Here is a 115,343-nt window from a genome sequence, read left to right as displayed (position 1 = left end):
TGCAAAACAACATCAACTTTCACAGTATTTCTTGAAAATGGATATAAAGGATTTTTATCCGAGTACTGGTAAAGACAAAGTTTTTCTATTTTTTTATGAATATTTAAAATGTAGTCCAGATGTCGCTAATATGTTGGCTTTATTATTGACTAATGGACGACATTTAGTCCAAGGTAGTTGTGTTAGCCAGATATTGTCATTTTACTGTAATAAAAAAATGTTTGATGAAATCTATAAATATTCAAAAGAAAGGAATATAACTTTTACTTTATATGTTGATGATCTATCTTTTTCTAGTTCACAAAATTTTGATGCTAAAGAAATAATAAAAGAGGTAAGTAAAATACTTCATAGGAATGGGTATAAAGTTAAGAGTAGTAAAACGAAATACTCAAAGATAGGTAATATTACGGGAGTAATTGTAAAAAATACTAGACTTTTAGTCAGAAATAGAACTCATGAAAAAATTCATAGACTACAAAATAAAGATAGTAAAAAAGCTAAGCAAATAATAGGTCAAGCTAGATATATAGAGCCTACTTTTTATACAAAAAAATAATTTTTTATTTTTTATGTAAGAATTGTTATACCATCCACCCCTAGCTAAAATAGCAGGGTGTTAAAGCAAGCTGGTATATTTTATTTCTTTTAGATAGCTCTCAAAATCTGAACTAAAACATCACGACAAAAATAATATTTTTGATTGAGTTTTAAGCTTATTTATTACTTTTGCTAAAGTAAGTAAATAATCAAGTAGATTTATCAAGCTACCAAATAAACCCCATAGGCTAGAGTTTCTCAATATCGTCCACCCTTAGCTGTAAGCAGGGCGTTAGACAGAGCCGATATTTGATTAACTCTTCGCCGCTTCCCCAAGAATTTGGGGAGTGCTCAGCCCACCGTCTGCGCTACGCTTGACCAACGAGTTTCACACGATGGACTAAAGCCGAGCAAAGCACCCTGTCGCAAGCTAAGGGCACAGTAACAAGTTTGCTAGTCTAAGTCCCTCCCGTTTCACTGGTAAAACCCGTTGGTCAACCTTATCAGGCCGACGGCGGGCAATGCGTAATGCTTCGCATGATTAATACTTAGAAACGCTATTGTAAAAGATTTATATAGCCTCAGGGCTATCTAAATCAACTAGCGTTTCAGAAATTTTAAAAACTTACTTGTATGAAAAAAATAAACAAATTGTTACCTATTTGTTACCTAGAAGATTTTTCGAGGTTTTGCTTATGTGGTTTGTTGGTGTTCTGAAAGTATTGAAAATAAAGAGAAAAACTTGTGGTAGCTATGAGTGGACTTGAACCACCGACCCCAGCATTATGAATGCTGTGCTCTAACCAACTGAGCTACATAGCCACAAAAGATGATTGATATTATATGTAATTTAGTTAAATTGTCAATATTAATTCATATCGATGTTAAAAAAAATATTACTGATGTTTTATTACTTGCTAAATATATTAGTTTTGTAGTACGATATAAACCAAGTATACACAGGGTTTACCCTATATAACTATTAATAAAATAAGAAATGTCTGAAGGTAGAAACAAATTAAACGATTTTTCATTGTTACAATCATTGTTGGGTGGGTCATCTAAGATAGAAGAGAAGACTTCTAGAATGAAGCAAGCTAGAGATAAGAATATCTCTAAGAGTAAAAATACTCCTAAAACTCCTGCTAAGAAAGTAGAAGATAGAGATACCTCTTTTATACGTATTCCACAATATGGTCATAGGATAAACAACAAGACAGTAAATGAGCTACAGAATCCTCAATTAGAAGATGCTCAAGAAATTGTAGTTACTGTTGATGTTGAAAAAGAAAGACAAAAAGAAGAAGCTAAGCTATTTAAGTGGCTATGTCATCGTTTTCCAAAATGTTTTGATCCGATCAATAAAAAGCCACTAAAAATTGGTATAAGCGAAGAAATTGAAATAATTTATCAAAATGAGCATTTCGCTCCTGTAGATAAAATGGTTCTTAGAAATGTATTGCGCCGATATGTTGGTGATACACGCTATCATAGAGCTGTTTTTGAGCTTAAACAGAGATTTAATCTACAAGGTCAACCGGTTGAGGATTATGCTCCTGAGCATGTTGAGTACTCTAAAAAACGTCTTGATGAGATTGCTGAGAAAGCTGAGTTTAGAGCAAAAGGTTTGACTATGAAAGATTATTACGAATACAAAAAGCAGCAGCAAGAAGAAAAAGTAGATACAGAAGAGTAAATTCTTAAATCATTTTAAATCACCGTAAATTATTGCCTCTTTTGTCTTTTAAGTTTATTCTTTTACGTATGAATTACTAATTTATATTATGTTGTGAATTCAAAAATAAATAAAATTTTCTCTAAAAATTTTTTAATAGTTTCGGTTTTATCGGTATTTTTTGTGCTACTAACCAGTTGTGCAACTGATGATGGCTATCAAGGTCAACCGCTTCCTGTTATAAAGCATGGTTATTCAAAGAAAAAACAGATGGCTTATAATATATACGGCTTTAAGTTCGAAAATACACCTAGAGGTATTTACAATATTCTTGACAAAAAGCCTACTCAGTTTTTGGTTAACGTATATATTGGCGATAATTATGGCTGTAAGTTTATTTATACTATGAATAAAGATGGCAAAAAAGAAGAGATTAGCAAAACAAGTTCTTTTGAATCATACTTGTCAGGTAGTAATGAGTTACTGAAGCTTGAATGTAAGGGTGAAGATTCTAATATTGATTATAAGATTGTTGTCTATGCTAATAATGTTGAATATGACAAAATAGGGAATCTGTCTTATTTGGTTGCTTCTGGAGGGCTCTAGCTCTACTTTCTCCAAAAATCTGGCATGAATAATACTAAAATAGTAAATATCTCAAGACGTCCTGCAATCATTGCAAAATCACATATCCATAGAGCCTCTTTGGGAAGGTTCTTGAAATTAGAGCCTATTTCTCCTAAACCTGGACCGACATTTGATAGCGTAGTTGCGATAGTGGAGAATGCTGTAGTGACGTCTAGACCGCAACCTAATAAAGCTAACCAGCCACCAGCAAAGATTATAATATAGACGGAAATAAATCCTGATACTCTATTTAGAGCTTGCTCAGAGATATGGATGTCACCAAGCTTAACAGTAAATACTCCTTGAGGGTGAATTACTCTTTTAGCTTCTAGGATAGCTTTTTCCTTAAAAAGAATTGCACGAATCATCTTCAAGCCACCGGCGGTTGAGCCACCACAACCACCAATTATTCCAATAAACATTAGCATTATTGGTAAGAAGCTAGGCCATAAGTAGTAGTTTGTATCAGAAACAAAACCAGCACTAGAGGATATTGATATCACTTGAAAAATACTATTTGTGACTATGCTAAAAACATTAGACAAGTCATCAGTGTGAGCAATCATTGTTATACATACTATAAAAGACGCAAAAAATATAAAATAAAAATATGCTTTAAATTCAACATTTTTGAAATAGTGACTTATTTTGAATTTCGATAAAGCTATATAGTGAGCTTTGAAACTAGTAGCTCCCAAGAAAAGAAAGATTCCACAAACTAGAATCATTCCAAAAGGCTTATCAGCCATACTTGAGTCAGATGGAGCAAATCCTCCTGTAGATACAGTTGAGAATGTGTAGCATATAGCATTAAAGGGATCTACGCCAACTAATAAATAAGAAATAAAGCATAGGAATGTTAGCAATAGATATACTAGCCATAGAGCTTTGGCAGTACTTGAAATTTTTGGAGCGATTTTGTCATCTTTCCATTGTCCTGATATTTCAGCTTTATATAGCTGCATGCCACCTACACCTAAAAGTGGTAAGATGGCAACTGACAAAACGATAATCCCCATACCGCCAAAAAATTCAGTTTGTTGACGATAAAATAGTATACTGTGTGGTAGTTTGTCTAGTCCTTCAATTACCGTACCACCAGTGGTTGTAAAGCCAGAGACTGATTCAAATACAGCATCAGTGAATGAGAGGTTTAAGCCCGGAAATGACATATAAGGAATAGCACCAAATACAGTCACAAACATCCAAACTAAAGTTACTATCAAAAACCCATCTCTATTCGAAAGTTTTTTTTGGGTGTTCCTGGAGATAAACCATAAAAAGAAGCCACATGAAAAGGTCACAGCAAAGCTTAAAATATAAGGATAGGCATTTTTTTCGGCATATATGTAGTCAACTAATAATGGACTAAGCATAGTGATGCTTAAAAACATTAAGAATATACCAATTATCTTTGGTTTTTGACTCAACATAATTTGCTAATACTTAAAAGCTTAATGTTTTGTATATGACTTTGATGTTTAGTTTAGTATAATTATACACAAGCTACAAGATAATTTATATTTAGTATTTTAGGAGAAGTCGTAGTATGATGAAGCTTATATTGCGTTTGGCTCACTTGTTCGATAACAAAAAAGATAGAGCCTATGTGAGTGAAATAGACCAGTTTTTACAGGAATTCGATAAAGCTAACCCACAGAAGTCGGAATCACAAAAAAAAGAAATATTAAAGCACAGAAATATCTACAAAAGAGAAGCTAAGCCTAAGACAGATTTTCTTGATGGTTAGTTCTTTTATAAAAGCAACTTAATATATTCTTAGTTAATTCTACTTTTACAATCAGCTTTTATTAGTATCCCAAATATAATACACTTATGGTACATTTGTGTACCTTTTTTGATTATTAGTAAGTTATGAAAAAGAATTATTTTATTATCGCTACTATATCGGTTTTTATAGTTGCATTTTTTTTGCTTCTAAATTATCTGCAACCAATGAGAGCAGATGATTTTGGTAGAGCTAATACGGATACCCTGGCAAAGGGTTTAATAATTATGGTTCACTCTATTCAGGCTGATTATTTTACTTGGACAGGCAGAGTTTCTGCTCAGGCTTTAATCTACTTCCTGATGAGTAAAACATATATAACTTTGTCACTATTTATAGTCAATGTGGTTAATTCGATAGCATTTTATATATTCATGTTGCTGACCTTCAAAATAGTCACTTATGATCGAGGTAGAATATTATCTAAAGATTTTGCTATATATAGTTTTTTCTTTGTTTTTGTCTTTTATCAAACAGGGTTTATGGCAAATATCCTATGGAAAACAGGAGCTATTCAGTACTTTTGGGGATTAACATTACTTACTGTTTTATACTATTTCTCTATAGTCAAAAATAAAAATAGTATGATGCTTGGCTTATTTATTGGCTCGATTATTGGTTTATATAATGAGATATTTGTATGTGTCAGTATTTTACTTTGTCTAGCATACTTTTTTGAAAGAGTGCTAACAAAGAAAGTTATAAACGATACGCTTGTTGCTTTTTTTGTGGCGTGTGGAGTCGGAGGGATTGTATTAATAACAGCACACGGAAACTATGCAAGGTTAGATCATTTATCATCAGGAGTTCAGTCATCACTATTGCAAAATGTTACTCGCTTGATAAGTGAGCTAATATTTACGCCACAGTATACGCTTATACTGTTGATTATGATTGTGATCTTTTTAATATTAGCTTTCACTAATAAAAATTTCAAAAAACTATCAATAGTTGTATATTCTGCAGCACTTGTATTATCACTGTTTGTATTAGTGCCAGTGGCAAAGTCATACGATCTAAATCAAAGAGTATTACTTATTTATTATGCGATATTTTTTATGGCTGCTTATATGCAAATTTATAGTCATAGTAGTTTATTTGTTATTAAACTATATGTAGCTCTCAAAAAGCTAAGTCCGATATTTGTGTTGTTGTTGGTAGCACAATTATATTTAATATTTAGTATGAGCTTGTTTTTTTATAACTTCGAGCAAAAGCGTGATGTTTTAGTAGAACAATATCAACATTCGGGAGTTACTGATCCAACATTACCGTGTATAGTTGATTATATATCACCAACTGTTTTTATTGATGATATTACACCTAATAAAGATCTTTATAATAATCAAGCTTATGCTGATTTTTATGGTTTTAAAAGTGTCGCTTGTAAGACTGTTGGTTAACTAAAAGTAGGATATGAAATAATGTTAAATAAAAGTTTTTTTATAAAAATATTGCTGCTGATTGTTTTTGTTATAACTTTTTTTATTAGTGTTGCAATTTATAGTTATGTGTTTGCTAGAGTGCAAAATTCAACAATATTTTTTAAAATTTTAGATGTTATAAGAGTGCATAGTTTGACTCAGGTAGTATCTTTTGTATGGATTACTTCATTGCCGGTGTTGCTAGCTGTTTACTACTATTTTTTCTTTAGAGTGATTTTTAAGAAGTATATAAAATAAAACTATCAATCTTTAGTTTCATCAATTACATCAGTATCTTTAGGGATGTCGAAGTTAAATTTAGTATTATCTATGTCAATATCGGTTTTCACATCTGAGAAAGAGATTTTGGTAAATTGATTTAAAGAAGTGGATATAGCTAGGTATTCAAGATTTTCATTATTAGAGAATTTAATTTGTATACTATCAACCATTTGATCATTCTTGGGTTTTAGTAGGTATGTGTTCTTGTCGAGCTCTTTAACAGTAAATAGTTTATTTATATTGTCGGTGTTTTTAGAAAGCAAAATAAGATAAGGGAATTGAGCTATATTATTAGATACTTTCTTTATGATAACCTGTTCTAAGTCGCCATCATATATCCAAAGCTTTGATCCATTTGAGATGATTTCTTGATTATTAGGAGAAGTAGTTATCCACCTGAAGAACTTAGGCTTTTTTAAACTCATATAGCCTTTTGAGCTAATATTATCGCTAGCTCTTCCACCATTAATGAGTTTTTGATCAAAGCTTGCAGTCATTGAGTGAATGTTTTTGATTTTGTTTATAAGATCATCACTAGCATTAGCAAAACTATAGTTGATGCCAAATATAAGAGTTAGGAGTAAAGCTATTTTTTTCATTTAAGAGTCTCTTTTAATTAGAACTTCGCGCATACCATTTTGATTCATTTCTGAAACAATACCGTTTTCTTCCATTTCTTCCATCAGCCTTGCAGAACGGTTATAACCTATCTTTAATTTACGTTGGACAGCCGATATAGAAGCTTTTTGTGTTTTGATAACAATTTCTACAGCCTCATTATATAGTGGATCTTCGCTGTCTCCGCTACCATTGCTAGAGCCACCACTACCATTATCAGCATCCTCAGAGGCTTCTAAAATATCTTGGACATAGTCAGGCTCACCATACTCCTTCCATGATTCTACTACTCTATGTACTTCATTATCATCAACAAAGGCACCATGAATACGCATAGGGGCTCCAAAGCCGGGCTTTAAATAGAGCATATCACCTTGTCCAAGAAGTTGCTCAGCACCTTGCTGGTCAAGGATTGTTCTAGAGTCAATCCTTGAAGATACTTGGAATGACATCCTTGTTGGAATGTTTGCTTTGATTAATCCTGTTACAACATCAACAGAAGGTCTTTGAGTTGCTAAAATGATATGGATACCTGCAGCACGAGCTTTCTGTGCGAGTCTTGCAATTAGCTCCTCAACTTTCTTACCGACAACCATAATCATATCGGCAAATTCATCTGCAACAACTACAATGTATGGCATTTTTGTAAGAGTTGGAGCCTCGTGAGCTCTTTCTGGATTCATTTTGATGAACATTGTATCTTTGAGAGGTCTGCCAGCTTTTTCTGCCTGCTCAATTTTATCATTAAGTAATGCGATATTTCTAACTCCAGCAGCAGACATTAGCGCATAGCGACGCTCCATCTCTTTAACACACCAACGCAAAGAGTTAGCAGCTTCTGTCATATCTGTAACAACTGGTGTTAGTAGGTGAGGTATGCCATCATAGATAGAAAGCTCAAGCATCTTAGGATCAATCATAATAAATTTAAGCTCATCAGGGCTACATTTGTATAGCATACTGAGAATCATCGCATTAACACCAACAGATTTACCAGATCCTGTTGTACCAGCTACTAGTAAATGAGGCATTTTAGCAAGTTCAGCAAAAGTTGGCTTACCGGATATATCGACACCTATTCCCATTAAGGTAGGGGCTTTTGACTTCATGAATTCAGGTGAGGCAAGTACTTCCTTGATGCGTACCATCTGTCTAGTTGGATTTGGTAATTCTAAACCTACATAAGGCTTACCTGGTATAACCTCTACAACTCTAACAGCTGTGGTTGATAAGGCTCTAGCTAAGTCTTGAGCAATATTGGTAAGTTTGCTAACTTTTGTACCTCTTGCTAAATCTATCTCGTATCTGGTAATTACAGGACCGGGATAAGCGGCGACTACCTTAGCATTTATGTTAAAGTCATTTAATGTTTGCTCTAGTAAAGATGATGTTTCATTAAGTTGTGTCTGTGAAATAACAGTCTGCTTTGGCTCGGGTTCTGTAAGTAGATCCAGTGATGGTAAACTAGACTTTTTTAGAGGCTTAGTAACAGTTTGAGTGCGTGTAATTTCTCTTAGATCTTCTTTAGTCATTCTATTTGAGGGGGAAGACTCCTCAGCTTTGACGTCATCAAAATCGATATCAAGGTCCAAGATAGGTTCTTGTTTTATTGAAGCTGTTTTATTCAAATCTTTTTTAGGATCTTTGAATGAAAGTTCGTTATCAATATCTGTGTTTTCTAGAACTTCACGGAAAGTATCATTCTTTTTTGGAGAATTATCCTTTTGTATGTCAACGGATAATTCATTTGAATTATTTTTTTCAAGGTTTTTTGTTGAGTTTGTTTTTCCTTCGAATGCATCGAAATCATTTATGTCAGGTATATCTTTATCATCTTTAGGTTTAGCTTTTGATAAGTAACTCAGGATTCTGCCCAAAAACATAGCTATATTTTTGACAATATAAATCCATGTTGTGCCTGAATATAGTATTAAACCAACAAATAGTGATATTAGTAATGTAAATGTTCCACCTACGGAACCTAAATATTTTATAACAAATTTTGCTGTTTCATATCCTAAGATTCCTCCTGAACGCTGAGGCACCCAGTAGTTAAAAAAATTAAGATAAAGTTCAGATAACCCACAACAAGAGAGTATAAAGGTAATGATTCCAACTGTTTTGATCGTGAACATCAAGTAGCTGAGGCTTTCTTGTTTTCTTTTTAGCAGAAGAATCCTAACAAAATCGATAAGCAGAAAAGGCAGAATGAAGCCAATAATTCCAAAAATTGCGAGTATAAAACTAGATATGTAAGCTCCGACAGGACCTGCATAGTTCTTGATTGTAGTTTCAGAAGAAATACTGCTCCAGCCTGGATCATTTATATTAAAGCTAAATAGTGCTATGAATAGATATACTATTATCGCGGTTAATATAACTATGAGAGTTATCTTAAGCCTACCTACCGCATGATTTGTTTTGTTTATATTGTTGTCAGCCATGATTTTGTAAAATGTTTAAAAATTAATGATAAAAACCAATTCATAATTCTAACAAAAAAAACTCTAAAAATGTTAGACTATACTACTAATTTATCAAGCATAAGTATTAAAGGGACAAGATTTGGCTAGATTTCATATCGTATTGGGTTTTATAGTTTGCTTTTTTGCGTGGGTATTTTTTTTAATATTTCCACATCTTGACATACAAATAGCAGGCTATTTTTATGATTCATCTATGCACCAATTTACGGGTGGTTATGATGGTTTTTTGGGTTTTCTTCACTGGTTTGCGAGATTTTTTCCAATATTTTTTTCTATAGTCGTTATTTTATTTTTGTTGGGGTCACTTTTCATAGATAAGTTTAAGATTAAAGCTAGAAAGGCTATATTATTTGTGGCTGTCTGCTTATGGATTGGACCAGGTTTGGTTGTCAATTATGTATTCAAGGATCACTGGGGTAGACCTAGACCAGTTATGGTTCAGGAATTCAGTGGTGATAAGGTCTTTCAACCTCCGTTTGTGATATCATCACAGTGTGATAAGAATTGCTCTTTTGTGTGTGGTGATGCTTCAATGGGCTTTTGGATATTTGCATTTATGCCACTGGTTGCTACACGTAGAAAAAAAGCCATAGTATTTACTGCTGCAATATTAGCCGGAGGTGGTCTAGGGTTGATGAGAATAGCACAAGGAGGCCATTTCTTTAGTGATGTGGTGTTCTGTGGAGTATTCGTTTATATATGTACATGGGTTGTTTATGCAATTATGTACCGGAAAAATAACGTTGATTTATAGGTTATAAACATACATAATTGAAGATTGAAGATATTGGTTGGAGCAGTATTATGGATTTAGGTTTTATTTTTATGGCAGAGGTTTGGAATATATAGAGAAGCATTGTTTTATCTCTAACTTTCTAACTATTTAATCGCTCTAAAAAAATCTTAAATTTCCTAGATACCGACCTAATTGTAAAGAGTAGCTTATTAATTTGCCTCTTTGATTTTTTAATATTGCCTATGGGAGAGAAAAATAATAGATGTCACAAAAGCTTAAACGTGGATTACATACTCGTCATATGTCAATGATAGCCTTGGGCGGCTGTATAGGGACAGGTTTATTTGTAGCACTTGGTGGGGCCATAGCCGATGCAGGGCCTGGAGGTACTGTTTTAGCGTATGTCATAATTGCAATAATGGTATATTTTTTAATGGCTAGTCTTGGTGAGATGGCAGCTCATAGTCCTGTTAGTGGAACATTTTGTGAGTATGCAACTCGCTATGTTGATCCTGCTTTGGGTTTCAGTACAGGTTGGAGTTATTGGTTTAATTGGGCGATAACCGTGGCAACTGAAGTAATTGCAGCTGCGATAATTATGCAGTACTGGTTTCGAGGAAGCTCTATATTATTATGGAGTGCATTTTTCTTTGTGCTCGTATTCGCTTTGAATATATTCTCAGTGAAAGTGTACGGTGAGGTTGAGTATTGGTTATCATTTATCAAAGTTTCAACAGTTATTATATTTATTATAGTTGGTTTCTTATCGATTCTTGGTATGGTTGGAAATCATGGCAGTGTAGGTTTTGAAAATTGGCGTATAGGCGATGCACCATTTCATAATGGCTGGTGGGGATTTATCTCTGTATTTATGATTGCCGGATTTTCATTTCAAGGGAGTGAACTTATAGGTGTGACAGCTGGTGAAGCTAAAGATCCTGATACGTCTATTCCTAAAGCTATTAAACAAACTTTTTGGCGTTTGTTTATATTTTATATATTAGCAGTAGTGATAATTAGTTTCTTGATTCCATATAATAATCCTTCTTTGATACAGTCTAGTGCTGGAGATGATGTCTCGGTTAGTCCATTTACAATGGTTTTTGAGAGCGTTGGCTTAAGCTCAGCAGCTACTATTATGAATGTGATTATTCTTACTGCGATAATATCAGCATGTAATGCTAGTATGTATAGTGCGACTAGGGTCTTATGGCATTTGGGTAAGATTAAGCAAGCCCCTCAGTTTTTTGCAACTACTAATTCAAAAGGCACGCCAATAATTGCTCTTTTAATTACAGCTTTAATTGGTAGTTCGTTCTTTTTTGTATCATTTGTCGGAAGTGGGAAAATATTTACATGGTTAGTTAATGTATCAAGCTTAGCTGGTTTTATAGCTTGGTTCACAATTGCCTTGAGCCACTATCGCTTTAGAAGAGCATATATTAAACAAGGTAAGAGCTTGAATGATTTACCATTTGTTGCGAAGTTCTTCCCTTGGGCTCCGATTATTGCATTAATTTTGGTTTCTATCGTAATAGTTGGTCAAGGAGCAACTATGCTGACTATGGAGGGTAGAAGTTGGTCTAGTGTTATAATTGAGTTTCTATCAACTTATGTAGGTTTCTTTGCATTTGTGATACTATATTTTGCATATAAAATAATCAAAAAAACAAAACTAATAAAACTTGAGGATTGTGATCTTTCAAGGGAGTCGTAGTTGTAGCATTATGAACACTTTTTTTATTCAAGGCAGGACTGGCCGGATTGAAGCAGTCTATGATAAAGTCAAAGGTGCTAATCAAGAAATTGTCGCAGTTATATGTCACCCTCATCCGCTATATCAAGGCAGTATGCACAATAAGGTTGTGACAACTCTTTCTAGAGCTATGAAGACATTAAATATTGAGTCATATAGATTTAATTATAGAGGTGTTGGAGATAGTCAAGGAGAGTATGGAGAGGGGGTTGGTGAACTGGAAGATCTTCTTTCTGTCTGTAAATGGATTAAGGAAAATACTTCTTTCAAAAAAATCATATTGTGCGGTTTTTCATTTGGTGGAGCTATAGCTTATATGGGTTTGAATAAACTTGATAATGTTGTGGGTCTAGTAACCATAGCGCCAGCTGTTGACAGGTTTGATTTGACTAAGTTTGGTGAGCCTAATAACATTCCTTGGCTTGTTGTACAGGGAATAGATGATGATACCGTAAATCCTAATTCTGTGTTTGATTTTACTCTTAAAACAGTTAAATCAGATTTAACATTAGTTAAAATGAATGAGGTTGGACATTTTTTTCATGGTAAGCTTATACAGTTGAAAGATGAGGTAGAAAAATTTTTAATACCAACCGTAGATGAACTATAAAACAAAAAAGGACCAAAGCAAATGAATAGAAATGTAGCACTAGAAGCAGTAAGAGTCACTGAGCTAGCAGCTTTAGCATCATGGAGTCAGATGGGTAGAGGCGATAAAATTGCTGCAGACCAAGCAGCTGTTGATGCGATGAGAAAGGCATTAAATGAAGTAGCTATTGATGGAACTGTTGTTATTGGAGAAGGTGAATTAGACGAAGCTCCTATGCTATATATTGGAGAGAAGGTTGGAGCAGGTGGCTGTGAGGTTGATATAGCTTTAGATCCACTAGAAGGTACAACTATAACATCTAAAGGTGGCCCAAATGCGCTTACAGTTTTAGCTGTAGCAGATAAAGGAGGTTTTTTAAATGCTCCTGATGTATACATGCAAAAAATTGCTGTTGGTGGTATTGATGCACCTAAAGGTATAGTAGATTTGGATGACTCAGTTACTGAGAACCTAAGAAGGGTTGCTGAGTTTAAGGGTGTGCATATGTCTGCGCTAGTTGTTTGTACTATGGATAGGCCTCGTCATGAACATATTATCAAAGAAGCACGTGAGTGTGGTGCTAGAGTTGTGCTTATTGATGATGGTGATGTATCAGGAGTTATTTCTACAGCTACGGAAGGATCAGGTATTGATGTATTTATTGGTACTGGTGGAGCTCCTGAAGGAGTTCTTTCAGCTGCAGCTCTTAAATGTCTTGGTGGTCAAATGCAAGCTAGGCTTGAATTTCATAGTGATGAAGAAGTTCAGAGAGCGCATAGGTTAGGCGTTACAGATCTTGATAAAAAGTACGATATTGATGATTTAGCATCAGGAGATATAGTTTTTGCTGCTACAGGTGTTACAGATGGTAATATGCTTCGAGGTGTGAAGAGAGTTAATAGTACTCGTAGAGGATCTTATGCTGTTACTCATAGTGTGGTTATGCGTTCAACAACTAAGACTGTAAGACATATCACAGCAGAGCATAGCTTTGATTTTAAGGATGGTGTCGAGAAGTTTATGTCTTAAACTTACTTCAAACTCCCATTATTCTATTTTATATTTATCCAATATATAAATTTCTATATTGTTAAGCTTGTATAGTAAACTTTAAAATGACTTTTGAAAATGTTAAGTTTATAGGATGTATTTTTTAAATAGTCACTAGATAATGAGTCAAAATAGTATACTCTGGGTTACATTCATAATATATATTCTAATTATATTTAGTATAGGAATATATTCATATTTTCAAACAAAAAAAGTTTCGGATTATATGTTGGGCGGTCGGTCTTTGAGTGCTCCAATAGCAGCGTTAGGTGCTGGCGCATCTGATATGGGATCTTGGTTGTTATTAGCTTTGCCGGGAGCATTCATGGCTTCAGGGTTTAACCAGATATGGTTGCCATTAGGTTTAACATTAGGAGCCTTCGTTAACTGGGGAGTTATAGCTAGGAGATTGCGTATTTACACAGAAATTGCCAAAGATTCGATAACAATTCCTGCATATTTTGAAAATAGGTTTCATGATAATAAAGGAGTAATAAGATCGTTAACAGCCATAGTAGTAGTTATCTTTTTTACAATATACACAGGCGCTGGATTTGTATCAGGTGGTATTTTGTTTAGCTCAATGTTTGGTATTTCTTATCATGAAGCTTTGCTACTAACGGCTACAATTATATTTATTTATACATGTGTTGGTGGTTTTTTAGCTATATCTTGGATTGATTTTTTCCAAGGAACTTTAATGCTTCTGGCATTATTGGTTGTGCCAGCTGTAGTCTATTTCAATTTAGGTAGTGTGGATATTATAGATAATTTATCAAATATAAAAATTCAGGGTTTTTATGATGTTACTTCAGGAGTGCCTTTGATTACTATAGTATCATTACTTGCGTGGGGATTGGGATATTTTGGTCAGCCACATATAATTGTGCGTTTTATGGCAATAAAAGATCCAAATAAGACTTCACAAGCAATGTGGATTTGTATGATATGGATGATTTTAGCATTGATAGGAGCAGCTTGTGTAGGTATTCTTGGAGCTGCCTATTATAGTGATGGCTTGACTAATCCGGAATCTGTATTCTTAAAACTGTCGGCAGTATTTTTTAACCCTTGGGTGGAAGGAATCTTGCTTGCTGCAGTTTTATCAGCGGTGATGAGTACGTCATCAGCGCAATTGTTATCATTATCAAGTGCTTTCTCTGTTGATGTGTATGCCAAGTTTCTTAGGAAGAATGCTTCCCATAAAGAACTTCTTAATATTAGCCGCTTGGTAGTGTTATTGGTGACAATTTTTGCGATTATACTATCGTATAATCCAGAGACAAGTATTTTAAAGTTAGTAGGTTATGCATGGGCTGGACTTGGTAGCTCATTTGGTTCTGTGGTGATTTTTTCACTATTTTGGTCTAGGATGAATAAAAAAGGCGCCATTGCAGGGGTTCTAGTAGGATCACTGACTGTTTTGATTTGGCCATTGTTTAGTGATTTAGGAGGATGGTTTAAAGTTTATGCTATGGTTCCGGGATTTACTTTAAGTAGTATATGTATAGTATTGGTTAGCTTACTAACATCTAAGCCTGAAGAATCTGTGCAGTTAGAATATCAAAAATATAAACAATCATTATAATTACTTATTGTGAGAGTTACTTTTTTCAAGTAAAATTCTCATCATTTGAATTCTATAATTTTTTATGAAAAAACTGTTATCATCTATAACAGCCTTGCTAGTTTTTTATGGTCTTTCTCAAGCTGGTGAAGATCTCGCAAGTATAGCTTTGTTGTCACTATTGTGTTGTTTTGTTATTTATCTTTTTGTAACATCTAAATCTCGCAGGTTGAATTTTGTAACTATAGTATACGTATGCTTGAGCTTTGTTTTTGTTACATTTGTGACAAAAGCTATATTGAATGTTGATTATGGTTCTCATCCTTTCATATCCATCTTGATATTGTGTATTTTATTGCCTACCTTTTTTTTACTTGGGTATAGAATTATTTTGAGTATCCATTGCTTTATTGATAGTCTTTTTGGTAGAAGTACGAGTTATGAGGGAATTGAGCAAGAGTTAGGATGCTCCGTAGTTATAACTACTCGTAATGAACCTTTTGAAGTTTGTAAGTTAACTTTTGATTCGGCGTATCAGCTTGATTATCCTGCTGATAAATTTGAGATAATAATTGTTGATAACAGTGACTTAGATCATCCAGACTTCTTAAAATGGCAAGACTATGTTAGTAAACATAATATGAAAGGTGACGTTAGCTGTAAATTTATCCATAGAAAAGGCACAGAGGGATTTAAGCCACGCAATCTTGATATTGCCATGGAGCATATTTGCTATGACTATGTTTTATTTTTAGATGCTGACTCAACGTTACCTAAAAGTACATTAAAAGTCGGGTTACCAGAGTTCAAAAAAGACGCTAAGCTTGGTTTTGTTAGCTTTTTGATAGAAAGTACTAACTATAGCACTAATTTAGTTACAAAAGTGGCCAGTATCTTCCAAAATACAATTCGCTATTTTAACGAGTTCGTAGGTAAATATGGATATTGTAACTATCAAGGGCATAATGGTATTTGGAGTAAGCAAGCCTTACAAGCGACATCTAAATGGGAAGAGTACTATAGATCTCAAGTGATGGTAACAGAAGATATTGCTGCTGGATTTAGATGTTATGAAGCAGGGTTCAATAGTAAGCCGATATTTCTTAAAACAGGTGAGTGGGTTCCTACATCTCTCAAAGAATTCGAGAAAATGTGGTTAAGGTGGTCTTTTGGTGGTATGCAAGTTATGCATAAGTATATGTCAAAGATAATAAGCTCCTCAAATCTGAATTTTAGAGTTAAGCTTGATATGTTGTATTTACTTTTTAAGGTTGTAGCTTCAGGTTTTCCAATATTTGCATTATTATTAGTGCTTTTTCCAAGAAGTAATGTAGCTTTTGTATCAATAGTAAATGTTACCCTTATCCCATTAGTTATATTGAGTGTATGGTATTATTTATATGGAAATATTAAAGGTAATTTTATAAGTAAAATTTCTCAGATTTATATAGCGATGTTTATGTTATCATCATTTGTATTTTGGTGTGGTATAAAAGCTGAGATTAACTACTATTTGAATAAACCCCAAGGCTGGAAACCAACAAGTAAGGTTTTTGATAAGGTTGAAGGCTGGACTCAGGTTATCTATGATAATTTTGGTAAATTAAGCTTTTCTATTTTAGGTCTTTCAATAGCAATATATTCTATTTCTAGGCTTTATAGCCAAGTAGATTTTTATCTATACTTGTTATGCATGTTGCCAAGTATATTGCTTTTTTTAAATACTATACTGTGTGTGTTAGTATTAGGTAGGGCGAAATACTAGAGTAATATTGATGATGGAGTATGATAATCTTATTTTTTTGATTGTGGCCTTTGGTTTTGTCCTTCTTAATGCTTTTTTTGTTATAGCTGAATTTTCATTAGTTAAGATAAGAAGTTCGCAAGTTGAGGTTTTAAGTAAGAGAAATGGATTACAGGGTAGAATACTTTACAAGGTTCATAGCAATATAGATATCTATCTTTCTGCTTGTCAATTTGGTATAACACTAGCTTCATTAGGTTTGGGATGGGTTGGAGAACCTGCCTTTTCTGAACTATTAGAGCCAGTTTTTGTATTTTTTGGAGTTACAGGGAATCTTTCAAGAATTATTGCTTTTGCAATTGGGTTTGCAATTATATCATTTCTGCATATAGTGATCGGCGAGCTTATGCCTAAGTCAATGGCTATCAGGCAAACTGAAAGGCTATCCTTGCTTACTTGTATACCTCTATATGTTTTTTATTGGTTAATGTTTCCATTTATTTGGATATTAAATATTACAGCAAACAAGCTTTTGAAGTTATTTAATTTAGACACTGTGGCAGAGGCTGAGTATGGGTATACTACAGATGAGGTCAAAATTATTTTAAAAAGTAGCCACCTAAAAAAACCTCTCACAGAAGAGCATAGAGATATTTTATTAAGAATGGTTGAGTTTTCGCATCTACAGGCAATCGATGCTATGAGGCCTATAGAAGAGATGGTAGTTATTGATTATGATTCATCAGTTAGACAAAAGCTCGAAGTGGTCAAAGACAATCTTTATACGAGATATCCTGTTTATCAAGGAGATAAAGGTAATATTATTGGGGTAATTCATACAAAGGATATTCTGTGTGCATTAGATAATGATTTACGGCAAGAGAGTTTAAGGCCGATATTAAAAGTGTCTCATCATGATCAATTAATTGATGTTTTGCGAAAATTCCAGCAAGGTAAGCCTCACTTTGCATTAGTCTATAAAAAAAATAAACCTATAGGGTTTATTACGTTAGATAACTTATTAACAATAATGATTGGTAGAATCTCTGATGAATTCCATCTTGTTAAAGAGCCATGGGTAACATTAGCGAATAACAAATTCTTGATAAAGGCTCAGGCACCTGTGTACGCAATAGAAAAATTAGCAGATGTTGATCTTTCTGAATATCCAGTAGATACTGTTATTGATTTGCTAATTGCTTTATTTGGGCATCAGCCAACAATAGATGATGTATGGGAGCAGGAGAGTTTTTATATTAGACCGTATAGGTTTGAGGGTAATTCTCTAGAAGAGGTTATTCTAGAGCTTAAGTAGGATGCCTAAAATTCAAAGCATGAAAAAGTGACTTAAAAAAATAGCTGTGTTAGTATATGGCAGAAATTTTATTAAGAAAAAATGATTAAATGGTTAACTTTAGGTTCTATAAAACTAACAAACAAAAAGGAGTATCTTTGGTTGAGAGTATAATCTCATCAGGGTTGATTTTGTTTGTTTTATCATCATCATTTTTGATAATAAATTCCTCGATAACCACTTCAGTAATAGCAGAAAAGAAAACACAACTAATACAGGAGTTAGATAAAAAAATAGCTATTTATGTTTTAACTGGTAAATTTAATACTAAAGCAGTTAGTAGTGATTATTTTTTTCAGAAAAGAGTTAGTAATCCTAAAATGATCAAATTTATCGCTAAAAATAAGAATTTTGATATTTGTGTTTCTAAGGAAGTTATGAAATATGTGTCAAATTCATAGGAATCGGCTGATTTCAGGCTTTACGCTAGTTGAGCTCATGGTTGGTATCACTATTTCTATTATAGTGATTACGATGGCAGTCAATATATATGTGTCTACAAAAAGGAGTTATCAAAAAGCAAAGCTTAATATTGAGCAAAATATAAAAGTTATTTCAGCGCAGAAAGTGCTTTCTGATGCTATTGTAAATGCAGGTTTATCATGTAAATATGGATCAGATCATCAACTTTATGTCAATAGAACTGGAGAAGACCCTCGTAAATTTAAGTTTTTTTACGATAATTACTCAGTTAGATTAGGAAAGTTATCGACCATAGAAAATTTATTGAAAAACTCTTCTAAGCAAAAATTTTTGTTCCATTCTGGTACAGACTACTTGATGGTTAAAACAGAAAACTCATCTGCAGAACTTACGCAAAAACCATTAAATTTAAGTTTGTATTTAGACAAAACTCAGCAATGGCAGAATGGTGATTATCTAGCACTTTGTAATAATGACTATATAGATATTGTTAAAATATCTAGCACTAATAATGAAACAAAACAAATAAGACTTGCCTCAGCGCCAGCTACTGAATTTAACAAGGGTGATTATATAGGTAAGATAAATATTCAAATTTTTTTTACAGCTGCTACAGTCGATCCTAAGAAACCAAGTGAATATAAGTATTCTTTGTATATGTTAGTTAAAAATGGTCAAGCTCATGCAACAGTATATCCCATCGTGGAAGGGGTTTCTGATCTTAAGTTAACTTATGTTGTTTCAGATAACAAGAATCTTTCTTGGAAAGAAATATATCAAGATACAAGCTTGAATGAAATAGGAGCTAAAGCACTAAAAATATCATTTAAATTGGATAATCAGTATTATGATAAAGTAGTTTTGTTATGAAATATTTTCGTTTAGTGAGTTTGATAAGGGAATCAGGATCTTCATTATTATCTGCAATGATATTCGCCTTTGTGGTGTTAGTTACAGTATCAAGCCTTGCATATATTGTTAGGTACAATTTATTGAGCATAAAAAGTCTCCAGTCACAAGAAATAATATCAACGGTGGAGCAGCAATATATTCAAGAAGTATCTCGCAAAGGAGCTATAGCTACAGGAAGTTCTGAATTCGGCGATTATCTCATAGAAAATGCGTTACAGCGTAATAGACAAGCTATTTTCTCTAATAGTAATACTATGGTAAATCTATATGATTCGGAGCCGACGGCAATAAGTATGGATATGCAGCATAAGCTTTTTTATAAAAATAAGCTAATGTTAACTAAGAAAATAATCTATAAAGAGTTACCAAAACATTCGATGACTGACTATCACTCATCTTTGATACCAATTAATGTTCCGTATGTTGATGTTGCAAGAATGAGTAGTTCACAGAAATTTTATAGACTTAATACAAATCAGGAGATTAGTGACTCAGAGCGAGGCTATATAGGATACATCAAAAAAGAGTATGATTGGCTGTTGCTATCGATTAATAATAATATCCAAATTATAAATCTGAAAAATTTAGATTTGTCTGAAAATTATAATATTAAAGTTGGTTGGCAGCTTCGTAAAGGTAATTGGCACGTATTATTAGCCATATACGATAGGCAGCATTTGTATATATTCAAAACTAGGCTAAGCTATCTGACAAATAATTTTTCTAAGGCAGTTTTAGATTTGTCAACACCATGTAAAATAATTAATACACCTAAGGATATAGCAGCATTAAGTTGGTACTATCAATTAGATGAGTCGCAACCTAGTTTGGTAGTTTTATCTACACGTAGAGATAGTTCAGGTAGTATGAGTATTATTGTTCAAGATGTTGAATATGACGAGTCTAATAGTAGATATACAGTTTTGATAAAAGATATAATAAATGCGAATGAGGAAACTAATAATAGTAATATTTATGTACAGGCATTAGACCCAAGTAGAACTCTTTCAAAAAGCTTACTGTATCTATTCATTGGAAATAAATTAATAGTTTATGGTTTGGATAACTCTTTCAAGGCTAGTAAAAAAGAGGTTGATTTAGGTAAAGTTGTTGAGAACCCTCCTATAATTGTTAGGAAAAATCAATATAGTAGTTATATTTTGACTTATAATGGGGATCACTATTATCAGTATTTATATACTAATAATACTAGGCTCATTAGAGTTGTAAAAGTAATAAGATATCCTAAAGAAAAAATCCAAAATATAATAGTTAAATACAGTCTAAAGTTTATAGTTACTAGGATGAAAGTTTATATAGAGGACTTTAATAATGAGCGTATTGAGACAGTTGAGATATAGGTGAATAACTTGATAAAGCTAAAATATGTTGTATTAGTATCTATTTTTTTTCTGGTCTCTAATTTGGTATATGCTAGTAGTTGTCAGCTTATTGATAATCAGAGTGGCTATAAGGGATTTTTAGAGTTTAGTTGTGATGCGGAAATATCGCTTGATGATAATAAAATTGTTTTTTATCTAATTGGAAAAGGTGTTGATGTTGATTCAATAGATCTTGCAAATGCAGATGTTAAATACTCTGTTGATGATATTGCTGAAAATGTTAAAAGAGTTAGTTTAAATATCTCAAAAAAAACTTTGTTTATCGACTTTGATTATTTTGCATATAAAGATAAACCAGTAAAACTAAAAATAACTGTGAAAAAGAATAGTAACTTGAATTATGAGGTTCTTTGGGGTGGGATTGTAAAAAACTCATACAAAATTCAAAAAAGTAGTGGTAATAATCTTCAGTTTTATAGAACTACATCAAAAGATATCTTTGCAATTAAAGATGGCTTCAAATGTACATTAGATGATGATTGTGATGGCAGGATAAAGCTTCTAAATCAAAATAATTTAGAAAATCATAAATCATTACAAAAAGTTTTGGGTTATCTAAATTTTGGCATTATTTACCAAAAATTAGATTAATATTAAATTTAGTAAAGGATAGATAAGTATTTTTATGATATTATATTAGTTATCTATATAGAAATGCTGATGTGATTTATATCTTGAGAAAGTACAAAAAGAACTTAAATACTAAAAAATATAAAGGATTTACCTTTCTTGAAGTTCTAATTGCTTCATTACTAGGTGTATTTGTTCTTATTGCGGCTTTCTATGCGATTGGCAATATACTCTCGAATGCTGTTTTATCCGAAAAAAAAGTTGAGCTTGTAGATGAGTTAGAGGCTAGAGTTGACAACTATATGTTAACAGGAAATTTTGATGATAGTGCGCAGGGTAATATTACTTTCTCAAGAGTTGATGATGGAAGTAGTGCAATACGTGAGTTTGTTGCTACTAATCCAGATTATTCGCTACAGGCGGTTAAACGAACATATTCAGCAGTTACACCAGCAAATGATGCGATAACTCAGGTTCTCGGTCCTTATATGGCTGCCGTATGGGAGATATATCGTAGTGCTGGAGCGACTCGCCTTGATGAGAGCCCTGAACTCAGAGCAGCCGTTGAACAGGCTAGAAGAGATTATTTAGATGATGGGGGTAGTACAATGATTTCTTCAGGACATATAACAAATGTGTTGTTAAATGTTGGAACTACCGCGGTATCTAGTACTGTACCAATGGATAATCCTCCTATTGATCAAGCAAATGTCGCTCTTAGGATAGAGCTTAGAACAGATGCTGATGTTACCTCAGAAGGATTAACTTGGCATTGTGTAGCAGTTGGTGGGTTTGATGGTGATTTACTACCTTCATGGTGTGTTTTATAGCTAGGTAATATATGAATTTGAAGTTTAATAGGCGTAAAATAATTGGGACTTCATTACCGGAGCTTCTGGTAGCTACTGTGATAGCTATAGTGGTACTAACTGCTTTAATTAGTACTTATATAGGAGTTAAAAATTCTTATCAGGAGTATAAAGATAAAACTACAGCTGACGCTAAAGAACTACAGGTTAAGAGTATTTTTTATAATTTTATTAAAAGAACAGGATTTGCATGTCAGTTTGGTAGTCAGAATCAAACGTATCATGATAGAACATCAGATTCTTTAGATGATTTTTTTCATGACTCTTCAATGATTCGAGTTGGCCAGTTACCTTTGGCAACGTCTGATCATATCTCTGAAGCTCTTGAGACTGGTTGTTCAGGTGAGTGTTTTCAGCCTGGTACAGATTATATCATGATAAAAAGAGAAGAGTCTCGGACTTTTCTTACTGATGTAAACTCTCTTAGCTCAAACTTATCCTTAGACTCGGTGGAGGATATTTCAGCGGGAGATTACTTGCTCCTATGTAATAAAAATGATATTAATTTGTTAAAAGTTGCTAGCATAAGTAGTGGTAGTAGTGTTGTTAACTTATCAGAGTCTCCTCAAGGAAGTGATTATTATCCAGGTGACTATGTTGGAAGATATTCTTTAGAAGTGTTATACATACGAGATAGTGGTGCTGTAGATGAATCTGGGCAAGCCATTTTCTCTTTATACGTATATATCAAGGATAGTGACTCTAATGGAATATCTTATGAGTTAGTTAGAGGTGTGCAAAATTTACAAATTGAAACGGCGACAGTTGCTAATAGTACTTTGACGTGGAATAGCATTCCTTCAGAACTAGATTTAAGTGGCTCTAATTCGCCAGCATTAAGAATATCATTTAGTATTGGTGAGCAGACATTTAGCAGAATAATTAATTTATAAGGGTTAGCTATGTATCAGAATATCAAAGGTTCAGCATTATTAGCATCTTTAATATTTGCCTTTGTTATATTGGTAGTAATATCAGCACTTGCATATAATTTTAGAATGGATTCTTTGGCAATAGAAACTATCGTTAATGAAAAACAAAGTTTGCATGTTGATGAGGGCTATTTTAATAGTATACCTGCTGCACTTGATCTTACTGAGAATCATGATGAAACAGTAGATAATTTTAGGTTTTTAACAACATCGAATTCTGTTACATCTAGATTTGATCATCATAATACTAATTCCGAACTTTATTATGGAATCCCTTATGTGATAAGTTATGATATTTCGCATGAATTCTTTGAAGGAGATGTTTCAAGGTATGTTAGGAGTTTAGTTTATAACACATTGCCGGGCACTTTGATGAATCGCTATGACGAGGATTATTTTCCAGTAAATGTACCATTTGTCAATGTAGCTGGTATGAGCGGAACTCTAGCAAGCTATAAGTTAGATCAAGAGGGTAGATTACAAGATTTAGAAAGAGGTTATATAGGCTATATCCATAAAAACAGCAGTATTTTAACTATAAGTAACGCTGGTGGTAGTTTTAATGTTACTGTACCAAATGACTTATCACTTCTCAGCTATACTTTGGCTATTGGTTGGGATCTACAAGATGGTCGTTGGAGTATATTTTTAGCTATATATGATGGCAATAAAGTATACACCTCTTCTACAACTCTACGAAACCTTGTGGCAGGACAGGCACAAGCACAACAAGATTTATCTAACTGGCAAGCTATCGCTGATTTACCAGGAGGGTATGCTTCAAACTTTCCTACGTATTCGCCAGGTACAGATTATGAAGTTGGTGATGTAGTTAATTCAGGTGGTGATTTATATAGTTGTAAAGTTGTCTCGTGGTGTTCTAGTGATGCTCAAGCTAATATTGACGCCTATGCTCCGGGTACAGGAAGTGCATGGTCATTAGCATGGGATCTTGTTGAGTCTGGTGGTGCTCCTAGTGAGGGAGGAGGTTCGGATAGTTATCCAACATACTCAGCAGGGACATCGTATCAAAACGGAGATATTGTAATATCTGGAGAGAATTTATATAGTTGTAAAGAATGGGGATGGTGCTCTAGTACGGCTGCATCGTACTATGCACCAGGTACAGGAAGTGCGTGGTCATCTGCATGGGATCTAGTAGGACCTGTTGATTCAGGAGATGAAGATGGTGGCGATGATGGTGGCGCTGGGAGTGATCCTGAAGGTAATATTATATTAGTTACTTGGTATCATGACTTTAATAATCAGGTTCCTAAGCCACTAGTATTAAGAAAAATGCCTCGTGACGGTAATTATGACTTAGATGTATATCGATCTACTTATGATAGTATTACTAGGATTTTTACAGCAATTTTATCAGATACTTTTACAACTGGATCTACAGATTTTGATGAGTCACATGTTCATGTTGTGATTCCTGATACTATGTTTATGTTAGATGCTGGAGTTCCTCTGATATTCCAAGGAGTTAATATCTTTGATTTTAATAGACTAGGTACTTACTTATTAGGTACAGGAGGTGGCTCATCAACAACAAAAGATACGTTATCAGCAGAGCCAAGCCAGAAGCCAATCATGATTAAGAAGAATACTACACAGATGTATATTATAGTTTTCAATGGAGATAGTTATTATAAATATCTATATAGTCTAGGATCATCTCTGACAAAATTACCTCCTAAACCATTTCCGGGAGAAGAAATACAAAAGATAATAGCTAAGTATGGAGTGATTTTTGTCATTACGGATAGTTATATTTATCTCATGAATCCTACAGATGATTCGACTATTGGTAGATTGGTAGCTACTGGATCAAATTATCAAATACATAGAGCTAGTGATGGTAGGATATATGCGTTAGATGATGGCTTAAACTGTACAGTAAGCTCTAGCTGTGGTAGTAGAGTTTATTTTGAAGATGGTTGTGCTAGTAGCGGTGGTTGTGAGGCTCTTGCTGAGTTGACTAATGTTGATCCATATCTAAATATAGTCCATAAGAGCTTGGACAGTTAAGATTTTTTCCAAAAATACTAAAATTTAGTTATACTGATAGCTTATGATATAAGACTTATGATATGGATAATTACTATATGATTTTTTATAACTCATTATCTGGTAAAAAAGAAGAATTTAAGCCAATTGAGCCTAATAAAATTAAGATGTATGCATGCGGGGTTACAGTGTATGATGATTGTCATATCGGTCACGCTAGAACATACATAGCTTTTGATGTTATTAATAGATATTTCAAGTATCGTGGCTTTGATGTTACATTCGTGCGTAATATTACAGATATAGATGACAAAATTATCAAAAGAGCTAAAGAAAATAGTGAATCTACTACTGAGCTAGTTGATAGAAATATTAAAGCAATGCATGAAGTGTTTGATAAACTTAATATTCTTAAGCCATCTTTTGAACCTAAAGCAACAGAAACCATCCCAGAAATGATAGCTATGATTGAAACTCTCGTTGAGAAAGGCTTTGCTTATCAAGGTGCAAATGGAGATGTGTTTTATAGAGTAGCTGAGTTTGCTGATTATGGTAAATTGAGTAAGCAAAATCTCGAAGCTCTTGAGCAAGGATCAAGAGTAGACGTTGTTGAAGAAAAAGAAAACCCAATGGATTTTGTACTTTGGAAAAAAGCAAAAGAGGGTGAGCCTGCTTGGGAGTCGCCTTGGGGTGCTGGTCGTCCGGGTTGGCATATAGAGTGTTCAGCAATGTCAAAGAAGATTTTGGGTGATACTTTTGATATTCATGCTGGTGGCTCAGACCTTAGATTTCCACATCATGAAAATGAAGTAGCTCAATCAGAAGCTTGTAATGATTGTAAATATGTAAATTATTGGCTACATTCTGGTATGGTAAAAGTTAATGCAGAGAAGATGTCAAAGTCTTTGAATAATTTTTTTACTATTAAAGAGGTATTACAAGAATATCATCCTGAAGTTATAAGATATTTCTTGGCTTCTACTGTATACAGAAGTGAAATCAACTATTCGAAAGAGAATCTTGATAATGCCAAAGCGTCTGTCGAAAGGCTGTTTAATGCTCTTCGAGATATAGAGCCAGTTGAGATAAATTTGCCTGATGATGCTAACGAGTATGAAGAGAAGTTTATCAAAGCTATGGACAATGACTTTAATACTCCGGAAGCTTTAGCAGTTCTATTTAGCTTGGCTAAAGAGATAAATACATTAAAAACAATAAATAAATATAAAGCTAGTGGTTATGCATTTTTACTACGCAAGCTTTGTGATGTATTGGGTATTTTATTTACTGATACAGAAGATTACTTCAAGCAGGGTGATGATGTAGATGCTAGCGAAATTGAGAAGCTTATAGCAGAGCGTGCTCAAGCTAAAAAAGATAAAAATTATGCTAGAGCTGATGAGATTAGAAATGAGCTTCAGAATCAGGGAATAATATTAGAAGATAGTGCAACTGGTACTACATGGAAGAAAGGTTAATAGATGTATTCAAGTGAAAAACAACAAGATATTATAGATAATCTACATACAATTAGAGACTATATCCGTTGGACAATCTCAGAGATGACAGCAAATAATGTTTATTTTGGTCATGGTTCTGAATCTATTTGGGATGAGGCTGTACACCTTGTACTTAGTGCAATAAATGTATCTCATGATATTGATAGCAATATGGTAGGCTCAAGATTGCTCAAAGAAGAGAAAAAAATAATTATTAATTATGTTTATCAAAGAGCTTGTCAGCGCAGACCTTTACCATATATTCTAAAAAAAGCTTGGTTTGCAGGTATGGAGTTTGATATTGATGAGAGAGTTATTATTCCTCGTTCACCAATAGCTGAGCTTATACGTAATGAGTTTTCACCATGGATTAATGATATTGATGATGTTAATAATGTATTGGACTTATGTACGGGTAGTGGCTGTATAGGCATCGCTTGTAGTAATGTTTTTGAAGATGCAAATATAACTTTGGTTGATATATCTGATGATGCCTTAGCTGTAGCAAATCATAATATCAAAAAGCACCAGTTAGGTGATAGGGTCAAAGCTGTTAAGTCTGATTTATTTGGTAGTCTTCAGGACCAAAAGTTTGATTTGATTGTCTCAAATCCTCCTTATGTTGATAGAGAAGATTTAAATAGTATGCCACAAGAGTATCATTATGAACCTAAACTTGCTCTAGAGGCTGGAGATGATGGGTTAGACTTAGCTAAAAGAATAATTCTTGAAGCTGATCAGTATATGACAGAAAAGGGAGTGTTGATCGTTGAGGTAGGCAATAGTCAGTATGCTCTTATGGAGATGTGTCCTGATATTCCTTTTACGTGGTTAAGCTTTGCTGATGGTGGTGATGGTGTGTTTTTACTTACTTATGATGAACTAGTTAAATATAAAGATTCATTTAAAAAATATTTCCAAAGCTAATATTTAGTCTATAATCTCCTCAGAATTCAATCTTTTTAAAATTTAGGATTAGTGAATGCCTAATGATCCTTTTAAAAAAATATCATCTGATAAAACAGTTATTCTCATAATTTGTCTTTTTGGTTTGATGTCACAATTTGCTACTGATAGTTTTACACCGTCATTACCTCATATTGCTGACTATTTTCATGCTGCTGCAAAAGATATCAAGTTAACTGTCGGGATATATTTCTTTGGTATGACGTGCTCTATGCTTGGGTTTGGTTATTTATCAGACAAATATGGACGCAAACCGACATTGCTAGCAGGTTATTTTGTATTTTGTATTGCAAGTATACTTTGTATGTTAGCTCAGAGTGAATCTCAGTTGCTATTTTTTCGCTTTTTGCAAGGGGTCGGAATGGGTAGTTCTTTTGTATCTTTTCGTGCAATTATGAAAGATGTTTTCAGTGATAGTCAATCACTTGCGAAAGCTAGTCTTGTAATCACTAGTATAGTTTCATTAACGCCACCTCTAGCCCCGATTACTGGAGGAATTATCCAAGAGACTATTGGATGGCGTGGTAATTTTGCTTTACATTCAATAATGGCACTTGCGATTACAGTTTTGATTGTTAAGTATTTACATCTAGAAGCTATTCCAAAAAGCAATTACAAGCTTCTAGAGTCATATAAGAAAATATTATCTCATAAAGTTTTTGTCCTTAACGCAATATGTAGTGGTTTGGCGTTATCGCTTGTTTTTGTGTTTGCAACACTTTCACCATTTTTCTTCCAAGTAAAATTAGGATTTTCTGCTGTTGAGTTTTCATTTTTATCAGCAGCAGTAATTATACCCTCAGCAATATTTTTAATAATCTTTAAAAATAAGATTAGTAAACTAGATATGGATAAGGTAATACTTTATTGTGGATTTTTTTCTGCATTAAGTGGTATATTACTGGCTTTATCATATTTTATTTTTGGATTAGATGCTAAGGTAATTGTTGTATTATGTGCTTTAGCCTTTTGTGGGAATGTCTTTCAGTATACAGCTACTTACATTTGTGCTTATAAGGATATACACACAGAGATTGGCGTAGCATCGGCAATATTTGGATTTATACAGATAGCTGTTACAACTATCTCATCATCGCTTGTTTCTAGTATTAGCCTTAATAATCAATTTTTATTTGGATTATTAATGATGGTACCACCCTTATTGATAGTGATTTTAAAAATAATTGATCTTAAAAAACTTTTGTAAATCAGGCGTATATGATTAAATTAGAAAAATTTACAGAAAACAATATACCTGATCTTTTGTCTGAATTGAAGGAGTATGACATTCGTTTTTTATATCAGTTTGGTGGTATTAATTATCAATTTCCTCTTGATTACCTTCAGATAAAACAAACTATGGATAATAAATTAAACTTACTCTTTAATGTTATAAATGATGAGAGTAAATCAATTGGACATTGTCAAATAATTAGATTAGATCAGGCTAACAAAAAAGCTTCTATAGGTAGGTTACTAATATATGAGCAATATAGAGCAAAAGGCTTTGGCAAGTTAATGATCAAAAAGCTTTTAGAATTTGCTAAATCTATTGGTTTACAAAGCATAAGCTTGAGAGTTTTTGATTTTAATAGCTCAGCAATTAAATGTTATGAAGCTATAGGATTTGAGAAAACTATAGAAGAATATATTGATATTCCTAGTTTAAAAGAAAAATGGAAGATAATCTCAATGGAGATTGAGATTTAAGAAAAGATTATCCTTCTATAACAATATTTGGGAAGTGAGCTTTAACACATTTAGTATAGTCACCCTCCGTAAATGCTGAGTATGGTGTTTGATAGCCAACTAATTTACAGGCAAACGATTTACCACCTGGGTTATCAGCATAATGATCAAAGTTTTGCTCCCAGTAAATCTCAGTAGCACCGGCACCATTAGCATCAAATTGCTTCATACCTTTACAACCCAGAACTTCAGTGCTTGGAATATTCAAGCCAAGATATTTCATAAAGTTACCATAATAGTCTATACGATTCATAGATTGAGCAACTTCTACACTACCACCACACTCTACACCACCATTAATGATTTGCGTAGTTACACCAAACCCCGGTGTTAGGTTATTTGCTTTATCAGCAGCATTTGGTTGCCAAGTACCATCGATAACATGAAGCATAGATGGCTTTGGTGGCTGTGGGTATACAAAAAAGAATACTGCAGATGCCAAATTTAACCATGTATCAGCAACCATACCAGGATTATCCAGTAACACTCTTACATCACCAAACATAGCTTGTGAGAATGGCCCATAGTTATAATTATAACTTAGCTGTTTTGCACCACGTCCGAAGTAAGATTTGAAATCACCATTTTCAAACTTGCCACATGGCCAAGTTTGACCTTGCCATACATCTGGATTACACTCACCATTATAACCACCACGCATATTTTCATCCCATCCCATTTCACGTACATGGACTAAGCCTTGACGCCATTCTGGTACATCCCACCAACTAGTATGTCCGCCTGTTTCTTGAGTAAAGTGAGCAAACATAGTAGCTAGAGACTTGCGACAAATAGCATCTGAATCTCTACCATCTATGTAAGTACCACAGAATGCTGGGAATTTAGCCACTGCCTTTAGGAAGTTTTCATATGTATATTCTGGCGAACGTTCTGGGAACATATAATTCCATACACCTTCAGCAGATTTTGTTTCAATGGCATTATCTTTTATAGCTACTTCTGTGAATATTTTTTCAACTCTTTTAACATTATCAGGATTATTTGGGTTACCTGCAGTTACAGCTTCAACCACACTGTTATCTCTTGTCTTAATAGACTCTTTCACTTGGCTTAAAACTGTTCCACTTGTTAATTCAGCTTCTTTTGCATCAAGTTTAGCTTGAGTCGTAACATATTCATCAGAAGTTGGCTCATCAGGATCTGTAGGATCAACCGGCTCATCAGGATTGCTAGGATCGTATAAATCCCAAGCAGTCTCCCAAGCAGTACCAGAGCCTGGAGCATAAGCCCACCCAGCAGCGCTCGAACACCAAGCAGCGACACTAGCTTTACATTTGTATAATTTACCATCAGCAGAGACTATAGTACCACTTTCATATTTTGTACCAGCAACATAGTTCTGATAATCTCCACTTGGAGGATCAATCGGATCTACTGGGTCAATAGGGTCGACTGGATCCTCTGGATCTGTAGGATCAACAGGGTCGTCACTACCACCATTACCAACTGAAAAGCTTTCAACATTAAATACAGGAGCGCTTGGAGAGAAACTGAAGCTTGCAGTACTACCCGCTGTAACAATAGTTGGCTGACCACTCCATTGCTTAGAAGTAATCGATATAACTCCTCCATTTGACTGAGTCATACTAGCATTGCCGATACCCCAAATACTACCAACTTCTACACCATTGCTCAATTTAAATGAGATAGGATTTTCCTCTAGATTCGTATTTTTATCGCAGCTAAAAGTTATTTTACCTGTCCAACCTTTTTGTACATCTTCTAGTTTGCAATTAGCAAAAGCTAAAGATCCCATTAAAGTTAAGGTAAATGCTGATAAGATTTTTATCTTATTATTCATTTTTAGTTTCCTTATAATTTTTAAGATTATTTAATAATTATTAAGTAATTGTTATTACTTATTTAGCTCAAATATTTTTTATTTGAGTTGTGATTAATTATATATTAAGCATCGTGTGTGCGGGTATATTAGAATTTGATAAGGCTTGTTAAAAATTGATAAATGAATTCTAATAATTTAATGATTCAAATCAAAAATCTACTGCTGTTTTCTGGTGTGAATTATCTATATTGCGCGAAATATTAAGCTTATTATTTGATGTTTCTTAAATATATAAAGCTTTGACTTTATATTTTCTTATTGTACTATTTTTCTTACTCTCAGAGCGTTAAGCTTAGTGAGTGCTTCATCTTTAGTTATATTGTACATATTGGCATGTTGTTTTAAGCTCAAGCTATTAGGTCCAAATAGTTCAATCATATCAAGCATTTTTAGTTGATGTTTAATTGCTGATATATCTACGTATAAATAATCCATATTTATTGATAGGATAGGGCACTTAGTAGCATTAATAAGTAGATATGAGTCATGATGAATTTCACAACCTAAACCATCGGCATAGCCAATATTTAAAATAGCTACAGTAGTATCTTTATTACAGAAATATTCATTACCATAGCTTATATATTCTCCTTTGGGGATATCTCTGATAGAGATAATACAAGCTTTAAGAGATAAGCTAAATTTGATTTCTTTAGGTTCTTGGTCATAGCCTAATACTGCCGAGCTAGAACGAATATACTCTTGTTGAAAATCGGTATCAAAAAGAGAAACTGGTGAGTTAGAAAAAGTATATTTAAGTTTGGTTTCTTCAGCTAACGAAAGAATTTTATCAATATATTTTTTAGATCTATCATAGCCATTATAGCCTGTTGGAATATGTGAGAATAATATTATGTTTGAAAATCCGGAAAATTTTAGCATATCAAGATGTTTTATAAAGTCATCTCTATAAAAACCAAACCTTCCCATACCACAATCAAAATCAAGCATAACTTGTTTTGACTTATCATCTTCATACTTTATATAGTCTTTGATTAGTAATTCATTACTAAGTATAGGAATAACATTTTTAGGTATTTTAAAGTCAAAGCATTCTGCATATATACCACTTAGGAAAATTATATCTTTTGTACAGTCTAAACTCTTTAAAACATAGTACTCTTCTATGCGAGCTATACCGTAAGCATCAACTAGATTATTGGTTACCTTATAGATGTTTTCTATACCTATGCCATAGGCATTAGCTTTGACGATAAACATTATTTTTGAGTGAGGATTTTTATTACGTAGATACTCAATATTTGACTTTACTAATTTGCTATTTATTTCTACTATAGGACTTAAATTCATAAAAGATCAATGTTGATGAAAAATAGTCTATCTCTATTAATGTTAACAGGTTTGATAATTATATCAGTAGATTCTGTGAGAAATTTGCCTTCTTTAGCTGTATTTGGCGAGTATTTACCATTATTTTTTATAATTGGTGTTGTGTTTTTTCTTATACCTGTAGCATTTATTTCGGCTGAACTTAGTGCAAATTTTGCCGATCAGCATCAAAATGGAATCTTCCAATGGTGTTCTAAAGGTCTTAGTGAAAATGCCGGTATGTTTGCAATTTGGGCACAGTGGAGTAGTAATGTAATCTGGTTTCCTGCTAGTTTGCTATTTATGTCATCCACTATATGTTCTGTGTTTGGTTTCGTGAGTCCTCCAGCTATCGCTAGTATTATGGTAACTTTGTATTTGTTAATAATGGCTATTAATCATTTTGGTGTCAAAGAATCTGCCATAGTATCGTTTATATGTATGATTCTTGGAGTAGTAATTCCTGTTTTAGTACTTTTTATATTTCTTGGTTTTTGGTTGGTAAAAGGGTATCCTCTGGAGCTTAAAGTATCACAGATATCATTTAACCTATCAGCACTGAAAGACATATCTGCATTAACGGTAGTTATTATTTCTTTTTTGGGGATAGAGTTATGTTCGGTATATGTTCCGATGCTAAAAGACCCTCAGAAGACATTTGCGAGAGCAATTTTCTTAGCTGTAATATTTATTGTATTAATGATGTTTTTGGGAGCTTTGACTATAGCTTTTCTAATTCCAGCTGGTTTTATAAGTTTATATAATGGTCTTTTTGAGACTTTTAAGATTGGTTTTGAAAGGCTAGGCTTACCAGCAGCAATGCCTTTGATTAGTATTGGTTTGGTTTTAGGAGCATTTGGCTCGGCTATCAGTTGGGCTTTAAGTCCCGCTGTGAGTTTGCGCCAAGCTGCTGAAAGGGGCTACTTACCAAAGAGATTTTCTACAAATAATAATTATGGTGTTCCTAGTAATATTTTGTACATACAAGGGTTAATTGTTATTGGATTATCATTGACGATAACTATGGTGGATAATATGAACTCTTTTTATTGGGTGCTAATATCACTTAATACAGAAGTATATTTGACTATGTATATTTTGATGTTTTTAGCAGCTTTACGACTTAGAAGAACATCAAAAAAGACTATCATACACAATGAGCTAGTTTTTTATAGTTTATGTATTATGGGTATTTTAGGTATCTTAGTTGCCATGATAGCAGGATTTGTTATGCCGAAAAATTTGGTAAGTATAGATTCATTAACTTATGCAGGATTATATTTATGCGGATTTTTATTCGTTTGCTCATTATTTATGCTTTTTGTTTATTGGCGTAACAAGCATTTGAGAGATCCGTTATAGATTATTTACGAGTGTTTTTTGCAATTTCTTTGAGACTATCGTTAATCTTAAAAAGTACCATAAGTATTTCACAAAAAATTTTAGCGAAAATTGAACCAAAAATAATCTCTAGAATACCGGATAAAATATAACCCGAAAATATAGCTGCTAAACCGCTTAAACACACTCCAATAATACTAAGCCAAAAAATAAAAACGATAATCGTTGGTGTAATAAAATTCTCAAAGCTTATAAATTTTTTTAGAAAATTAGTAACAGGGTTATTATTTGACTGCGTAGATTGATTCATTTTTATCTCCTAGTTTTTTTGTTTAAAATTAAAATCTTATAATTTTTGAAATTTCCTTATTTAGCTCTGGTAGGAACATATATTTTAATAATGAGCGTAAAAAGTTTAGTTTTCTATAGTCTTTAGAATATATATTAAGATTGTCATACATCTTTGAAATACAAGCTTTTATCGAACTAGGAGTATAATTCATCAGTTTTGCTATTTGGCTATATTCTAGGTTGTGTTCAATTAGATATTTAAGAATACGGTATTCTTTAGATGTGAATTTCAATGTTTCAAAATAATATTTAAACTCAATTATTGGAGCATCATTGAGCGTGTAAATTCTACATTTGGTTAAATCATTATTTTCTAGAATCTTAATTCTGACCAAAATATAGTTTTTACCATCTTCATCATAAAATGGAATCTTCTCTGTTAGAATTGTTATTGGTTCAATACTTGTTTGATTTGCTAGAGATTCAGTCGAAAGATAATATGATTTTGAATCAATCGATATCTTCTCTCCTATAGCATAGTCATAGACATCATCTTTCCACAGGTCTATATCTTGATCTGATAGACCCTGTAGCTCTTTCAAACTAGCCACTCCTGTGCACTCTAAGAACATGCGATTACAAGTTATTACTTGTCCTTTAGCATTCTTTATAGCGTAACCAAAAGAGCTGTTTTTATTATCATTAACTACATCTATAGCTGTTTTAAGACTAATTAGCTTATCTACTAACATTTTTTAGCTATTCAAAATATTAATTTGACCTAGAGTTTAGCTAAAATGTTCGCTTATAACAAGCTAGGTAAGATGAGGATTTTAGTTAGATAATTGAGATATTTTAATCTTCAACAATATTATCTTTATTAGCTGTTTCTTTACAATATGCAACATAACGCTTATCAGTAACTATAATATAGAATATAGCCCCCACAATAGCATTAACTATATAGTTCTCAATAGGAGCTGTGGCACATATAAATATTATAAAAGGAAGTACTAGTATCATTAGAGTTTTGATACCGACACGTTTATATTCAAAAAAGCAGAATATAATAACCAGTACAGCGAGAATTACACCAAGATAAATATTTGACAGGATATCAACTGTATTTAATAGAAGAGTTAAAAGTACAAATACAACTAGACCGAATATTCTTAGTTTAGGAGCAATAGCGCCCATACTAACAGGAGCCGCCATATAACCTATAATATTGAAACCCGTGACAAATAGCATCAAAGCAGCCCAGTTATCAGCAAACATTAAGAATACTGCACATAAAATAAAGTTAGCAATCAGTGATCTTCTCGAAATATTAACTTTTTGATTTATTTTCGCAAAAAATCTTGGCATTTGACCTTCAGCAGACATTGCATATAACATTCTAGAAGAAGCACCAAGATAACTATAGCCAGTTGCAGAAGGGCTAACAATACTATCAATGATTAGTAGTACTGCAATATATCCTAGTCCTATCATTGTCGCAACCTGTAGTAAAGGAGACTCAAAATCTAGTCCTGCCCAACCACCTTTTTCTATAAGGTAGCTATGAGGTACAGCCTCCATAAAGGCATATTGTAAAGCAATATAGAGTATTAAAACTACTGTTAGTGATAATATTATTGCAATAGGAACATTTCTAGAAGGATTTTTGATTTCACTACTGTAGGCAACAACTATTTGGAAGCCATTAAATGTATATACAAGTCCACCAGCGACAATTGCAGTAAGAGCATTGTAGGCTGTGAAATTATTATTAGGTATTTCTGGGGATAGTAAGCTATGATGTTCGCCACTATGTGTAAATGCGTAGATGATAAATATAAAAACTATAATTGCAGGTACTGTCATCTTAAATATGGTTATACCATTGTTAACACTTGATAATAGTTTTACACCGTAGAAGTTGATAATCAGATAAAGAAAAAGAATAAATAATGATAATATCATTCCATAAGTAGAGATTACTCCGCCGTCCATCAACCAGCTAAAACTTTTTAGCCCGGCCAAATATTGGGTAGTTGCTTGAGCCTCTGTAGAAATCATAACTACAACACCAAACCAGTTAGCAAATGAAAAAGGCATAGCAAAAAGGCTATTATGAGAGAGGGCGCTTGATCTTGTAGTAGCACCCCTTACTGGAAATACAGAAACAACTTTAGCTAGACATAGACCAACCATCATAATCATAATTGATGCTAGTACCCAAGCTAAGAAAGCCCAGTTTCCTGCTGCTTTTGCTGTAAGTTGGGCACTAAATAACCATCCAGAGCCAACCATTGATGTCACACCTATAAGTACCGCACTCATTAGTGACATTTTCTTCGAATTAATCGTCCCCATTATAAGTTTTCCTATTTTTAAAAAATACACAGGTAATTTAGAATATACACTTTAATTGAGCTATTTAGCAATAGAGTTATTTGGTAAACTGAAAAATTAGAAGGTAAAGTTTTTGCTAATACCAGTATAAAATCCTGCTGGACTATTTTGACCTTGAAGGTTGACTTGATAAGGAGAAGAGTTTGTTTTAATAGGTTGATATTGTTGATTATAGAGTGGACCATAGTTACTAACATAGGGGCTTAGATTTTTATCATACTTGAAGTCTGGTTGTTCTGTAGACCCTGTATAAGGGTAGGTTGATGGGATTGCAGTTGCTAGATTTATGCTAAGTAAGTATGAAAAGAGTAAGAGTAGTTTATATTTGGGTGTCATCTAGCACTATCTTTAAGTTGAGTAAAATAGTAAATTTAATGGGGAAAAGTGTAATGTCTCTCTAAAGGGATTATCAACTTTCTTAATATATTTTTTTATCATTCTATAGTGAATATTATTGACTTTCTCTAATGGCTTAAGCTTTTTGCTCAAGCTTATCTTTTTGTAGTGTTGCAACCATTGATTAGCTATATTTCTAAAATCATCTTTAGTCATAGTTGGTGCAATCTTATTATCAAAAGAAATTTGATTATAAAAATGTTTAGGCATACAGAAAATATGTCTTATTATTTCATTATTAATATTAACTTGTCTAATCAAAGATTCATCAATTGCTGCAAAATCATTTAGATATGTAGCTTTCAAAGTTTCTATACCCAAAAAATTATTAGATATGTGCTGATTAAAATCTCTCTCTGTAGCGCTACTACTATCTATAGATGTACCTATATCATCTGCTAAATGTTTGTATAAAATTTTAGCATCAAAAACGTCAGCTAATCTTTTTAGTTGAGGAGACGAAATATTTTTATCATTATTTAAGTTATTTACCTCTTTTAGCCACCAATTCATTTTTTCATTGGCAATCTCTAAATTATTATATAGCTCTGTGCATGAAATAATTTGAGACTTTATCTGATCTAGTAAATAAAGTATTTGTTGTTTATCAGTATCCAATTTACGATATGCAAAGTACATCACAGACCCATATGGAGGCAGTTTCTCATTAGGATAATTAAAATAGTTATACTGCATATTTATACCTTTTTGAATGCGACAATATAATTAACATCACTACCTTTACCAAGTTTAAAACTGTCAGTTATAGGATTGTAGTGTACGCCGATTATTTCCAGAGCACTAAAACCATATTTTTCAGCTGTTTTTATAAGCTCATAAGGTTTAATAAATTTAGCGTATTGGTGTGTTCCCTGAGGTACCATTTTTAAGATGTGTTCAGCAGCAACTATAGATAATAGATAAGACTTAATATTTCTATTTAGTGTTGATGCAAAAAATAGACCATCTTTTTTGATAAGCTTTGAAATAGAGGCAATAATGCTTTCAGGATCTGGGACATGTTCTAACATTTCCATACAAGTTATAACATCAAATTGAGTATCATTATTGGTAATAAAATCTTCAATAGTGGAATTTATATATTCTATTTCAAGATTATTTAGTTTTGCATGCTCTTTAGCCACATTAATAGCTTGTGAGGAAGCATCTAATCCACAAACATTATTTGTCTGATTCTTCAAAGATTCTGTTAGAATTCCTCCGCCACAACCAACATCAATTATTTTTTCATTACTCAGATTAGTAAATTTTTTTATAAACTCTAATCTTAGGGGATTCACCTGGTGTAGAGTTTTTAGTTCACCTTTTGGATTCCACCAATCACTAGCTAAACGAGAAAATTTATCAACTTCATTACTATCAATATTACTCATAGTTAATATTCTTTTATTATGTATATATTTTTTAAATAATACCAAAGATATAATATCTAAGAAAATTTTTATTAGAGTTTTTGGTGTTAATTTACTATAATAGGCTCTGTATATTTTTGCCAACCTGAAATAAGAGACTAATTTTAATGAAATTTAATGTTAAAAATATTTTAATGCTATCTGTTATTGGAGTAACTTTAGGTAGTTGTTCTAGTATGAAAGCAACTAAAGATAATAGAGATCCTTTTGAGAGCTATAACAGATCTATGTATGCTTTTAATGACAAAGCTTACGATACTTTGACTCCAGCAGCAAATGCGTATGATACTGTTGTTCCAGATTCATTTAAGAGTGGTATATTCAATATATTCCAAAACTTAGCAGAGCCAGCAAGAATCGTGAATGATTTATTCCAAGGTGAAATAGATTATGCAGGTGATGATAGTGTGAGATTTTTGACAAATACTACTTTAGGTTTAGCTGGTTATTTTGATGTTGCTGATAGCTGGTTTGATAAGCCAATGAGATATCATCAAAGCTTCGCTGTTACTTTACATAAATGGGGTGTGTATGATGATAATGAAGCATCTCCTTATGTAGTGTGGCCTTTGATTGGTCCAGGTACATTAGAGGATGTTACAACAGGTGTTGATGCACTATTTAACCCATTAACATATATATTCTTCTTTGCCCCTGTTGCACCAGCTATTTCTTGGGGTGTAAGTGTTGGTACGACTGGTACATATTATGTAAACCAAGGTGTATCATACTTACCTTCTTATTCGAATTTGAAAGAAGTATCTGTAGATCCATATATAGCAATGAGGAATGCTTATTTACAAAGTTATGACTATGGCATAGCTAAGGTTCTTAAGCAAGATTTACGTAAAGACGATGCGGCACTTCAGACAGATATGGCTGTATTAGGTGTACTAGGAATGGATAGTGAGAATGTAGAAGGTAAGATTGCTAGCACAGGGTCTGCTGCGACTAAGTCTTCAGAGCCGCCAGTTATATTCAAAAGTAATATTGGTACGGTTAATAAAGCTACTCAAGTTCAAGAGGCCTTCGATCAAAGTTACTCAACTGATAGTAGTGCTCTTGATTTGGCTAATGTTGATAAAGATGACACTATCGAAACAGAGTCTGAAAAGCTTCAAACTAAAATTAATGATGCTAAGGCAGATCTGCCAGGCGATGCAGATTCACCAGCTTCGACTATACAAACTCTTGCAGAGCAAGGTTAATTCTTTACAGTCATAGAGATTTTTCTGCTAATGTCATAAGTTTATCTCTATTCTCGCCTTTTAACTGCAGAGACATACATCTAACTGATCCTCCAAGCTTAGAAATTTCAGTGCAGTTAATAGGGATTATATTTTTTGTAGTAATCTTCTCCATCTGGCTTATAGCTACCATGTCGGTGTCTATATCATACTGTGGAAGATATATGTTATTATTAGTGACTAGCATATTTACATATAGCCCAAACGCTGATCCAAAATTTTTGTCGTAAGTAGTAGATTCACAATGTGAAGTAACTATCTCTGAGATATTAACATTAGGTAAAGCATTAGATATATCAGATTTTAGTTTGGTTGTGTATCTCCTATCTTGATAAGTATTAATTATAACGTTATCTTTATTGATAAAACTTACTATTCCATCAGAATGTTGTAAGCCATATGGCTCATCAGGCTCTATAAATGCGACTCTATCAAAACCAAGAGCTAAGAGTTTCTTCGTTGCTTGTGAAATATTTAATTTATTATCAACAAGAAATTTCTTACTAAGAATGGCATCACCATAATAGTTATCAACTAGATTTCCGCCATCATTTAGTAGATCGGTTTTGATAAAGGAAAGTTTAGATTTGTTTGCTAATTTAAGAAATTGATATTGAGTATTGTCAGCAAGCTTTTGTGCATTTTTCGATACTCCTTGTCCAGCAGCAGTGTATCTAAACATGATAGGTTTATGAGGGTTTGTTATCGTAAAGTCTCGCATCCATATATCATGCATTGGGAAATCTAATACTCGATTTTTACCTAATGACTCGCTATATGTAGACATATTAGACTTATTAGTAAGTATGATAACATCATCTTTACTAGCTAAAATCTTCTTGGCATATTCTATCTGAAAGCTAATTATTTGTTTTTTAAATTTTTTATAATAATTTGAAATTGGTGCTGCTAAAACGATAAGTTCATTGCTCTCTTTATAATGGTCTGTCATTAACCTTTTAGTATAGTAAGATTATTAGGATTTAAGTATAGAGGAATATTGGCTTTGACTTAAGTTTTTAAGAGCGGGTGTAATAAATATTACTTAGCTTCATCTGTAGCAATAGTTTTCATTGCAATGGCATGAAGCTCGCCAGAAAGAATATATTCATTTATTTTAGAATAAACTAACTGCTGTCTTTTAACTTTACTTTTCATATCGTTAAAATCATCAGCAATTATAGTCGCTGAGAAATGTACATTGTCATCGCTCTGAATGTCAGCGTTACAGTTTGTTAGTGAGTTTTCTAAAATGTCTTTAAGTTGTTCTTTTGTCATATTTTCTCCCAATATTACTAAATTAAGTACTCTTCTAGTATAGTATCTGCGCCGTGAACTTTAGCTAGAGAAAATGTTTTCTGATCAATGTTTTCTAGCTTTAGTTGTATACTATTTCTTTTGGCATATTTTATATATTCAATTATGAGTGATAAACCGGAACTATCAATTTTTGTACATGGTGAAAAATCGATAATCCATATAATGTCTAGCTTAGTTAGATCCTTTTTGTATGTCTTATAGAGTTGTGAAACTGTTTTTAGAGTCAATTCTGATTCTATAATCCATTTATTATTATTTATTGTTATCATTCTATACTTTGAAGATTATAGTTCTTGTCCAAAAGTTTTGGATATGTTTTTTCTTTGATTTTTTGAGTGACTTTTTGAGCAGCTTCTGTCATTTCTGGAACAGTTTTATAGGCTGCAAATTGTTGTTGGTATGTTCTTAGAATACTTACACCTGCAACATCAAAGTCATATATATGCCATTGATTATCTTTTTGGAACATCTTCACTGCAAAGTCAGAGCTTTGATTGTTATCAATGTTAGTAATTTTACCATTTACTACAACTATAGGCTTTTTCTCCCAGCTATTGTCATCCTTGTTGAATGGGAATAGCGTCAATCTATATTTTCCAGCGTAGGCAACATTTTTAGCATACATAAACGCTAACATCTCAGTTGCTGAACGTATAAATTGTTTTTGTTCCTCTGGAGTTGCTTGTTTCCATTTTGGTGTGCCAACTACAAGCTGAGCAATTACTTTGGGTGCAACTATTGGAATAATTTCTACATCGACAAGACGTAACAATTTATAAGGGTCTTGCTTGTACTCTTCTGCATTCTTGATTAGCTTATCTTGAGTTTTTACTATAGTTCTGTTGAGCATATCAACTGGGTTCTCTATAGCCCAAGCACTTGATATAGTTAACACCATAATCATAAATAAAATTGAAATTTTACGTAGCATAGTCAGTTTTCCTAGATTTAATTTACCAGCATAGATTTTAATACAAAAATAATATATTTTAAAGTAGCAAATCTTATCACTTGCCTTTATCGTCATCCTTTCCTGCTACAAAGGTGTTTATTAATGATCCTAGATCTAAAGCAGATTGCGTGTTTTCAAGCTCTATTACACTGCCTTGATGTAAGTACTTATCTTGCTCAGAGTTACTTTCAGTATCACCAATACCTGCTATAGACATTATATCTTCACTAGGTGGAGTTAGTGCAACATAGTTATCTCCTAAAATGCCTGACATTGCTACTGCAGCAGAGTAGTTGGCAGGAATTTTCTTATCGCTATTTATTGTGATAGTGACTGCAGCCATAAAGCCGTTATAAGTTTTTTCTAATGAAATTTTTGTAACTCTACCTACTTCTACACCAGCAATTTTTACAGAGGCATTTGTGCGTAGGGATCCTACATTTTTGAAATCTGCTTCAATTGAGTATTCGTTTGATCCAAATGATTTAAAAGATGTTCCACTTACCTTAAATGTTAAAAATACAAGGCATAAAACACCTATGATAATAAAAATTCCTACAGAGGTTTCAAAATGTTTGTTCCTCATTAAATTCCTCCAAACATAATCGATGTTAAAATTAGATCTGCACCTAAGACACTCATACAGCAGTATACAACAGTTTTTGTAGTAGCTTTAGCAATACCATTTGAGTCAGCGATACAGTAGTAGCCTTGGTATAGCGCTATCCATGCAGTTATAAATGCAAAAACAAGGCTCTTAATAATACCGTTTGTAATATCTGAAATTGTGACAGATGATTGGATATTGCTCCAGAATTCCCCATAACTGATTCCTAATCCAGCCTCTGCAAGTACGAACCCAGCAAGTATTGCAACAGTTGCAAAGATAAGTGCTAAGATTGGTCCGCTAATTACACATGCCCAGAATCTTGTGGATAGTATAAAACTAATAGGATTAACATTCATAACTTTTAAGCTATTGATTTGATCTGTTGCTTTCATTAATCCAATTTCAGATGTGATCGAGCTACAAGCTCGTCCAGCAAAAAGCATAGCAGTAACTACAGGACCAAGTTCTCTTAGAACACTTAAAGCAACCATTACACCTAGTAGTGAGTGAGCTCCAAATTTTGATAGTGTATAATAGCCTTGTAGACTTAATACTAGTCCTATAAAAATTCCAGATGTAACTATAATAATAATAGAGTTTACACCAACAGCTTTTATCTGTGTTATGCAATCTCTTATGTTTAGTTTACTGAAAATTATTCTTAATATAAGATCAACAGATCTTAACAAGTTATACGATAGAGAGATTGTAAGTTTATATATATTACTAAACGCTAACATGGTTCACCTTAAAATCTCATTGTAAAAGAAGTTTTTATCTACTGATTTTTTATCTCTATTTTCTAGAGGTCTACCAGCCAGGAAGTCTTGTATTTGCTTATCTTTACTATTTCTTATATTTTCAGGCGTATCGCTAGCTATGACTTTTTTGTTACCTACTATAATAATATGATCAGAGATACTTAATGACTCTTGTATATCATGAGAGACGATTAAAGAAGTCATTCCTAATGATTCATTTAGTGTAGAAATAAGTTCTAATAATTTGTTAAAAGAGGCTGGATCCTGACCTGTGAATGGCTCATCATACATCATGATGTCAGGATCCATAGCTATTGATCTTGCAAGCGCGACTCTACGAGCCATTCCTCCAGATAGTTCACTTGGCATCATATCAATTGTGTGTGCTAGCCTAACAGCTTGAAGTTTTAATAAAACAATATTATGAATTAATTCTTCACTAAGGTTTGTATTTTTTCGTAGCGGGAAAGCGATATTATCATAGACACTTAGATGTGTAAAAAGAGCCCCTGATTGAAAGAGGAACCCCATTTTCTTGCGTAGTTTGGCTAATTGTTTCTCTCGTGTGCTTTTGCTGATAATAGAATTATCAATATATATATCACCTGAATCAGGTTTTATTAGCCCTGCAATGAGTTGTAAGATAGTTGTTTTCCCAGCTCCGGATGGCCCTAAGATTGTAGTTATTTTGTTAGATGGTATTAAGAATGAAATATCATCATAAATACAGCGCTCATCTCTATAAAAGGAAACATTCCTAAACTCAATATTACTCATTATAAAATAATAGACTAATTAAAAGGAATATTAACTTCTATTGTTGAATTCTTGCTACTATCTTCAACTTTTATATCAATGTCACGAATATTATCTTCGGATAAAGCGACATATTTTTTAACAACTTCAATGATTTCATCTTTAAGTTCAGCGAGTAAATGACTACTGATTTTTGAAGATCTTGGATGCAACTCATTTCTTTGATGTGCAACAATGATTTGAAGTCTTTCTTTTGCTAAAGAGGCGCTCTGTTGTTTTTTGCCTAATCCAAAAAGTTTAGCTAACATAGTTACGATTTACCTATTAATTTTTTAAAGAAACCAGTTTTTTGCTCTGTGTATCTCATTGGTATATCTTTACCAAGAATTCTATCTACTGCATCAAAGAATGCTTTGGCAGCTATAGTATCATCAAGATGAGTTACGGGATGGCCGCTATTTGAAGCTTCTAGAATATCTTTAGATTCTGGAATTATTCCTACGATAGGAGTATACAGTATCTCACTAACATCCTCAGCCTTTAGCATTGCTCCAGCTTTTGCTCTAGCTGAATCATATCTATTCAGAAGTAGATGAATTTCTTTAAACTCACCTTCTTTTTGTGCCTTTAGAGTTTTGCTGGATAGCATTCCTAATATTCTATCAGAGTCTCTTACTGATGAAACCTCAGGGTTAGTTACTATAATTGCAGCATCTGCACATCTCATAGCCATTAAAGAACCTTTTTCAATACCTGCTGGCGAGTCACAAATAATTATATCGAAAGACTGTTTTAATTCTTCGACTACTCTATCTACACCTTCCTCAGTAAGAGCATCTTTATCTCTAGTTTGTGAAGCAGGTATAAGATATAAGTTATCAATTCTCTTATCTTTGATAATAGCTTGGTTTATAGTAGCTTCTTCTCTTACAACATTTATCAAGTCATAAACAACTCTTCTTTCACAACCCATAATAAGATCGAGGTTTCTTAAACCAACATCGAAATCAATAACAACTGTTTTAAGGTTTCTTCTTGCGAAAGCGTATGCAATAGCTGCACTAGAAGTTGTTTTACCAACGCCGCCTTTACCTGAAGTAACTACGAAAACCTTACCTTGTTTTTTTTCACTCATTTTAGTTTAAGCCTCTTATTTTTAATTATTTTAAAAACCTTCTATATGGATTTTATCATCTTGTAGATATACTATATACCCATCAGTTTTGGAACTATCAACAGGTATGCTTTCATTGTTGAGTGTAACATATTTTCCTGCGATAGAGACTAATTCTGCTTTAAGGTCTTTACATACTATTTTAGCATCTTTGTTTCCTGAGCTGCCAGCAATTACTCTACCGCCAACCCTGCCATATACAATAATACTACCATCGGCTATAATCTCAGCACCATTATTAACATTTGCCGTGACAATCACATCTGCATCTCGGGCATTAATAGACTGACCAGTACGCACAGGAGAGGTAATTATTTTTGTTGAATAGGATTGTTTAGCCTCATCAATAGCTGCTTCTTTGGCTTTACCACTTTTAAGAATATTGTGTCCAGACTTGGCTAGCTGGGTTTTTATCTCTTTGTTATCAACTACAAAGCCTATTGGAACCATACCATTGTTTTTGAATGATTCTATAACTTTCTCTAAAAAATTGAGAGAACACTTTTCACTTTTATCTATATCGCGAATATCAATCGCAAAAGGAGTGTTTTGGAAAAAAGATGGTGATTGCGAGAGTTTTGAGTTGAGTAAACTCTCAATCTGTGTAATTTCAGTTACATTAATATTAATGGCACTGATAGTATAGTTACCACCTTTAAAATGAAAAGCTTGCTTCATGTGTAAGGCCTTAAAAGTTTAAGAATATATTATTTCTATTTGATTTTAGCTTCTTTATACATTACATGTTTGCGAACTACAGGATCAAACTTTTTAATTTCCATTTTGTTTGGCATTTCTCTTTTATTTTTAGTAGTAGTGTAGAAGTGTCCAGTCTTAGCAGAAGATACTAATCTAATCTTTTCTCTCATTTTTCTTATTCCTCTTTATACAAAGCTTAATTAAATTTTGTGACCTTGAGCTCTTAGGTCAGCAAGAACGGCATCAATACCTTTTTTATCAATAATTCTCATACCTTTTGAGCTAACCTTTAGCTTGATATACTTATTTTCACTCTCAACCCAAAATCTATGAGTGTGAAGATTAGGTAAAAATCTTCTTCTTGTTTTGTTTTGTGCGTGAGAAACATTATTACCAGTAGCAGGTCTTTTACCTGTAACTATACAAACTTTAGACATCTAGAAACCCTCCCCGGGCAAATTTATTTATTATTTTTATACAATATCTCGATGATTTTATTATTTTTTGTCCAAAAAGTAAACTAGTAATATAAATAAGTTTTACTGTTTTGCTTAGGGCTCTAAATTTTGGTGTTTATACAAGGGGGGTTCCTCCTGCTTGAGCAGAGTCTTGAATGTTATTGTTATAAGTGAAGTTATTTTCTCCTTCATATCCCTCAGCTGGAGTTGGATTAATATATTTTGATGGAGCGCTTGGGTCATTATCTATCTTGTCATTGCTGTTACTTGATGAAGAAATTTGTTGTTTTGATTTGTTCATCATGCTAGAGCCTGAAGTGGCAATTGTAGAACCTGAGTTTGCATTCTTTTCATCTGGTAAGTATAAGGCTCCAGTTTGACCACAAGCAGTTAATCCTAAAATTGATGCGATTGAAATAGTAATTAATAATTTTCTCTTCATGATGTTTATATTTTTTAGTTATAAATTGCTTATTCAAATTTAACAATAAATGGTACTATTAGCAATTGAATTGTTAATTTAACTTTTGAGATGTTAAAATTCAGTTTAGTCGACTTTCTAGTTTAAAAGTTTATGCAATTTAATGAAGTCAAAGGTGTTGGTGAGGCAACTATTAAAGCGCTAGCTAAATATAATCTGTATAATCCGGATGACCTTTTGACAATCTTCCCTAAAGAGTACAAAGATACTCGTTTTGTTAGCTCCATAAGTTCTTTGGTGGCAGATAAGAAGTATCTCATTGAGGGTAGAATAACCAATTTAACATACAAGAAGTTTGGTAAGAAATTCTTACGCTTTGTAGTAAATGATGAGACTGGAATTTGTACTATTGTAATGTTTAAATTTTACCCTAATCAAATAGTTGCACTTGAAAATGCTGAATATGTGCGTTGCTATGGTAAAGTCGATTTATCTTTGAGTCCACAAATGGTTCATCCAGAATGGGCAGTTATAAAAGATGGTGTGTGTGCTATCAAAAAAGAGTTTTCACCAGTTTATCGGTTAAAAAAGGTCTCTGATAAAGTGGTGTCTAGAATAATTTTATCTTGCCTTAAAAGTAAAAGTGTTGCAGATATTTTACCAAGACAGCTATTGCGTGGATTTGGTTTGATGAGTTTTAGTGATGCCTTGTATTATGTCCATGCTCTTACAGATTCTATAGATGACAAATTTATAAATATTGCTAGATCTTCTATAAAGTTTGAAGAAATGCTTGCCTACAAACTTGCTGAGGAGAGTATTCGTAAAAGCATAATAAATAGTAGTGCTCCAAGATTGTCTTTAGAAGAGTCTCAGCAAAATGAATTTTATAAAAAGTTACCTTATCAATTAACCCAAGCTCAGCAACGTACAATCACAGAGATTTTAGAGGATATACGTCAATCAAGTGCAATGATAAGGCTTCTGCAAGGTGATGTTGGTGCTGGTAAAACAATTGTGGCAGCTATGGCTGTCTATACCGCGGTTAAATCTGGATATCAAGCTGTTGTGATGGCGCCTACAGAGATTTTGGCTGAGCAACATTATAGTTTTTTTGCATCATATATGGCAGATTTGGATATTGATGTTGTGCCACTATTAGGTAAATTAACTGCAAAGCAAACTAGAGAAAGTTTAGAAGTTATTAAGTCTAAAAAAGATTGTGTTATTGTCGGAACTCATGCTGTGTTTCAAGAGCGTGTTGAGTATTGTAATTTGGGTCTGGTAGTTGTTGATGAGCAACATAGGTTTGGTGTTGAGCAGCGTTTAGCTTTGATTAATAAATCATCTCTAAATGATAAGCATTTGACGCCTCATCAGCTCATAATTTCAGCTACACCTATTCCTAGGACTCTAGCAATGACTCTGTATGGAAATTTGCAATTATCAATACTTGATGAGTTACCGCCTAATCGTAAACCTATAGTAACGACAGTCTTAAACAGAGCTAAAAAACAAAGTTTGATAGCTAAAGTTAAAGAAGCAGTATCTCGTGGCGAACAAGTATATTGGGTTTGTCCTTTGGTTGAAGAGTCTGAAAATATGGACTTTTTACAGGATGTCAAAACTTTACATAAAGAACTAGCAGAAGCTTTAGGACAGGAAAATGTAGGTCTTGTATACGGCAGCATGAAATCAAAAGATAAAATACAAGAGATGAGTGATTTTAAAGCCAAAAAGTACAAGGTATTGGTTGCCACTACAGTGATTGAGGTTGGGGTAGATGTGCCAAATGCGAGTATTATGATTATCGATAATGCCGAAAGATTAGGTATATCTCAGCTTCATCAGCTAAGAGGAAGAGTTGGTAGAGGAGCAAAGGAGAGTTATTGTATACTGCTTTATAGTGATAGGATAAGTGAAGTTGGCAAGAAAAGACTATCGCTTGTAAGAGAGTCGCAAGATGGTTTTTATTTGGCTGAGAAAGATCTCGAGATACGCGGAGCGGGAGATATCTTAGGTAAAGAGCAGTCAGGAGTTTCAACATTTAAGACTTTTGATATAAATGAGTATTATGATAATTATGATAAAATATCTGGTGCTACAGCTATAGTAGAATGTGAATATCCACATCTAAAAAAGAAATTGGTGGATAAGTGGTTTAAGCAAAGAGTAAATTACGTGGATGTGTGATTATTATGTTATTGGCTAGTGTTGTTGCAATTTTAATTGGTTTGATAGCTACGGTGGTAGTTGTTAGGACTTTGTATAATCATAGTGTTAGAAAAGGAATACTTAAATCTAAGAAAGATAAAGTTATTAATGGAGTTATCGTTGGCTTGGTGTTTTTTTGTGTAAGTAGTTTCTCATATGTGCTAATCATAAATATTTGAGGCTTACTTGATTGCTTTAAGAACTATAGCAAATGGATATAATAAGATTATAAACTTAAAAAACATTCGCTAATATTGGTATAATAAAGGTGAATATTGTATTTAAAAACAAGAGGATTAGCTAATGGCTGTTATCAAGACAGAAGATCTAATAAATAGTGTTGCAGAAGCATTGCAGTATATTTCATATTATCATCCGAAAGATTTTATTGATGCAATGTATGAAGCGTACCAACGTGAGGAATCAAAGCCAGCAAAAGACGCGATGGCACAGATTCTTATCAATTCAAGAATGTCTGCTATGGGTAAGCGTCCAATCTGTCAAGATACAGGTATGGTGTGTGCGTTTGTAAAAGTTGGTATGGATGCTAAGCTTGATAAAACTGATAGAACAATTACAGAGCTTGTTAATGAGGGAGTGCGTCGTGGCTATAATGATCCACATAACCCTTTGAGAGCATCTATGGTTTTCCCACCTCATGGAGCTAGAAAAAACACAAAAGATAATACGCCAGCAATTGTACATATTGATTTGGTTCATGGTGATAAGATTGAGATTGATATCGCTGCAAAAGGTGGTGGATCTGAGTTTAAGTCAAAATTTAAAGTTTTAAATCCTAGTGATAGCATTATCGACTGGGTAGAAGAGATGCTTCCACAGATGGGAGCGGGTTGGTGCCCACCAGGAATTATTGGTATCGGAATTGGTGGTACAGCTGAGAAAGCTATGCTTCTTGCAAAAGAATCTCTAGGTGAAGAGATTAATATGCAAGATATCATCAAAAATGGTCCTCAAAATGAGACTGAGCAACTAAGATTAGATATTTATAATCGTGTCAATGCTCTTGGTATAGGTGCTCAAGGTCTTGGTGGTTTGACAACTGTGCTTGATGTTAAGGTTAATGAATACCCAACTCATGCTGCATGTAAGCCTGTAGCTCTTATTCCTAACTGTGCGGCTACTCGTCATGTGCATTTCACATTAGATGGTTCTGGAGCTGTTGATTTGCCAGCACCTAAGATCGAAGATTGGCCAGTAATCGAGCAAGCACAAAATGATGATGTTAAGAAAATCAATCTTGATACAGTTACTAAAGAAGAAATCGAAGCTCTTAGATCTGGTGATAATGTTTTATTGACAGGTAAGATCTTGACTGGTCGTGATGCGGCGCATAAGCGTTTACAGGATATGTATAATGCTGGCGAAGAGTTCCCTGTAGATCTTAAAGGTAGATTTATCTATTATGTAGGTCCTGTTGATCCAGTTGGTGATGAAGTGGTTGGTCCTGCTGGTCCTACTACAGCCACGCGTATGGATAAGTTTACACCATTTATGCTAGAGAAAGCCGGTATAGCTGGTATGATTGGTAAATCAGAAAGAGGTCAGGCTACTATTGACTCTATTGCGAAAAACAAGGCTGTTTATTTTATGGGAGTTGGTGGCGCTGCTTATCTAATCTCCAAATCAATCAAGAAAGCTGAAGTTGTTGCTTTTGAAGATCTTGGTATGGAAGCTATTTATGAGTTTGAAGTTGAAGATATGCCTGTAACTGTTGCTGTAGACTCTTTTGGTGTTTCAGCGCATCAGCAAGGTCCTAAGCTGTGGAAAGCTAAGATTGCTGAAATCAAAAAAGGATAGTTTTCCTCGTTACTAGTGTATATTACGACAATTTGATAATATGAATTTATATCTTTTGAATATTGATAGTTGTTATGAAAATCATAAAAATAACCTCTCAAAATAATCACATATACGAAAATCTAGTTCAACTCTACGAGTGTGAGTTTGCTCCTTTAACAGGTGAAAAACCAGATTCTAATGGTTTATATGTTATCCAAACGCCTATTAAAGGTGGTGTGATAGGTTATCTTGTATATATAGATAACTTGCCAGTGGGTTTTATGGTAATCAAGGAGCTCGAAGAATGTCTTGATGTTGCGGAGTTTTTTATTTTACCAAGCTATAGACGTAATAGAATTGGAATTGATTTTGCTAAAGACATTTTTTTAAGGAATAAAGGCAATTGGCAGATTAGACAGATTCAAGGAGCAGACTATGCGACTAGATTTTGGCGTAGGGTTGTGAAAGAGTTGGTCTGCTCGGATTTTATCGAATCTTTCGAGTATGATTCTGAGTGGGGCTATGTAACTATCCAAAGGTTTGCTATTTAGGTTCTTTAAATAGTTTAATTATTAATTTTGATGTTTATGTGTGCTATATTCAATCTATAATTCTTTTCATTTTTGATAGTTTAGGGAGCAAGATATGAAAAAAAGGTTATTAATATTACTATTGGTTTCTCCAGTACTTGTTTTTGCTGCAGATAGTGCAGCAAATTCGAATGCAAATGTAGATAATCAACAAGCAAAGCAACAAAAATTTGAGGCTAAAAAGCAACGAATTCTTAAAATGTTGCAAGAAAAACAAGCCTGTGTAGAAAAAGCTAATTCAAAAGATGATCTAAAGAAGTGTAAAGTCCATGGTGGTAAAAAACATAAAAACAAAAAAGATTAATTTATAGTAGGTTTTGATTTTTGGTATAACGATTTTTTGTTAGATTGTGACTTCTATTAAATTTTGTTCTGGGTCAAGTACACAGCTTTCATAATATCCATCGCCTGTGATTCTAGGTTTACCTGTAATTTTAAAACCATCATTTCTTAGTTGTTCTGTTAGTTGATCTACTTTTTCTTTAGATCCTACTGATATGGCAAGATGAATTAAACCAAATCTTTCTGTATTATCGAGATTTAAATTGTTCATATTTTTTGAGTGCATAATTTCTAATCTTGCTCCAGATTCAAAAGATAAGAAATAAGAAGAAAAGCCTTTTATGGGATTTATATATTTATCATTTGGTTTTGCATTAAAGTATTTACAATAAAAATCTTTCATTAGTTCAATATCTTTCACCCAAATTGCAATATGTTCTATTCTCATATATTGTGATTCCTTTATTATATTGTAAATAGCATTGTAGCTAAGTTTAACCATTAATCTTAAGTTGTATATGTGATATATTTTACTTTATTTGCTTTGAAAAAATAAATTGATGCATAAAGATAAAATATTTGAGTTTATAAAGAAAGTCCAAGCAATATCACATACAGGTGTTGTTTACTCTAAATGTCCATATGCTTTGGATAATTACCATGAACTATTAGAGTTAAGTTCAAAAATGTTACACGAGTATATCAAATCTGATGTACAACCTTATGATATATACAGGGATATGTATTATCCAACACCACAGCCAGGTGTGCGAGTGGTTATTTTTCAAAATAATAAACTTCTAATGGCTGAAGATGCTGATACTCCAAGTGAATGGACTATTCCAGGTGGTTGGTGTGATATTGATCTTTCGCCAGTTGAAACATGTATCAAAGAGGTTAAAGAAGAAACGGGCTATGATATTAAAGTGACTAAATTTTTAGCGCTCATGGATAGAAATAATTATACTCAAAGTGAAATTTATAATGTTTACAGTTTGGTATTTGTAGCAGAGATTGTAGGTGGCGAGAATAGCCCAAATTTTGAGGTTAATAAGGTAGATTTTTTTGATATTAATGAGTTGCCAAAATTATCTCATAAGCTTACAAAAGAAGAGCTGGATATTATTCTAAAAGTATATAATGAAGACTCGGTCTATTTTGAGTAAAATTTTTGATTGTGGGTTTACATTTAGTTTCTAGGTAAATAGTATTTGTGTAACGTTTTATAAATTGAATTTTTATATTGTGATTTTAGGAGTCAAAATAGCGATTATTTTAAAGTTTATTATTAGCTTATTTGCGATAATTAATCCATTTTCATTAGCTGGAATATATCTTGATACTGTAAAACAATCAGATCGAAAAGAAAAAAATGCAATTGTCTCTATGATGATATTAGCATTTTTGGCGATACTTAGTATGATGGTGTGGTTCGGTGATGATATATTGTCAGTTTTTGGTATTAATCAAGATGCTTTTCGTGCTGGTGGTGGAGTAATTGTCTTGTTTTTTGGCTTGAGAATTTTGGGAGTATTAACACAGTCCGGGTCAAATGCTAATGTAAAAGCTGTTTCTGCTAGAGATTTGGCAGTTGTGCCTTTGGCTATACCTTTATTGGCAGGACCTGGGACAATAGCAACGGTAATTACAGAGTCTCATAAGTACTTTATTACACTTCAAGCAAAAATTATCGGTAATATATGCTTAGTATTTGTAGCAATTATATTATGGTTGTTTTTTAGGTATCTTCCTAAGATATCTGCATTTTTAGGAGAGCATGCTATAGATGTTATTTCAAAGGTTATGGGTTTGATGCTAGTAGCTATTTCGGTAGAAATGATTTTTGATGGAATCAAAGGTTTCTTTTATTAGTTTAAGAAGGAGAATAATATGATAAAGGTATTTGGGATAAATAATTGTACAAGTGTTAGAAATGCCCTCAAGTTTTTTGAAGAAAAGGGTAAGAAGGTTGAATATATAAATCTCAGACAAAAAAAACCTACTTGGCAAGAAATGAAAGAGATAAAACAAATTGGTAATTTTCAGGTAATAGACCTATTCAACTCTAAGGGTAAGCTTTTTACGGAAATGGGCCTTAAAGAAAAATTTGGTAGTTTGTCGGAGCAAGAAGCATTTGAGCTTTTAGTTACCGATGCCTTATTATTTAAAAGACCTCTAGTTGTAGATGGCAGCTATGCTAGAACTGGCTGGAATAAAAAAGAATACGAAGAAAAGTGGGGTTAGAATAATTTAAAATTTGAGATGTTTTATTCTGTTGCGTCAGATTTTGCTTTTTCAATTTGTGCATCTAGGCTAGCTGCTTTTGAGAGATTTTGTTGAGCTTCAGCATCTAGAACATTTGCCTGATCTTTGTCATACTGAGACTTAGAAGTATCAGCCTTAGCCTCTTTATCAAGATTTCCAGCATCAGTTGTTAGTGTATTAGCTTGTAGTTGATCTTGTTTAGCCTGTTCGTTTAATTGGCTTTGTTGTTGCTCAAGATCTTCTAACGCGCGCTCTTTTTTATTTGGACCGCATGAAGCAAGTAAACTTACGCATACAACAGAAGTAAATAATATTCCTGATAATTTTTTTATAGTCATTGGTTATATTCTCCTAACAGTTATTAAAATTAAATTGATATAAATTAATTGCTATCATTTTAATTATGCTAAATGAATAATTATTAGTAAATACTAAACAGTTAATTTTTTATTAAAAAAATGGCGATGCTTTAGTTCTTTAAGTAGATGTGCATTTAGAATAAATTAACGGCATGAAGAAACATGATTGCACAGAAAATTGTAATAATCCCGGCAGTAATATTTAGCTCTTTTCTATTGCAAAAAACAGATATTAAGAACCAGACTAGAATACCCGTAGCAATACCTGTTGATATCGATGATGCAAGGGTCATCATTATTATGGTGAAAAATGCCGGTGTTGCTTGAACAAAGTCGCTCCAATTAACATTTGCTACTTGTTGCATCATCATTATACCTATTAGTATTAATGCTGGAGAAATGACTTCTATTGGGATAGAGCTAATTAATGGTGATAAGAATAAAAATGGTAAAAACATTAAACCCGCAAATATAGCTGTAAGGCCAGAGCGAGCTCCTTGAGCAATACCTACACCGGATTCTACAACTACTGTAGATGGACTAGAGCCTAGTATGCCAGATACTGTAGCGCTTGTAGCATCAGCAAGGAAGGTTTTCTTTAGTTCTTTATCTCTATGATTGTGCTCTTTTTGCATACTTCCATATAAGCTTGATATGGTTCCAGTACCATCAAAAAGACTTAAGAAGCAAAACGTGAATATTGTTGGCAAAATAGCAAATTTTAAGCCACTTGTGAAATCTATTTGACCTATCAAAGAGAAATCAGGAGCACTTACCATAGTGGTTGGTAGAGCTATTATTTTTTCATGAGAAAAATGCTCTAAAGGTATAGAGAATATATAGCCTATTATGATTACTATGATAATTGGGGCAGGAATTTTTTTTATGAAAAGTATTACTAATAATATTAAACAGGCCATAAATAATATGGTATGTGGATTGATGCTATTTAAAGTTAATAGGCCTTCGTTAGAAGTAATAAAGCCACTATTTATAAAGCCGATATATGCAATAAAGAGTCCAATGCCAGCTCCTAGGGATTGCTTGATTGACTTAGGGAGGCTTAGCATGATTTTTGTACGAATATTTAAAATTACTAATAAGCTAAATATTATTCCTGACCAAAATGTTGCGCCTAATACGGTTTGCCATGGTAGGTGATACACTGATACAGCAGTATATGAGAAGAAAATATTCATTCCCATACCGGGAGCTACTACAAAAGGATTGCGTGTAAATAATCCCATAATTATGCTACCAAAAGCAGATATTAAGATTGTGCTTGTTACCAAAGCATTGCTAGGCATACCAGCAGCAGCTAGTATTTTTGGATTTACTACGATGATATAAGAAATCGCTAGAAAGGAAGCTAATGCTGCTAGGAATTCTTTTTTTATTGAGGTGTTATTTGCTTTTAGATCAAAGAATGATTCTATTGTTTTCAACATATTTTACAGCTAAATCACTAAAAGCTATATTGTAGTAATTAGTATGATAAAAGTCTATTTGGTTTTGATTTTTAGCAAGATTTTTTATATTCAGAATATAAGCTGTCTAATTGTTGTCTAATATTGATTCCTATATTCCTATAGTCACATTCACGTAAGTTTGCTAGAGAGACTCTAGCGGAAGGGTGTGAATCATCAAAGCCATTACCAGGTAGAAGAACTACTCCTGTTTCAGATGCTAAAGTTTTTAGCATATCATTAACACTATGATTTTGTATTAACCATTTAGAAAAAAACTTATCATAAATTACAGTTGAGAGATGTTCTAAATCTAGAAGTGTATAATATCCAACATTATCTGAACTATAATGGTGCGGTATCTTAGGTGATATGGAATTAAATAAGATATTGTAGCGCCTTCTGATAAGCTTTTTTGCTTCTTTACGATAAATATCTTGACTATCTAATAAGCTAGAAAGCGCAAAAAGGCTCATTTGTAATTGTTGAGGTAGTGAGATACCAGCAGTATGATTTAGTGCAACAGAGCGACTATCAGCTACTAATCTATCAATAAACTTTAATGTTCTTGAATTTGTTGTAAGAGAGCTGTAATGCTTATCAAGCTCACGCAGCTTTCTATCATCAAGTTCGCTAATTAGTTTATCAAAAATATTGTCTTTGTGTAGGGCAATCGTACCGATACGCCAGCCAGTTGCTCCAAAGTATTTGGAGAATGAGTAAACGCAAAGGGTGTTGTAGGCACATTTTGAGAATAATGATTCAAAGTCATCTGAAAAAGTTGCATAAACATCATCGGTAATAATCATTAAATCAGATCGATGATCTCCGATGATATTCGCTATTTTGTCTAGAACAGAGTCACTAATTTTGACAGATGGTGGATTACTTGGATTTACTAAGCAGAGAATCTTGATAGTAGGATCAAGTAGCTTTTCAAGTTCTTTGTCAGTAACTTGCCAATCTGCTTGTTCATCAGCATAGATGTGAACTATAGTATTGTTATATGCTGGAAGTTCTGGAATTTCTAGATATGGTGAAAAAATAGGGCTAATCATCGCTATTTTATCATTGGCATTAAGCAGACCATTTATTTTCGCAGATTGGAAAATATATGTCATAGCAGCAGTACCACCTTCTGTCGCAAAAATATCAAATTCTAGTGGGATATCCGTATTCTTATAGAGTTCTTCACGCAGATAGTACATTACTATTTTCTCTGTGATAGAAAGCATCCTTGGTGGCGAAGGGTAGTTGCATCCAAGATATGCATTAGTCATTTCATATAAAAAGTCTTCTTTATTGATGCCTAAATGATCATCAACGAAAGAGATTGCAGCTTTAAGAAAACTAATTCCATCTAGCTTATCATTAGCCATGCAGTAGAAATCAAATCTTTCTAATATGCCTTTTTTCTCAGGTAAGCCACCAAAGATGTTATCAAGATAGGAGTAAGATCTTTCAGATTCTTTAAGTGCAAAGTCTCCAAGACGTAAGAAAGCATGTCTTGGAACTGTTGCCAAAAAATTAGGATTGCCACGACCAGCATTCAACATTAATCTATCGGCTTTACTTGTTGCTAATTTTATTAATTCATCTTTAAATTCAAATGGACTTAAATCTTGTTGACTCATAAAAATATCCTTTTATTTGGGTATGATTGTGACTAATGCAACTATAATAGGGCCCCATAGTGTTAGCCATATATTTGCTAAAGCATAAGATGATGTGAATGGAATTATAGGGGTAGCGTTGCTAGCTCGTTCTAATAGAGCTGCAAAACCGGGATTTGCGCTTCTACCACCAGCAATAGTTGCTAATAATACAATAGGGTTTTTGATTTTAAGTAAATAGTACGATATGTAAAAAGAAATTACTTGAGGTATGATAGTTACACCAATACCCAAGAAAAATAGTGTAAGTCCGTGCTCTTTGATGGCGATTATGGCTTGAGGTCCAGCAGTAATTCCAACACTAGCTACAAATATTGCTAAACCGAAGTCTCTGATAAAATTAGAAGCCCCTAATGGTAGATTGCTAAATTGAGGTTTCACTGATCTGATCCAACCAAAAATCAAGCCTGATAGCAAGCAACCAACGCCAGCGCCTAAAGTTATTGAAATACCAAAGATATTGAAACTTATTAGGCCCAAAATATAGCCTAAAACCATTCCTAAACCAAAGAAGATGAAATCAGTGATCGGAGCTTCAGAAATATAAGTCCCTATCTTGTTGCTAATTTTATCAAGATCTTCTGGTTTGCCTACTAATACAATTTCATCACCTCTTCTTAGCTTTAGCTCGTCAGAAATAGGAAGCTTTTGACCAGAGCGAATAATTTTTTGTAAAAATACTCCATAGTAGTTTTTGTCTTGAATTATGGTTTTGATTTCTTGGATAGTTTTGTTGAAAAGGTTTTTGTTTGTTAATATCAAAGATCTTTTTTCTTCAATGAAGTTGAATTGCCGAGGTTTGGTAACTTCATCATCATTTGAAATGATAGATTGTATGTCTAAATCTTCGTAGAATGTTATGGCTACTATATCATTAGTATTTATGGTGATTTCAGGAGTTATGGTTAGTAGCTTATCATTACGAATGATATTTTCTATTACTACTTTATACTCATATGCTTTATATATTTCTACAACTGATCTGTTTAGTAGTTCTGAGTTGTGATTAACTCTATATGCTCGAGTAGTGTATTCGCTAAAAGCAGAGAATTGACCAGCTTCTAAATCCAAGCTACCATCTGATTGTTCAGTCGCTAGCTTAATAGCTTCTTTTCTGATATCCCATTTCATTATAAGGGGGAAGATTGTAGCTAATAGGATAATTGGCCCAAAAGATCCAAAGATATAACATACTGCATATCCAACGGCGACGTTAGCTTGCATTGTATGAATAATCGACTCTGGCAGTGAGCTTATGGCAGCTATTGCATTATTTGCTGAACCTATCATGGCTGATTGAGTTAATCCTCCAGCACCTAATCCAGCTGCAGTCCCTTTATCTAATTGGAATATCCAAGCAAAAGCTAATACACATATTAACCCTAAGAGACATGTTATAGTCGAAGAAGCTAACAATAAAAGAGTACTTTTATTTAATGATCTAAAAAATTGTGCTCCTCCTTGATAGCCAACGGCATATATAAATAAAGCAAAAAACAAAGAGCCTATCTCTGGTGGAATCATAATATTAAGTTGTCCTATGATCACTCCAATTATCAGAGATCCTGAAATACCACCTAATACAAAAGTCTTATATTTTATCTTTCCGAGTAGATAACCAATACTCACTGTTAAAAATAGTGCTATGAAGGGATTTTTGAGTATGTTGAGTATTGACTCTAGAATCATCTTGAACACCAGTATGACCACATAGATAGAGTATAGCAGACCCCTGTGGCTATAGTAATTACTGAGTTGCGATTTATTGCGTATTTATATATCCACCTGGTACTGATTCGATCAGCGATTTGAGTTCGAGTTCAAATAGGATTGGAGTTATTTCCATATAAGGAAGTTTTGACTCAGCAACTATTTTGTCAATTGTTGTGAGCCCCTGACCTATAATGTCTAGAATCACTTTTTCGGAGTTGCTTAGGTTTATATTATCGTCAGCTATTTTTGTAGAAGTTTCTTGTAAAGAGTTGTTTGGGTCAATATTTATTTCTTCTAAAATATCATTGATATCACAAACAAGTTTCGCTCCTTGTTTGATTAACTCATTGCAACCTTGACTAGATGTGCTAAAAATACTTCCCGGTACTGCAAATACTTCTTTGTTTTGTTCAAGAGCATGTTGAGCAGTTATCAGTGAGCCACTTTTGCTAGCTGCTTCAATTACAACTACTCCTTTAGATAGTCCACTAATTATACGATTTCTCTGAGGGAAGGTGTAACGCGAAGCCGTTGTTCCTAAAGGTAATTCAGATATTATTAGTCCATTATTGGAAATAATATTGCTATATAGTTCTCTATTTGAACTTGGGTATATAATATCGACTCCAGTACCTACTACCGCAATAGTACTTAAACTGTTTTCAAGAGCATATTTATGAGCTAGAGTATCTATTCCATATGCTAGTCCACTCGTTATTGTGATATTTGAGTCTTTAAGTTCTTTGCAAAGTTTGTAGGTGGCGTTCTTTCCATAAGTAGAGTTTTTTCTTGCACCAACAATTGCTAATTGAGCAGTCTCTAAAAGCTTTGTATTACCAGTACAATATAATACAAAAGGAGGATTGTTAATATGTTTGAGACTTTCTGGATAAGCTTGATCTGAGTATGTTATCAATTTATTATGACTATTTTCTAGCCAGCTATACAGTTTGTCTAGATAGCTTTGGTACTTTCTATTGTTGAGATATTCTATACTCTCGTGACGCAATAATAAGTTTTTGGTATATTTGCTTGGATTATCGATAATCTCACTAAAAGTAACACCAGTTTCTACTAACGCTTTTAGTAGGCGACTATTGCCAAAATATGGTGTGCATGAAAGAATTATTATAGATTTGGTAGTATTATTCATTACAGTCGAGTTGTTGCCATTGAGCTGCTAGTTATTTCCTGCAGTGAGTTAACTATTATTGCTATAGAATAGTTATTTGATTCCCTATATACAAAGCCATAACCTATATATTTCGGAGGAATAGGGAAGCCATCAGTCCTACTCTCAGGTTCGTATAATATTACTTCAGCTCCTAGTTTTAGTCCATCAGTAGCACCCTTGTTAAGTAGGATACTATTATAAGATGAGGAGAATGTATTCGTATTCATAACATCTTCAAGTACATTTGCAGTTACTTTGCTTTTCATTTTAAAAGTTTCACTTGGAAGCTTTTGATCTGCAATAGCATCAGGTATTACGTAATCACCAACACTAGCCTCCCTGGTTAGATTAGTGATTGTAAGAGCTGTTATACCTTTGTAAGTATGATCATATTTTGCTGTTCCTAATCTGTAGTATTTGGTATCGTCGTTAAAAGATGCTATTGGTTTAGGCTCTGATATGATTATAAAGTTTTTATTATCAACATTCTGAGGGTATTCTTTATCTGCGAATATCTTGTAGTTAGTACTTAGTACCGGTCTTTTTTCTCTAGAGTCGTATATTCTTGATACATCATCGACTTCGTTACCATTTAATAGGTAAACATTTGAGAAGAATTTGGTGTAGTCTGCAGGTTTTACATGTTTTAGGTTTTGTTCTATGTTATCTATTTGTTCAACGAGTCTACTTTTTAGAGTAATCTCGGCTCTTTGGTTTATTGCTCTATTTGAACTTGTATCATTTGGTGCAATAGGGTCTTGGTATCCTAGGGCTTTAATTATAATTCCATTGTCCTTATCTAACCCTCTTCTAACAAGATACTCTTCAACACTTTCTGCACGATTTTTGGATAGTCTAATATTATACTCAGTCAATATGTGTTTATCGGTTAGTAGTTTTGATTCTACTTTTCCAGCATATCCCCTTATTGTGAATGTTGTAGTGTCTGTAAGCTTTAGGTAAGCATAGAGTTTGTTGAGAACTTGCTTGGCTTGGTCATTAAGATTGTAACTATCTGCATCGAACTTAATATTTGTTTGAATTAAGTCTGGACCTTTTTGTTCTTTTAAACATATAAAAGATTGGTTGGACTCTATTAATTTTTCTGTACAAGGTCCTAATGTAGGAAAAGAAAGGTTTTCATCACTAGGATTTTCACTTCCTGTAAATGTTTCACAACCTGTTATAATTAACGTTGACAGTATTATTGAAGTAATGCTTAGTAGTTTTTTCATAGGTGGTAATAAAACTTATGGACTTATTAATAGGATTCTACTATAAAGTTTTTGATGAGAATAGTATTTGTAGCTTAGGTTATTGATTTATATTGATAAAATCAATTTGTTATATAAACAAAAGATGAATAAAATCTCTAAATATGGTATCTTGAAGTTCAAAAAATACAATTAGAATTTATATGAAAATAACTTCAGACAGCTTTGTGAAAATGCACTTTAAATTTAGGTTGAAAGATGGTTCTATCGCTGAAGATACAGAAAACTATAATAGACCTTTCATATTTCAAATGGGTCAAGGATGCTTTACTGATAAAGTTGAAGGTGAGCTAGAGGGAGCATCTGTTGGAGATAGTAAAAGAGTTGTTCTGATGCCAGAAGAGGCTTTTGGCGAAAAGCATCCTGCGAGCATTTATTCTGTGCCTAAATATAGGTTTCCGAAGGATATGGAGTTAGAAGAAGGTCTGATTGTATCATTTAGCCAAAAAGATGGCTCTAAGTTACCAGGTTTGATTACTGAAATTAATGAAAATGATGTTACAGTTGACTTTAATCACCCTTTATCTGGTCAGATAATTGTATTCGAAGCTAAGATTTTAGATATAGCTGAAAAAGAGGAGGATTTAGGTGAAGATATTATTAGCTAATCCTAGAGGTTTCTGTGCAGGAGTCAGTAGAGCTGTGGAGACTGTAGAGAAAGTTCTAGAGGTTGAAAGGTCTCCTATTTATGTGCGCCATGAAGTTGTCCACAATAAGGTTGTTGTTGATTCTTTAAAGAAAAAGGGCGTGGTTTTTGTTAAAGAGGTCGATGAAGTTCCTAATGATGCTGTGTGTATATTTAGTGCTCATGGTGTTTCGCTTCGAGTTGAAGAAGCTGCAGCTAAAAAAAACCTTGTGTTATATGATGCAACATGTCCATTGGTTACTAAAGTCCATAGAGGTGTTCGCTTAGCAAGTAATAATGATGCTGAGTGTGTTTTGATTGGGCATAAGGGACATCCTGAGGTTCAGGGTACTATGGGTCAGTATCGTAGTGAAAAAGGAGCTATATATTTGGTCGAAAGTGAACAGGATGTTGCTAAGCTAGATATAAAAGATCCTGATAATTTGTATTACGCGACACAAACTACTTTATCTGTGGATGAAACTCAAGGAATTATAGAGTCCTTAAAAAATAGGTTCCCAAATATCAAAGGACCAAAAAAAGAAGATATTTGTTATGCAACACAGAATCGTCAAACAGCAATAAAATCAATGCTTAAAGAAATAGATGTTTTAGTTGTTGTTGGCTCACAAAATAGCTCTAACTCTAATAGATTGAAAGAGTTAGCGACACTAGAAGGGATTGATGCTTATTTGGTAGATAATCCTGCGGATATCAAAAGTGCATGGTTTGATAATAAGAAAGTTTGTGGAGTCAGTGCTGGAGCCTCTGCGCCTGAATATCTTGTTCAACAGATAATCTCTGAAATATCTAATGTCTGTAAAGGTGGTGTTGATGTGGAGGAGTTTGATGGTATCAAAGAAGAGGTTTACTTCCCTCTTCCGAGACTTCTTAAACAAAAAATTATTGGTACTAATTGAGGAAGACCTTATGCAGAGATCAGTCAGGGGTGCAACAACAATAGATAGTGATACTAAAGAAAATGTAATAAGTATGACTAGAGAACTTTTGCAGGAGATGATAAATCATAATGATATTGAGTCTGAAGATATCGTTAACATCATATTTACAGCAACCCAGGATATTAAATCAGAGTTTCCTGCCGTTGCAGCTCGTGATATTGGCTTGGTGGATGTGCCTTTGATTGACTGTCAACAAATGACGCGTGAGGGAGCATTAGAATTTTGTATTCGGATTATGTTGACATATAATACAACTAAGTCGCAAGTTGATATAAATCATGTATATCTACGTGGGGCTAAAATATTAAGACCAGATTTGTTAAGAAAATAGTAGGGTTAAAGTTATGTGGTTATTAGAAAATATTGATATGAAGAGGTCGAAGTATATACTTCCTAGCCTATTTACGAGTGCTAGTTTATTATTTGCTTTTTTGGCTATTATTGCCGCTTTTCAAGGTAATTTTATTTCATCAGCGGTATATATGTTATTGTCAGGGTTTGCTGATGCATTTGATGGTAGAGTAGCAAGATACACTCATACTCAAACCGAGTTTGGTGCTGCTTTAGATAGTCTCGCAGATGTTGTTTCATTTGGGGCTACTCCTGCATTGGTAATGTATTTTTGGATGTTGCATCATCTTGGACCTATAGGAGCTGCTATTTCATTTTTATATTTATTAGCAGTAGCCCTAAGACTAGCAAAGTTTGATACTATGATTGAAGTTCCAGCGGACTCAGAGGAACAAAAACTTGAGAGAAGATTATATTTCTATGGTATGCCATGTCCAGCAGGTGCTGTTACAATATGTGGTTTAATCTGGTCTGGCCAGTGGCTGATTGGTAGAGCTGGAGACACAGGTCATGACTTTATTATATTTTTACTAGTGTGTGTTACTATATTTACAGCTTTATATCTTGCTTTTATGATGGTTAGTGATATTAAATTTAGAAGTTTTAAAGATAGTGATGGTAAGGGCAATATAAGTAAACTTTACATAATATGTTTTATATTGATAATTTTGATGTTATTTACTATGCCTGAGAGATTATTATATTTAATAATGATTGGATATGCATTGTCTGGTCCAATATCTCATTATAGGTATAAGCAAAAAATTAAAAATAGCGATCTAAATGAAGATTCAGTTGTCGATGGTAAAAAAATAATAGACGCAGATAAGTAAAAAAATTATTCTTTAATTGTGACAAAAGCATCATGGCTAGCATGGCCTTGTTCGCCTATAATACCTGCAGAAACGCCACCCGGTTGTTGCATATATCCTGGCTCATTAGAGTCTAAGTTTTGTTCAGTTGGTGGTGGAGCTACATAGCCAAAAGAGTCTCCGGTTGAATTTGTACATGAGATTAAAGCTGTAGCAACAAAAGCTAGTATAAGTAAAGTCGTTTTTTTCATTACATATCAATCTGAAATTTTATTATTTATAAATAATAACAGATTTATATTTAATTTAGATGCATTAAATGGTTTATAATTTATATTAGTTTACGTATAATTAGCGACAACACGCGCGAAAATATATGAAAATATAAATCTGTCAGGAATATTTATGGATAATTCTATTTCTTTAGTTCAATTAATTTTACATGCTAACTTTATAGTTCAGCTTATTATGTTAGGTCTAGTTGGTATGTCTGTTTACTCATGGGCTATTATGTTTGAAGTCAACAATCGTGTCAAAAAATATCGTAATGAGCAAGTTCAATTTGATAAGTTGTTTTGGGCAGGACATCATATACAGAAATTATATGATTATTATCTCCAACATAAAGAAAACATCTTTGGTAAGTCAATAATATTTTGCTCAGGCTTAAGAGAGTTTAATAACTTAAAGGATACTGGAGTATTAAAGGGCGATACTATTCTAGAAGGTATGGAAAGGACAGTAGGTATAGCTATAGCTCAAGAAGCAAAAGAGCTGGATAGAAAACTCCCTGCTTTAGCTACTATAGGAGCAGTATCTCCATATATTGGTTTAGTAGGCACGGTTTGGGGTATTATGTCGTCATTTAATACTTTAGGCGGTGTAGAGCAAGCTACTATTTCTGTAGTTGCTCCTCATATTGCAGAAGCACTGATTGCTACAGCATTAGGTCTTTTCGTAGCAATTCCGGCAGTTATTGGCCATAGTAGGTTGTCTAATCAGGTTGATGATGTTTTGTCTGGTTATGAATCATTTCAGGATGATTTGTGTATCCTATTGTTAAAAGAAGCTCATAGAGATGAAGTGCAACAGCAACATCAAGAAAGCTTTTAGATAAAGGCTTTTAGTATGAAAAAGAGAAATAAGAGATTCTTCAGAAAAAAGAGACCAATGGTGCAAATCAATGTAGTACCTTATATTGATGTAATGTTAGTGCTTTTGGTTATTTTTATGATTACAACACCTATACTAACTCAGGGTGTAAAGGTCGATTTGCCTAAAGCGCAATCAGAAAAAATACCCTCTAATGATAGTAAGCCAATTGTGGTTACAGTAAACAGAGAAGGTGAGTATTTTGTTAATCAGGGAGTTAGTGATCCAAAAGCATCATTAAGTGCTAGAGATCTTACGAATGCAGTTGTTAGTCTGTCACAGCAATCTCCGGGTAAGCCTGTATACGTGCGTGGTGATAGTAGTGCAAACTATGGTGAGGTAGTAAAAGCTATGGCTCTTATACAAAGAGCTGGTGTAGATAAAGTGGGGTTAGTCACTGAAGATGGCAAATCTTAATTATCAAAAAGTTATTACTTTCTGTAAAAAAACAGTCGATGAAAACCCATTTCTAGTAAAGGCAATACTTGTACATGTTGGCATAGTGATTTTGCTATACACACTGGCATTTATTAGTGATTTAAAGTTTGAAACAAGCCGGGCAGCTTTGAGTGCTCAGGTTGAAAAAGCTCCCAAAAAGCTTCAAATTATTCAAGCAACATCGATAAGTAGTAGTGAATTAAATAAGCAGCTTTCTGCTTATGAAAATCATCAGCAAGAATTAAAGCAAGCTAGAGAAGATATTAAGCAAGCTAAACGACAAGCTCTCATAAAACATCAGCAAAAATTAAAAGCACAAGCTGAAGCTGAGAAAAGGGCTAAATTAGAAGCAAAAAGAAAAGCTATTCTAGAAGCAAAGAAAAAAGCACAAGCTGAAGCAAAACGTCAAGCAGAGCAAAAGAGACAAGCTCAAGAAGAGGCTGAGCGTAAGAAAGAGCTAGAAGAGAAAAAGAAGGCTCAAGAGGAAGCAAAACGTAAAAAAGAACAAGAACTAAAAGCAAAACAAGAAGCAGAAGAAAAAGCTCGTCAAGAAAGATTGGCAAAGGCAAGAGCTGAGGCTATCGCATCAGCTAAGCGTGAAGCAGCTAAGAATCAGGCTGATTTAGCAGTGAGTAAATATGTCACCGAATATACGGATAGGGTAGGCTCAAATTGGATTAAAGATGATTGTAGAGGTATATACGATTTACCAAGAGCAATTATTAGGAATGGAAAGTTCATAAGACTTACAGGAACGTCAGGTGATTATGGTTGTGACCAGTCATTGATAGATGCTATTAAAAATACTACACCGCCAGATATCTCAAATCCTGTGGCAAGAAGAACTATACAAACAGAGAATATAAGTTTTATATTTAAACAAAGTTAATGAGGAATAATATGAGAAAAATCATTACAGGCTTTTCGATATTTGTTTTTTTAATTTCTAGTCTATATGCAGATTTAGTTGCTGAGGTGACGACTGGAGTTATTCAAAAGCCGCTAGTAACGGTAATTAGTAATAATGTTGTAGATCAATTTCCTCAACAAGTAAATTCTATAATACTTTCAGATCTTAATCATAATGGTAAGCTACAAGGTGATGACTCTATTAAGTATGAAATTAATCAAAGTCAGAATATACCTTGGAAGAGTTTGAAGTCTGATTATGTTGTTTTAACAAAATATACAAAAAATTCAAATAATAGTTACACTGTTGAAGTGCAAATATATAAGAGAAATGATACAAGCTATATCAGATCAATAACATACAAAAATATAAGTGTATCTTTAGTGAGACCTTTAGCTCATAAGATCGCTAATTATGTATACCAGAAACTTACTGGTGAGCAAGGCTTTTTCTTAACTAAATTAGCATATGTACAAGTAAGCAATCCTTATGCTAGGTATGGTAGAGTTTATGAGCTAATAATATCTGATTATGATGGATATAATAAACATACTGTTCTTAGACAAAGTGATAATCCGATAGCTACGCCATCATGGTCAAATGATGGTAGGTATATAGTCTACTCAAGTTATAGTGGTGGTAGCATGGGTGTATATACTTTAGAGATAGCTACAGGAAAGGTTAGGAGGATAACTAACTTTAAAGGTATCAATAGTTCTCCATCATTTTCTCCAAATGGCAAAGAAATTGCCTTGGCTTTATCTAAGGGATATTCTGATCAGACAAACATTTATATATTAAACCTAGCTACTAAAGCACTAAAGAGAATAACAATAAATGGGATAAATACAGCTCCGAAATTCTCTCCAAATGGTCAAAGTATAGTGTTCACATCTGATAGAGGCGGGCGTCCAAATATTTATGTTGCACCCGTAAACTCAAGATATCCTCAATCATCTAAATTGAGCAGTAGGATCTATCAGGGTTATGAGCCAAATTATACTCCAGATGGTAAAGACATTATTTTTATGAATCAATTAAGGTCAAAGGGTACTCAAATTGCTGATTTCAATTTAGCTAATGGGACTGTAACAAATATCACAAATGGTAAATCAGATAGTTCACCTACAGTTTCACCATTTGGTAATATGATTGCGTACATATCGACAAACTCTAGAGGTTATAGTTCATTAGATATGGTATCATTAGATGGAGATAATAAATTTAATGTTGATTCAGCTAACAATGGTAACATTTTAATTCAGTCACCTAGTTGGTCGCCAAAAAACTTTTAGGGAGCTTGTATGAAGGTTTTAGTTAAAAATTATGTTGTTTTAGCTTTAGCTTTGTTAATTACAGGTTGTGCGTGGTATAAGGGACCTCCACTGCAAGCTAATGCAAATGGTAGTTTAGATGGATCATCTTTAAATGAGACTAGTGGTCCAGGTTTTATCAGTACGCTTAAGAGTGGTGAGAATTATGGATCAAGTTATTCAGGTTATGCAGATAATGGCGGTAATTATGAAGTTTCAGGTTTTGAAAATAGCTAAAAACAGGAGTTAAATATGATGAAAAAAAGTATTATGAGTGTAGCTGTTGTAAGTTCTATACTTATGTTAGCAAGTTGTTCTAGTACTAGACCAGACAATAGTGATTTGATTAAAGATAAGTACTCTGGTGTTGATAGTTCTCAGGCATTAGAGATGTCTTCGCAAATATATGGTTCTGATAATATGAGTTCAGATCAAGTAGAACAAATGAAAAAAGAACTTATGGATATCAACTGTAGATCAGTATATTTTGGTTTTGATAGTTATAATATTACTGATGATGCTAAAGAGTGTTTGGATAAAACTGCTGACTATTTGATTGCTCATCCAGATCAGCCTATTAAGTTATCAGGTAATACTGACCCTAGAGGTAGTGAAAAATATAACTTTAATCTAGGTCAAAAGCGTGCTGAATCTGTATACAACTATTTACTAGGTAAAAATGTAAATAAAGACCAAATTTGTGTTGTTAGCTATGGTAAATTAAAACCAGCTGCAGAGCCAACTCAGTTCTATGATGAATTCTGTACAGACGGTGTTAATGATGCATGTATGTACAAAGCATCTGAGAAAGCTTACTATCTAGATAGAAGAACAGAAATTGATTTTGGTGTTAAATGTGATGAAGATAATTCATCAAATTAATTAGTAATTTTCATATCTAAGTTTGTAATTCTATCTTTAACTATTTTTTTATATTAAATTGTTCTACAATATTCGCATAATTTTTGTTTGAAATTAAATATTATGATTAAAATTCCTAAAATTGGTTTTGTGAGTCTTGGCTGTCCAAAAAACCTTGTTGATTCTGAGCGTATCATAACTAAGCTAAAAGCCGAAGGTTATGACTTGGTAGATAGTTATGATAATGCTGATATGGTTATCGTTAATACTTGTGGATTTTTAAATTCTGCTATAGATGAGTCTTTGGAGGTCATTGGTGAAGCAATTGCAGAAAACGGCAAAGTTCTTGTAACAGGATGTCTTGGAAATAAGGCAGATCTTATCAAAGAAAAACATCCAGAAGTTCTAAGTATCACTGGACCTCAAGATTATGAGAACTTAATAGAAGCTGTACATACTCATGCACCTATATTTGCTAATGATTTTGTCTCACTAGTACCGCCACAAGGTATTAAGCTTACTCCAAGACATTATTCGTACTTAAAAATATCAGAGGGGTGTAATAATACTTGTACATTTTGCATTATTCCAGACATTCGTGGTAAGTTAAAAAGTCGCTCGATTGATAATATCATGCGTGAAGCGGAGAAGCTTAAAAATGCTGGTGTTAAAGAGTTACTTGTAATATCACAGGATACTTCTGCTTATGGTGTTGATATCAAATATAAATCAGGAGTTTGGAATGATAAAGAATATCAAAGTAATATTTTGGATCTTTCAACAGCTCTTGGTGAGTTAGATATGTGGACAAGGTTGCATTATGTGTATCCATACCCTCATGTTGATAAGATCGTACCATTGATGGCTCAGGGTAAAATAAATCCGTATCTTGATGTGCCGTTACAGCATTCATCACCAGATGTTCTCAAAAGGATGAAACGACCTGCTCATACTCAAAAGACACTTGATAGAATTAATAAATGGCGTGATATTTGTCCAGATATAGCTATTCGAAGTACGTTCATTGTAGGTTTCCCAGGTGAGACCGAAGCAGATTTTGAGCATTTACTAGACTTCATCGATAAGGCACAGCTTGATAGAGTTGGTTGTTTTAAATACTCAGAGGTAGAGGGTGCAAGGGCAAATCAACTTGATAATTTAATTTCGGAAGAGGTTAAACAACAGCGTTTAGATGAATTTATGAGTCTGCAAGCTCAAATAAGTGCTAATAAGTTAGAAAACTTTGTTGGTACAGAGCAAAAAATTATAATCGATTCAATAAACCTTGATGAAAACTATGCAATTGGGCGTACTAAGTATGATGCACCAGAAGTTGATGGACAAGTTATCGTTGGTGATGCAGCGGAGAGAGGTCTAAAAGTTGGTGAGTTTGCAACTGTCGAGATTACAGAATCTACTGAGTATGATCTGATAGCTGATTAGTTTCTGTATATTAAACTTTCTTAATATTTATCTATCCATATAAAAAATCCATAATCTTATTTGTATACTTAAAATACTAAACCATTGTTGGGGAAAGTATTATGAGTAGTAATCTAGTAGTTATCGGAGCTTCAGGTTCTATAGGCAGTGCAGTCATAAAAAGATTAAAACAGTTATACCCTAATGCTAATATATATGCTTTTTCACACTCTAAAGTAATTGATTGTGTAGAAGGTGTAGTTTATGAACATATTGATTACTCGGATGAAGCAATAATCGAGAAAGCTGCAAAAGATGTTTATGAAAAATCAGGAGCTATAAATCTGATTTTTGTAGCTACTGGTATACTACACACTTCCGAGATAAAGCCAGAGAAAGCTTTAAGAGAGCTATCAGCTGATAAATTTATTGAACTTTTTAAGGCAAATACAATTTTCCCAGCTTTAGTAGCAAAGCATTTTATACCCAAGTTAGCTAAAGATACTAAATCTATATTTGCAGCTATTTCTGCAAGAGTTGGGAGTATCTCGGATAATCAACTTGGAGGTTGGTATGCTTATAGAGCCTCAAAGGCTGCTTTAAATATGTTTATCAAAACAGCAAGTATCGAAACTAAGCGTGTAAATCCAAGTGCTATAATAGTTGGGTTGCATCCGGGGACTGTGGATAGTCATCTTTCTAAGCCTTTCCAAGCTAGAGTAGCTGAAGGTAAGCTTTTCACATCTGAGTATTCAGCTAGTAAGTTAGTTGAAGTATTAGATGGCTTAAAAGCCGATGATAGTGGTAAATGTTACGCATGGGACGGTAAAGAGATTATTCCATAGTTAACATCTTGAGAGGTATTTATGAGTGATAAGAGTACAACAAGCAGTGAAATTATAGAAATGGCGTGGTGTGACAAAACATCATTTGATGCAATCAAAAATATAACCGGATTATCAGAGCCACAAGTTATAAAGATTATGCGTAATAATCTTAAGTCGAGTAGCTTTAAACTTTGGCGTAAAAGAGTAACAGGCCGAGCTGCAAAACATCAAAAAAAGCTAAATCATACAAATGCAAGTAGTCTGGTTTAAGCGTGATTTACGCATAGATGATAATTTAGCCTTAACACAGGCAGCTACAAAAGGAGATGTTTTACCAATATATATAATTGAGCCTGAGCTTTGGCAACAGCCTGATATGAGTCATAGGCAATATTTGTTTCTATCAGAATGTTTAGAAGAGTTAAATACTGAGCTTACGAGATTAGGACAACCTTTAATCTTAATGATTGGTGATGCTGCAGAGGTTTTTGAGCAACTAATACAAAAACATCCTATCAAGAGTGTTTGGTCGCATCAAGAAACTTGGAATAATTGGACATATCAGCGTGATATTAAGCTTGAGAAGTTTTTTAAACAGAATGATATTACATGGCATCAACCATATCAAAATGGTGTAGTTCGTTGTTTAGCTGATAGAGATAATTGGGCTTTGCTATGGCACAAACGCATGAGTGAAAATCTTGTGAAAGCACCTACAAAACTTAAATTTATTTGTGAAAATCAAACTAAAATACCTACTGCTGAAAGTCTTGGTTTAGAGTATGATAATTGCTATAAACGGCAAAAAGGTGGTCGAGTTCGCGCACTTAGAATCCTTGATAGTTTCTTGTATCAAAGAGGTTGTGGTTATACTAAAGAGATGTCTTCACCAGTTACTGCCTTTAAAAGTTGTTCGAGATTGTCGCCATATATAGCTTTTGGAGCTATCTCGATAAAAGAGCTATATCAGTTAGCTAATCAGCGTAAAAAAGAAATCAAAGTTAGTAGTATAAAAAATAAAACAAAATGGTTAAGCGCAATGCGTTCATTTTTATCGCGTCTACGCTGGCATTGTCATTTTATGCAGAAGTTAGAGGATCAATCAAATATTGAATATGAGAATTTGCATTCAGCCTATGATCAACTACGCAAAGAGCCGCTAAATCAGCAATATTTTGAGGCATGGAAAACTGGTAATACTGGTTTCCCGATGATAGATGCATGTATGCGAGCATTGATTGCAACAGGGTGGTTAAACTTTCGTATGCGTGCAATGCTTATGAGTTTTGCAAGCTATCATTTGTGGTTAGATTGGCGTGTTACATCGCTATATTTAGCAAAATTATTTACTGATTATGAACCAGGTATTCATTATTCACAAGTGCAAATGCAATCGGGAACTACAGGTATAAATAGTATCCGTATTTATAACCCTATTAAGCAAAGCATTGACCAAGATCCTAATGGCGAATTTATCAAAAGATGGATACCTGAGCTAGAAAATGTAAGTGATGAGAATATCCATACACCATGGCTAGAAAAGCATAATTCTGTAGATTATCCAAATCCTATTGTTGATGAAAAGCAAGCGCGGAAATTTGCCGCAGATAATATTTATAAAATTAGAAAAGACTCAAAGAATAGTCAAGAAACTAAAAATATTGTCAAAAAACATGCTAGTAGGAAAAGGACTAAAAAAATAAAATCTAAACAACAAAAGGTAGAGAATATTCAAGGGGAGTTATTTTGATGAGGACTTTACGATTGATTCTAGGAGATCAACTTTCGCAGAGTATTTCTAGCTTGAAAGATTGTGATAAGACAAATGATGTTGTGATGATGTGTGAAGTTATGCAAGAGGCTAGTTATGTTAAACATCATAAAAAGAAGCTTGTATATATTTTCTCAGCGATGCGTCATTTTGCACTGCAGTTGCATAAATTAGGTTATAAGGTTTGCTATACAAAATTAGATGATCCAAAGAATACTGGTTCATTTTATAGTGAAGTTGAGAAGGTTATTAAAAAGCTTGGTATACAAAAGCTTATTGTAACTGAGCCAGGTGAATATCGTGTATTAAAAGATATTCAAAGTTGGCAGAAAGATTTCTCTATAGATGTTGAAATACTTACAGATGATAGATTCTTAGCGCCAATTGATGAGTTTGCAAAGTGGTCAAAAAACTATAAGCAAATACGCATGGAATATTTCTATCGTTATATGCGTACTAAGCATAATATTTTGCTTGATAATGATGGCAAGCCAGAAGGTGGACAGTGGAATTATGATAGTCAAAACCGTAAAACACCAACTTCTGATATGCAAATCCCAAAACCATATAAAAGTACAGCAGATGATATAACTAAGCGAGTAATCAAGTTAGTCGAGAGAACATTTGCTGATAATTTTGGAGATATTGAGCCATTTAATTATGCTGTTACTAGAGAGCAGGCGCTCGAAGCACTAGATTTATTTGTTAAAGAAAGACTTAGTGATTTTGGAGATTATCAAGATGCAATGCTTGAGGGGCAGGCATGGATGTATCATTCACATATTTCTATGTATATTAATAGTGGCATGCTATTACCTATGGAGTGTATAAAGGCTGCTGAAAAAGCATATTATAATGACAATGCTCCTTTAAATGCTGTTGAGGGTTTTATCCGTCAAATTCTTGGTTGGCGAGAGTTCGTACGTGGTGTTTATTGGTTAAAAATGCCAGACTATCGCGATATGAATTATCTAGAAGCAACGCGTAAATTACCAAGCTTCTATTGGGACACTGAGACTAAGATGAATTGTCTTCATCAGTGTGTCAAAGAAACTAAACAAAATGCCTATGCCCATCATATTCAAAGACTAATGGTTTTGGGAAATTTTGCATTATTAGCTGGGATTGATCCTAAGTATGTCAATGAGTGGTATTTGTTAGTATATGCAGATGCTTATGAGTGGGTTGAGTTACCAAATGTATCAGGAATGGTACTTTTTGCAGATGATGGGTATTTGGCAAGTAAACCCTATGCTGCTAGTGGGAGCTATATCAAAAAAATGTCAAACTATTGTGATAATTGTAGTTATAAAGTCAGTGAGAAAAATGGAGGTGGTGCTTGTCCATTTAATTACTTATATTGGGATTTCTTAGCTAGAAATAAATCAAAGCTCGCTAATAACCCACGCTTGGCAATGATTTATAAATCTTATGAAAAGATGACTAATGAGAAGAAAGAACTAATTAGACAAGATAGTAAAAAGTTTCTTGAGGAGTTAGGTATATGAAAAAACAGCATTTACCTACGAAGGTTTGTGTAGTATGTGGTTTACCATTTACTTGGCGTAAGAAATGGGCAAAAGTATGGGATGAAGTAAAATACTGCTCTGAAAGATGTCGGAGAGCAAAAAATAAAAAATAAATCTTATCTAAAAATATTCAATTAATGTTCTCCAAGCATATTTCTTATTTTAATTGCTATAAAAGATAACAACCTATTCTTATATTTAATTTAGTATGTAAAATAATTTTAAATAATATAGTTAATAACCATGAAAATGAATTTTATCCAGAAATATTTTGCAATTATAGTGATACTAGGAGTTCTTTTAGCTATATCAGTACCTTACATATTTATACCATTAAAGCCATATATTACTTATTTGTTAGCTACTATTATGTTGGTAATTGGACTTCATCTACAACCAAAAGATTTTGTAAAAGTCGCTAACCTCAAGGGAAAGTTACTAGTTATATTGTTTTTGAAATTAACTGTTACATCAATAGCTGCTTTTATAATTGGTAAGATTTTTGGGTTGAGTTTAACCGCATTGATAGGTCTAGTTATTGTTGGCGCTTGTCCGGGAGGCACGGCTTCAGGAGTTATGGCTTTATTGGCTAGAGCAAATATTTCACTTACTGTTAGTTTAACTTTCTTAACAACATTGTTAGCACCAATAGTTATGCCACTAATCATCTATTTTTTCTTTGCGAAGAGTATTGAGTTAGACTGGTTTGGTATGTTTGAAACAATGGCAATAATAGTTATCTTACCGATAGTTTTAGGAATTTTAATTAGTAAATTTACTAAACTAAATGATTCAACTTTAAAGAAAATCTCTAGTATTCCAATACTCTTGATTATGCTAATAGTAATGGTTGTAACAGCTTTAAATAAAGACGCTATTATACTTGTACCTTTAGATATTATTTTAAGCGTTATAGTCCTTAGTATATTTGCTAATGTTTTTGGATATTTAATAGGTAAAGTTTTGGGCCTAGATTTTGATAGTAGATTAGCTTTGCTATTTGAGTTTAGTATATTAGATGTTGGCTTAGGGATTGTGATAGCTTTGACCTTCTTTGGTAATCAAGCAGCTATTGCTGCAACTTTTTATGCAATTTGGCAGAATATTATTGGACCTATAATTGTTAACTTTATAAATATATGTCGCAGTACTAAGTTTAAATCTTCTTAAAATATTTTGTTGACAAAAAAGTCTAAAATAGACTAATATATCTAAAAAATGGTTTTAGATATCAAAATGAATCCTGAGTTAGAAAAATTTATAAATGTCGCGGAAGCTATAAGTAGGCTTTTGCATCCTTTTGCAGAAGTTGTAATTCATGATTTATCTAAGAACAAGATAGTTGCGATTTTTAATCCTATCTCTAAAAGAGAAGTTGGAGATATATCATATTTAGATCATATAGATTTAGATGCTTACGATGATTTTGTAATAGGGCCGTACGATAAAATAAATTATGACGGGCGGAAAATGAAATGCATTATCACTGTAATTAAAAGCTCAACAAATGATGTTATAGGGACATTATGCATAAATTTAGATATTTCTGTGTTTGATAGATATCAAAATTTAATAAACGTATTTCTAAATAATAACAATATGCAAATGTCGCAGCAACAACAGAGCCTTTTCAGAGATACTCTTTATGAAAAAATTAACAATTTTGTGCAGAGATATTGTATAGATAATAATTTATCAATTGATAATTTAACAAGGGATCAAAAGAAAAACTTGATTTTAGAACTTAAACAACAAGGCGCACTAGATGGTAAGAATGCAAGTAAATACATTGCAAACGCACTAAATATTAGTCGAGCTACTGTCTATAACTATCTTAAATAATCATAGGAAAAAAATAATGTTAATCATATTAGGAGCAATTGTTGGTTTTGTAGCTAGTTTTATTTCTACGCTACTTGGTGGAGGAGCAGGTTTGATAGCTGTTCCAGCTTTTTATTTTATAATTGTACATACTTATGGAGCGGACTTTGCTATGCAAATAGCTATAGCAACTTGTTGTGGGATGTCTATATTTTTAAGTTCTATAGCAACATACAAACACTATCGTAAAGGTAATATACACTTGGGAGAGTTAAAGTATTATTTAGTATATTTATCTATAGGGGCGCTAGTAGGCTCAATAGTTGCAAAACATATAAATACAGATCTTTTGAAAATAGTCTTTGCAATATTGTTATTTGGGAGTGGTATCTGGATGATATTGCACAATGATAATAAGGTTGTTAAATTACCTAGAAGCGCTAGATATAGTATTTTTGGATTTTGTGGTATTTTGAGTGTTTTGGCAAGCTCAACAACCTTTGCAACAATGTTTTTTATAAAGATTGGTACTGATATCAAAAAAGCTATAGCTATAACTAGTGTCTGTGTGCTTATAAATTCATCAATTGCAGCACTTGTGCTTACTTATGGAATTAGTATTAATGTACCATCAACACTTGGTTATCTAAATATTCCATTGTTAGTATCATCGGGTATATTTGCATTGGCAGGTAGTCTTTTGGCAGTTAATTATTTAGGGATAATTTCTCCAAAGCTCCTAAAGAATTTATTCATAGTTTTGATGTTTGTTTCTGGTGGTGTAATGATTATCTAAAAGTTGAAAATATAAGCTTTTGCTGTATACTTAATATCTCTTTGGAGAGGTGTCCGAGTGGTTGAAGGAGCACGCACGGAAAGCGTGTATAGTTTAACGACTATCGAGAGTTCGAATCTCTTCCTCTCCGCCAGTTTTAAATAAAAGAATAATCTGTCTTTGTGTACGTTACTAAGACACTTTCTTGATGATATGTTTTCTCGTAGACATTGACTAGATTGTTTACTTTTTGTTCAAGTTGTTTTGATTTATCATCTGCAAGTATTGTGACAACTTTTGTTTTTTCACTATATGTGGTTCCTGTTGGGCTACGCCAATATCCTCTAGCATCATTTTCAGTATAACCATCAGGGAAAGCGGGTGTTATGTATTTGTTCTCAAAATTTTTGAACATCTTATCTGAAACGTAAGAGATATTATCTTTATCATCTTTCATAGTTCTGCCAAAGTAAAGTTTGACTATATATCCTTGATTATCTTTGGTATCTGCAAAGCCAGTATCCGATAAGATAAATATACATAATGCTAGTGTAATTGTATATCTCTTCATAAGCTTCTCTTTAGGTTCTTCTTCAAAAAAACAGCAGCTAAAATTAGCATTAGCCAGCCTATCATCAGTGTGGTACCACCTAATGGTGCTAGCTTCAAAATAATAGGTATATTATAAACCACAGAAATATAAATGCTGAAACTAAATAATATTGTGCCAACTATAAAAAATAAGTTGCTTAGTTTAAGAGTTAAACATCGTGATAAGCTCTTACTACTTAAAAGAGCTATTCCAATACCGCTAATTACGATAGCATAGGTTTGATTATAACGTATAGCTGTCATTATAAATTCAAAATGTTCAGCTGAGATTTGTGATTTTAAACCATGTTCTGCGTAAGCACCAAAAGCTACTGATATAAAACCTAAGATCGCACCAATTATTAAGTTCATCTACTCTCCAGTTTAGGTTACCTTATTTTACAATGGGTTAAACGATTAAAACGCCATTTCGCAAACAGACTATATATAATTTTAGCAAAACTATATATTAGTGGTAGTTTAATAATAGTTGCTAACTTTCTCCATTTGTTTAATTGGCTCCATGTTATGATAAAGGCATCAACTCCAGTATGAAATTTACCTTCGTTATCTTTGACATGAAATAGCTTCAGACAAGATAGAGTATCTAAATTTTCTTTGTTAAGACTTTCTTCAGATATTTCGGTAATATCAATCCATTCAAAAATATTTTCTGGTGCTATATTTTTATAGTGATTTATCTCTTTTGAGCATAATCCGCATTTACCATCATAGAAAACTTTAATCACAAAAAAATCCTTTACTAAAGATATTGTATAACCACTACGATAAATATTATCAAGCCAATCCAGTGATTATCAGAAAAAGCCTTTATACAGTTAGCTATACCTAGTTTTTTGTATAAGAAATAATTTCTGATAAATAAAAAAGCACTAATAACAACACCTATATAAAAAATAATATTAAAGCTTAGATATATACCTAGAGCTATCAGAAGTACTAATGATATGAAATTGAATAAAAAGATGTATTTAAATACTTTATCTCCAAATAAAACAGCTGATGACTTTATACCAATTTCTAAATCAAAATCTCGATCAGCTAATGCATAAATAGTATCATAAGCTATAGTCCAGCAAATAGTAGATAAATAAAATATCCAAGCTTCTAAAGGTATTTTGTTTTGTGTAGCTGAGAAGGCCATAAAGATACCAAAATTAAAAGCCAAGCCAAGCACTAATTGAGGAATTGCAAAAAATCTTTTACAAAATGGATAAAGTACGGCTAAAAATAAGGCGACAAATGATAATAAAATTGTGTATAAGTTTAAAAACAATACACAGATAAAAGCAACTATCGTAAGAGCTAGACACAAGTATAATGCATTCTTGACATTAAGTTTACCACTGGTTAAAGGTCGAGTATTGGTACGCTCTACATGTTTGTCGAAATCTATGTCTGCAATATCATTAACAATACAACCTACTGTACGCATTACAACCACACCAATAGTGAAGATAATCAAATATTTAATATCTGGAATACCATGACTTGCCAAAACTAGTGCGGTAAGAGTTGGCCAAAGAATTAGCAGTATTGGAATAGGGCGATGCAATCTCATTAGCATAATATATGCTTTGAATTTTGTATTACTCTGCATTACATAACTCCGGTAAAACTAGAAAATATTCTGTAATTAAAAATTTAAGCTCTTGATTATTTTTATATGTAAATATCGAACTACGAGAAAAGATCTCTTGCTGAATATGTCTACTTGTTTCTTGATAAAAAGCATCACTAGATAATTTACGGATTATGAATTCATCACGAGTAAATTTAGATTTTTCAAAAAGTAGATTATCACCAATTGGTTTTGTGCCAAGGCTATCAACTTCTTGTGAAAAAAAATCATAAGTATCACAGGGAATAATTGTCCTAGCAAAAATTAATGTTTCATTGATGCTTGAAAGAGTTATTTGTCGTACTAATGCAGACTTAATATCTAATAGTGATGCTTCTAACTGATTAACATTTGTAAAACACTGAGAGATCTTATCTAATATAATTTCACCATAGCTTTTTGATAGGCTTGTAACTAAGTTTTTTGCATCATTAAGCCAGTATCTTTCTACTTTTGATAAATTTTGTTTGTTAATAATATTCATATATCAGAAATACCTTAAACTTAAGGTTTCTTATTTTAATATCGATTTGTATAATTATACACTTAATACTTATGAATTTAATTAAAAGGGTTCCAAAATGCGTCCAAGTGGAAGAAATAACGATCAATTACGTACTTTAAAAGTTACACATAATTTTACAAAACATGCTGAAGGTTCAGTTTTAATAGAATTTGGTGATACTAAAGTTTTATGTACAGCTTCTGTAGTTGCTGGTGTACCAAGATTCAAAAAAGATTCTGGTGAGGGGTGGTTAACTGCTGAATATGGTATGTTACCGCGTTCAACTCATACTCGTATGGATAGAGAAGCTGCTAGAGGTAAGCAATCTGGTAGAACACAAGAAATTCAAAGACTAATTGGTAGAGCATTACGTGCAAGTGTTGATTTAAAGAAAATAGGTGAAAATACTATCAAAGTCGACTGTGATGTAATCCAAGCAGATGGTGGCACACGTACAGCGTCTATTACTGGAGCATCATTAGCTATCAGGGATGCTATAGATTATATGAAGCAAAATGGTATGCTTGATGAACAAACTAATCCATTAATGTCTCAGGTTGCTGCAATATCTGTAGGTATTTACAATAATGAGCCTGTACTTGATTTAGATTATGATGAAGACTCTAATGCTGAAACAGATATGAATGTAGTTATGAATTCAAATGGTGGTATGATTGAGATTCAAGGTACAGCAGAAGGCAAAGACTTCTCAGAAGAAGAATTTGCTAAAATGCTAGGTCTTGCTAAAAAAGGTATTAAAGAAATATTTGAAAGTATATTCTAGTTCTTAATAAGTATAATTCTTATAAAATAAAATCTTAAAGAGTATTTATATGAGAATTTATCTTTGCTAGTAATGCAAAATCTTTTGTTTTCAATTCAAATAGAAACTCTTGTAATGGTTCACTTTTTGCAAAAAGAAGTCTTTGCTCAATTTGTTTAATTTGGTCTTCTAATGTCTGTCTTTGTTGATACAATTCACGAAGCTCTTTATCAGCGTTATTAAAAAAGTTTTGAATATTATCTTCTTTTTTGGCTTGTAGTCTAGTTTTGAGGTTTGTGCTTAGACTAGAAGTTCTGTTTACTGATAGCTTTTTTCTACTACCTAAAGAAAGTTTTTTACGTGGTTCTTGTTCTGACATTTATTTCTCTTAGTTATTAAATTTTAGATTTAATGTTTGAATTGTATAAGAATAACAATATAAATAGGGATTATAATATATTTTTTACTAAATTTATAGCTCCAAGCTTTAGAACTTTAGGCGATTTTGTTAGGAGTCACTCTAATTGATTCTAAATCTATTAGTGCACCGTAACTATCATCTTTTCCGGACTCTCTTAGTGTTAAGGTCTTACCTGAAGCACTAGTATTTTGTAAATCTATGTCAATTTTTTGCCAACCTTTAGAGAAGCTATTATGTGTATAGACAAGCTCATCACCTAAATAAACTTCAAAGTTACTTGAGTCATCACCAGTTCTAGAGTAAAAATCAAATGACATTTGCATACTATCAAAACCTTTTGATGCTAAATCATGAGAAAAGTCAACAATCTCATTCCTATCGCCGTCAAGCTCAGCAACATTTGGTCGGATATCATCAATATTATCAAAATTATTCCAAATTTCTATTTGCTCATCACCACCAGTTATATACCATTTTCCAAGGAAGTCACTGCCTGTATCAACCTTACCCCAGTCATCATCATCTACTGTTGTTTCATCGTATTGGAAGCTATCTTCACTAAAAATCATATTATTTTCTTTAAGTATCCTAAAGAAAGTAGCATCACCAAGTATACAATGCTCTGGTATGTTAGATTCATTTAGAGTATTGCCTGCAACTACACACCTCCATCTTACCATATCTGTTGGTACACTTTCTGGGCGTACCATAATCTCAGCATATCCATTTACTATGCCACTTCCCCCAGCTGTACCGATATTTTTCGTAAGAGCTGCATACTCATTAACTTCAGAGTAATCACCTTCAAGGTAAAAGTTTTTATTATCTTTTTTAAAGTCCCATATTTCTTTTGCGCGTGCTGTTAATACAGACACTTCAGTAGCTATTTTTGTCTTAATTATGTAATCAGAGTATGTTGCATAACCAAGAGTTGCTAAGATAGTAATTATTGCTATAGTTATAATTAACTCAACTATAGTAAAACCATTATGTTGAGTTTTTATATTCATATAGAGGAGTAGTTTGTTTGTATGTCTTATTATTATATCTTATTTTTAGGTGAAAATAGATTAAAAAAATATTAAAGGATAGTTTTTGTTTTACTTGGATTTGACTCCAATCGAAGCAAGTCTTTTTTCGATAGATGGATGAGTAGAGAACATATCAGACATATCTCCACTGCCTATACCAGCACTTAGTGGATCAAAGATATATGACGCACGACGGAGATTTTCATTTTTATTATGCTTATAGCTATATTGAGCTTCTGCTGTTTTACTATCGCCAGCAATCTTTAGTAGAGCATTTGCCATTGGTACATTTGTACGCATTAGCTCAACTGCTCCAGCATCTGCCATATACTCTCTTGTACGACTCAAGAATAGCATCATAAATATTGTAAAAATTTGTAACACATATCTTAAAATCATAATAATGATAAAAAATACGGCAGCATTATTGTTACGATTATTGCTGTTGCCATTATTATTGTTTCCTGAGAAAAGAGCTGAGTAAAATAAGAAATCCATAATAATAAGCATCATATTGGATAAAACCATAGTGAATAAGTTGAGCTTAATATCTTGATTTCTAATATGAGTTAACTCATGCGCCATAACAGCTTGTAGCTCATCACGGTTAAGAGCGTTTGCAAGTTTTGTTGTGATAGCAACCATTGCGGATTTTTCAGAGTAACCTGATGCAAAAGCATTCATATAATTGGCGTCAATTAAAAAAACCTTTGGCATATATCGCATACCCGCAGCTACTTTCATTTCTTCAACAACATTATATACACGACGAGCTAAAGGATCTTGGTTATCTGCTGAAACCTCATGATATTCAGTGCCAGATAGCATAATTTTGTCATACATACTAAAAGTGATGAATATCCAAATTACTGCTATAGCAGATATGATCATAGTAGCGTAAGGAGGTATTTGAAATGTTGCTAATGCATAAAATACTTTCGATATAGGTAGCTCAATACCATATTTACTATAGTAAGCATTCGCAAACTCACCATATCGCCAAAAGGTATCAACAAAAATTCCTAGCAGAAAAAAAACAATTAGGAATGTTGCTATGACAAAATATGTGCGATAAGTATTTTTACGAACAACTTCACGCCAGTTAACAGATCCATATTGTAGATTATCAGTATTTGACATCTTATAGTTCCACTCTAGAGTCTTCTAGTTGTTGTTTTTTCTCTTCTGAGATATTCCAGTATACAAATTCTTCATTTAGCTTCTTGAAGATATTAACTACCATCCCAGCAAAGAAGGATTTTTTATGAGCATTGTATTTTTCTATTGAGTCATTAAGAGCTTGTTTAGCAAAAGCTAATTTATTTTCAGTAGATGTAATTTCCTCTTGTAACTGAATTACGTTTTGATTAGCTTTTAATTCTGGATAGTTCTCAAATTGAACATTTATACCTTTTGCTAGATCAGAGATCTGATTTTCAGCATTTATTCTTTCTTGAATATCGCCATTTGCTTTAGCTAAATTAGCTTGGTTTCTTAGTGCTACAACTTGCTTTAGTGTTGTTTGTTCGTAGTCCATATATTTTTTAACAACATTTACTAATGAGTCAAATACTTTGGCTCTGCGATCAAGTTGTACATCGATTTGTTTTTCAGAATTTTTGACAGTTTCGATCTCTGCTATTAGTTTGTTGTAAGTCATAACTATATATACAGCAGCTATAGCTATAATTATCAGTAGAATTATTCCTATAGACATTTTATTATCTCCGTTTATTTGAATTTGTGTTACTTATGTAAAGATGACTCCAAAGTCTAAGATTTTCAAGTTTTATCTTAGCTATTTGATATCATCTTCTACAAATTTACAAAAAGCTTGTGTTAATGCGGTGTGGTATTTTTTCTCGTGAAGTAGTTTGTAGAAGTTTCTAGATAAATCGAGCTCTTTAGTTTCAAGTATGCAATATTTAGCAGTGTCTAAAGCTTGAGTTGTAATTACTTCAGATATACAAGCTAAGCAGTCGCTATATGCAATATACTGCTTTATTGCTTCTGAGCTGCGTAGAGTTATAGCTTTTTTTATGCTTGATACTTTATCTTCAAGAGCATTGAAAAATATTTCAAATGTTCCAGAGCCTTGCTCTCTCATTGCCCACTCATAATCTAAAAGATCTTTTATCTTGATATTTTTTTTCTTAGTTAATGGGTGGTCAATACGACAAATTACTTTTAGACTATCTTTTGCCCAAAGGTGAGTCTCTAATGTTTTACTATTACATTCGCCTTCGACAAAGCCTACATCACAGTTTAGTGACTCAACACTACTTATAATTTCTTTTGTATTGCCTGAAATAATTTCAAAATCTGTATCTGGATGTAACTTTCTAAACATTGCTACATACTTTGGTAATACATAGTTAGCTATTGTGGTACTGGCACCAATAACTATTTTCCCAGATAATTGAGTGCTATTTAAGCTAAACGATTCAAACTCTTCAATTTCATCTAAAATTTTGATAGCCTTTGCTAGTAGGTTTTTACCATTATCATTTAGTTTCATTCTTTTGCCAACACGATCAAATAATGTCGTATCAAGCATGTTTTCAAGTTGAGATAGTGACATACTTGCAGCAGCTTGTGAGATGAAACATTTTTCAGCACCAGCACTAATGGATTCAGATTTTGCAGTATTGACAAAAACTTGTAGTTGTTTTAATGTGATTCGCATATTTATATTTTAGTAATGCTTATATTATATGATTTTATTATAAGATTTTCTGATATTCAATATAGATAAGATTTATTAAGATAGTATATTGATGATTGAGTATAATATGTTTTAGGTAAATAAATTAGGTTAGTTATGGAAAGCTTTATAAAATATAAGTGGGCAGTGGTTGGTGCAGGTCCTGCTGGTATGGCAACTATTGGGCAGTTGTTGGATAATGGTATAAATGCAAAAAATATACTTTGGATTGATCCGAATTTTGGTGTTGGTGATTTCGGTAAAAAATGGGGAGAAGTTAGCAGTAATACAACGGTAGAGTTATTTTTGAGATTTCTTAATGATATAAAATCTTTTGAGTTTGAAAAAAAGTTACAAAAATTTGCTCTAGAAAATTACGATAAACAAGGATTCTCACAGTTAAAAGATGTTGCAGAACCTTTGCAATATATCACAGACAATCTACTTCAAAAAGTTGATTACAGTATAGATACTATTGCAGAAATGAAAGTAGCCCAGGGTGTATGGAATCTCTATGGTGCAAGAGAAAACTATATGGCTGAGAAAGTTGTTTTAGCTACAGGCTCTATACCTAAAACTTTGAATATTCATAATCCTGAAACTACAAAAGAAATTGATCTTGCTACAGCATTATCGCCATCTAAGTTAAAAAAAGAGCTTATTGAAGGTGATAGGGTGGCTGTATTTGGATCATCTCATTCAGCAATGATAATTATTAGAAATTTAATTGAGCTCGGTGTTGAAGATGTTGCTAACTTCTATCGTCAACCGTTGAAGTATGCTATCAATATGGGAGACTGGATTCTATACGATAACTCAGGTTTAAAAGGTGAGACAGCTAAATGGGTTAGAAAAAATATCTCCCAAAATTTAGATAGTCGAGTCAAAAGATATTTATCAACTAGTGAAGAGATAAATAAACATTTACATGAATATAATAAAGTTATTTATGCAGTAGGTTTTGATCAAAGAATACCTTGTGTAGAGAGTATCGATGCTAGAGTTTATGATCCTACAACGGGAATTATAGCACCAGGGCTTTTTGGTGCGGGTATAGCATTCCCACGTAAAGTAACAGATCCTAATGGTAATGTTGAGCTAAATGTTGGTTTATTTAAGTTTATGAATGATATTAAGCGCTTTCTACCACTGTGGATGAGATATGATATTTAGCTTATTTTAGTAATCTGAGTGAATTTATAATTACAATCAGAGTAGCTCCCATATCAGCAGCTATTGCCATCCATAAAGTAGCTAAATCAGTTATTGCAAGAGATATAAAAATCGCTTTTATAGCAATAGCAAAAGTTATATTCTGTTTTATTATTTTTAATGTTTTCTTTGAATGCTTGATAAGCCAAGGTAGCTTTGCAATATCATCAGACATAAGCGCAATATCTGCAGTTTCTATTGCGATATCATTACCTATAGTACCCATGGCAATTCCTAAATTAGATCTTGCTAGCGCAGGAGCATCATTTATACCATCTCCAACCATAGCAATATTCTCATAGTCATTAGCTAGTTCCTCAACTTTAGCAACCTTATCTTGAGGTAGTAGCTCTGCATAGAATTTATCAATTCCAGCTTGTGTAGCTATGGACTGAGCTGTTGCAGTATTATCACCTGTAAGCATGATGGTTTGATTAATCCCAAGTTTTTTTAGTTGTTTGAGAGCATTGTTGACATTATTTTTTATTATATCTTGTATAGCAATAATACCAATAATATTTTCATCACTACCAATGAAAATCAATGTTTGACCATTATTTGCAAGTTTTATCGCTTGTGCATGCAGATCTTCATTATTACATAGTTGTTTCTCATGAGCAAAAGCATGGTTTCCAAGCCAAAAGCTACTTTCATTAACTTTTCCTATTACTCCTTTACCACCTAAAACCTCAGTATTTGTCGCCTGTGTAAACGTTATATTGTTATTTTTGGCATAGTCTAAAATAGCCTTAGCGATTGGGTGATCAACAGAACTCTCAAGACTTGCAGCTATGGTAATTAATTGTTGTTGTGAATAGTTTTGTGTGATGATTATTTCTGTAATAGAAGGATTGCCTTGTGTTAATGTACCAGTCTTATCAAAGGCAATAGCTTTTAACTTGGCTGGTATTTCTATGAATTCACCACCTTTGATCAAGATCCCATTTCTAGCAGCTTTTGCCAAACTTGAAACTATTGAAATTGGTGTAGATATCACTAATGCACAAGGGCAAGCGATAACTAGTATTACTAAAGCTTCATAGCCCCATTTAAGCCAAGACTCATTTAGTAAGAGTGGAGGGATAGTAGCTATTATAATGGCTAAAAATATCATTGTAGGGGTGTAAATCTTAGCAAACTTATCAACCCATTTCTCTGCTTTTGAGCGTTTTGATTGAGCATGTTCAATAGCTTGGATTATTTTTGCAATCGATGAGTTTTCAGCTGTACTTGTCGTTTTTATCTCAATCGCGGAGTTTCCATTTATACTTCCTGCAAAAACTTGATCACCAATGGTTTTTTCCACAGGAATAGATTCACCTGTTATAGGTGCTTGATTTATATAGCTATTACCTTTAAGTATAATTCCATCTAGAGCAATTCTTTGTCCTGGTTTTATTAGAAGAGTTTTGCCTGTATTTATTTCTGCTAGAGGCTTTTCTTCAAATTGTTTATCATGACAACAATAAACTAGAGCTGTATCTGGAGTTAGTTTCATAAGCTTTGTTATCGCTGATCGAGCATTTGCGACACTCCATGATTCAAGCAAAAGTGAAAAAGCAAACAAAAAGCTTACTATGGCTGCTTCAAATAATTGACCAATAATAATTGCGCCAGTTATCGCAATTAACATTAAGAGGTTCATATCAGCATCAAGCCTTTTAATAGCAGAGATTGCTTTGGGTAAAACAAACCGACTGCCTAATAAAATAGCTATTAAGTAAGAGGCTTGAGATATAAGAGGAACTGTTTGAGAGAAGCTTTCATTACCTATAAATGCATGTACAAAGCCATGATTTATACTATGATACAAGTATGCAAAAATGATGAATACTCCACTAAGTAGAGTTGTAATTAGTCGAGAGTATTTAGTTAAAAAACTGATGTTTTGACTTTCTGTAATATGCTCATCCCAAGTAATTGCTTTTAACCCTACTTTTTTTATTAGAGTTATAATTTCTTTTTCAGAAACATTTTGATTATCAATAGATAATTTACCATTGAGTAGGTCAAATTGCATACTATCTGCGGCGATTTTTTTACTTAATGTTTTTTTGATAATATTGATCTCTTCAATACAGTCTAATCCATATACTTTAAAGCTTTGATATTGTTTACTCATACAATACTCTCCTTTGCATGTATCTCTGGTAAATGCTCTAGATTTTCTTGTATTAAGTTCTTGACTAGTTTTTGATCGGCTTGAATAATTTCGTCATCATTAAGAGTGTCTAGTAGCCAGTTTAACTGCTCTTTAAATGCAGGATTAAAATAAAAGTAGTGGAATCTGCCTTGTTTACGCTTATGTATAAAACCATTACGTCTAAGTATATCTAAATGTTTAGATAGTGTTGAGTTTGCAAGTTTGAAAATATGAGCTAGATGACAAAGGCATAGTTCATGCTGATATATAACCATTAGAATTCTAATCCTAGTTTCATCACCTAATGCTTTTTGAAAATCTACAATGTTTGCTAATTTCATTTTCATAAACCTATGTTTCGCGAATTAACGAAATGTTATCAATAAAGTTTATTATATTCAAGTGATCTAGCAGATTTTAATTTCTTTTTTCAAAGTTAATGCTAAAATCTCTCAAATTTCTAAATTAGTGGGCTAAATGATATGTCTAAAAGAGTAATTTTTATTTTATTAACTTTAATTTTTACTATGAGTTTAAGTTATAGTTCGGGAGAATATGCTAATAAAACTTATATAGAAAATGTTGTCAAGACATTTGATTTATCAACAGATAAGAATATAAAAATACTAGACATAAAAGATCATCAACAAACTACCGATTATACTTGCGGACCATCTGCTGTTATGAGCTTGCTTAATTATTATGGAGTTCTTAAGGATTCTCAAATGAATCATCAAATGGAGTTACAAATAGCTAAAGAGATGGGTACAAATGATGATTATGGTACTACAGCACAACAGATAGCTAACTGGTTAGAAAAGCATGGTTTTGAGGTGAAATATGCTACTGATGGTGATATCAAATTGATTTATGAGAGTATAGACAAAGGTGTACCTGTACTTGTAGATTGGATTGATTGGGGAGGGCACTGGACATTGGTATCGGGATATCAGAAGTTGGGAAAAACAATTGATGATGATAAAGATACATTATTTATGATTGATCCAGCAGCACATTTTAATAATGTGAAAACAGTTTATGGATTGAGTGTTATTAATCCAGATAGATTTCAATATATGTGGCAAGATTCAAAAGGTATAAAAGGAATCTATGTTATAGCACAACCTAAATAATAGCTTTTATTCCGCCAATATTATTACAGGTGCTGGAAATGATTTAGATGAAAAACTATTTATTTGATGTAAGTTACTAGCATTAGAAACCGAAATAATACTAAACATTGATACTGCCGCAAACATAAATTTTTTCATTTTTATTACCTAAAATACTTTCTAATATTTGATGTGTGTATTATCCCAGTATATTCTTATAAAGTTAAATATATTAAATGTATAAGTTTGATAACAAAAACTTATAACATATAGGTGTTTATAGTTTAAAAACTATAGAGTACAAAAGAGAAATTAGTCATAATCTATATACAAGAAAGTATTGTTTTTAATCGCTGAGTTTAATAATAATACTATTATTATTTTTAATAATAGAGCCTTGTTGAGGGTATACTGGTAAGTTTGTTGATATTTTTTTAGCTATATCAATTTGCTTCTCTGTAGGCATTTTGTAGTAGTCATTCAGCCAGTGGAGAAAGTAATAAACTCTATGGTTTAGATTACTTTCTTGCCATGAGCTATCAGGGAATATACTGCTAAATAAATCAAGATTGCTATTTAAGTAAAAGGGTTGGTTTATAGTTGTTTTTATAAAGTAACTATTGTCAATATGCTTTGAGGCGATGAAAATGATTGCCGTATTATATATTTTTGTGCCTATTTTATCATAGATGTTTTGGTATAAAGAATTTAGAGTTCTTTGGTTATATGCTTGTGTCATATTTTTACTGTAAGTCAAGAGGCATATTTGTTTGAAGTTTATTAAAGCTATTATTATGGCTACTATTAATATAAGTTTTTTTCTTCTAAATACTTCAAAACAAACACTCGCTAGCATCGCTATACTAAGTGGTATAGTAAATAAAATTCTTAATGGCAATGGCGATATAAGGATTATTGGGAGTAATAGGGGTGTAATAATACCAATTAAAACTATAAAACTATCAAGTTTTTTAAGTTTGAACATCAATGCTAATAGTATGATATAGCATAAGCCGTAACTAATTGTAAGGCTTGAATCTAGTGTGTTTAGTATATATCTAAATAATAGACTTAATTGATTTGCTAAGTTAGTAGTATGCCAACCATCGTAAAAATTAGTAAGATAATTTGACTTACCAACAAAAAAGTAAGATATATGCGTTGTAATAAAATATAGCACTAAGGCAATTATAGCCACGAAAATGGAATAATAAAAAAAGCTAGCTACCTCTTTAGGAGTCAGATTTTTTTTGATGGAGTTTAATATCAACACAGTTATCATACCTTCTATATAGTAAACTATAAAAGATTGATATATACCCAGAGCAAAATATATCATAAGACTACTAAGTAGTATGTTAGTAAGCCAATTTTCTTTTTGGAAAAGTTGTGCTAAAAAATATACTGATAGCGAGCTTAATAAAAAACCTAGTCCTATTTCTATACTTTGGTTAACGAAATTCAGTTGAAAAATATATACCGGAGATATAAGGTAAAACAATCCGAAGATGATTGTTGATAGTTTATTGTTGCTAATGTTATTGAGTATTGCTATCCAGACTATATAAGAGCAGAAGATAAAACCTAAAGCCAATATGGAATTAAAGTAAGGAATTGGTACTGTTCCAATTATCGAAACTATTAAACTAAGTATAGGTCTTCCAAGCCTTAAAAATTGTACATCTAATGGGTATAGATACTTACTATTACCTAAACCGTATGTTGCAAGCTCAGTATCAATAGATATTGTCCAAGATGCTATAAAGTATGCGTATGCAGTAATTGAGCAAAGAAGGGTAATTTTTATTACTAGATTATTTTGAATAATAACTTCTTTAAGATCTGCTAGTAGTCGTCTCATTAAATATTTGGCCACGAACTATACTTTTTTATTAGACGCAAATGTTACAATATATTCAGTAGAAAGTGAAATATAATTGATAGAGGCTAATATGAAAAAAAATATACTTGTATTAGGGGCTGGTGCTTGGGGTACTGCACTGGCATTACAGTTAGCTTATAAAGGCCACGAAGTAAGAATCAATTCTTGGAAAAAAGAGCATAATGATCAGATGCTTACAGAAGGTAATAACCAAAAATATTTACCAAGTATAGAAAAATTCCCAGATACTTTAACAGCTATACAAGACTGGAAGGCTAGTATTGATGATTTCGATGACATATTAGTTGCTACTCCAAGCTCAGGCTTTAAAAAGATTATTTTAGAGCTAAGAGACTGTATATTACCTCACCAAAATATTATTAGTGCTACGAAAGGATTTTGTCATGATACTTATGCTCTATTGAGTGAAATAGCAGAAGATATTATTCCAAATACAAAATTCGCTTTATTAACTGGTCCAAGCTTTGCCAAAGAGGTAGCTAATAAGCTCCCAACTGCTGTTGTAGTAGCATCTAAAGATATTGAATATGCTAAATATACCCAAGAACTTTTCAGTAATGAGAATTTTAGGTGTTATACAACTACTGATATTATAGGTGCTCAAGTTGGTGGTGCTGTTAAGAATGTTTTAGCTATTGCCGCAGGTACTGCTGCTGGTATGGATTTTGGTGTTAATGCTCATGCAGCACTAATTACAAGAGGTCTAGCTGAAATTAAAAAATTAGGACTTAAACTCGGAGCTGATGTTGAAACATTTATGGGCTTGAGCTGTCTTGGTGATTTGTTGCTCACTTGTTCAGACAATCAATCGCGTAACCGTAGATTTGGATACTACCTAGGTCAAGGTATGACTATAGAGGAGTCTTTACATAAAGTAAATAACGTTGTTGAAGGATATTCTACTGCTATAGCAGTGTATAAGCTTGCTCAAAAGCATGGAGTCGATATGCCTTTGGTATTTGCTACGTATAGAGTCTTATATGAGAATGTAGATCCCAAAGATATGGTCAGACAACTTATGACTAGACAGTTGAAAAATGAAAATTAATCTCCTCCAGCTGCTTGCTTAGGTACATAGTCTTTTAGATTTGTCTGTTGCATTTTTACTTTTGTATTAAATGCATAATCTCCTACTTTAACGAATGGTTTGACAAGTATAGAATTTTCCCATAGTGAATTATCTTTTACAGAGTCGAAAGAATTAAGTGTTGAGCAGGCAATTGCAAATATAAAGCCAAAACGCACTAAAGCTATAAAAAATGCTAAAAGTGTATTTGATAAGCTTTCCTTTTCTTTGTTATTGCGCATAAATACTTTCATTACACCAAAGATTATGAGATATGCACAGACTAGAACTAATATGAATGATACAACATAGGCTGTTGGAGGATCTTCTATTAATGAATTGATGTACGCAAGTTGTACCTTTTGAGCTAAGATACCTGACATTATTACGGCAAATACCATTAGTATTAATAGTACTATGTTTTTAAAAAGTCCTTTGACAGCTGCAAATAGACTTAATATTAAAATTACGATTACCAACAAAATATCTAAAAAATTAATACTTGCTAAAAATTCCATTTTCTATCCTGTTATTATGTCTTTAATTTGATTCAGTTTTGTTATGCCGATGACCTCAACGCCTTCTGTTTTTAGAGATTTTGAAAAATTGGATTGAGGTATGATGATTTTTTTAAACCCATGTTTTTTTGCCTCATTTATTCGTTCTACACCATACGGAATCGGTCTAATTTCGCCTGATAAGCCAACTTCACCCATTATAAGCATATCATCAGGAACCTCAATTTCTTTGATACTAGAATATATAATCAGTATTAGCGCCAAATCAATGCTTGTTTCATTAATCTTTATACCGCCGACAACATTTAAAAATACATCCTTATCATATAAATCAATATGCATATAGCGTTGAATAACTGCTAGTATCATTGCTAGACGGTTACTATCAATACCTACACATAATCTTCGAGGAGGCTGATTGATATTTTTGTCGACAACTAATGATTGTAGCTCAACAAGTAGAGGACGTGTACCTTCCCAAACTGAAACTATAACACTACCGATTAAGTTTGAACGACCATTATTTAGAAATATTGCCGAGGGATTCTTAACTTCTTTCATTCCTTTATCAGTCATTGCAAAGACACCGATTTCATTTACGGCACCAAACCTGTTTTTTAAGGCACGCATCATACGGTATCTGCCGTTGTCTTGGGACTCTATAAATATTACAGCATCAACTATGTGCTCTAATACCCTTGGCCCTGCAACTTCTCCAGATTTAGTGACATGTCCTACCAAAAAAACAGAAATTTGATATTGTTTTGCAATTTGAGTAATATACGCTGCCGATTCTCTTACTTGTGATACACCACCAACCATAGATGATATATCAGGGTTATACATGGTTTGGATTGAGTCTACTACAACCACTTCTGGTTTATGTTCTATCATATAGCTAGCGATTTGCTCTATGTTTGTCTCACACATTACTAGTAGATTATCTTTTGGGAGATTTAACCTTTCTGCTCGTAGCGCTATCTGTTCTAGAGACTCTTCACCACTGACATATAAAACTTTCTTTTGTAAAGATAAAAAAGACATGATTTGTAGAAGTATCGAAGATTTGCCTATACCTGGCTCCCCTCCAACCAGTGTTACAGACCCCTTAACAATTCCTCCACCTAGGACTCTATCAAATTCGGATATATGCGTAGACATTCTAGAGTACTCTTTACCTTTGATATCAGCTAGTGCTGTGGCTTTTGAAATGCTGCCAGCAAAACCAGATCTAGCTATGGGTGTTTTTTTTGAATCAGGTTTGATTTCTTCAACAAAAGTGTTCCATTGATTACAGCTGTGACACTGTCCTTGCCATCTAGGAGAAGTAGCTCCACACTCTTGACAAATAAATATAGTTTTTTGCTTAGCCATAGCTTAATTTACTTTGCCTTATAACCTAATAAGTACTTAGATAGTACTCTTTCTGTTTCAGAGGCATTAGGACCAATGAATTGTACAATATAGCGATATTTTTCTGGATTCTTATCATTAACTGTAATACTTGGTGGGAATACGGAAATAACTTGAGCCTCACAACCTACTTGTTCCTTTAGTTCAGATAAGGTTACAGACACTCTTACTATATCATGTAAATATAATAGTTTAGAGCTACTAATTTCTATTCCACCATTTTTAATAAGTTTTACGAAGTGGTTATATAGCTGTTCACGTTGATCAAACATATATTCTTTCTCAAACTTAATATCATCTTCACTATAGTCAACACCTGCGTGTCCTTCTACAATTTCACTAGATTCATCTTCATCTTTTATTTCGATTTGATCATTGTCTATATTATTTTCATCTAGGACTTCGCTACTTTCATCATCTTCATCAATAAGTTCAGGATCTATGTCAAGTCCTTTATTATCTCCAAGATCAATTTCAATAATATTTACATTTTCATCATCAATATTATCATCAATATCATCATCTACTTCATATTCATCAGTAGTATTATCAGCCAAATCATTTTCAAAATCATCTTCTTGTAAAATATCATCAGATAGTTCATCTAAGCTTTGTTGAGACTTTTGTGGTTTTTGACCTAACATTCCACCACGAGGATTGCTTTTAGTATTAGCTTTTTTTTGACTACTCGAAGAGCCTTTCTTTAGAAGGTCTAATCTACTCATTTTATATGCCTCCTAGCCTTTAAGCGAATTTTTCTATAAATGAAATATGAAATGCTAGAAATAAGAATAAGGATAAGTATAGATAGAAATTTGTGTTCATATATCCAGTTTTTGATATCAGCTTTATCTACTAGCTGTAATAAAGCGTTGCCAAAAATATATCCTAAAGAGATATATATAGTTGACCAAATAAAGCTACTGATAGCATCTAAAGTCATAAATTTAAATCTTTTTACTTTGCTAATACCTACAATCAAAATAGTAACTGTTCTTAAACCATATAAAAACCTTATGCTTAGAATTGCTAATGTTTCATGCTTGTCTAAGATTGCTAAAGCTTTTTGGGCTTTGTAATGCCATGAAGCTTTTTTTGTTAAGATTCTTTCGCCCATAAGCTTAGAAACTGTAAAAATAGTATTGTCATGAAGTATAGCACCAATTGTAGCAGCTAATATAACTAGGGGATAACTAAACATTGCAGCAGCTGTGGCGATGCCAACCATAATAAGAAATATCTCTCCTTCAATAAAGACTGCCAATATTACCGCCAAATATCCCCATTCCATTAGGAGATTCCAAAATTCAGCCTGTGTCATGGTTATTTCCCGTAAGAGTTAGTGATTAGTAATTCATCAACCAAAACTAGTGCAAGCATAGCTTCAGCTATAGGAACACCTCTAATGCCGACACAAGGGTCATGTCTACCTTTTGTGATAACTGTCGTATCATTACCATTTACATCTATACTTTTACCAGGTTGTAAAATGCTTGATGTTGGTTTGAATGCAAGCTTAGTAATTATGTCTTGACCTGTGGAAATTCCACCTAAGATTCCACCGGCATGGTTTGTTAAGAAACCTTGGTGTTGAGTTATTTCATCGCGATGTTCACTACCTTTTTGAGCAACACAGTCAAAGCCATCACCGATACTTACAGCTTTTACAGCATTTATACTCATCATAGCGTAAGCAATAGTAGCGTCAAGCCTATCAAAAACTGGTCTGCCAAGTCCTGCTTCTAAGCCAGTAGCGATGACTGTAACCTCTGCACCAATCGAGTCTCCTTGCTTACGAATACTGTGAATTAAGCTTTCACAATTTGTAATAGCATCTCTATTTGCTATGAAAAATGGATTTTCATTAATAAAGTTTTTTTCTATAAAGTTGATCTTAAGATCACCAATTTGGGAGCAGAAACCAAAAACCTCAATACCATTATGTTTTAATATTTTTTTTGCTATTGCACCAGCTGCAACACGCATTGCTGTCTCTCTAGCAGAAGACCTTCCTCCACCACGATAGTCACGAATCCCATACTTTTTGAAATATGTATAATCGGCATGGCCTGGGCGAAATTTATCTTTTATTTCACCATAATCTTTTGATTTTTGATCTTGATTCTTTATTATTAGACCTATCGGTGTTCCAGTTGTTTTGCCTTCAAAAACACCTGAGATGATTTTAACCTCATCAGGCTCTTTACGTTGAGTTGTGAATTTTGATTGACCTGGCTTACGCCTATCTAGCTCAAATTGTATATCTGCCTCACAGAGAGGGATATTACTTGGGCAACCATCGATAATTGCTGCAAGTGAATCACCATGGCTCTCGCCACATGTCGTTACTGTAAAAATTTTACCGAAAGTATTTCCTGACATACTTAATAATAATATATGATGTATTTTTTTATGATAGCATAAATGATGAGTAAATTTAGCTAATCTAATCTTGATTTTAGATAAAAACTTTTTTGGCTATTAAGATGTAGTATTAAACTCGATTGAATTATTTTTTTTAAACTAGCTTCGAAGAGTTTCTGTATAGTAATTTCTGAAAAGCTAATAAAGGTATTGTTACAGATATTGCAATTAATCCGAGTTTTATGATCAAAGGGGATGAGAGTAAGAAACTGTTTATTAAGTGACATAAAGATCCTAGCCATGCCAGCACAATAAATAACAAGCAGTACCCTGTAAAATGTTTTTGCTTGTAGTTTTTGTATGTCTGAGGTAACCAATATACAAAGCATATTGAGACTGAGATGATATTTGTAATCATATATATAGCATTAGGCTTATATCGAATTGCTAATATTGCAATTGTAATAAGCATAACAAAAATTAAATTAATTACTTCGGGCATTCTTTTATTGTTAAAAGATATCTGTAATTGTTGTACTGTGATTCCAATTAGATAGCCTATAGAGATAACAAGTAGCCTCCAATCGAGATTTAAGTCTACTATTTGTACAATGCAGCAAAGAGTGAATATGAGCATGCTAAACTGAGTAAGCATACTTATATTATCTAGAGATTTCTTATTTTTTGCATTGTAAATGATTTGAGGAACAAACTGTATTAAGTATATTATAAGCGATATGTTTAAGATTAATTCGCTAAGCTCTTGAGTGTTGGTTGATAGTTCCATATAAAAGTAATAAATAATCAAATTCTAAAGTTAATAATATTCTATTTAATTATATGTTTGTAATTGATTAAAATCCACCTGTTTAGATAAGTACTATGTTTATTGTGAAGATAGTTTTTTATAATAGAATTTTTGTATTAAAAGAATAGTTATTGCAGGCAAAATGATTAGTGCATTTGGTGTAAATGTAGGTTCTGATAAAAGCATAAAGCTACTAGCAATATAAAGACTGGTCCCAATCAGTGCTATTAAGACAAAGCTTAAGCAAAAACCATCTGCTCTTTTTTGTTTATAATTCTTATAAATTTGCGGTAGCCAATAAAGTGTATTTACAGTAAATCCAACATATTCTATTAAATTATAGATACTGTCATTATCCGATCCCATAGCAAGTAGTGCAATTGCAAATAGAATGATAAAGCTAAAGTTAATTATCTCTGGCAATTTTTTGCAAAAAATGGATATTTGTAATTGTTGTATAGACACTCCTATAAGGTAGATTATAGCAACACTAGCATATTGCCACTCATATCCAAAGCTAATAGTTTGGATAATATCACATAGTACAGTGATAAATATTCCAAGTTGTGTCAACATGCTAATGTTAGATAAAGAGTTTTTGTTTCTTACATTGTGAATGATTTGGGGTATGAACTGGATGCAATAAAGCAAAATGGAAATATTGAAAATAAGTTCTCCAAAAAATGGATTGTTCATTATCCCTACTCCAGTTTGAATACTACATAATTTTATAGTAGCACTTATTTATTTTTTAATAAATAACTATGCTTATATTGAGATACTTATTTAAACAGATATAAATACTTACCATAACCCTCACTCTTCATCTCATCTTTAGGGATAAATCTTAAGGCTGCAGAATTCATACAATATCTTTTACCAGTAGGTTGCGGACCATCATCAAAGACATGACCTAGATGAGAGTTTGCATATTTAGACAGAACCTCCGTTCTACTCATAAACCAGTTATTATCATTTCTGGTTTTGATAAATGAATTATCTATAGGTTTTGTGAAGCTTGGCCACCCAGTTCCAGAATCATATTTATCTGTAGAGCTAAACAAAGGTTCACCAGATACCACATCAACATAAATACCTTGTTTATGGTTATTCCAATATTCGTTATTAAAAGCTCTTTCAGTACCACCTTGTTGAGTTACATAGTATTGTTGCTTATTTAGATTGGCTAAGGCTTTTTGTTTATCAAAATTTTGCCAACTAGGTGTATCTGCAAAGCTAACTAATGGAATAATCATGAAAATGATTGATAGTATTCTGTTCATAAAAGTTCTCCTCTTAGCTATATACTTTAGATTATATATATTTTTATAGTTGATAACATTAATTGCAATTTAAACTCTAGATTAAAAAAATAAATATTTGTATGATTATTTGTGTATGAACTACAATTTTTAGAGGTATATAAAATGTATAATTTTTATAAATTATTAGGTGTCAGTGTGTTTACGTTTTTGTTAGCGGATTGTTCACTTCTGCACGGGAAGAAGCCTTATGATCGTGGCCATGATTTTGAGTTGATTGTGCATATGAAAGATGTTAAAACTCAAAAAGAAGTGGGCACGGTTACAATATCTCCTTACATTCATGATGGTAAGCAAGAGGGTATGCTGATTACCCCTTATTTATATAATCTGCCAGCATCAAGTGTACACGGGATGCATATCCATATTAATCCTAGTTGTGATAATGGTGGTATGGCTGCAGGAGGGCATTGGGATCCTGATAATACTGGTAAACATCTTGGTCCTTATAATGACAATGGACATAAAGGGGATTTACCAGAATTAGTTGTAAATGCAGATGGTACAGCGACTGAGCCTGTGGTAGCGCCAAGACTAGATTCTTTAGAAGAACTAGAGGGTCATAGCTTGATGATTCATGAAGGTGGAGATAATTATTCAGATACTCCAAAACCTCTAGGTGGCGGAGGTGCTAGGATGTGGTGCGGAGTTATTACGGATTAGGCTATGAGTTATGAGGTTATAGCTAGATTAAGCTTTTTTCTGTTGATTCTTTTTGGGATTTCTATTTGGGAGATTGTCGCTCCCATGCGCAAGCTAAAGATTTCTAAAGCCTCTCGTTGGTATAATAATCTACTGCTAGTATTTTTGGATACTTTAATATTAAGAATCTTATTTCCTACAGCTGCTGTTGGAGTAGCTATATTTTGTCAGCAATATAATTTAGGGTTATTGAATCTTTTTGATATGCCTGTTTGGTTTAAGATTGTAATAGCTTTTTTAGCTCTAGATTTTACGATATATCTTCAACATGTTCTATTTCACTATTTACCATTGTTGTGGAGATTTCATAAAGTTCATCATATTGATTTAGATTATGATGTCACTACAGGGCTACGTTTTCATCCTGTTGAGATAGTTTTGTCAATGTTAATAAAATTTATGGCGATACTTCTTATAGGAGCACCTGTGTTAGCAGTTATCATTTTTGAAATTGTTCTAAATGGTACTTCGTTGTTTAATCATGGCAATATTCGCTTACCAAAATCGTTTGATAAATTGTTGAGATTGTTTATGGTAACACCAGACACCCATAGGGTACATCACTCTACAATACCATCTGAAACAAACTCTAACTTCGGATTTAATCTAATTTGGTGGGATAAGATTATGGGAACTTATATCGCTCAACCTAAGAAAGGGCATATTCAAATGGATATAGGGTTAAGTAATTATAGAGATTCTAAAGTTACTCAACCTCTTTTAAGTATGCTTAAAATACCTTTTTCAAAAAAATAGGTTCTTTAATTATCTTTGTACTCTTTCTTTTTGAGATAAAAAAGTACACACAACAAGGGATAATCATCACTGGAGCACCAAAATAAAAAGCTCCTCTTATATCTTCGTTAAATAATGTTAGTGCTAAACATAACACTTGTATCCAAATTCCAAAAAGAGGTATGTATGGGAATAATGGCGTTTTGAATGCCATTTTTTCAACAGCATTTTTTTGTACCATTTGCTTTCTAAAGTTATATTGTGACCAACATATACAGATCCAGCAGATTGTAGCTGTGAAGCCTGACATAGCAAGTAGGTTTGTAAACGCAGCCGAAGCAGTTAACTTAAATGAAAGTATCAAAAATATCCATACTCCAGCTATACTGACATAAGCGGCATAATGTGGTATTGAAGAGCTATTTAATTTTCTAAAAATACTAGGAGCCATTCTCATTCTAGATAATCCATATAGAGAACGAACAGCTGCATAGAAGCCACTATTTGCACATGAAAATGCAGCTACAAGTACTACAAATGCAAATGCTCCAGCAAATTTATCAAGGTGATAGTGTTGTAGTGCTGTAGCAAATACAGAGTCGCTTAAATTCATTTGTTGCCAAGGAAAAATTGTTGCTAACAGGAATACTGGGATTACATATAATCCTACAATTCTTACTGCTACATGTTTAGCAATTTTAGGCATTTGCTTTCCTGCATCATTAGATTCACTTGTAGCTAATCCAATGATTTCTGAGCCTTGGAAATTTACTAGTAATATGACCATTGTTGTGATTAGGATTAATTTTCCTTTAGGAAAAAAACCCTCTTCACCAACGATATAAGTGCTACCTAGTACACCACCAGTATTATTATTGATAATATTAAAAAATATAAGTATAGCCACTACACTAAACAAACCAAGAGCAATGATTTTTATAAGAGCTAACCAGAACTCAATCTCACCAAAAAGCTTAACTTTTGTAAGGTTTATGATTGTTATAAATAGCCCAAACAGAGTTGCCCACAGATAAGTTGGTACAGAAGGCAAAAATGTATGCATGATTATTCCACCAGCTATACATTCCGAAGGAATATAAATTATCCAATTAAGCCAGTATGACCAGCCCATACCACACGCTATCGAAGGAGAGATATATTTTGCTGTATAGTGGATAAACGATCCGGAATTTGGTGAGTTTGCCGTTAACTCAGCTAAGCATAGGGTAACACAGTACACTATGATACCTGCTAATATATAAGCAATGATAGCTGCTGGACCAACTTCTGATAGGACATATCCTGTACCTAAAAAGAAACACGAACCTATGATGCCGCCAAGAGCTATTAGCTCAATGTGGCGAGGTTTTAGAGTTTTAGCTAATGCCATAACACCACCTCCAAAAAAGTTACACAAAGTACCTGAAAATACAGATTTTTATTTTTTTAGTTTATTGGTTTTTTAGTGCTTTGAATTTTGGTGGATAGTTAGTTGCTATCGTAAATCAAAGCAATAAGCTCATACAAAAATACTTAGATATGGTTTCTGTATTCTCACGTACTTCATGTATGAGGTGAGCGAATTATAGACCTGTTTTTTGTTTTGTCAATTAAAATTTACACCATGTGAGAACTTGAATTAATACTACTTTTATTTGATAATGTTAGTTAGCTAATGAATACCATAAATATAGGGGTTGAAATGTCTAATATAAATGAAGTTGGTAAGATTTATGAGCGTCCTTGGGGCACTTATCAAACAATAAATTTTACAGATAAAAGTCAAACTAAAATAATCACTGTAAAGCCAAAAGGACAGCTTTCACTACAAAAGCACTTTAAAAGAGCGGAGCATTGGGTCGTTGTGACAGGTAAGCCTACTATAACAGTCGATAAAAGCGTAAGAGAGTATGGTGTTGGAGAACATGTTTTTATTCCTAAAGAAGCAGTTCATAGGTTAGAAAATTTCACAGATAGTGATATTCAAATAATCGAGGTACAAGTGGGTGACTACCTTGGTGAAGATGATATTGTTCGTTTAGAAGATATCTATAAACGTGATTAATTCTTAAAAATTGTTCTAAAAAGTTTACCTATCATCTCCCTATCATCTAAAATACTCTTATAAAGATTTTTGAATAGTTGGAGAAATAATGTCTATAAAATCAAAAGCAGCCGTTGCATATAAAGCTGGAGCACCTCTCTCAGTTGAAATAGTAAATGTTGCGTTACCAAAAGATGATGAAGTTTTAGTAGAAATAAAAGCTACTGGAATTTGCCATACTGATGCTTTTACATTATCTGGAGCAGATCCAGAAGGGGTTTTTCCTGCTATATTAGGACATGAAGGTGCTGGTGAGGTTGTAGCAGTTGGTAAAAATGTAACCTCTGTTAAACCCGGCGACCATGTCATTGCACTTTATACGCCAGAGTGCAGGGAATGTGATTTTTGTCTAAATCCAAAAACCAACTTGTGTCAATCAATAAGAGAAACTCAAGGTAAGGGTCTAATGCCCGACGGTAGCTCTCGATTTACAACACAAGACGGTAGAGAGATTTTCCATTATATGGGTTGCTCAACTTTTTCAAACTATACTGTCTTACCTGAGATAGCGGTTGCTAAAATTCGTAAGGATGCACCATTGGATAAGGTTTGTTATATTGGTTGTGGTGTGACAACTGGAGTCGGTGCAGTTGTTAAGACGGCTAATGTTGAAGCTGGTGCAAGCGTTGTTGTATTTGGTCTAGGCGGGATTGGATTGAATGTGATTCAAGGAGCCAAACTGGTTGGAGCAGGGCAAATTGTTGGTGTAGATATTAATAATGATAAAAAAGAATTGGCTGAAAAATATGGTATGACAGACTTTGTTAATCCAAATGAGATTGATGAAGATTTGGTGCAACACCTTATTAGATTGACTGGTGGTGGTGCTGATTATAGTTTTGAGTGTATTGGTAACACTGAAGTAATGCGCCAAGCTCTTGAATGTGCTCACAAAGGCTGGGGTGAAAGTATAATTATAGGTGTTGCTGGATCTGGACAAGAGATTTCTACTCGACCATTCCAGCTTGTGACAGGCCGTACTTGGAAAGGCTCAGCTTTTGGTGGTATGCGTGGTAGAACAGATGTACCAATGATTGTTGACTGGTATATGGATGGTCGTATTGATATTGACAACCTTATTACTTCAAATATTAAAATAGAAGATATTAATAAAGGTTTTGAAGAAATGCATAATAATATAAGAACAGTAGTTACTTTTTAGATTATTTATATATTTAGTTGCTTTGGTCAACCTCGCAAATGCTAGAATTTCTTGGCTTATCAGTAAGTTAATTGCTCAGGTACTACTTTAGGTATAGTAGGTTATATTTGTAAGTTAGAGAAATATTTAGGTTAATTCATTATCAATATTGATAATGAATTTATTAAGTAAGGAATTATAGGATAAGAAGAATTTAGAGAATAAATTATTTATTGTTATAAACTTTAATAGCCTTGTCTAGAAGTTCTAGAGCTCTTTTAAGAGCCTTTTCTTCTAAGATGTATGCAATTCTTATTTCGTCTTTACCAAGACCTTTAGTCGCATAGAAATCTGCAGCAGGAGAGACCATAACAGTCTCTTTATTATCATCAAAGTCTGTTAATAACCATAATGCAAACTTCTCGGCGTCATCAATAGGTAGTTTTGCAATTACATAAAAAGCACCTGTAGGCTTTTCACAAACTACATTATCCATTTTTGAAAGAGCTTCAAAAGTGATGTCTCTTCTTTTTTGGTATTCTGTGTTTACTTCTTTTAAGTAATCTTCTGATACTTCATAAAGAGCGGCTGAACCTATTTGTTCAAGAGTTGGTACGCATAGTCTAGTTTGGCATAGCTTTGTAACTTCTTTGATGAAGTCTTTGTTTTTTGTACAAAGAGAGCCGATTCTAGCACCACAGGCGCTATATCTCTTAGATACAGAGTCAACGATGATTACGCGATCTTCAACACCTTTGATATTGCCAAAAGATGTGCAAGTAAGACCATCATAAGTGAACTCTCTATAAACTTCGTCACTTATTATAAATAAGTCTTTTTCTTTAGCTACTTCTGCTAGTGTTTCTAACTCTTCTTTAGAGTATACAACACCAGTAGGGTTGCCGGGGTTAGAGATCATAATAGCACGAGTTTTGTCAGTTACACATGCAAGTATTTCTTCTTTTGAAGGTAAATGAAAGCCTTCCTCAGCTTTTGTTGTGATTGGCTTAATTGCTACGTCAACAGCAGTTGTAAAACCGTTATAGTTTGTATAAAAAGGTTCTGGTACAAGTATTTCATCACCAGCGTTACAAATTGCAATAGCAGCAAATATCAGAGCCTCTGAACCACCGTTTGTGATAAGGATTTCATCTTCAGTGAAGTCCATGTCAAATCTTTTGTAGTATTTTGATATAGCCTTGATTAAGCTAGGCTCGCCATTAGCTACTGAGTATGCGATAGTCTCTTCATCAAAAGCTCTGATAGCATCCATAAACTCACTAGGAGTTTTGATATCAGGTTGGCCTATATTTAGGTGATAAACCTTTTTGCCTTGTTTTTGAGCGGCTATGGAATATGGCACCAACTTACGTACAGGAGAGGCTTGCATAGCCTTAACTCTTCTTGATAATTGCATTTAGTAAATCCTTTTTGTTTGATATTGGTTTAAGATATACAAGTTGATTATAATATATTTTCAAAGCTTAAAAAATTATAAACTAGTAAAAATAAGCTAATTATTCAACCTTTTCACTTATTGTTGATTTTACATCAAGTTTAACTTGTTTACCGGAACTATTTGTTGCTTTGATTTCATAAGCGCCGTCATCATACTCTATTTTTGATATTCCATGATATCCTTCACTTTCTAATCTTTTGAGTATACTTATCAAGGTGTTAATATCATTGCTTGACAAAGAATCTGAATTTTTCTCAGATGAACTACCCTTAACTATTTCATGAAAGTCATGTACATCATCTATATCTTCTATTACATTGATGAGACCTGCATAAGATATAGATATGCTAGTAAGGATTGCTAGACAGTAAATAGTTATTTTTGTTTTCATACCTTTACCAAAATAATCTAATACTACTTCGATACTAAATGTTTAAATACAGTCTTGCAAGTGGTTTGATATTAATCGATTTAGAATTCTTACAAAAGCATATATAATAGTTAAGTTACAATATTTCGAGTGATATTAGTATGCTACAACATCTGGCTATTAAAAATTTTGCGATCATAAAATCTACAGAAATTGACTTTAGAGAAGGTATGACTGTCCTGACTGGAGAAACAGGAGCTGGTAAGTCGATTTTGCTTGATGCTTTGAGCTTTGTGCTTGGTGCAAGGTTAGAAAAACCTTTTTTACAAGATGGTAATGTAACCGAAGTTTCGGCAACATTCTGTATCAAAGATAATAAAAAGGCAAAAAAACTTTTAGATGAGCTTTTTATTGATTATGAAAATGATGAGTGTACATTTCGGCGAGTAGTTAATAAATCTAAACAAAGTCGCTTATTTATAAATGGTAGTGTTGCCAAATCTACTGATGTCAAAAAAATCTCAGATAAGCTTATAAACATTTATAGTCAAAACTCTCATCAGGATTTGCTTGATCCCAAGTCACAACTAAGTTTACTAGATAGTTTCGCAAATAATGATGATATATTGAGAAAAGTTTCAACGGTGTTTTATCAACTGCAAAAAGTAAATTCTGAGATATCAGAACTTCAGGAGTATGTTGATGGGCAAAATAGCCAAAGAGAGTTATTGGAGTATAAGCTTGATGAGCTTGTAGCTCTAGAGCTTGAAGAAAATGAGTTCGAAGAGTTATCTAAGCATCAAAAGAATCTCTCGAGTGTTGATGATATTGGCTATAGTCTTAATCATATCTCTAATTTGATGTATGATTCAGATACTAATATTATAGCAATGCTAACAGAACTTGAGAAAGAAGTGTTAAAGTTAGATGAAACATCTTTCAAAAGTCTTCAGGAGCTGATTTCTCAAACTAAGGTGTATGCTCAAGAAAGTTATGATGAAGCACAAAATAGACTAGAATCCTTGGAGCAAGATCCAGAAGCACTATCAAGAGTCGAGCAGAGAATGGGTGAGATATATGATTTTGCACGTAAACATAAAGTTGAGCCAAACTATATGTATCAGTATATCCAAGAGCTTCATGGTGAGCTAGAGAGTTTTAGTCAAGACGGTGAAAGGTTGGCTCAACTAAATGAACAAAAGCAAAAGCTTGAGCAAGAATATGATAGCTATGCACAAGAGCTAAGCCAAGCACGCCAAGCCACAGCAAAAGAATTTTCTAAACAAGTTGAGAAAAATATTCGCTCCCTAAATATACCGAAAGGTAGCTTTGTTGCGCAGATTCTATCATCTCAGAATAAGACATCTAAAGGTATAGATGAGTGTCAATTTATGATTAACTTTAATCTAGGTGAACAGCTTGCACCAGTTAGAAAAGTTGCTTCGGGTGGGGAGCTAAGTAGAATAGGGTTATCAATACAAGCAGTATCGGCTGCTAAGAGATCTTATCCAACTTTAGTATTTGATGAGGTTGATGTCGGTATATCAGGAGCTACGGCAGAGATTGTTGGTAAGTTACTAAAGAAGCTCTCAGAGAGACTACAGGTGTTGTGTATAACACATCAGCCACAGGTGGCAGCTCAAGGTCATACACATTTGCATGTTACTAAGAAGTATCTCAAAGATACTACAGAATCAAAAATTATCGAACTAAGTCAGCAACAGCGTATTGAAGAAATAGCTAAAATAGTAGGGGGAGTAGATATTTCAGAAAATACTCTATCACATGCTAGAGAGCTTTTGGGTTTATGATTGCCACCGGTCTTATTTTGATCTTTTGGATTATCTTTACAAAACAAGCAGACATTCCCACTCAGGTCGGAATCTTTTGGTTTTATTTACCCCATTTTTTATTGATGTTTGCACCACACCACCTTTTTTAGATTTATATAAATAGATATATACATGATTTGTAGCAATGTTATATTTGAGTTATGAGAACATAGATACAAAGTGCAGTATAATTAGGGTTAGTAGTATTAAAATTTTAACTTCTAATCTGATTATACTGCCAAGAGCTATATTTATCAGAAGTTTGAGTAAAAGCACTTGGAGATATATCTTCAGCTTGATTAGTATCTAATCTTTCAACATTTACTGAACTATTAACACTAGATTGTAGTGAATCCATGGCACTATTATATTGCTCATAAGAGCCATTATAGTCACTATCGAACCCTTGACTTTCAATGCCATTAATTGAACTAGATACGTTTCTTTGTTCATTTTGAAGCTCTAAAGATCTTGCATTTGCATCTTGCCTATTTGTGTCATATATGTCTCTTTGTTGGTTGAAGTATTCAGCAGCTTCTGTAGCATTGTTATAGTTGCTACCTGCTTGGCTAGACATAGTCGCTTGTGTACTATCAATTCTACCTTGGTAGTAGTCGACACTATTTTGCCAAGATGTTGTATCAACACCATCTGCTGCATTATCAATTAGTCCTTGATAGTAGTCTAAATTAGACTGATTACTTTGTATGTTTTGATATTTTTGGTAATCACTGAAAGCAGTATCTGCATTGCTTTCAGCTGAGGTCATAGCACTTATAAGGTCATTGTATTGACTATCTTGTACTAAGGCTTCTGTTGTTCTATTTTGCCATGCTGTGACAGCGTTGCTATGACCATTCATTAAGGCACTATCAAAATTTGCTCTTTGCGATTTATATGCTTCATAATCACTATCTTGATTTTCACTAGATGCATTGCAACCGCTTGGTAAGATACTACTGCTAGGAGCCACATAGGAACCACTATTGTTATAAAATTCAAAATTAAGCCCAAAATAGCCATCATTAATACTAGACTCTTCTTCAACTATAGATACTGAACAAGTCCATTTAAAAGTATTGTTTTCAATACTTGGTGAAAGAGCTATCTGATAGGTTTTTCCATTGATATTGCTTACACCTACGATTCTACCATTATGTCCAACTATATCACTCATGACATTGGCATTTTCATTGCCAATGTCAGTGTAATCTGTGACATCAAAACTTTGTAACTGCTGTTCAGTTGATACGCCATGGCTGATAAAAAAATCTTGAACATCTTTTTTATAATTATCTAAATTAGCAAGAGCTTCTGTAAGCTTAGCTCTAGTTACATAAATTGAATATGCTGGTATTGCTACAGCTGCTAAGATTGCGATAATTGCGATCACAACCATCAACTCAACCAATGAGAATCCTTTTTTAATATTATGGTTTATCACGGTGATTAGATTAATAAAAAATTAATTTAATTATATATTATAAAAGTATAAATTCAATTGCATAATTTATATCAATATGTCAAATTTGAAATTATGAGATCGTTTGGTATCAAATTGTACCTGAGAGATATTTTGAAATAATACAGAATCAAAAATTATCGAACTAAATCAGTAACAGCGTATTGAAGAAATAGCTAAGATAGTAGGGGGAGTAGATATCTCAGAAAATACTCTATCACATGCTAGAGAGCTTTTGGCTAATAAAATAAATTAAAAAGTTTTACTTAGTTTTATTGTGGGCATAATGGTGTTGGTAGCTGGTTAGCTTGGAAGCCTAAGCTAGTACATTCCCAAGTCATAGACTGGGCAGCAGTGTTGTAATATGGTGTAAGGGTAATGCTACCGCTGACAGGGGCTGTGAAGTCAATGATTATAGAGCTACTTGAAACAGAGGTCGTGTAGCTTAGAGAAGATGTCGATTCTGATGGAAGTCTTTTGCTATTAAAACTAGCATTAGCACCGCTACCGGTAGAGTTGATGTTAGTCATATCTCCAGAATGCATTACTATTTCAGCTATATCCATTTTGGTTGAGCCTATGGCTGTTACAGCAGATCCAACTTTTGAACGAATTACATAGTTTGAATATATTGGAAAAGCTACTGCAGCCAATATTGCAATAATTGCAATCACAACCATCAGCTCAACCAAAGAAAATCCTTTTTGAAATTTAAGCATATTGTACAAAAAAAGTTAGTCATTACATCAAGTATAAACTAAATATTTTTCTTTGTAGAGATAAACCAAATAAATTAATTGGATAAAGTAAAAGAATAAAGAAGAATATAAGAGAAAAATTATGCACCAGTACAAGGACTTGGTAGTAAAGCCTGCGCAATCTCAGCTTGTGCAGTTGTACCACCTAGAGCAGGAGAACTTGCGTTAACCGCAGAACCACTTGCAGATATTGCAGCAGTTGTTGAGATACAGTTCCAAGTTACAGAACCACCGTTATTGTTTGGAGAAAGTATAACACTACCAGATACTGGACTTGTGAATGTAAGCGTAATATCACCTGCAGTGTTAACGCCAGTACCATAAGCCATACCAGTCTTCTGTTCTCCAACATAAGTAACGTTTGAGTCCCCATTAACACTGTTTGCTAAGTTCTCAGCTACTTGAGCTTTAAGACCACCAACTGAAGCTAATGCAGTACCAATCTTAGCACGAGTAGTGTAGTTAGAGTACATAGGGATAGCAACTGCTGCTAAAATCGCGATAATTGCGATCACAACCATTAACTCAACAAGTGAGAAACCTTTTTGGATATTCTTTTTCATAATTTGTTTTCCTTTTAGTTTTTGTTTAAATTTTAACAATCCAGCAAATTAAACCTAATTAACTGTAAGCTACATTATATTCTCTAGATTACATTATGCAAGTATTTTCATTATTATTGCATTAATTTAATATTCCAAAATTTAATTTTAACTAAACTAATGATTTTCATTATCACTTAACAGCAATTGTCGTAATATTTAACTTGATAGTCTAGGTTTTATACAGCAATATACGATTTATTTATAACCTAACAAAATATGTTAGCGATATGATATTCTGCTATAATTAGAAGTTCTGATGAATATTGATTATTGAGCGCTTATGCTTAAAGATGTACTAAAAACTAATTTCCAAAGCTTAAAAGAAACTTTCAAAAGACCGAAACAACATAACTATCATCTACCCAAGTATTTGCAGCTCAGATACTTGTTTGTACCTATATTAATCTTAGTGGTCTTTGCATTCTACAATTTGGATACTCCTGTTGAAAATTATATTAAGCATTCTATGCCAAAGGCTATTGACACCGCTTTTAGGCATATTACTGATGTAGGTAAGGCTGAATATATCTTGATAATATGTGGACTGATAGTTTTAGTAAGACTATTTACCAATATTGATAAGCTTTCTGAGAGTACTAAAATTGCTTTTAATAAGATTTGTATATATTCAGGGTTTATTTTAGCAACTGTAGCGATTAGCGGTATTGTGGGGCAAGTGCTTAAAGTTATAATTGGTAGAGCTAGACCAAAATTTTTCTTGGAGTACGGGTCACACTATTTCCAGCACTTTCATGCACCAGGTTATGATTTTGCGAGTATGCCTTCGGGGCATTCAATCACTGTTGGAGCTATGTTTATAGCGTTTTTTTATATTTTTCCAAAATTTAGATATTTATGGTACGTGCTTATAATTGTGTTTGCAGGTAGTAGAATTATAGTTGGCTCTCATTACCCAAGTGATGTGATTTTTGGAGTGGCTTTAGGCTGTTACTGCACGACGTATATATACTACTGGATGTTAAATAGAGATCTATTTCCCAACAAATTGTGATAGTTGATTTTGGTTAACTATATGTTAATTTAAGTTTATAAAAAGATTTCTAAAAAAGCTCCAAAGATTCTGATAAATTTGGTATCATATTGCATATCATTTTTATTCATTAAGCTAAGTAATCAAAAAATGACTTTAATCGATGGCAAAAAGCTTTCTATAGATCTAAAAGAGAGATTAGCAGAGCAACTTCAAGAGTATAAAGATCAAACAGGTATAGTTCCCAAATTAGTCGCAATAATAGTAGGTGATGATCCTGCAAGTAAGACTTATGTGGGCTCAAAAGAAAAGGCTTGTAAAAAAGTTGGGATAAATTCAGAAGTTATAACACTTCCTGATGCGACAACTGAACAAGAGTTGCTTGAGCTTATAGACAAGCTCAACAATGACTCTAGCGTGCATGCAATTTTGGTACAGCTTCCGCTACCAACCCACATTAATAAGCAAAAAGTTATTTATGCAATCAAACCAGAAAAAGATGTTGATGGTTTTCATCCTACAAATGTTGGTAGGTTGCAACTTAGAGATAAGAAGTGTCTAGAATCTTGTACACCCAAGGGAATTTTAACTATGCTCAAAGAATATGGCATACAGACAGAGGGAGCTCATGCTGTTGTTGTAGGAGCTAGTAATATTGTTGGTAAACCTGTTTCTCAATTATTATTAAATGCTAAGGCAACAGTTACAACATGTCATAGATTTACTCAAGATCTTAAATCTCATACTACTAAAGCTGATATACTAGTAGTAGCTGTAGGTAAACCAAACTTTATCACAGCAGATATGGTCAAAGATGGTGCTGTGGTCATAGATGTTGGTATTAACCACGTTGATGGTAAAATAGTTGGTGATGTTGATTTTAAAGCAGTGAAAGATAAAGTTGCGGCAATCACTCCAGTACCAGGTGGTGTTGGTCCTATGACTATTACAGAGCTTCTTTATAACACTTTTCAATGTGCTCAGGAATTAAACAGGTAGTATCTAGCAAGGATTTGAGATTGTTAAGAGATTTTTATAGTAAAACTTAGTATAACCAGTTGATTAAAAAAGGAAGAAAAATGGCAGGCTTAAAATATGAAGATGCTGGTGTAAATATCGAAGCTGGAAATCAGGCTGTAGATAGAATGAAAAATCATGTGAAAAAAACATTCACAAAAGATGTCTTAACTGGTTTAGGAAGTTTTGGATCACTTTACTCACTAAAGAGTGTCATAAATAACTATGATGATCCAGTGCTAGTCCAATCAATTGATGGGGTTGGTACAAAAACAAAAGTTGCTGTTATGTGTGGCAAGTTTGAGAATCTTGGTTATGATCTTTTCTCAGCAGCGACAAATGATATTGTTGTAATGGGCGCTAAACCAATCACTTTTTTAGATTATGTTGCTCACGATAAGCTTGATCCTGTTATTATGGAAGAGCTTGTCAAAGGTATGTCAAAAGCATGTGCTGAATGTGGAGTATCTCTGGTAGGTGGTGAAACTGCTGAGATGCCAGGGGTGTATCAATCGGGTGAGATTGACATGGTAGGTGTCGTCACAGGTATCGTTGATAAGAATAAAGTCATCAATGGCGAGAATATCAAAGAAGGCGATGTGGTATTTGGTCTTAGTTCATCAGGTCTGCATACGAACGGATATTCATTCGCGCGTAAATTATTCTTTGATGTCGCTGGTAACAAACATACTGATACATATCCAGAGCTAGATGGCAAAACTATTGGTGATGTATTGCTAGAGCCACATATTAACTATACCAATATTATCCATGACTTCTTAGATAATGGTGTTGATATCAAAGGTATTGCACATATTACAGGTGGTGGTTTTATAGAGAATATTCCAAGAGTGCTACCACAAGGATTAGGTGCAGATATCTCTAAAGATAGCTTTGAAACTCCTGCAATCTTTAGAGTTATGCAAAGAATTGGCGATATTAGTGAGTTTGAGATGTATCGCTCATTTAATATGGGTATAGGTATGACTATAGTAGCTAGCCAAGATCAATTTGATAAGATGAAAGAGTTAGCCAGAAAGCATACAAATACCAAACTATATCAAATAGGTAAGATTACAAATACAGGCAAGGTGGAAATTATCTAATGATTGATAAGCAAATCATCATCAATAATATACAAAATGTTTTAAAATCAACTGATCTTAATATCAAAGATAAATACACTGGTAAAGTTAGAGATATGTACTTTACTGATGATAAAAGTATTTTGATATCAACTGATAGACAGTCAGCTTTTGATAGGTCGTTAGGGTTTATTCCATTTAAGGGTCAGATTCTTGCTCAATCATCAGTTTGGTGGTTCAAAGAAACTGCTCATATTGTCAAAAATCATTTTATAGCTTCTCCAGATGCAAATGTCGTAATAGCAAGAAAGGCAAAGGTGTTGCCAATTGAGTTCGTAGTTAGAGGCTATATAACTGGCTCAACTTCGACATCATTGTGGACTCATTACAAAAATGGTAGTCGTGACTATTGTGGTAATATTCTCCCAGAGGGTTTGAAAAAGAATCAAAAGCTACCACAAAACATTTTAACACCTACAACAAAAGAACAAGACCATGATAGACCAATTTCAGCCGAAGATATCGTCAAAGAGGGTTGGTTAACTCAAGATCAATGGGATTACGTCTCACAAAAAGCATTAGAGTTATTTGAGTTTGGTCAGCAGAAAGCCCTAGAACATGGTTTGATATTAGCTGATACAAAGTATGAGTTTGGAGTTGATGAAAAGACTGGTGAAATTATTCTGATAGATGAGATTCATACTCCTGATAGCTCAAGATTTTGGCTAAAAGATAACTATGCCGAGAGATTTGAAAATGGTGAAGAGCCAGAAAATATTGATAAAGAATTTTTTAGATTATGGTTTGCAAAAAACTGCGATCCATATAATGATGATGTCTTGCCTCAAGCGCCGCAAGAGTTGGTTGTAGAGCTATCACAAAAATACATAACACTTTTTGAGATGATAACTGGTCAAAAGTTTGAAGTACCTGTGGATATCAAAAATATCAGTCAAAGAATTGCAAAAAATGTTGCAAATTATTTAAATACGGAGAGTCAAGTGAATATTCTTTTGGTAGGTTCAGGAAGTAGGGAACATGCAATAGCTGAAGCGGTTAAAAGAAGTGCTATTAAGAATAACCTTTTTTGCATAAGCACAGCGGTAAATCCCGGTATTGATAGAATAGCTCAGGGATATAAGGTTGGTGATATTTGTAACTGTGACGAAGTTCTTGAATACGCTAAGGTAGAGAATGTTGATATAGCTATTATTGGTCCAGAGGCGCCGCTTGAGGTTGGTCTTGCTGATACTCTTAAAGCAAATGGTATAGGTGTGGTTGGTCCAACTAAGAAGCTTGCTCAACTTGAAACATCAAAAGGTTTCACAAGAGATCTAATCCGTGACTATGATATAGGAGCAAATCCTTTCTTTAGGAAGTTCTCAACTATGGATGGTGTAGAAGAAACCCTCAAGAAATATAGAAATCAGTTTGTCATAAAAGCAGATGGTCTAATGGGTGGTAAAGGAGTTCTTGTATGGGGGGATCATTTACATACAATGAGTGATGCTCTCAAGCATTGTCAGTCATTGATAGACGCAGGTAAGGAATTTGTGATTGAAGAGAAGATCGTTGGTCAAGAATTCTCTTTGATATCTTTCACTGATGGAGAGCATTTTATTCATATGCCAGCTGTACAAGATCACAAACGTGCACATGAAGACGATAAAGGCCCAAATACTGGTGGTATGGGTACTTATTCAGATGCTAATCATAGCTTACCATTTTTATCAGACTCTGATATAGCTAGAGCAAAAGAGATAAATGAGAAAGTTGCAAAAGCCTTGAGTGACAAGTTCGGCGAACCTTATCAGGGTATTCTGTATGGTGGTTTTATGGCTACCAAAGATGACACAAAAGTTATTGAGTATAATGCTAGATTTGGCGATCCAGAGGCTATGAATTTGCTAACTTTACTTGAAACAGATTTTGTTGAGATAGTGCAAGCAATAACTAACGGTACTCTTGATAAGGTAAGAGCTGAATTTAAAAATCAAGCTAGTGTATGTAAATATCTAGTACCATTAGGATATCCAAATCAGTCAGTCAAGAATTTTGAAATAGATATTTCAAAATGTCCTGATGATGTCGAAATATTCTTAGGAGCTGTAGATTTTAGAGATGGCAAGTTAATTGGTACAGGTTCTAGAGCAATTGCAGTAT

Annotated in this window: 125 protein-coding genes and 2 tRNA genes (2 of these 127 cut by a window edge); 66 read left to right on the top strand and 61 right to left on the bottom strand. The window is 33.2% G+C overall.

Annotated elements, in window-relative coordinates; genetic code table 11:
- Positions 1-559: the 3' portion of a reverse transcriptase family protein gene (locus F0R75_RS07370; protein WP_149377252.1), read on the top strand. 290 nt of this gene lie to the left of the window's left edge; 559 of the gene's 849 nt are visible here — the last part of the coding sequence; the start codon falls outside the window, past its left edge; its stop codon occupies positions 557-559.
- A 726-nt stretch (positions 560-1,285) separates the two neighbouring features.
- On the opposite strand, the gene F0R75_RS07365 is transcribed toward F0R75_RS07370, so the two are convergent.
- Positions 1,286-1,362 (bottom strand) — tRNA-Met (locus tag F0R75_RS07365).
- A gap of 175 nt (positions 1,363-1,537) precedes the next feature.
- Here F0R75_RS07365 and F0R75_RS07360 point away from each other — a divergent pair.
- Both F0R75_RS07360 and F0R75_RS07355 read left to right on the top strand, forming a co-directional pair.
- Positions 1,538-2,236, top strand: coding sequence for a ProQ/FINO family protein (locus F0R75_RS07360; RefSeq protein ID WP_149369166.1), 699 nt, complete (start codon positions 1,538-1,540; stop codon positions 2,234-2,236).
- Between the two features lie 105 nt (positions 2,237-2,341).
- A complete protein-coding gene (locus F0R75_RS07355) occupies positions 2,342-2,821 on the top strand; it encodes an FTL_1709 family lipoprotein (protein WP_149369228.1) in 480 nt (159 codons plus the stop codon).
- Positions 2,822-2,823: 2 nt separating this feature from the next.
- Here the strand turns inward: F0R75_RS07355 and F0R75_RS07350 are convergent, their stop codons facing one another.
- Positions 2,824-4,278: a potassium transporter TrkG gene (locus F0R75_RS07350; RefSeq protein ID WP_149377251.1), complete on the bottom strand. Its 1,455-nt coding sequence runs from the start codon at positions 4,276-4,278 to the stop codon at positions 2,824-2,826.
- A gap of 113 nt (positions 4,279-4,391) precedes the next feature.
- On the opposite strand from F0R75_RS07350, the gene F0R75_RS07345 reads away from it, so the two are divergent.
- On the top strand, positions 4,392-4,592 hold the full coding sequence (locus F0R75_RS07345) for a CBU_0585 family protein (protein WP_004286565.1): 201 nt from the start codon (positions 4,392-4,394) through the stop codon (positions 4,590-4,592).
- Between the two features lie 125 nt (positions 4,593-4,717).
- Positions 4,718-6,034, top strand: a complete 1,317-nt coding sequence (locus tag F0R75_RS07340) for a DUF6056 family protein (RefSeq protein WP_149377250.1) — start codon at positions 4,718-4,720, stop codon at positions 6,032-6,034.
- Between the two features lie 284 nt (positions 6,035-6,318).
- Here F0R75_RS07340 and lolA read toward each other — a convergent pair whose 3' ends face one another.
- A complete protein-coding gene (lolA, locus tag F0R75_RS07330) occupies positions 6,319-6,936 on the bottom strand; it encodes an outer membrane lipoprotein periplasmic chaperone LolA (protein ID WP_149369170.1) in 618 nt (205 codons plus the stop codon).
- Positions 6,937-9,399, bottom strand: a complete 2,463-nt coding sequence (locus tag F0R75_RS07325; RefSeq protein WP_149369171.1) for a DNA translocase FtsK — start codon at positions 9,397-9,399, stop codon at positions 6,937-6,939.
- Between the two features lie 121 nt (positions 9,400-9,520).
- Here F0R75_RS07325 and lpxF point away from each other — a divergent pair, with 121 nt between their 5' ends.
- The 18 genes from lpxF to F0R75_RS07235 all read left to right on the top strand — a co-directional run bounded on the left by lpxF (position 9,521) and on the right by F0R75_RS07235 (position 29,534).
- The gene (lpxF, locus tag F0R75_RS07320; RefSeq protein WP_149369172.1) at positions 9,521-10,195 is read left to right on the top strand and encodes a lipid A 4'-phosphatase LpxF; all 675 of its coding nucleotides are present in this window, start codon (positions 9,521-9,523) and stop codon (positions 10,193-10,195) included.
- A 244-nt stretch (positions 10,196-10,439) separates the two neighbouring features.
- On the top strand, positions 10,440-11,894 hold the full coding sequence (locus F0R75_RS07315; protein ID WP_149377249.1) for an amino acid permease: 1,455 nt from the start codon (positions 10,440-10,442) through the stop codon (positions 11,892-11,894).
- A gap of 10 nt (positions 11,895-11,904) precedes the next feature.
- On the top strand, positions 11,905-12,543 hold the full coding sequence (locus F0R75_RS07310) for an alpha/beta hydrolase (RefSeq protein ID WP_149369173.1): 639 nt from the start codon (positions 11,905-11,907) through the stop codon (positions 12,541-12,543).
- Positions 12,544-12,564: 21 nt separating this feature from the next.
- Positions 12,565-13,551 carry a class II fructose-bisphosphatase gene (glpX, locus tag F0R75_RS07305; RefSeq protein ID WP_013922103.1) on the top strand — a complete coding sequence of 329 codons (987 nt, stop codon included), beginning with the start codon at positions 12,565-12,567 and terminating at the stop codon, positions 13,549-13,551.
- Positions 13,552-13,693: 142 nt separating this feature from the next.
- Positions 13,694-15,160 (top strand): sodium/proline symporter PutP, encoded by a 1,467-nt coding sequence (putP, locus tag F0R75_RS07300; protein ID WP_149369174.1) that lies wholly within the window; start codon positions 13,694-13,696, stop codon positions 15,158-15,160.
- A gap of 64 nt (positions 15,161-15,224) precedes the next feature.
- Positions 15,225-16,904 carry a glycosyltransferase family 2 protein gene (locus tag F0R75_RS07295; RefSeq protein ID WP_149369175.1) on the top strand — a complete coding sequence of 560 codons (1,680 nt, stop codon included), beginning with the start codon at positions 15,225-15,227 and terminating at the stop codon, positions 16,902-16,904.
- Positions 16,905-16,914: 10 nt separating this feature from the next.
- The gene (locus F0R75_RS07290) at positions 16,915-18,198 is read left to right on the top strand and encodes a hemolysin family protein (protein ID WP_149369176.1); all 1,284 of its coding nucleotides are present in this window, start codon (positions 16,915-16,917) and stop codon (positions 18,196-18,198) included.
- A gap of 89 nt (positions 18,199-18,287) precedes the next feature.
- Positions 18,288-18,638, top strand: coding sequence for a type II secretion system protein (locus F0R75_RS07285; protein WP_149369177.1), 351 nt, complete (start codon positions 18,288-18,290; stop codon positions 18,636-18,638).
- A complete protein-coding gene (locus F0R75_RS07280; protein WP_149369178.1) occupies positions 18,622-19,530 on the top strand; it encodes a PilW family protein in 909 nt (302 codons plus the stop codon). The genes F0R75_RS07285 and F0R75_RS07280 overlap by 17 nt, the downstream gene beginning before the upstream one ends.
- Entirely contained in the window at positions 19,527-20,933 is a 1,407-nt protein-coding gene (locus F0R75_RS07275) for a hypothetical protein (protein ID WP_187985990.1), read from the top strand. Before F0R75_RS07280 ends, F0R75_RS07275 begins: the two co-directional genes overlap by 4 nt.
- Positions 20,934-21,566: a hypothetical protein gene (locus tag F0R75_RS07270; RefSeq protein WP_246145946.1), complete on the top strand. Its 633-nt coding sequence runs from the start codon at positions 20,934-20,936 to the stop codon at positions 21,564-21,566. It abuts the gene before it with no gap.
- Positions 21,567-21,649: 83 nt separating this feature from the next.
- Entirely contained in the window at positions 21,650-22,375 is a 726-nt protein-coding gene (locus F0R75_RS10265; protein WP_149369179.1) for a prepilin-type N-terminal cleavage/methylation domain-containing protein, read from the top strand.
- A gap of 11 nt (positions 22,376-22,386) precedes the next feature.
- Positions 22,387-23,307: a type IV pilus modification PilV family protein gene (locus tag F0R75_RS07260; RefSeq protein WP_149369180.1), complete on the top strand. Its 921-nt coding sequence runs from the start codon at positions 22,387-22,389 to the stop codon at positions 23,305-23,307.
- A 9-nt stretch (positions 23,308-23,316) separates the two neighbouring features.
- Positions 23,317-25,380, top strand: coding sequence for a hypothetical protein (locus tag F0R75_RS07255; protein WP_149369181.1), 2,064 nt, complete (start codon positions 23,317-23,319; stop codon positions 25,378-25,380).
- A 77-nt stretch (positions 25,381-25,457) separates the two neighbouring features.
- The gene (gene cysS, locus F0R75_RS07250; protein WP_425460470.1) at positions 25,458-26,837 is read left to right on the top strand and encodes a cysteine--tRNA ligase; all 1,380 of its coding nucleotides are present in this window, start codon (positions 25,458-25,460) and stop codon (positions 26,835-26,837) included.
- 3 nt (positions 26,838-26,840) lie between these two features.
- Positions 26,841-27,785, top strand: a complete 945-nt coding sequence (gene prmB, locus F0R75_RS07245) for a 50S ribosomal protein L3 N(5)-glutamine methyltransferase (RefSeq protein WP_149369183.1) — start codon at positions 26,841-26,843, stop codon at positions 27,783-27,785.
- Positions 27,786-27,840: 55 nt separating this feature from the next.
- Positions 27,841-29,031: an MFS transporter gene (locus tag F0R75_RS07240; RefSeq protein ID WP_149369184.1), complete on the top strand. Its 1,191-nt coding sequence runs from the start codon at positions 27,841-27,843 to the stop codon at positions 29,029-29,031.
- An 11-nt stretch (positions 29,032-29,042) separates the two neighbouring features.
- Positions 29,043-29,534, top strand: a complete 492-nt coding sequence (locus tag F0R75_RS07235) for a GNAT family N-acetyltransferase (protein WP_146421774.1) — start codon at positions 29,043-29,045, stop codon at positions 29,532-29,534.
- 7 nt (positions 29,535-29,541) lie between these two features.
- On the opposite strand, the gene F0R75_RS07230 is transcribed toward F0R75_RS07235, so the two are convergent.
- Entirely contained in the window at positions 29,542-31,395 is a 1,854-nt protein-coding gene (locus F0R75_RS07230) for a chitinase (protein WP_149369185.1), read from the bottom strand.
- 297 nt (positions 31,396-31,692) lie between these two features.
- Complete coding sequence (gene alr / locus F0R75_RS07225; RefSeq protein ID WP_149367810.1) at positions 31,693-32,748, bottom strand: alanine racemase; 1,056 nt, start codon at positions 32,746-32,748, stop codon at positions 31,693-31,695.
- Positions 32,749-32,763: 15 nt separating this feature from the next.
- On the opposite strand from alr, the gene F0R75_RS07220 reads away from it, so the two are divergent.
- Entirely contained in the window at positions 32,764-34,128 is a 1,365-nt protein-coding gene (locus F0R75_RS07220) for an APC family permease (protein ID WP_149367811.1), read from the top strand.
- Position 34,129: 1 nt separating this feature from the next.
- Here F0R75_RS07220 and F0R75_RS07215 read toward each other — a convergent pair whose 3' ends face one another.
- The 6 genes from F0R75_RS07215 to ubiG all read right to left on the bottom strand — a co-directional run bounded on the left by F0R75_RS07215 (position 34,130) and on the right by ubiG (position 38,585).
- Entirely contained in the window at positions 34,130-34,417 is a 288-nt protein-coding gene (locus tag F0R75_RS07215) for a DUF4282 domain-containing protein (RefSeq protein ID WP_013922120.1), read from the bottom strand.
- A 28-nt stretch (positions 34,418-34,445) separates the two neighbouring features.
- The gene (locus F0R75_RS07210; RefSeq protein ID WP_146421778.1) at positions 34,446-35,150 is read right to left on the bottom strand and encodes a hypothetical protein; all 705 of its coding nucleotides are present in this window, start codon (positions 35,148-35,150) and stop codon (positions 34,446-34,448) included.
- Positions 35,151-35,253: 103 nt separating this feature from the next.
- Positions 35,254-36,756 carry an APC family permease gene (locus F0R75_RS07205; RefSeq protein WP_149367812.1) on the bottom strand — a complete coding sequence of 501 codons (1,503 nt, stop codon included), beginning with the start codon at positions 36,754-36,756 and terminating at the stop codon, positions 35,254-35,256.
- 96 nt (positions 36,757-36,852) lie between these two features.
- Positions 36,853-37,131, bottom strand: a complete 279-nt coding sequence (locus F0R75_RS07200) for a hypothetical protein (protein ID WP_146421780.1) — start codon at positions 37,129-37,131, stop codon at positions 36,853-36,855.
- 12 nt (positions 37,132-37,143) lie between these two features.
- Positions 37,144-37,887 (bottom strand): hypothetical protein, encoded by a 744-nt coding sequence (locus tag F0R75_RS07195; RefSeq protein WP_149367813.1) that lies wholly within the window; start codon positions 37,885-37,887, stop codon positions 37,144-37,146.
- Between the two features lie 2 nt (positions 37,888-37,889).
- Complete coding sequence (gene ubiG / locus F0R75_RS07190; RefSeq protein WP_149367814.1) at positions 37,890-38,585, bottom strand: bifunctional 2-polyprenyl-6-hydroxyphenol methylase/3-demethylubiquinol 3-O-methyltransferase UbiG; 696 nt, start codon at positions 38,583-38,585, stop codon at positions 37,890-37,892.
- Positions 38,586-38,731: 146 nt separating this feature from the next.
- Here ubiG and F0R75_RS07185 point away from each other — a divergent pair, with 146 nt between their 5' ends.
- Positions 38,732-39,832 (top strand): MlaA family lipoprotein, encoded by a 1,101-nt coding sequence (locus F0R75_RS07185; RefSeq protein ID WP_013922125.1) that lies wholly within the window; start codon positions 38,732-38,734, stop codon positions 39,830-39,832.
- A gap of 10 nt (positions 39,833-39,842) precedes the next feature.
- Here the strand turns inward: F0R75_RS07185 and F0R75_RS07180 are convergent, their stop codons facing one another.
- From F0R75_RS07180 to lptM, 13 genes are all read right to left on the bottom strand, one after another.
- The gene (locus F0R75_RS07180; RefSeq protein WP_149367815.1) at positions 39,843-40,823 is read right to left on the bottom strand and encodes an agmatine deiminase family protein; all 981 of its coding nucleotides are present in this window, start codon (positions 40,821-40,823) and stop codon (positions 39,843-39,845) included.
- Between the two features lie 89 nt (positions 40,824-40,912).
- Entirely contained in the window at positions 40,913-41,149 is a 237-nt protein-coding gene (locus F0R75_RS07175) for a BolA/IbaG family iron-sulfur metabolism protein (protein ID WP_013922127.1), read from the bottom strand.
- 17 nt (positions 41,150-41,166) lie between these two features.
- Entirely contained in the window at positions 41,167-41,460 is a 294-nt protein-coding gene (locus tag F0R75_RS07170; protein WP_013922128.1) for an STAS domain-containing protein, read from the bottom strand.
- Positions 41,457-42,122, bottom strand: a complete 666-nt coding sequence (locus F0R75_RS07165) for an MlaC/ttg2D family ABC transporter substrate-binding protein (RefSeq protein WP_149367816.1) — start codon at positions 42,120-42,122, stop codon at positions 41,457-41,459. Before F0R75_RS07165 ends, F0R75_RS07170 begins: the two co-directional genes overlap by 4 nt.
- 76 nt (positions 42,123-42,198) lie before the next feature.
- A complete protein-coding gene (gene mlaD, locus F0R75_RS07160) occupies positions 42,199-42,729 on the bottom strand; it encodes an outer membrane lipid asymmetry maintenance protein MlaD (RefSeq protein ID WP_146421786.1) in 531 nt (176 codons plus the stop codon).
- Positions 42,729-43,493 (bottom strand): MlaE family lipid ABC transporter permease subunit, encoded by a 765-nt coding sequence (locus F0R75_RS07155; protein ID WP_013922131.1) that lies wholly within the window; start codon positions 43,491-43,493, stop codon positions 42,729-42,731. The genes mlaD and F0R75_RS07155 overlap by 1 nt, the downstream gene beginning before the upstream one ends.
- Before the next feature lie 3 nt (positions 43,494-43,496).
- Positions 43,497-44,291: an ABC transporter ATP-binding protein gene (locus tag F0R75_RS07150; RefSeq protein ID WP_149367817.1), complete on the bottom strand. Its 795-nt coding sequence runs from the start codon at positions 44,289-44,291 to the stop codon at positions 43,497-43,499.
- 14 nt (positions 44,292-44,305) lie between these two features.
- Positions 44,306-44,578 (bottom strand): cell division topological specificity factor MinE, encoded by a 273-nt coding sequence (gene minE, locus F0R75_RS07145; protein ID WP_012279974.1) that lies wholly within the window; start codon positions 44,576-44,578, stop codon positions 44,306-44,308.
- A 2-nt stretch (positions 44,579-44,580) separates the two neighbouring features.
- Positions 44,581-45,405, bottom strand: a complete 825-nt coding sequence (gene minD / locus F0R75_RS07140; protein WP_149367818.1) for a septum site-determining protein MinD — start codon at positions 45,403-45,405, stop codon at positions 44,581-44,583.
- Between the two features lie 30 nt (positions 45,406-45,435).
- The gene (minC, locus tag F0R75_RS07135) at positions 45,436-46,122 is read right to left on the bottom strand and encodes a septum site-determining protein MinC (protein ID WP_013922134.1); all 687 of its coding nucleotides are present in this window, start codon (positions 46,120-46,122) and stop codon (positions 45,436-45,438) included.
- A gap of 35 nt (positions 46,123-46,157) precedes the next feature.
- Positions 46,158-46,313, bottom strand: coding sequence for a 50S ribosomal protein L33 (gene rpmG / locus F0R75_RS07130; protein WP_004286519.1), 156 nt, complete (start codon positions 46,311-46,313; stop codon positions 46,158-46,160).
- Positions 46,314-46,343: 30 nt separating this feature from the next.
- Positions 46,344-46,580: a 50S ribosomal protein L28 gene (gene rpmB, locus F0R75_RS07125; RefSeq protein WP_013922135.1), complete on the bottom strand. Its 237-nt coding sequence runs from the start codon at positions 46,578-46,580 to the stop codon at positions 46,344-46,346.
- Between the two features lie 136 nt (positions 46,581-46,716).
- Positions 46,717-47,043: an LPS translocon maturation chaperone LptM gene (gene lptM, locus F0R75_RS07120; protein ID WP_149367819.1), complete on the bottom strand. Its 327-nt coding sequence runs from the start codon at positions 47,041-47,043 to the stop codon at positions 46,717-46,719.
- Between the two features lie 132 nt (positions 47,044-47,175).
- Here lptM and F0R75_RS07115 point away from each other — a divergent pair, with 132 nt between their 5' ends.
- The 5 genes from F0R75_RS07115 (at position 47,176) to F0R75_RS07095 (ending at position 51,930) form a co-directional block, all read left to right on the top strand.
- Complete coding sequence (locus F0R75_RS07115) at positions 47,176-49,215, top strand: ATP-dependent DNA helicase RecG (protein ID WP_149367820.1); 2,040 nt, start codon at positions 47,176-47,178, stop codon at positions 49,213-49,215.
- A 5-nt stretch (positions 49,216-49,220) separates the two neighbouring features.
- Positions 49,221-49,415 carry a hypothetical protein gene (locus F0R75_RS07110; protein WP_149367821.1) on the top strand — a complete coding sequence of 65 codons (195 nt, stop codon included), beginning with the start codon at positions 49,221-49,223 and terminating at the stop codon, positions 49,413-49,415.
- Between the two features lie 124 nt (positions 49,416-49,539).
- The gene (locus F0R75_RS07105) at positions 49,540-51,054 is read left to right on the top strand and encodes a fumarate hydratase (protein WP_149367822.1); all 1,515 of its coding nucleotides are present in this window, start codon (positions 49,540-49,542) and stop codon (positions 51,052-51,054) included.
- A 74-nt stretch (positions 51,055-51,128) separates the two neighbouring features.
- Positions 51,129-51,587 carry a hypothetical protein gene (locus F0R75_RS07100; protein ID WP_149367823.1) on the top strand — a complete coding sequence of 153 codons (459 nt, stop codon included), beginning with the start codon at positions 51,129-51,131 and terminating at the stop codon, positions 51,585-51,587.
- A 94-nt stretch (positions 51,588-51,681) separates the two neighbouring features.
- Entirely contained in the window at positions 51,682-51,930 is a 249-nt protein-coding gene (locus F0R75_RS07095) for a hypothetical protein (RefSeq protein WP_149367824.1), read from the top strand.
- A gap of 39 nt (positions 51,931-51,969) precedes the next feature.
- Here the strand turns inward: F0R75_RS07095 and F0R75_RS07090 are convergent, their stop codons facing one another.
- A complete protein-coding gene (locus F0R75_RS07090; protein ID WP_149367825.1) occupies positions 51,970-52,356 on the bottom strand; it encodes a VOC family protein in 387 nt (128 codons plus the stop codon).
- Between the two features lie 112 nt (positions 52,357-52,468).
- On the opposite strand from F0R75_RS07090, the gene F0R75_RS07085 reads away from it, so the two are divergent.
- From F0R75_RS07085 to F0R75_RS07075, 3 genes are all read left to right on the top strand, one after another.
- Entirely contained in the window at positions 52,469-53,074 is a 606-nt protein-coding gene (locus F0R75_RS07085) for an NUDIX hydrolase N-terminal domain-containing protein (RefSeq protein ID WP_149367826.1), read from the top strand.
- Positions 53,075-53,138: 64 nt separating this feature from the next.
- The gene (locus F0R75_RS07080) at positions 53,139-53,780 is read left to right on the top strand and encodes a MarC family protein (protein WP_246145945.1); all 642 of its coding nucleotides are present in this window, start codon (positions 53,139-53,141) and stop codon (positions 53,778-53,780) included.
- 18 nt (positions 53,781-53,798) lie between these two features.
- Complete coding sequence (locus F0R75_RS07075; RefSeq protein ID WP_013922145.1) at positions 53,799-54,152, top strand: arsenate reductase family protein; 354 nt, start codon at positions 53,799-53,801, stop codon at positions 54,150-54,152.
- A gap of 23 nt (positions 54,153-54,175) precedes the next feature.
- Here the strand turns inward: F0R75_RS07075 and F0R75_RS07070 are convergent, their stop codons facing one another.
- From F0R75_RS07070 to F0R75_RS07045, 6 genes are all read right to left on the bottom strand, one after another.
- Positions 54,176-54,511, bottom strand: coding sequence for a hypothetical protein (locus F0R75_RS07070; RefSeq protein WP_013922146.1), 336 nt, complete (start codon positions 54,509-54,511; stop codon positions 54,176-54,178).
- A 155-nt stretch (positions 54,512-54,666) separates the two neighbouring features.
- Positions 54,667-55,980: an NCS2 family permease gene (locus F0R75_RS07065; protein ID WP_149367827.1), complete on the bottom strand. Its 1,314-nt coding sequence runs from the start codon at positions 55,978-55,980 to the stop codon at positions 54,667-54,669.
- A 71-nt stretch (positions 55,981-56,051) separates the two neighbouring features.
- Positions 56,052-57,632 (bottom strand): bifunctional aspartate transaminase/aspartate 4-decarboxylase, encoded by a 1,581-nt coding sequence (locus tag F0R75_RS07060; RefSeq protein WP_149367828.1) that lies wholly within the window; start codon positions 57,630-57,632, stop codon positions 56,052-56,054.
- 12 nt (positions 57,633-57,644) lie between these two features.
- Entirely contained in the window at positions 57,645-59,360 is a 1,716-nt protein-coding gene (gene aspT / locus F0R75_RS07055; RefSeq protein WP_149367829.1) for an aspartate-alanine antiporter, read from the bottom strand.
- A gap of 73 nt (positions 59,361-59,433) precedes the next feature.
- Positions 59,434-60,537: a DNA-processing protein DprA gene (dprA, locus tag F0R75_RS07050; RefSeq protein WP_149367830.1), complete on the bottom strand. Its 1,104-nt coding sequence runs from the start codon at positions 60,535-60,537 to the stop codon at positions 59,434-59,436.
- On the bottom strand, positions 60,537-61,793 hold the full coding sequence (locus tag F0R75_RS07045) for an OmpA family protein (protein WP_146421797.1): 1,257 nt from the start codon (positions 61,791-61,793) through the stop codon (positions 60,537-60,539). Before F0R75_RS07045 ends, dprA begins: the two co-directional genes overlap by 1 nt.
- A gap of 182 nt (positions 61,794-61,975) precedes the next feature.
- On the opposite strand from F0R75_RS07045, the gene fkpB reads away from it, so the two are divergent.
- Genes fkpB through F0R75_RS07025 form a run of 4 tightly spaced genes read left to right on the top strand, consistent with a single transcriptional unit; the run spans position 61,976 to position 64,603 of the window.
- Entirely contained in the window at positions 61,976-62,440 is a 465-nt protein-coding gene (gene fkpB / locus F0R75_RS07040) for an FKBP-type peptidyl-prolyl cis-trans isomerase (protein ID WP_149367831.1), read from the top strand.
- A complete protein-coding gene (gene ispH, locus F0R75_RS07035; RefSeq protein ID WP_149367832.1) occupies positions 62,421-63,377 on the top strand; it encodes a 4-hydroxy-3-methylbut-2-enyl diphosphate reductase in 957 nt (318 codons plus the stop codon). The genes fkpB and ispH overlap by 20 nt, the downstream gene beginning before the upstream one ends.
- 10 nt (positions 63,378-63,387) lie before the next feature.
- Positions 63,388-63,750 (top strand): chorismate mutase, encoded by a 363-nt coding sequence (gene aroH, locus F0R75_RS07030; protein WP_149367833.1) that lies wholly within the window; start codon positions 63,388-63,390, stop codon positions 63,748-63,750.
- Between the two features lie 13 nt (positions 63,751-63,763).
- Positions 63,764-64,603, top strand: a complete 840-nt coding sequence (locus F0R75_RS07025; RefSeq protein ID WP_013922155.1) for a CDP-alcohol phosphatidyltransferase family protein — start codon at positions 63,764-63,766, stop codon at positions 64,601-64,603.
- 5 nt (positions 64,604-64,608) lie between these two features.
- Here F0R75_RS07025 and F0R75_RS07020 read toward each other — a convergent pair whose 3' ends face one another.
- Positions 64,609-64,833, bottom strand: a complete 225-nt coding sequence (locus tag F0R75_RS07020) for a hypothetical protein (RefSeq protein WP_146421801.1) — start codon at positions 64,831-64,833, stop codon at positions 64,609-64,611.
- Between the two features lie 154 nt (positions 64,834-64,987).
- Between F0R75_RS07020 and tolQ the strand changes: the two genes are divergently transcribed.
- The 16 genes from tolQ to F0R75_RS06940 all read left to right on the top strand — a co-directional run bounded on the left by tolQ (position 64,988) and on the right by F0R75_RS06940 (position 77,555).
- The gene (tolQ, locus tag F0R75_RS07015) at positions 64,988-65,695 is read left to right on the top strand and encodes a protein TolQ (protein WP_013922157.1); all 708 of its coding nucleotides are present in this window, start codon (positions 64,988-64,990) and stop codon (positions 65,693-65,695) included.
- A 15-nt stretch (positions 65,696-65,710) separates the two neighbouring features.
- Positions 65,711-66,151 carry a protein TolR gene (gene tolR / locus F0R75_RS07010; RefSeq protein WP_041263589.1) on the top strand — a complete coding sequence of 147 codons (441 nt, stop codon included), beginning with the start codon at positions 65,711-65,713 and terminating at the stop codon, positions 66,149-66,151.
- Positions 66,138-67,061: a cell envelope integrity protein TolA gene (tolA, locus tag F0R75_RS07005; RefSeq protein WP_149377248.1), complete on the top strand. Its 924-nt coding sequence runs from the start codon at positions 66,138-66,140 to the stop codon at positions 67,059-67,061. The genes tolR and tolA overlap by 14 nt, the downstream gene beginning before the upstream one ends.
- Before the next feature lie 11 nt (positions 67,062-67,072).
- On the top strand, positions 67,073-68,377 hold the full coding sequence (locus F0R75_RS07000) for a PD40 domain-containing protein (RefSeq protein WP_187985992.1): 1,305 nt from the start codon (positions 67,073-67,075) through the stop codon (positions 68,375-68,377).
- 9 nt (positions 68,378-68,386) lie between these two features.
- Positions 68,387-68,632, top strand: a complete 246-nt coding sequence (locus F0R75_RS06995; protein WP_013922161.1) for a hypothetical protein — start codon at positions 68,387-68,389, stop codon at positions 68,630-68,632.
- A 15-nt stretch (positions 68,633-68,647) separates the two neighbouring features.
- Positions 68,648-69,277 (top strand): OmpA family protein, encoded by a 630-nt coding sequence (locus F0R75_RS06990; RefSeq protein WP_149367835.1) that lies wholly within the window; start codon positions 68,648-68,650, stop codon positions 69,275-69,277.
- Positions 69,278-69,379: 102 nt separating this feature from the next.
- Entirely contained in the window at positions 69,380-70,699 is a 1,320-nt protein-coding gene (gene rimO / locus F0R75_RS06985; RefSeq protein WP_149367836.1) for a 30S ribosomal protein S12 methylthiotransferase RimO, read from the top strand.
- Between the two features lie 101 nt (positions 70,700-70,800).
- A complete protein-coding gene (locus F0R75_RS06980) occupies positions 70,801-71,523 on the top strand; it encodes an SDR family NAD(P)-dependent oxidoreductase (protein ID WP_149367837.1) in 723 nt (240 codons plus the stop codon).
- Between the two features lie 21 nt (positions 71,524-71,544).
- A complete protein-coding gene (locus tag F0R75_RS06975; protein ID WP_149367838.1) occupies positions 71,545-71,775 on the top strand; it encodes a TIGR03643 family protein in 231 nt (76 codons plus the stop codon).
- Positions 71,756-73,255 carry an FAD-binding domain-containing protein gene (locus tag F0R75_RS06970; protein ID WP_149367839.1) on the top strand — a complete coding sequence of 500 codons (1,500 nt, stop codon included), beginning with the start codon at positions 71,756-71,758 and terminating at the stop codon, positions 73,253-73,255. Before F0R75_RS06975 ends, F0R75_RS06970 begins: the two co-directional genes overlap by 20 nt.
- Complete coding sequence (locus F0R75_RS06965) at positions 73,255-74,784, top strand: cryptochrome/photolyase family protein (protein ID WP_149367840.1); 1,530 nt, start codon at positions 73,255-73,257, stop codon at positions 74,782-74,784. Before F0R75_RS06970 ends, F0R75_RS06965 begins: the two co-directional genes overlap by 1 nt.
- A complete protein-coding gene (locus F0R75_RS06960; RefSeq protein WP_004286486.1) occupies positions 74,781-74,918 on the top strand; it encodes a DUF2256 domain-containing protein in 138 nt (45 codons plus the stop codon). The genes F0R75_RS06965 and F0R75_RS06960 overlap by 4 nt, the downstream gene beginning before the upstream one ends.
- A 136-nt stretch (positions 74,919-75,054) precedes the next feature.
- Positions 75,055-75,975, top strand: a complete 921-nt coding sequence (locus F0R75_RS06955) for a bile acid:sodium symporter family protein (protein WP_149369187.1) — start codon at positions 75,055-75,057, stop codon at positions 75,973-75,975.
- A 48-nt stretch (positions 75,976-76,023) separates the two neighbouring features.
- Positions 76,024-76,647 carry a helix-turn-helix transcriptional regulator gene (locus F0R75_RS06950; protein WP_149367841.1) on the top strand — a complete coding sequence of 208 codons (624 nt, stop codon included), beginning with the start codon at positions 76,024-76,026 and terminating at the stop codon, positions 76,645-76,647.
- A gap of 16 nt (positions 76,648-76,663) precedes the next feature.
- On the top strand, positions 76,664-77,422 hold the full coding sequence (locus tag F0R75_RS06945; RefSeq protein ID WP_149367842.1) for a sulfite exporter TauE/SafE family protein: 759 nt from the start codon (positions 76,664-76,666) through the stop codon (positions 77,420-77,422).
- Positions 77,423-77,465: 43 nt separating this feature from the next.
- A tRNA-Ser gene (locus tag F0R75_RS06940) sits at positions 77,466-77,555 on the top strand.
- Between the two features lie 3 nt (positions 77,556-77,558).
- Here F0R75_RS06940 and F0R75_RS06935 read toward each other — a convergent pair.
- From F0R75_RS06935 to F0R75_RS06915, 5 genes are read right to left on the bottom strand one after another with little or no spacing between them, the layout of a single operon-like run.
- A complete protein-coding gene (locus F0R75_RS06935; RefSeq protein WP_149367843.1) occupies positions 77,559-77,972 on the bottom strand; it encodes a DUF3574 domain-containing protein in 414 nt (137 codons plus the stop codon).
- Positions 77,969-78,364, bottom strand: coding sequence for a DUF423 domain-containing protein (locus F0R75_RS06930; protein ID WP_004286463.1), 396 nt, complete (start codon positions 78,362-78,364; stop codon positions 77,969-77,971). Before F0R75_RS06930 ends, F0R75_RS06935 begins: the two co-directional genes overlap by 4 nt.
- A 17-nt stretch (positions 78,365-78,381) precedes the next feature.
- Positions 78,382-78,741 carry a thiol-disulfide oxidoreductase DCC family protein gene (locus F0R75_RS06925; RefSeq protein WP_149367844.1) on the bottom strand — a complete coding sequence of 120 codons (360 nt, stop codon included), beginning with the start codon at positions 78,739-78,741 and terminating at the stop codon, positions 78,382-78,384.
- Positions 78,742-78,755: 14 nt separating this feature from the next.
- Positions 78,756-79,613 (bottom strand): 4-hydroxybenzoate octaprenyltransferase, encoded by an 858-nt coding sequence (ubiA, locus tag F0R75_RS06920; protein ID WP_149367845.1) that lies wholly within the window; start codon positions 79,611-79,613, stop codon positions 78,756-78,758.
- Complete coding sequence (locus F0R75_RS06915; RefSeq protein ID WP_149367846.1) at positions 79,603-80,118, bottom strand: chorismate--pyruvate lyase family protein; 516 nt, start codon at positions 80,116-80,118, stop codon at positions 79,603-79,605. The genes ubiA and F0R75_RS06915 overlap by 11 nt, the downstream gene beginning before the upstream one ends.
- 97 nt (positions 80,119-80,215) lie before the next feature.
- Between F0R75_RS06915 and rph the strand changes: the two genes are divergently transcribed.
- On the top strand, positions 80,216-80,923 hold the full coding sequence (rph, locus tag F0R75_RS06910) for a ribonuclease PH (protein ID WP_149367847.1): 708 nt from the start codon (positions 80,216-80,218) through the stop codon (positions 80,921-80,923).
- Between the two features lie 34 nt (positions 80,924-80,957).
- On the opposite strand, the gene F0R75_RS06905 is transcribed toward rph, so the two are convergent.
- The 5 genes from F0R75_RS06905 to F0R75_RS06885 all read right to left on the bottom strand — a co-directional run bounded on the left by F0R75_RS06905 (position 80,958) and on the right by F0R75_RS06885 (position 85,040).
- Positions 80,958-81,281, bottom strand: coding sequence for a hypothetical protein (locus F0R75_RS06905; RefSeq protein ID WP_013922178.1), 324 nt, complete (start codon positions 81,279-81,281; stop codon positions 80,958-80,960).
- Positions 81,282-81,397: 116 nt separating this feature from the next.
- Positions 81,398-82,333, bottom strand: a complete 936-nt coding sequence (locus F0R75_RS06900) for a prepilin-type N-terminal cleavage/methylation domain-containing protein (RefSeq protein WP_149367848.1) — start codon at positions 82,331-82,333, stop codon at positions 81,398-81,400.
- Between the two features lie 90 nt (positions 82,334-82,423).
- The gene (htpX, locus tag F0R75_RS06895) at positions 82,424-83,494 is read right to left on the bottom strand and encodes a zinc metalloprotease HtpX (RefSeq protein ID WP_149367849.1); all 1,071 of its coding nucleotides are present in this window, start codon (positions 83,492-83,494) and stop codon (positions 82,424-82,426) included.
- A gap of 1 nt (position 83,495) precedes the next feature.
- Positions 83,496-84,071, bottom strand: coding sequence for a LemA family protein (locus tag F0R75_RS06890; RefSeq protein ID WP_149367850.1), 576 nt, complete (start codon positions 84,069-84,071; stop codon positions 83,496-83,498).
- An 81-nt stretch (positions 84,072-84,152) separates the two neighbouring features.
- Positions 84,153-85,040, bottom strand: coding sequence for a LysR substrate-binding domain-containing protein (locus tag F0R75_RS06885; RefSeq protein WP_149367851.1), 888 nt, complete (start codon positions 85,038-85,040; stop codon positions 84,153-84,155).
- A 135-nt stretch (positions 85,041-85,175) separates the two neighbouring features.
- Between F0R75_RS06885 and F0R75_RS06880 the strand changes: the two genes are divergently transcribed.
- Positions 85,176-86,231 (top strand): FAD-dependent oxidoreductase, encoded by a 1,056-nt coding sequence (locus F0R75_RS06880; RefSeq protein ID WP_149367852.1) that lies wholly within the window; start codon positions 85,176-85,178, stop codon positions 86,229-86,231.
- Position 86,232: 1 nt separating this feature from the next.
- On the opposite strand, the gene F0R75_RS06875 is transcribed toward F0R75_RS06880, so the two are convergent.
- Both F0R75_RS06875 and F0R75_RS06870 read right to left on the bottom strand, forming a co-directional pair.
- Positions 86,233-88,392: a heavy metal translocating P-type ATPase gene (locus F0R75_RS06875; RefSeq protein WP_149367853.1), complete on the bottom strand. Its 2,160-nt coding sequence runs from the start codon at positions 88,390-88,392 to the stop codon at positions 86,233-86,235.
- A complete protein-coding gene (locus tag F0R75_RS06870; protein ID WP_149367854.1) occupies positions 88,389-88,754 on the bottom strand; it encodes an ArsR/SmtB family transcription factor in 366 nt (121 codons plus the stop codon). The genes F0R75_RS06875 and F0R75_RS06870 overlap by 4 nt, the downstream gene beginning before the upstream one ends.
- 141 nt (positions 88,755-88,895) lie before the next feature.
- On the opposite strand from F0R75_RS06870, the gene F0R75_RS06865 reads away from it, so the two are divergent.
- Positions 88,896-89,546 carry a peptidase C39 family protein gene (locus F0R75_RS06865; RefSeq protein ID WP_149367855.1) on the top strand — a complete coding sequence of 217 codons (651 nt, stop codon included), beginning with the start codon at positions 88,896-88,898 and terminating at the stop codon, positions 89,544-89,546.
- Between the two features lie 6 nt (positions 89,547-89,552).
- Here the strand turns inward: F0R75_RS06865 and F0R75_RS10300 are convergent, their stop codons facing one another.
- Positions 89,553-89,684, bottom strand: a complete 132-nt coding sequence (locus tag F0R75_RS10300; protein ID WP_262875380.1) for a hypothetical protein — start codon at positions 89,682-89,684, stop codon at positions 89,553-89,555.
- 187 nt (positions 89,685-89,871) lie between these two features.
- A complete protein-coding gene (locus tag F0R75_RS06860; RefSeq protein WP_149367856.1) occupies positions 89,872-91,386 on the bottom strand; it encodes a glucosyltransferase domain-containing protein in 1,515 nt (504 codons plus the stop codon).
- A 91-nt stretch (positions 91,387-91,477) separates the two neighbouring features.
- Between F0R75_RS06860 and F0R75_RS06855 the strand changes: the two genes are divergently transcribed.
- Positions 91,478-92,476 carry an NAD(P)H-dependent glycerol-3-phosphate dehydrogenase gene (locus tag F0R75_RS06855; protein WP_149367857.1) on the top strand — a complete coding sequence of 333 codons (999 nt, stop codon included), beginning with the start codon at positions 91,478-91,480 and terminating at the stop codon, positions 92,474-92,476.
- Here the strand turns inward: F0R75_RS06855 and F0R75_RS06850 are convergent.
- The 8 genes from F0R75_RS06850 to msrB all read right to left on the bottom strand — a co-directional run bounded on the left by F0R75_RS06850 (position 92,473) and on the right by msrB (position 98,880).
- Positions 92,473-93,012, bottom strand: a complete 540-nt coding sequence (locus F0R75_RS06850; RefSeq protein WP_044525650.1) for a CvpA family protein — start codon at positions 93,010-93,012, stop codon at positions 92,473-92,475. The genes F0R75_RS06855 and F0R75_RS06850 overlap by 4 nt on opposite strands.
- Positions 93,013-93,015: 3 nt before the next feature.
- Positions 93,016-94,386: a DNA repair protein RadA gene (gene radA / locus F0R75_RS06845; protein WP_149367858.1), complete on the bottom strand. Its 1,371-nt coding sequence runs from the start codon at positions 94,384-94,386 to the stop codon at positions 93,016-93,018.
- Between the two features lie 8 nt (positions 94,387-94,394).
- Complete coding sequence (locus F0R75_RS06840; protein WP_149367859.1) at positions 94,395-95,150, bottom strand: PilZ domain-containing protein; 756 nt, start codon at positions 95,148-95,150, stop codon at positions 94,395-94,397.
- Positions 95,147-95,746 carry a DedA family protein gene (locus tag F0R75_RS06835; RefSeq protein ID WP_149367860.1) on the bottom strand — a complete coding sequence of 200 codons (600 nt, stop codon included), beginning with the start codon at positions 95,744-95,746 and terminating at the stop codon, positions 95,147-95,149. The genes F0R75_RS06840 and F0R75_RS06835 overlap by 4 nt, the downstream gene beginning before the upstream one ends.
- A 2-nt stretch (positions 95,747-95,748) precedes the next feature.
- Positions 95,749-96,807: a chorismate synthase gene (aroC, locus tag F0R75_RS06830; RefSeq protein ID WP_149367861.1), complete on the bottom strand. Its 1,059-nt coding sequence runs from the start codon at positions 96,805-96,807 to the stop codon at positions 95,749-95,751.
- Positions 96,808-96,943: 136 nt separating this feature from the next.
- Positions 96,944-97,576, bottom strand: a complete 633-nt coding sequence (locus tag F0R75_RS06825) for a PQ-loop domain-containing transporter (RefSeq protein WP_149367862.1) — start codon at positions 97,574-97,576, stop codon at positions 96,944-96,946.
- 99 nt (positions 97,577-97,675) lie between these two features.
- Positions 97,676-98,293 carry a PQ-loop repeat-containing protein gene (locus tag F0R75_RS06820; RefSeq protein WP_149367863.1) on the bottom strand — a complete coding sequence of 206 codons (618 nt, stop codon included), beginning with the start codon at positions 98,291-98,293 and terminating at the stop codon, positions 97,676-97,678.
- An 86-nt stretch (positions 98,294-98,379) separates the two neighbouring features.
- Positions 98,380-98,880: a peptide-methionine (R)-S-oxide reductase MsrB gene (gene msrB / locus F0R75_RS06815; protein ID WP_149367864.1), complete on the bottom strand. Its 501-nt coding sequence runs from the start codon at positions 98,878-98,880 to the stop codon at positions 98,380-98,382.
- A gap of 144 nt (positions 98,881-99,024) precedes the next feature.
- Here msrB and F0R75_RS06810 point away from each other — a divergent pair, with 144 nt between their 5' ends.
- On the top strand, positions 99,025-99,582 hold the full coding sequence (locus tag F0R75_RS06810) for a superoxide dismutase family protein (protein WP_149367865.1): 558 nt from the start codon (positions 99,025-99,027) through the stop codon (positions 99,580-99,582).
- 3 nt (positions 99,583-99,585) lie between these two features.
- Positions 99,586-100,377, top strand: coding sequence for a sterol desaturase family protein (locus F0R75_RS06805; protein WP_149367866.1), 792 nt, complete (start codon positions 99,586-99,588; stop codon positions 100,375-100,377).
- Here F0R75_RS06805 and F0R75_RS06800 read toward each other — a convergent pair.
- Positions 100,352-101,746, bottom strand: a complete 1,395-nt coding sequence (locus F0R75_RS06800; protein WP_149367867.1) for an amino acid permease — start codon at positions 101,744-101,746, stop codon at positions 100,352-100,354. The genes F0R75_RS06805 and F0R75_RS06800 overlap by 26 nt on opposite strands.
- 312 nt (positions 101,747-102,058) lie before the next feature.
- Here F0R75_RS06800 and F0R75_RS06795 point away from each other — a divergent pair, with 312 nt between their 5' ends.
- Together F0R75_RS06795 and F0R75_RS06790 are read left to right on the top strand one after the other, a co-directional pair.
- Complete coding sequence (locus tag F0R75_RS06795) at positions 102,059-102,421, top strand: phosphomannose isomerase type II C-terminal cupin domain (protein ID WP_149367868.1); 363 nt, start codon at positions 102,059-102,061, stop codon at positions 102,419-102,421.
- 88 nt (positions 102,422-102,509) lie between these two features.
- A complete protein-coding gene (locus F0R75_RS06790; protein WP_149367869.1) occupies positions 102,510-103,622 on the top strand; it encodes an S-(hydroxymethyl)glutathione dehydrogenase/class III alcohol dehydrogenase in 1,113 nt (370 codons plus the stop codon).
- Between the two features lie 205 nt (positions 103,623-103,827).
- Here F0R75_RS06790 and F0R75_RS06785 read toward each other — a convergent pair whose 3' ends face one another.
- Positions 103,828-105,018, bottom strand: a complete 1,191-nt coding sequence (locus F0R75_RS06785; protein ID WP_146421840.1) for a pyridoxal phosphate-dependent aminotransferase — start codon at positions 105,016-105,018, stop codon at positions 103,828-103,830.
- A 100-nt stretch (positions 105,019-105,118) separates the two neighbouring features.
- Positions 105,119-105,451 carry a PepSY domain-containing protein gene (locus tag F0R75_RS06780; RefSeq protein WP_149367870.1) on the bottom strand — a complete coding sequence of 111 codons (333 nt, stop codon included), beginning with the start codon at positions 105,449-105,451 and terminating at the stop codon, positions 105,119-105,121.
- A 140-nt stretch (positions 105,452-105,591) separates the two neighbouring features.
- Here F0R75_RS06780 and recN point away from each other — a divergent pair, with 140 nt between their 5' ends.
- Entirely contained in the window at positions 105,592-107,241 is a 1,650-nt protein-coding gene (recN, locus tag F0R75_RS06775; protein ID WP_149377247.1) for a DNA repair protein RecN, read from the top strand.
- A gap of 235 nt (positions 107,242-107,476) precedes the next feature.
- Here recN and F0R75_RS06770 read toward each other — a convergent pair whose 3' ends face one another.
- From F0R75_RS06770 to F0R75_RS06760, 3 genes are all read right to left on the bottom strand, one after another.
- On the bottom strand, positions 107,477-108,706 hold the full coding sequence (locus tag F0R75_RS06770; RefSeq protein WP_149367872.1) for a pilin: 1,230 nt from the start codon (positions 108,704-108,706) through the stop codon (positions 107,477-107,479).
- Between the two features lie 290 nt (positions 108,707-108,996).
- Positions 108,997-109,443, bottom strand: coding sequence for a pilin (locus F0R75_RS06765; RefSeq protein WP_146421844.1), 447 nt, complete (start codon positions 109,441-109,443; stop codon positions 108,997-108,999).
- A gap of 119 nt (positions 109,444-109,562) precedes the next feature.
- Positions 109,563-110,045 (bottom strand): pilin, encoded by a 483-nt coding sequence (locus tag F0R75_RS06760; RefSeq protein WP_149367873.1) that lies wholly within the window; start codon positions 110,043-110,045, stop codon positions 109,563-109,565.
- Between the two features lie 322 nt (positions 110,046-110,367).
- On the opposite strand from F0R75_RS06760, the gene lpxE reads away from it, so the two are divergent.
- The 4 genes from lpxE to F0R75_RS06740 form a co-directional block, all read left to right on the top strand.
- Positions 110,368-111,099 (top strand): lipid A 1-phosphatase LpxE, encoded by a 732-nt coding sequence (gene lpxE, locus F0R75_RS06755; RefSeq protein WP_149367874.1) that lies wholly within the window; start codon positions 110,368-110,370, stop codon positions 111,097-111,099.
- 129 nt (positions 111,100-111,228) lie between these two features.
- Positions 111,229-112,077 (top strand): bifunctional methylenetetrahydrofolate dehydrogenase/methenyltetrahydrofolate cyclohydrolase FolD, encoded by an 849-nt coding sequence (gene folD, locus F0R75_RS06750; protein WP_013922208.1) that lies wholly within the window; start codon positions 111,229-111,231, stop codon positions 112,075-112,077.
- A gap of 80 nt (positions 112,078-112,157) precedes the next feature.
- The gene (gene purM, locus F0R75_RS06745; RefSeq protein WP_149367875.1) at positions 112,158-113,201 is read left to right on the top strand and encodes a phosphoribosylformylglycinamidine cyclo-ligase; all 1,044 of its coding nucleotides are present in this window, start codon (positions 112,158-112,160) and stop codon (positions 113,199-113,201) included.
- Positions 113,201-115,343 carry the 5' portion of a phosphoribosylaminoimidazolesuccinocarboxamide synthase gene (locus F0R75_RS06740; RefSeq protein WP_149367876.1) on the top strand. The gene runs 167 nt beyond the window's last position, so only the first 2,143 of its 2,310 coding nucleotides appear in the window; it begins with the start codon at positions 113,201-113,203; its stop codon lies beyond the right edge, outside the window. Before purM ends, F0R75_RS06740 begins: the two co-directional genes overlap by 1 nt.

This window comes from Francisella marina, assembly GCF_008369785.1.
Classification (GTDB): Bacteria; Pseudomonadota; Gammaproteobacteria; order Francisellales; family Francisellaceae; genus Francisella; species Francisella salimarina.
The sequence above is the reverse complement of the archived record's forward strand: the minus strand, read 5'-3'. Positions and strand labels throughout refer to the sequence as shown.

What these genes read in the sequence shown, in the direction of transcription:
- F0R75_RS07360 (WP_149369166.1), top strand. Translation starts at nt 1,538, where the DNA reads ATGTCTGAAGGTAGAAACAAATTAAACGATTTTTCATTGTTACAATCA.
- F0R75_RS07345 (WP_004286565.1), top strand. Translation starts at nt 4,392, where the DNA reads ATGATGAAGCTTATATTGCGTTTGGCTCACTTGTTCGATAACAAAAAA.
- F0R75_RS07340 (WP_149377250.1), top strand. Translation starts at nt 4,718, where the DNA reads ATGAAAAAGAATTATTTTATTATCGCTACTATATCGGTTTTTATAGTT.
- lolA (WP_149369170.1), bottom strand. Translation starts at nt 6,936, where the DNA reads ATGAAAAAAATAGCTTTACTCCTAACTCTTATATTTGGCATCAACTAT.
- F0R75_RS07325 (WP_149369171.1), bottom strand. Translation starts at nt 9,399, where the DNA reads ATGGCTGACAACAATATAAACAAAACAAATCATGCGGTAGGTAGGCTT.
- F0R75_RS07315 (WP_149377249.1), top strand. Translation starts at nt 10,440, where the DNA reads ATGTCACAAAAGCTTAAACGTGGATTACATACTCGTCATATGTCAATG.
- F0R75_RS07310 (WP_149369173.1), top strand. Translation starts at nt 11,905, where the DNA reads ATGAACACTTTTTTTATTCAAGGCAGGACTGGCCGGATTGAAGCAGTC.
- glpX (WP_013922103.1), top strand. Translation starts at nt 12,565, where the DNA reads ATGAATAGAAATGTAGCACTAGAAGCAGTAAGAGTCACTGAGCTAGCA.
- putP (WP_149369174.1), top strand. Translation starts at nt 13,694, where the DNA reads ATGAGTCAAAATAGTATACTCTGGGTTACATTCATAATATATATTCTA.
- F0R75_RS07295 (WP_149369175.1), top strand. Translation starts at nt 15,225, where the DNA reads ATGAAAAAACTGTTATCATCTATAACAGCCTTGCTAGTTTTTTATGGT.
- F0R75_RS07290 (WP_149369176.1), top strand. Translation starts at nt 16,915, where the DNA reads ATGATGGAGTATGATAATCTTATTTTTTTGATTGTGGCCTTTGGTTTT.
- F0R75_RS07285 (WP_149369177.1), top strand. Translation starts at nt 18,288, where the DNA reads ATGGTTAACTTTAGGTTCTATAAAACTAACAAACAAAAAGGAGTATCT.
- F0R75_RS07280 (WP_149369178.1), top strand. Translation starts at nt 18,622, where the DNA reads ATGTGTCAAATTCATAGGAATCGGCTGATTTCAGGCTTTACGCTAGTT.
- F0R75_RS07275 (WP_187985990.1), top strand. Translation starts at nt 19,527, where the DNA reads ATGAAATATTTTCGTTTAGTGAGTTTGATAAGGGAATCAGGATCTTCA.
- F0R75_RS07260 (WP_149369180.1), top strand. Translation starts at nt 22,387, where the DNA reads ATGAATTTGAAGTTTAATAGGCGTAAAATAATTGGGACTTCATTACCG.
- F0R75_RS07255 (WP_149369181.1), top strand. Translation starts at nt 23,317, where the DNA reads ATGTATCAGAATATCAAAGGTTCAGCATTATTAGCATCTTTAATATTT.
- cysS (WP_425460470.1), top strand. Translation starts at nt 25,458, where the DNA reads ATGATTTTTTATAACTCATTATCTGGTAAAAAAGAAGAATTTAAGCCA.
- prmB (WP_149369183.1), top strand. Translation starts at nt 26,841, where the DNA reads ATGTATTCAAGTGAAAAACAACAAGATATTATAGATAATCTACATACA.
- F0R75_RS07240 (WP_149369184.1), top strand. Translation starts at nt 27,841, where the DNA reads ATGCCTAATGATCCTTTTAAAAAAATATCATCTGATAAAACAGTTATT.
- F0R75_RS07235 (WP_146421774.1), top strand. Translation starts at nt 29,043, where the DNA reads ATGATTAAATTAGAAAAATTTACAGAAAACAATATACCTGATCTTTTG.
- F0R75_RS07230 (WP_149369185.1), bottom strand. Translation starts at nt 31,395, where the DNA reads ATGAATAATAAGATAAAAATCTTATCAGCATTTACCTTAACTTTAATG.
- alr (WP_149367810.1), bottom strand. Translation starts at nt 32,748, where the DNA reads ATGAATTTAAGTCCTATAGTAGAAATAAATAGCAAATTAGTAAAGTCA.
- F0R75_RS07220 (WP_149367811.1), top strand. Translation starts at nt 32,764, where the DNA reads ATGAAAAATAGTCTATCTCTATTAATGTTAACAGGTTTGATAATTATA.
- F0R75_RS07215 (WP_013922120.1), bottom strand. Translation starts at nt 34,417, where the DNA reads ATGAATCAATCTACGCAGTCAAATAATAACCCTGTTACTAATTTTCTA.
- F0R75_RS07210 (WP_146421778.1), bottom strand. Translation starts at nt 35,150, where the DNA reads ATGTTAGTAGATAAGCTAATTAGTCTTAAAACAGCTATAGATGTAGTT.
- F0R75_RS07205 (WP_149367812.1), bottom strand. Translation starts at nt 36,756, where the DNA reads ATGGGGACGATTAATTCGAAGAAAATGTCACTAATGAGTGCGGTACTT.
- F0R75_RS07200 (WP_146421780.1), bottom strand. Translation starts at nt 37,131, where the DNA reads ATGACACCCAAATATAAACTACTCTTACTCTTTTCATACTTACTTAGC.
- F0R75_RS07195 (WP_149367813.1), bottom strand. Translation starts at nt 37,887, where the DNA reads ATGCAGTATAACTATTTTAATTATCCTAATGAGAAACTGCCTCCATAT.
- ubiG (WP_149367814.1), bottom strand. Translation starts at nt 38,585, where the DNA reads ATGAGTAATATTGATAGTAATGAAGTTGATAAATTTTCTCGTTTAGCT.
- F0R75_RS07185 (WP_013922125.1), top strand. Translation starts at nt 38,732, where the DNA reads ATGAAATTTAATGTTAAAAATATTTTAATGCTATCTGTTATTGGAGTA.
- F0R75_RS07180 (WP_149367815.1), bottom strand. Translation starts at nt 40,823, where the DNA reads ATGACAGACCATTATAAAGAGAGCAATGAACTTATCGTTTTAGCAGCA.
- F0R75_RS07175 (WP_013922127.1), bottom strand. Translation starts at nt 41,149, where the DNA reads ATGACAAAAGAACAACTTAAAGACATTTTAGAAAACTCACTAACAAAC.
- F0R75_RS07170 (WP_013922128.1), bottom strand. Translation starts at nt 41,460, where the DNA reads ATGATAACAATAAATAATAATAAATGGATTATAGAATCAGAATTGACT.
- F0R75_RS07165 (WP_149367816.1), bottom strand. Translation starts at nt 42,122, where the DNA reads ATGCTACGTAAAATTTCAATTTTATTTATGATTATGGTGTTAACTATA.
- mlaD (WP_146421786.1), bottom strand. Translation starts at nt 42,729, where the DNA reads ATGAGGAACAAACATTTTGAAACCTCTGTAGGAATTTTTATTATCATA.
- F0R75_RS07155 (WP_013922131.1), bottom strand. Translation starts at nt 43,493, where the DNA reads ATGTTAGCGTTTAGTAATATATATAAACTTACAATCTCTCTATCGTAT.
- F0R75_RS07150 (WP_149367817.1), bottom strand. Translation starts at nt 44,291, where the DNA reads ATGAGTAATATTGAGTTTAGGAATGTTTCCTTTTATAGAGATGAGCGC.
- minE (WP_012279974.1), bottom strand. Translation starts at nt 44,578, where the DNA reads ATGTTAGCTAAACTTTTTGGATTAGGCAAAAAACAACAGAGCGCCTCT.
- minD (WP_149367818.1), bottom strand. Translation starts at nt 45,405, where the DNA reads ATGAGTGAAAAAAAACAAGGTAAGGTTTTCGTAGTTACTTCAGGTAAA.
- minC (WP_013922134.1), bottom strand. Translation starts at nt 46,122, where the DNA reads ATGAAGCAAGCTTTTCATTTTAAAGGTGGTAACTATACTATCAGTGCC.
- rpmG (WP_004286519.1), bottom strand. Translation starts at nt 46,313, where the DNA reads ATGAGAGAAAAGATTAGATTAGTATCTTCTGCTAAGACTGGACACTTC.
- rpmB (WP_013922135.1), bottom strand. Translation starts at nt 46,580, where the DNA reads ATGTCTAAAGTTTGTATAGTTACAGGTAAAAGACCTGCTACTGGTAAT.
- lptM (WP_149367819.1), bottom strand. Translation starts at nt 47,043, where the DNA reads ATGAAGAGAAAATTATTAATTACTATTTCAATCGCATCAATTTTAGGA.
- F0R75_RS07115 (WP_149367820.1), top strand. Translation starts at nt 47,176, where the DNA reads ATGCAATTTAATGAAGTCAAAGGTGTTGGTGAGGCAACTATTAAAGCG.
- F0R75_RS07110 (WP_149367821.1), top strand. Translation starts at nt 49,221, where the DNA reads ATGTTATTGGCTAGTGTTGTTGCAATTTTAATTGGTTTGATAGCTACG.
- F0R75_RS07105 (WP_149367822.1), top strand. Translation starts at nt 49,540, where the DNA reads ATGGCTGTTATCAAGACAGAAGATCTAATAAATAGTGTTGCAGAAGCA.
- F0R75_RS07100 (WP_149367823.1), top strand. Translation starts at nt 51,129, where the DNA reads ATGAAAATCATAAAAATAACCTCTCAAAATAATCACATATACGAAAAT.
- F0R75_RS07095 (WP_149367824.1), top strand. Translation starts at nt 51,682, where the DNA reads ATGAAAAAAAGGTTATTAATATTACTATTGGTTTCTCCAGTACTTGTT.
- F0R75_RS07090 (WP_149367825.1), bottom strand. Translation starts at nt 52,356, where the DNA reads ATGAGAATAGAACATATTGCAATTTGGGTGAAAGATATTGAACTAATG.
- F0R75_RS07085 (WP_149367826.1), top strand. Translation starts at nt 52,469, where the DNA reads ATGCATAAAGATAAAATATTTGAGTTTATAAAGAAAGTCCAAGCAATA.
- F0R75_RS07075 (WP_013922145.1), top strand. Translation starts at nt 53,799, where the DNA reads ATGATAAAGGTATTTGGGATAAATAATTGTACAAGTGTTAGAAATGCC.
- F0R75_RS07070 (WP_013922146.1), bottom strand. Translation starts at nt 54,511, where the DNA reads ATGACTATAAAAAAATTATCAGGAATATTATTTACTTCTGTTGTATGC.
- F0R75_RS07065 (WP_149367827.1), bottom strand. Translation starts at nt 55,980, where the DNA reads ATGTTGAAAACAATAGAATCATTCTTTGATCTAAAAGCAAATAACACC.
- F0R75_RS07060 (WP_149367828.1), bottom strand. Translation starts at nt 57,632, where the DNA reads ATGAGTCAACAAGATTTAAGTCCATTTGAATTTAAAGATGAATTAATA.
- aspT (WP_149367829.1), bottom strand. Translation starts at nt 59,360, where the DNA reads ATGATTCTAGAGTCAATACTCAACATACTCAAAAATCCCTTCATAGCA.
- dprA (WP_149367830.1), bottom strand. Translation starts at nt 60,537, where the DNA reads ATGAATAATACTACCAAATCTATAATAATTCTTTCATGCACACCATAT.
- F0R75_RS07045 (WP_146421797.1), bottom strand. Translation starts at nt 61,793, where the DNA reads ATGAAAAAACTACTAAGCATTACTTCAATAATACTGTCAACGTTAATT.
- fkpB (WP_149367831.1), top strand. Translation starts at nt 61,976, where the DNA reads ATGAAAATAACTTCAGACAGCTTTGTGAAAATGCACTTTAAATTTAGG.
- aroH (WP_149367833.1), top strand. Translation starts at nt 63,388, where the DNA reads ATGCAGAGATCAGTCAGGGGTGCAACAACAATAGATAGTGATACTAAA.
- F0R75_RS07025 (WP_013922155.1), top strand. Translation starts at nt 63,764, where the DNA reads ATGTGGTTATTAGAAAATATTGATATGAAGAGGTCGAAGTATATACTT.
- F0R75_RS07020 (WP_146421801.1), bottom strand. Translation starts at nt 64,833, where the DNA reads ATGAAAAAAACGACTTTACTTATACTAGCTTTTGTTGCTACAGCTTTA.
- tolQ (WP_013922157.1), top strand. Translation starts at nt 64,988, where the DNA reads ATGGATAATTCTATTTCTTTAGTTCAATTAATTTTACATGCTAACTTT.
- tolR (WP_041263589.1), top strand. Translation starts at nt 65,711, where the DNA reads ATGAAAAAGAGAAATAAGAGATTCTTCAGAAAAAAGAGACCAATGGTG.
- tolA (WP_149377248.1), top strand. Translation starts at nt 66,138, where the DNA reads ATGGCAAATCTTAATTATCAAAAAGTTATTACTTTCTGTAAAAAAACA.
- F0R75_RS07000 (WP_187985992.1), top strand. Translation starts at nt 67,073, where the DNA reads ATGAGAAAAATCATTACAGGCTTTTCGATATTTGTTTTTTTAATTTCT.
- F0R75_RS06995 (WP_013922161.1), top strand. Translation starts at nt 68,387, where the DNA reads ATGAAGGTTTTAGTTAAAAATTATGTTGTTTTAGCTTTAGCTTTGTTA.
- F0R75_RS06990 (WP_149367835.1), top strand. Translation starts at nt 68,648, where the DNA reads ATGATGAAAAAAAGTATTATGAGTGTAGCTGTTGTAAGTTCTATACTT.
- rimO (WP_149367836.1), top strand. Translation starts at nt 69,380, where the DNA reads ATGATTAAAATTCCTAAAATTGGTTTTGTGAGTCTTGGCTGTCCAAAA.
- F0R75_RS06980 (WP_149367837.1), top strand. Translation starts at nt 70,801, where the DNA reads ATGAGTAGTAATCTAGTAGTTATCGGAGCTTCAGGTTCTATAGGCAGT.
- F0R75_RS06975 (WP_149367838.1), top strand. Translation starts at nt 71,545, where the DNA reads ATGAGTGATAAGAGTACAACAAGCAGTGAAATTATAGAAATGGCGTGG.
- F0R75_RS06970 (WP_149367839.1), top strand. Translation starts at nt 71,756, where the DNA reads ATGCAAGTAGTCTGGTTTAAGCGTGATTTACGCATAGATGATAATTTA.
- F0R75_RS06965 (WP_149367840.1), top strand. Translation starts at nt 73,255, where the DNA reads ATGAGGACTTTACGATTGATTCTAGGAGATCAACTTTCGCAGAGTATT.
- F0R75_RS06960 (WP_004286486.1), top strand. Translation starts at nt 74,781, where the DNA reads ATGAAAAAACAGCATTTACCTACGAAGGTTTGTGTAGTATGTGGTTTA.
- F0R75_RS06955 (WP_149369187.1), top strand. Translation starts at nt 75,055, where the DNA reads ATGAATTTTATCCAGAAATATTTTGCAATTATAGTGATACTAGGAGTT.
- F0R75_RS06950 (WP_149367841.1), top strand. Translation starts at nt 76,024, where the DNA reads ATGGTTTTAGATATCAAAATGAATCCTGAGTTAGAAAAATTTATAAAT.
- F0R75_RS06945 (WP_149367842.1), top strand. Translation starts at nt 76,664, where the DNA reads ATGTTAATCATATTAGGAGCAATTGTTGGTTTTGTAGCTAGTTTTATT.
- F0R75_RS06935 (WP_149367843.1), bottom strand. Translation starts at nt 77,972, where the DNA reads ATGAAGAGATATACAATTACACTAGCATTATGTATATTTATCTTATCG.
- F0R75_RS06930 (WP_004286463.1), bottom strand. Translation starts at nt 78,364, where the DNA reads ATGAACTTAATAATTGGTGCGATCTTAGGTTTTATATCAGTAGCTTTT.
- ubiA (WP_149367845.1), bottom strand. Translation starts at nt 79,613, where the DNA reads ATGCAGAGTAATACAAAATTCAAAGCATATATTATGCTAATGAGATTG.
- F0R75_RS06915 (WP_149367846.1), bottom strand. Translation starts at nt 80,118, where the DNA reads ATGAATATTATTAACAAACAAAATTTATCAAAAGTAGAAAGATACTGG.
- rph (WP_149367847.1), top strand. Translation starts at nt 80,216, where the DNA reads ATGCGTCCAAGTGGAAGAAATAACGATCAATTACGTACTTTAAAAGTT.
- F0R75_RS06905 (WP_013922178.1), bottom strand. Translation starts at nt 81,281, where the DNA reads ATGTCAGAACAAGAACCACGTAAAAAACTTTCTTTAGGTAGTAGAAAA.
- F0R75_RS06900 (WP_149367848.1), bottom strand. Translation starts at nt 82,333, where the DNA reads ATGAATATAAAAACTCAACATAATGGTTTTACTATAGTTGAGTTAATT.
- htpX (WP_149367849.1), bottom strand. Translation starts at nt 83,494, where the DNA reads ATGTCAAATACTGATAATCTACAATATGGATCTGTTAACTGGCGTGAA.
- F0R75_RS06890 (WP_149367850.1), bottom strand. Translation starts at nt 84,071, where the DNA reads ATGTCTATAGGAATAATTCTACTGATAATTATAGCTATAGCTGCTGTA.
- F0R75_RS06885 (WP_149367851.1), bottom strand. Translation starts at nt 85,040, where the DNA reads ATGCGAATCACATTAAAACAACTACAAGTTTTTGTCAATACTGCAAAA.
- F0R75_RS06880 (WP_149367852.1), top strand. Translation starts at nt 85,176, where the DNA reads ATGGAAAGCTTTATAAAATATAAGTGGGCAGTGGTTGGTGCAGGTCCT.
- F0R75_RS06875 (WP_149367853.1), bottom strand. Translation starts at nt 88,392, where the DNA reads ATGAGTAAACAATATCAAAGCTTTAAAGTATATGGATTAGACTGTATT.
- F0R75_RS06870 (WP_149367854.1), bottom strand. Translation starts at nt 88,754, where the DNA reads ATGAAATTAGCAAACATTGTAGATTTTCAAAAAGCATTAGGTGATGAA.
- F0R75_RS06865 (WP_149367855.1), top strand. Translation starts at nt 88,896, where the DNA reads ATGTCTAAAAGAGTAATTTTTATTTTATTAACTTTAATTTTTACTATG.
- F0R75_RS10300 (WP_262875380.1), bottom strand. Translation starts at nt 89,684, where the DNA reads ATGAAAAAATTTATGTTTGCGGCAGTATCAATGTTTAGTATTATTTCG.
- F0R75_RS06860 (WP_149367856.1), bottom strand. Translation starts at nt 91,386, where the DNA reads ATGAGACGACTACTAGCAGATCTTAAAGAAGTTATTATTCAAAATAAT.
- F0R75_RS06855 (WP_149367857.1), top strand. Translation starts at nt 91,478, where the DNA reads ATGAAAAAAAATATACTTGTATTAGGGGCTGGTGCTTGGGGTACTGCA.
- F0R75_RS06850 (WP_044525650.1), bottom strand. Translation starts at nt 93,012, where the DNA reads ATGGAATTTTTAGCAAGTATTAATTTTTTAGATATTTTGTTGGTAATC.
- radA (WP_149367858.1), bottom strand. Translation starts at nt 94,386, where the DNA reads ATGGCTAAGCAAAAAACTATATTTATTTGTCAAGAGTGTGGAGCTACT.
- F0R75_RS06840 (WP_149367859.1), bottom strand. Translation starts at nt 95,150, where the DNA reads ATGAGTAGATTAGACCTTCTAAAGAAAGGCTCTTCGAGTAGTCAAAAA.
- F0R75_RS06835 (WP_149367860.1), bottom strand. Translation starts at nt 95,746, where the DNA reads ATGACACAGGCTGAATTTTGGAATCTCCTAATGGAATGGGGATATTTG.
- aroC (WP_149367861.1), bottom strand. Translation starts at nt 96,807, where the DNA reads ATGTCAGGAAATACTTTCGGTAAAATTTTTACAGTAACGACATGTGGC.
- F0R75_RS06825 (WP_149367862.1), bottom strand. Translation starts at nt 97,576, where the DNA reads ATGGAACTATCAACCAACACTCAAGAGCTTAGCGAATTAATCTTAAAC.
- F0R75_RS06820 (WP_149367863.1), bottom strand. Translation starts at nt 98,293, where the DNA reads ATGAACAATCCATTTTTTGGAGAACTTATTTTCAATATTTCCATTTTG.
- msrB (WP_149367864.1), bottom strand. Translation starts at nt 98,880, where the DNA reads ATGAACAGAATACTATCAATCATTTTCATGATTATTCCATTAGTTAGC.
- F0R75_RS06810 (WP_149367865.1), top strand. Translation starts at nt 99,025, where the DNA reads ATGTATAATTTTTATAAATTATTAGGTGTCAGTGTGTTTACGTTTTTG.
- F0R75_RS06805 (WP_149367866.1), top strand. Translation starts at nt 99,586, where the DNA reads ATGAGTTATGAGGTTATAGCTAGATTAAGCTTTTTTCTGTTGATTCTT.
- F0R75_RS06800 (WP_149367867.1), bottom strand. Translation starts at nt 101,746, where the DNA reads ATGGCATTAGCTAAAACTCTAAAACCTCGCCACATTGAGCTAATAGCT.
- F0R75_RS06795 (WP_149367868.1), top strand. Translation starts at nt 102,059, where the DNA reads ATGTCTAATATAAATGAAGTTGGTAAGATTTATGAGCGTCCTTGGGGC.
- F0R75_RS06790 (WP_149367869.1), top strand. Translation starts at nt 102,510, where the DNA reads ATGTCTATAAAATCAAAAGCAGCCGTTGCATATAAAGCTGGAGCACCT.
- F0R75_RS06785 (WP_146421840.1), bottom strand. Translation starts at nt 105,018, where the DNA reads ATGCAATTATCAAGAAGAGTTAAGGCTATGCAAGCCTCTCCTGTACGT.
- F0R75_RS06780 (WP_149367870.1), bottom strand. Translation starts at nt 105,451, where the DNA reads ATGAAAACAAAAATAACTATTTACTGTCTAGCAATCCTTACTAGCATA.
- recN (WP_149377247.1), top strand. Translation starts at nt 105,592, where the DNA reads ATGCTACAACATCTGGCTATTAAAAATTTTGCGATCATAAAATCTACA.
- F0R75_RS06765 (WP_146421844.1), bottom strand. Translation starts at nt 109,443, where the DNA reads ATGCTTAAATTTCAAAAAGGATTTTCTTTGGTTGAGCTGATGGTTGTG.
- F0R75_RS06760 (WP_149367873.1), bottom strand. Translation starts at nt 110,045, where the DNA reads ATGAAAAAGAATATCCAAAAAGGTTTCTCACTTGTTGAGTTAATGGTT.
- lpxE (WP_149367874.1), top strand. Translation starts at nt 110,368, where the DNA reads ATGCTTAAAGATGTACTAAAAACTAATTTCCAAAGCTTAAAAGAAACT.
- folD (WP_013922208.1), top strand. Translation starts at nt 111,229, where the DNA reads ATGACTTTAATCGATGGCAAAAAGCTTTCTATAGATCTAAAAGAGAGA.
- purM (WP_149367875.1), top strand. Translation starts at nt 112,158, where the DNA reads ATGGCAGGCTTAAAATATGAAGATGCTGGTGTAAATATCGAAGCTGGA.